Consider the following 82,184-nt stretch of genomic DNA (forward strand, 5'->3'; position numbering starts at 1 on the left):
CGGGCACAGATTCGCATGGCCGGCATGGCAATAGGCGCAATGGCCACAGGACTTGTTCGGGTCCACCGCCACCAGTGCGCCGAGCCTATGCCGCCGTCCTTGTAGTAGTGCAGGTCGCTGCCGCAGAGGCCGACGGAGGCCACCTCCAGCAAGGTCTCCCCGGGCCGCCCCTCCCGCAGGTTGAAAGGGGCCACGCGGGCGTCATGGGCAGCGTGGATATAGAGGGCTCTGGTCATGGCAGGCTCGCTCCGGCTGGCCCGACATTTACATCTGTATTTTGTTCATTACAACCGTTCATGGACAGAGGACCGCGGCTCCCGGCGTTTCGGAGACCGCCCTCCCCGGCTTGCGCACCGCCGGCCGGCGCTCGCGCAGCCGCGGTACAGCATGTATGACCACCCGCAGTCGGCGCAGGGACCGGCCCGGATCTGATGATAACAGATTGGTGATATTGCTTTGGGTGCAAGCTGATGTCCCTGGTCTCCCGTCTCCTGTCGCTCGTGGGCCTTGCCCTGCTTCCCGTCCTGGGAGCGTTGGTCTGGGGCGCGCTGGATGCCGGACGCGCGCGGGAGATGGCAGAGCGCGATGACGCGCTCCGGTTGGTCAGGCTGGTGGCGGCCGATCACCAGCGGCTTGCGGACGGCGCCCGGCAGCTTCTCACCGCCCTCGGCAACCTGCGCGCCGTGCGGGTGCTGGACCAGGAGGAATGCCAATCCTTCTTCCAGCGCATCATTGCGGACTTCCCCCGCTACGTCCTGCTGGCCACCGCGACCTTGGACGGGCAGGTCGTCTGCTCGGCGCAGCCCGGTGCCTATGGCAACAACATCGGTGACCGTGAGTATTTCCGGCGCGCCGTCGCGGAGAAGGGCTTCGTCGTCGGCAACTTTGTCCTGGGCCGCGCCTCGGGGGAGGGCAGCTTCCATTTCGCCCAGCCCTTCTACGACAACCAGGGCGCCATGGCGGGCGTGGTCCATGCCTCGGTCGGCCTGGACTGGCTCGCGGAGCAGATCGGCCGCGTCCCGATCCCGCCCAACGCCATTCTCACAGTCGTCGATCGCGGAGGTATCGTCCTCGCCGCCCGGCCTGGCCGCATGCAGAGCGTCGGCAAGCCGCTGCAGGGCCCGATCCGGGCCTTCCTCGACCGGCCGGCGGAAGGCGCCGAGGAGGCGACAGGCGCTGATGGGGTCCGCCGGACCTATGCCTACATCCCGGCCAGCGCCAGCGGCACGCATACGGTGATCTTCGGCTTCGACCATGCCGCCGTTCTCGCCGGGGCCTCAAAAGTCCAGCGGCAAGGCGCGCTGGTCCTGCTCGGCAGCACCCTGCTCGCCCTCTGCCTCACCATCCTCGGCGCCCGCAGGCTCGTGCGGCGGCCGGTGAACCGCCTTCTCGAGGCGGCGGAGCAGTGGCGCGCGGGCGACAGCTCGGCGCGGCTCCGCATCGGGGGCGGACGCTCCGAATTCGCCCGCCTCGCCGCCGCCTTCAACGCCATGGCCGATGCCACGGAGGCGCGCGAGCTTTCCCTCCGCGACAGCGAGGCCGAGTTCCGCGCAATCTTCGAGACTGCGGCCGTCGGTGTCGCCCAGCTGGACCTGCGGCATTTCCGCGTCGAACGGGTGAATCGCCGCCTCTGCGAGATCTTCGGACGGGACGAGGAGGAACTGGTCGGCGGCCCCCTGGCGAAGCATGTGCATCCAGGGGACACCAATGCCTACTTGGCGCGGCTGAGCACGCTGCTGGCCACCGGCCAGAGCACCTCCGAGCACCGCATCATCCCGGGCGGGGGCGGCGTGCTGTGGATCCGCGTCTTCGCCTCCGTCTCCGAATGGACGGATGGGCGGCCGAGCCGCGCCGTCGCCGTGCTGCAGGACGTGACCGAACAGCGCCTGGGCGAGGAGGCCAATGCGCGGCTGGCGGCGATCGTCACCTCGGCCGCCGATGCCATCATCAGCATGTCGGGCCAAAACGGGCGGATCGAGACCTGGAACAAGGGCGCGGAATCCCTGTTCGGCTACTCCGACGCGGAAGCGGTCGGCGCGACGATCAAGCTGATCGTTCCGCCGGAGGACAAGGAGGGCGCGCTCTTCCGCCGGGCCCTCTCCGGCGAGACGATCCGGGACTATGAGGCCACCCGCATGGCCAAGAATGGCGAGCGCATCCCGGTCGCCATCACCACCACGCGGATGCTGGCGGCCGACGGCCGGACGATCGGGATCTCCGTCATCCTGCGCGACCTTCGCGAACGCCGCGCCACCGACCAGCACCAGAAGCTGCTGATGCGTGAGATTGACCATCGGGCCAAGAACGTGATGGCAGTGGTCCGCTCCCTCGTGCAGCTCTCTCCCAAGAATGATCCGGTGGCCTTCGGCCGGGCGATCGAGGGCCGCATCTCGGCCATGGCCCGCGCCCACAGCCTGCTGGCGCGGGACCGCTGGGAAGGCGCGTCCCTTCGCGACCTCGTGGAGGAGGAGCTGGGCGGGCAACAGGATGGCCCGAACGCCGCCAGCCAGGTGGAGGTGGAGGGCCCCTCCGTCATCCTGCGCCCGGATGCCGTGCAGCCCCTGTCGATGGTGCTGCATGAGCTGGTGACCAATTCCATGAAATACGGGGCCCTCTCCAGCCGGGACGGAAGGGTGTCCCTGCGCTGGCAGCTGGAGGCAGAGCCGGGCGAGGCCGGGCCCAGCCTCGCGATCGTCTGGACGGAGCGGGGCGGCCCGCCGATCCTGGAGCCGCCGCGGCGGAAGGGTTTCGGCTCGCGCCTCATCGAGATCAACGTCCGCCACCAGCTCCACGGCACGGTCTCCCTGGATTGGGAGTGCGCTGGGCTTCGGGCAAAGATCCGCGTCGGCTCCGGCTGCATCGCGGTCCCTGGCCCGCAGGCCGGTCCATCGCCCGCGCCGCTGCCTTCCGTCGCCCTGGAGCCCGCCGCGCCGCCTTCCGTCGCCCCGCCGTCCCAGGGCGTCCTTCAAGGACTCCGCATCTTGCTGGCCGAGGACGAGATGCTCGTGGCGATCGAGGCGGCCGAATCCCTGGCCGCCGCTGGATGCCAGGTCATCGGCCCTGCCGCCGCGCTCGAGGAGGGGATCGCCCTCGCCGATCGGGCCGGGCCGATCGACGCGGCGGTGCTGGACGTGAACCTCGGCGGCCAGCAGGTCGTGCCGCTCGCCGACATGCTCGTCGCGCGCGGCGTGCCGATCCTCTTCACCACGGGATATGGCGAGGCACCGACCGGCCACCACGGCGCAGCGGTCCTCACCAAGCCCATCCGGACGGCGGACCTCGTGGCGGCGCTCCAGCGCCTCGTCGGCTCCAGCCCCGTCGCCTGACCCCCGCGGCGCCGATACGCTTGCGGAAAAGGCCTCGCGAGCTGTTGTGTTGCCTCCAGCCTTGCCGGCTCGCTAGCTAGGGGGCTGGCGGCGACCCGATCAATCAGGCTGCCTGTGCTTTCTTGCACCCAAACGTCTGACCGGCACGCCGCGCCCTGCCATCCGGCCTCGGCGCGCCAGGAGGGATTTGCTGCCTTGGCCTGCGAATGTCACCAGCCCAAAGCAACACCGCGCCCATGATGGCGGACCGGACCCGCCCCGCCCTGCTCGATGCGCTCGGGGTCGCTGTCTACACGACTGATGCGGAAGGCCGGCTCGACGCCTATAATGAGGCGGCCGTCTCCCTCTGGGGCTGGCGCCCGCCGCTCGGCGATGCGCGCTGGTGCGGCTCCTGGCGCCTCCGCCTTCCCGATGGCACGCCGCTGCCGCATGACGAATGCCCCATGGCGGTGGCCCTGAAGGAGGGGCGCCCGGTCCGCGGCGTTGAGGCCATTGCCGAGCGCCCGGACGGCACGCATGTCCCCTTCATCCCTTATCCGACACCGCTGCGCGACGAGACGGGCGCGCTCACGGGCGCCGTGAACGTGCTGGTGGACATCTCCGGCCGCCACGCCGCCGAGACGGAACTGGCCGGCAGCGCCGCCCGGCTTCGTGCGGTCTTCGACACCACGCCGGAATGCATCAAGCTTGTCGCCGCGGATGGCACGCTGCTGCAGATCAACACGGCGGGGCTGGGCATGATCGAGGCGGACGCGGCCGCGCAAGCGGAAGGTCGCTCCGTCTTCGACCTGATCGCCCCCGAGCACCGCGCCGAGTGGCGCGCCCGGCACGACCGGGTCTGCCGGGGCGAGGCGCTGCACTGGGAATTCGACATCATCGGCCTGCGCGGCACGCGGCGGCGGATGGAGACCCATGCCACCCCGCTACGCCTGCCCGGCGGGCAGAACGCGCATCTGGCAATCACCCGCGACATCACCGCGCGAAAGCAGGCCGAGGAGCGGCAGGTTCTGCTGATGCGCGAGGTCGACCACCGCGCCAAGAACGTGTTGGCCGTGGCGCTCTCTCTGGTCCGCCTCACGCGCGCCGAGGACCCGCGCCGCTTCGCCGAAGCGGTGGAGGGGCGCATCGCGGCCCTCGCCCATGCGCACAGCCTCCTTGCCGAGGAGGGCTGGCAGGGCGCCGAGCTGCGCGCCGTGATCCAGGCGGAGCTCGCACCCTTCCTCGCGGCCGGACGCGCCGACCTGCGTGGTGAGCAGGCCTGGCTCTCCGCGGAATCCGTGCAGCCTTTCTCCATGGTGCTGCATGAGCTGGCGACCAACGCAGCCAAATACGGCGCGCTCTCCGCACCGGGCGGCAAGGTAATGGTGAGCTGGAACCTTGCCCCGGCCAGCGGCATGCTGGATCTGCATTGGGTGGAGAGCGGCGGCCCGCCTATCCTTTCGCCGCCGCAGCGCCGGGGCTTCGGATCGAAGCTGATCGAGGCCACGACCCGGAGCCAGCTTGGTGGCGAGGTGCGGTTGCACTGGGAAGCGAGCGGGCTGCACTGCGACCTCACCCTGGCCGCGACCTGCCTGCAGCCGCGCTCCGCCGCCGGGACGCCCAAGCCGGAAGCGGCAGGCCAAGCCATCGCGCCGGCCGTGGGCCGGCTGACCGGCCGCCGCGTGCTACTCGTGGAGGATGAGCTGCTCGTCGCCATGGAGACGGAGGAGGCGCTGCGCGACCTCGGCTGCGAGGTTCTGGGACCGGCCGCCACGATCGAGGAGGCGTTGCGCCTTGCCCAGTCCGAAGCCGGGCGGATCGATGCGGCGGTGCTCGACGTCAACCTGGCCGGGCGCCCCTCCTTCCCCGTGGCCGACCTTCTGGCCGGGCGCGGCGTGCCGGTGGTTTTCGCCACGGGCTATGGCGACCTGCCCGACGGGCGCTCGACCGGTGCCACCAACCTGCTCCTGCGCAAGCCGCTGGGACGCGGCGAGCTGGAAGGAGCCCTGTCGCGGATGCTCACCACGGTGCCTGCCGGCGCGGCTCGCCAGGCAGGATGACCGGGGCCGGCCCGCGAAGGGCCGCCCCCCGACCCACCTGATGGCAGGACCGCCCAAACGGACACCTGACCCGGCTTTCCCGGCCAACCGGGGACCGTGCTGCGCCGTTTAGTGCTTAGTACCAAGCCTCGTGCCGTCCCCTGTTGGGGAAGCCTGGACGCCGGAGGATCCCTGCGATGCCGACTACCGTGCCACTCAACGTCAACGGACGCGCAACCACTGTCGAGGTCGATGATCCCGACATGCCGCTGCTCTATGCCCTCCGGGAGAACCTCGGGCTGCATGGCCCCCGCTTCGGCTGCGGCCTCGGCCAGTGCGGCACCTGCACCGTCCACATCAATGGCGAGGCGGCACGCTCCTGCATCACGCCACTCTCCTCCCTCAGCCCCGACCAGCGCGTCGTCACGCTCGAGGGGCTCGGCTCGCCCGAGAACCCGCACCGTGTCCAGCAGGCCTTCATCGACGAGCAGGCCGTCCAGTGCGGCTACTGCATCAACGGCATGATCATGCAGGCAGCCGCCCTGCTGGCCCGGACGCCCAAGCCCAGCGAGGCGGAGATCCGCGACGCGCTGGCCAGCAACATCTGCCGCTGCGGCACCCATGCCCGCATCCTGCGCGCCGTGAAGCGCGCGTCCGGTACGGCATGAGCGGGGAGACGAGATCATGATCACCGCCACGGCCACGCGCCGCTCCTTCCTCGGGACGGGCGGCTCGCTCGTCATCGGCTTCGCCCTCAGCGGGCGAGCCCTCGCCCAGCAGGGCGCCGCCCCCGCCGGCCCCTCCCGTCCGGCCGGTGGCCCGGCCGTCACCAAGAGCGTCGCGCTCGATGACGTGGACGGCTTCCTCGCCATCGGCGCGGACGGCAAGGTCACGCTCTTCTCCGGCAAGGTCGATCTCGGCACCGGCGTGCGGACCGCCCTGACCCAGATGGCGGCGGAGGAGCTGGACGTCCCGGTGGAGCGCATCACCTTCGTCCAGGGCGACACCGCCCTGACGCCGGATCAGGGCCCCACCTATGGCAGCCTTTCGATCCAGGTCGGCGGCATCCAGATCCGCCAGGCCGCCGCCACCGCCCGCAAGCAGCTGCTCGAAACGGCCGCGCAGCGACTCGGCGTGCCGGCTGCGGAGCTCGTCGTGGAGGACGGCACCGTGCGCCGCCGCTCCGGCGGCCCGGGCCTCGGCTATGGCGAGCTGATTGGCGACCGCAACTTCTCCCTGAAGGTCGACAAGGACGTCACCACCAAGGATCCCGCCAGCTTCCGGGTTGTCGGACAGTCCGTCCCGCGGCTGGACATCCCAGAGAAGACAACGGGCCGCTTCACCTACATGCACGACTTCAGGGTCGATGGCATGCTGCACGGCCGGGTGGTGCGCCCGCCCGCGCTACAGGCCCAGCTCCGGGAGGTGGACGAATCCTCCGTCCGCAACATCCCCGGCTTCGTGAAGCTGGTGCGCGAGGGCAACTTCCTCGGCGTGATCGCGCGCACCGAATGGGGCGCGATCCGTGCGGCGCAGGAGCTGAAGGCCACTTGGTCCGACTGGCAGGGTCTGCCGGAGCAAAGCAAGCTCTGGGAGCATGTCCGCGCGACGAAGGTGACGAAGGACGACGTCACCAGCAATGTGGGCAACACGAAGGATGCAATGGGCGGCGGCGCCAAGCGCCTTTCCGCCACCTATGACTTTGCCATCCACACCCATGGCTCGCTCGGCCCCTCCTGCGCCGTGGCCGAGATCCGCGACGGCAAGCTGACCTGCTGGAGCGCGTCCCAGATGACGCACAATCTGCGCAAGCAGATCGCGGCCATGATGCGCATGCCCGAGGAGCAGGTGCGCTGCATCTATCTGGAGGGTTCCGGCTGCTATGGCCGCAACGGGCATGAGGATGCGGCCGGCGACGCCGCGCTGCTCACCCGCGCGATGGATGGCCGCCCGGTGCGCGTGCAGTGGGCGCGCCAGGACGAGCATGGCTGGGACCCCAAGGGCCCGCCGACGCTGATCGACCTGCGCGCCGCCCTCGACGCGCAGGGCAACATCATCGCCTGGGAATCCGAGTTCTTCATCCCCCAGGGTGCCGCCGGCAATGTCGCGCTGGTTCCGGCGGAGCTGGCCGGGCTGCCGCATGAGGAGTCCATGGCGCCGGGCAACATCATCCAGAACTCCGCCCTGCCCTATGCCGTGCCCAACATCAACACGGTCTGCCACCGGCTCGAGAACACGCTGTTCAAGCCCAGCTGGATCCGCACGCCGGGGCGAATGCAGAACACCTATGCCAACGAGTCCTTCCTGGACGAACTGGCCGCCGCCGCCGGCGTCGACCCGCTCGATTTCCGCCTGCGCCACCTGAAGGACGAGCGCGGGGTGGAGCTGCTGCGCAGGCTCGCAGTGCTGTCCCGCTGGGAGAGCCGCCCCTCCCCGCAACGCAACACCACCGGCAATGTCGCGAAGGGCCGCGGCGTCAGCTACGTGAAGTACGAGCTGAACCGTACCTATGTCGGCGCCGTCGCCGAGGTGGAGGTGAACCGCGACAGCGGCGAAATCCGCGTGACGCGCTTCTCCGTCGTCCATGACTGCGGCCAGGTCATCAACCCCGACGGCGTGCGCAACCAGGTGGAGGGCAATGTCCTGCACACCATCAGCCGCACGCTGAAGGAGGAGCTGACCTGGGACCGCTCCATGGTGACGAGCCTGGACTGGGGCACCTATCCCGTCATCACCTTCCCCGAAGTACCGGTGATTGACATCGACCTGCTCGACCGGCCGGGGGAGAAGCCCTGGGGCGCGGGCGAGCCCTCCGCGGCGGTGATTCCCTCGGCCATCTCGAATGCGGTCTTCGATGCGACGGGCGTGCGCCTGCGCTCCGTGCCCTTCACCCCGCCCAGGGTGAAGGCCGCCATGCAGCAGGCGACCTGAGGCCAAGGAAATGGCGGCACCCGGAAGGGTGCCGCCATGACGTGCCAGCTTCACGCTTCCGGGCTATCCCGCCCTACGGCGATCCGCTCTACCGGATGGTGGCCGGCGCGACGGCAGGGCCCTGCCCGGGTGCCGGCGTCATTGCCGCCGTATCAGGATCCCGCAGATCCCCCTGCGGCGGGCCGAGGCGCAGTTCCCGAGCATCCTCCGGCACCTGCCCGGACTGGATCCCGCGCATCCCCTCCGTCATCGCCTCGCGCGCCTGGGTCACGGTCTTCTGGCCGCGGATGATGTCATGGGCCAGATTCAGCGCCAGGATATTGGTCGCCTCGCGATCGCAATGCGCGACCAGCTCCCCCCGCGTCCGATCCGGCACCACGCTGCCGTTGAAGGTCGCCAGCGCCTCGAAGAAGTTGAGCGGCACCCGGTAGGGAACCGCCTGCTCCAGCACGTCCAGGTGCTTCGCGGGGAAGTCATGCTCGACACCCGTCTTGTAGACCACCGTGCGGGTCCAGGGGCGGTTGGCCTGCCAAGTGAGCTGCGTGGCCGTGGCCTCCTGGGGAGGGCCGTATTTGCCCAGCATCTCCTCGGCGGCCGCCTTGGCCTCCCGCGGCCAGTCCTTGATCAGCGCCGAGACGGCCGCCCGGTCAGGCTGGGCCTGGGCTCCGGCGCCGCTCAGCACCCCTGCCCCGGCCATCGCTCCGGCCTGAAGCAGCATCCGGCGGCCGATGCCCCGGCTGGGGCGGCGGTTGCCCATGCGCAGCCTCCATGTTTCGTCGTGTTCCGTTGAACGGCAGCCGCCGAAGTGGGTTGCACCGCCCCTTCTCAGTTCCACGGGCGCCGGCGCCCGCCCGAGGCGCATCCCAGCCGCGGCGTTCCGGCACCGCTGGGATGTCTCGCTCCAGCCGAAACCGGTGCTCACGCATGCAGTTTTCGTAGGCCGCCCCGCAGTTGAGTCGCTGGCGAAAGAGCGCAATCAGGAGTAGCAGATGCATGAGTTACTCCGACGACCCTTCTTGCGGGAAGACGCCCCCAGGCCATTCGGCCGCCGGGCCGGTAGCGTCCCGGCGCAGCAGCAGGCGGAGCTCCGTCGAATCAGTGGGCCATGCAGATTAGCACGATGAAGCAGACCTCCATCCGCCGGTTGATCATCGGCAGCTTTGCTGTGGTCCTCGCCACCATGCTCGCCATGGGCATCATCGCCTACCTGCGGATCGGGGAGATCAAGCAGCAAGCCCGTCTGGTGGAGACCGACACGACGGCCAACCTGCATTCCGCCGCGGAACTGGCCATCGCATGGGGCCAGCGATATTCGCTGCTGCAGTCCCATATCCTGCTGGAAGGCCAGGATTCCTTGCGGTCGGTCGAGGAGCGCCTCCAGGCCGGCCAGGCCACGATCCAGCGCCTCTCGAAGCTGCAGGAGGCGGGACATCAAGACGTGACGGACGGGGCCACCTTGCCGAGTTGAAGGCCCTGGACGAGCCCTACCGGAACGCCGAGGCCGAGGTGCTGCGGCTGAGCCGGGCCGACAGGGATGCCGAGGCGCGCGCCATCCTCCAGACCCGGCTGATCCCCGCCTATGAACATCTCCAGGCCGGGCTGCTTGGATGGGTGGAGTACAACAGGACCCAGGCCAATGAGGCGACGCACCTCATCACGGAATTGGGCAGCTCGGCACAGATCGGCATGGCGGTGAGCCTGGCCGTGGCGGTGCTGCTCGCCATCGGTTGCGGCACCTTCCTGCTACGCGCCATCACCGTCCCGCTCGGCCGGCTCCTCGCCGCGGCGAACCAGATGCGGGAAGGCGACTTCAGCCAGCGGGTTACGGTGGACCGACAGGACGAGTTCGGCGTCCTCGCCTCGGCCTTCAACCGCATGACCGAGGACCTGACGGCGCTGATCGGGCAGGTCCAGCGCTCCAGCATCCAGGTCAGCACCTCCATCACCGAAACCCAGCCACGGTTGCCCGGGCGGCGGGCGGCTATACGCGCGAGGTGCTGCCCTGGCAGGGACGCATGGTTGGCTGCCTGGAGCCCGACCTCCTGCTCGACAGCCTGAACCGCAACGTCGCATGAGCAAGGCTGCATGAGCACCGGCGAGGATTACAGCCAGTTCTCGCTGCTCGACCTGTTCCGGCTCGAGGCGGAGACGCATACCCAGGCGCTGACCGCCAGCCTGCTAGCGCTGGAACGCGACCCCACCGCCGAGCAGAGCCTGGAAGCTTCCATGCGGGCAGCCCATTCGCTCAAGGGCGCGGCCCGGCTCATCGAGCTGATGCCCGCGGTCGACATCGCCCATGCGATGGAGGAGATCTTCGTCGCCGCGCAACGCGGACGGCTGATTCTGCGCCGCGAACAGATCGACCTGCTGCTCCGCGGCGTCGACATGCTGGCCGCGATCGCCCGCGACAGCTCGGAGCCGCAGGCGGCGGGAGATGCCGACCGGGCGGAGGCGGATGCCCTTCTCGCCGCCCTCGGCCAGGCGACCGCCGCGCCACAGGTGGCGATTCCCGCGCCCATCCCACCGCCACCGATCCCACCCGCGCAGGAAGCGGCAGCGCCCGAGTTTTCAGCACCCGAGCCAACGGCACCTGACCCGCCGCCCTCCCCGCCGAGAGCGGCACCTGCGCACGATCCTGCTCCGCAGCCTGCCCGTCCCCCTCGCCAATCCGCGCAAGAAGGCAGCGAGGCCGCCGACCGCGTGCTGCGCATCACCGCCGACAGCCTCAGCCGCCTGCTTGGCCTGACTGGTGAGTCGCTGATGGAGGCGCGCCGCCTGCGGCCCTTCGGCGACAGGCTGATGCGTCTGCGCCGCCTCCATTTCGACGCCATCCGCGCCTTCGACGGGTTGCGGGACGCGCTGCCGCCCGAGGCCGGCGGCGAGGCGCTGCAATTCGCCCTGGGCGAAGCGCGCCAGCGGCTCGCGGATTGCCAGCACTACTTGGCCGAGCAACTGGCCGAATTCGAGACCTATGACCGCCGGGCCGTGCAGCTCGCGCACCGCCTCTATGACGAGGCCCTGGCCAGCCGGATGCGCCCCTTCGAGGATGGCGTCCGCCGCTACGCCCGCCGCGTCCGCGACCTGGGGCGTGAACTGGGGAAGCAGGTCCGGCTGGAGATCCTGGGCGGCGCCACCCCCGTGGACCGCGACATCCTGGAACAGCTCGATGCGCCGATCGGGCATCTCCTGCGAAACGCCATCGACCATGGCATCGAGCCGCCGGTGGAGCGCGTGGCGGCGGGCAAGCCCGCGGAGGGTGTGATCCGGCTGGAGGCCCGCCACCATGCCGGGCTGTTGCAGATCATCGTCGCCGATGACGGCCATGGCATCGACCTGGAGCGGCTCCGCGCCGCCATCCTCGCGCGTGGCCTCGCCAGCGCGGAGACGGTCAGCCAGCTGAGCGAGGCGGAACTGCTGGAATTTCTGTTTCTGCCTGGCTTCAGCCTCAAGCTCTCCGTCACGGCCATCTCGGGCCGCGGCGTCGGGCTGGACGCGGTGCAGGCCTCGGCGAGGCAGGTGCGCGGCATCGTCCGCGCCGCCACCGAGGCGGGGCAGGGCGCACGCTTTCAGTTCGAACTGCCGCTGAGTCTTTCCGTCGTCCGCGCCCTGCTCGTGGAAATCAGCGGCGAGCCCTATGCCTTGCCGCTAGCTAGCATCCAGCGTGCCCTGAAGCTGCCCCGGTCCGCCATCGAGATGCTTGAGGGGCAGCAGCATTTCAGCCTCGAGGACCGCCAGATCGGCCTTGTCGGGGCGCATCACCTCCTCGGCAGCGCGGAGGCCGCCATCGCCAGGGAGGAGCTTTCCGTTGTCATCATCGGGGATCAGCGGAACAGCTACGGCCTGGCCGTGGACCTCCTTCTGGCGCAGCGGGACCTCGTGGTGCGGCCGCTCGACCCCCGCCTCGGGAAGGTCCCGGGGATCAGCGCGGCCGCGCTGATGGAGGACGGATCGCCCGTGCTGATCCTGGACGTGGATGACCTGCTCCGCGGCGTGGAGAAGCTCACCGCCACCGGCCGGCTCGGCAAGGTCGGTGCGGCCGCGCCGGATGCAGGCAAGCGGCGGCGTCGCGTGCTGGTCGTGGACGACTCCCTCACGATCCGGGAGCTGGAGCGCAAGCTGCTCAGCCAGCACGGCTACGAAGTCGAAGTCGCGACCGATGGCATGGATGGCTGGAACGCCGCGCGCGCCGGCCATTTCGACCTGATTGTCACCGACGTGGACATGCCCCGGATGGACGGGATCGAGCTGGTCACCCTCATCCGCAAGGATCCACATCTGCGCGCGGTGCCGGTGATGATCGTCTCCTACAAGGACCGCGAGGAGGACCGCCGCCGCGGGCTGGAGGCAGGTGCCGACTACTATCTCACCAAGGGCAGCTTCCATGACGAGGCCCTGGTCCATGCCGTCGTCGATCTCATCGGCGAAGCGGAAGCATAGCGGGCGGCGAAGGGGGAGCGGGGATGGCAGGATGCGGATAGGGATCGTCCACGACATGCCGACAGCGACGGAGATCCTGCGCCAGGTCGTGTCGATGACGCCGGAGCACCGGGTGGCCTGGACGGCCAGCACGGGCGCCGAAGCCATTGCGCTGTGCCGCAGCGACCTGCCCGACCTGGTGCTGATGGACCTCATGATGCCCGGCATGGACGGCGTCGAGGCCACGCGCCGGATCATGGCCGAAACCTCCTGCCCCATCCTGCTGGTCACCGGCAGCGTGGATGCGAACGCGTCCCGCGTCTTCGACGCGATGGGACACGGCGCGCTGGATGCAGTCGACCTGCCCAATTTCGGCGGCGGGGACGCGCGCTAAGGCGCCATGCCGCTGCTTCGCAAGATCACCGCTATCGGGCGGCTGATCGGGGACCGTGGCCCGGCGCCCCAGGCTGCTCTGCCCGCCAGCCGCTCGCTGCCGGCCCGCCATCCGCTCGTGGCGATCGGCGCCTCGACCGGGGGCCCGGCCGCCCTGGCCACCTTGCTGCAAGGCCTGCCGCGGGACTTCCCGGCCGCCATCGTGATCATCCAGCATGTCGATGATCGCTTCGCTGCCGGCATGGCGGACTGGCTACGCGGATATGCCACCATGCCCGTCCAGCTGGCCCGGGAGGATGACACCCCGTCCCCCGGCACCGTGCTTCTGGCGGCCAGCGACAACCATCTGACGCTGAAATCCGCCTCCCTGCTCGGCTATACCCGGGAGCCGCGTGACTATGCTTACCGGCCTTCGGTGGATGTGTTCTTCCACAGCGTCGCCCGGCTCTGGAAAGGCGATGCGGTCGGGGTGCTCCTGACCGGCATGGGCCGAGACGGCGCCCAGGGGCTGCAGGCCTTGCGCGCGAAGGGCTGCCACACCATTGCCCAGGACCGCGCGACCAGCGCCGTCTACGGCATGCCAAAGGCTGCAGCCGAAATCGGCGCGGCCGTCGACATCCTGCCACTGCCCGGCATCGCGGCACGGCTCATCGGCGCCGTTGCCCGTTAAGGCCCGGAAGGAAACCGCCCCATGAACTCTGGAAGCCTGCGCAGGCCACCGGGTGCACCACCGTCGGACGATTACGCCATCATGGTGCTGCTGGTAGACGACCAGCTGATGATCGGCGAGGCGCTGCGCCGAATCCTGACCAGCGACCCCAATATCGACTTCCACTACTGCTCGGATCCCACGAAGGCGCTCGCCATCGCGAAAGAGGTCCGGCCGACGGTCATCCTGCAGGATCTCGTCATGCCCGGCGTCAACGGATTGGACCTGGTGCGCGACTACCGGAAGGATCCGCTCACCCGTGACATCCCGGTGATCGTGCTGTCCACCAAGGAGGAGCCGACGATCAAGAGCGAGGCCTTCAGCCTCGGCGCCAACGACTATCTGGTGAAGCTTCCCGACCGGCTCGAGCTGATCGCCTGCATCCGCTACCACTCCCGTGCCTATCTGAACCAGCTGCAGCGCGACGAGGCCTATTCGGCGCTTCGCGAGAGCCAGCAGAACCTGGTTGAGGCGAATCTCGAGCTGCAGCGGCTGACCAAGGTGGACGGCCTCACCGGCCTCGGCAACCGCCGCTATTTCGACGAGTACCTGCAGGTCGAATGGAGCCGGTCGATGCGCTCGCAGCAGGCGCTCTCTGTGCTGATGATCGATGTGGATGAGTTCAAGCGCTACAACGACCGCTACGGCCATCTCGCCGGCGACGAGGTGCTGAAATCCGTCGCGGCCACCATCCAGCGCCATTGCCGGCGCTCGTCCGACCTCCCGGCGCGCTTCGGGGGCGAGGAGTTCGTCGTGGTGCTGCCGGACGCCTCGCTGGAGCAGGTCATGCATCTGACCGAGCGCCTTTGCCGCAGCATCGAGGCACTCTCCCTGCCGCATCTCGCCTCCACGGTCAGCACCCATGTGACCGTCAGCATCGGCGCCGCCCTGACCATTCCGATACAGGGCAGATCGCCACTGCAACTCGTCGATATCGCGAACAAGGCCCTGTACCAGGCCAAGGCCGCGGGACGGAACCGTGCGGTGGTGCAGGGGGGCGTTGACTAGGGTCCATCCGGCCCGCCTCCCGCCCCAGCACCCACGCCGACACGCCCATGGCTGATGGGCCCTTGCGCGAAGATCGTTGGATATCCTACGATCCATACAAGGAAGGCGCCCAGCCCATGACGCGCCGGCAGGAGGAAGCCGTCACTTGGCCCAGCCATCGCGGGCAAATCCGCCGCGCGCCACTAACCAGACGAAAGCCCGCAGCAGCCAGGCTCCGGCGCTCCGCGTGCTGTCCGGCGGGCAGGGCCGGATCCGGCTCGGTCTGCTGAACGACACGCTCGGCTTCCACCTGCGCCTCGCGCAGGAAGCCTCCTTCGTGGCATTCGCGCGGCGCAGCGGCACTTCGGGACTGAAGCCGGGACATTTCGCCACGCTGGTGGTGATCCACGAAAATCCCGGCCTGTCCCAGACTGCCCTCGGCGCCGCGGTGGGGCGCGACAAGTCCACCCTCACCCCCAGGCTGACCGAGCTGGAGCAGCGCGGCCTGATCCGCCGCGACCGCGCGGCGACGGACCGGCGCAGCTATGCCCTCACCCTCACCCCTGCCGGGGAGGGGGCGCTGGCGGCGCTGGCGGCCCATGCCGCGGCCCATGATGCGGACCTGGACCGGCTGGTGGGCGCGGAGAACCGCGCCGCCTTTCTCGACACGCTGCGCCGCCTGATCGCGGGGCTGGAATCGGACGACAGATAATGGATGCCACCACGACCACCCGGACCACGGTGCGCGAGGCGACGCTCGACCTTCTTCGCGAGCTCGGCATGACGACGGTCTTCGGCAATCCGGGCTCGACCGAACTGCCTTTCCTCGATCGTTGGCCATCCGACTTCCATTATGTGCTCGGCCTGCAGGAAGCGAGCGTGCTGGGCATGGCCGATGGCTATGCCCGTGCCACCAGACGCTGCGCCTTCGTGAACCTGCATTCGGCCGCGGGGGTGGGGCACGCGCTCGGCAATCTCTTCACCGCCTACCGCAACGCCGCGCCGCTGGTCGTCACCGCGGGGCAGCAGACGCGCTCGCTCCTGCCCAACCTGCCCTTCCTCGGCGCCAGCGACGCCGCGCAATTCCCCAAGCCCTACGTCAAGTTCAGCATCGAGCCCGCGCGGGCCGAGGACGTGCCGGCGGCCATCGCTCAGGCGCATCGCATCGCCATGCAACGCCCCTATGGCCCCACCTTCGTCTCCATCCCCTCGGATGACTGGTCGGCGCCCTGCCAGCCCGTGGTGCCGCGCGCCTGGTTCCCCGACGCATCGCCCGATCCCGCCGCCCTGTCCGAGGCCGTGCGCGCCATCACCGCTGCCCGCCGCCCCGTGCTGGTGGTCGGGCCGGAGGTTGATGCGGAAGGCGCCGGCCCTGCGCTCGTTGCCCTCGCCGAGCGCATTGGCGCGCCGGTGCTGACCAGTCCCTTCTCCTCCCGCCTCTCCTTCCCCGAGGACCATCCGCTCTTTGCCGGCCACCTCCCGGCCTCGCCGCAATCCGTTTCCGATGCGCTGATCGCGCATGACCTGGTGCTGGTGATCGGCGCGCCCGTCTTCACCTTTCATGTGCCGGGCGACTGCGCCCTCTTCCGTTCCGGCATCCCCATCATCCAGATGACGACGGATGCGGAAGCCGCCTCCTCCGCCCCGGCTGGCACGGCGATCCTGGGCAGCCTGCACCTCGGCCTCCCGGCGCTGGCGGCCCTGCTGCCACCCGCGTCGCGCGCCCTGCCCGCGCCGCGCCCACGCCCGTCACCGCCAGCCGCGAGCACGCCCGTTACCGCGCCCTATGCGCTGCACCGGCTGCACGCCGCCATGCCGCAGGACGCCATCCTGGTGGAGGAGGCGCCCTCCCACCGCCCCGCCATGCACGCTCAGATGCCGATCCGGGAATGGGGAGGCTTCTTCACCATGGCGAGCGGCGGCCTCGGCTACGCGTTGCCCGCCGCTGTCGGTGTGGCGCTGGCCAACCCCGGACGCCGCGTGGCCTGCCTGATCGGCGACGGCTCCTTCATGTACTCGCCCCAGGCGCTCTGGACGGCAGTGCAGGAGAAGCTGCCGCTGGCCGTGATCGTGATGAACAATTCCGGCTATGGTGCCATGCGCTCCTTCTCCCGCGTGCTGCAGGTGCGCGATGCGCCGGGCATCGAGTTGCCGGGCATCGACTTCGTCTCGATCGCGCGCGGCATGGGCTGCGCCGCCCGCACTGCCGCCACGCCCGCGGAGCTGGACGCCGCCCTCACCGAGGCCATGGCGGCAAAGGGTCCGATGCTGGTGGAGGTGTCGCTCGACAACGGCGCCGTCGCCTCGCTCTACGACAAGCACTGAGGAGAACCGCATGCTCGACGTGCCCCTGATCATCGGCGAGGGCGAGCGCCCCGCCACCGGCTCGGCCACCTTCGAACGCCGCAACCCCATCAGCGGCGAGGTCGCCACCCGCGCCGCCGCCGCCACGGTGGCCGATGCGCAGGCCGCCTGCGATGCCGCTGCCGCCGCCTTCCCCGCCTGGTCGGCCCTCGGCCCCAATGCCCGCCGCGCCATCCTGCTGAAGGCCGCCGACGCGCTCGCCGCCAAGGCGCCCGACTTCATTCGCCTGATGGCGGAGGAGATCGGCGCGACCTCCGGCTGGGCCGGCTTCAACGTGCATCTCGCCGCCGGGATGCTGCGCGAAGCCGCCGCCATGACCACCCAGACCACGGGTGAGGTCATCCCCTCGGACAAGCCGGGCTGCCTTGCGATGTCCATCCGCGCGCCGGTGGGCGTGGTGTTGGGCATGGCACCATGGAATGCGCCGGTTATCCTGGGCGTGCGCGCCCTGGCCCTTCCGCTGGCCTGCGGCAACACCGTGGTGCTCAAGGCCAGCGAGACCTGCCCGGGCACACACAGCCTGATCGCACGGGCCCTGCGCGACGGCGGCGTACCGCCGGGCGTGGTGAATGTCGTGACCCATTCCGCCGGGGACGCGCCCGCGGTGGTGGAGGCGATGATCGCCCATAAGGCCGTGCGCCGCGTGAACTTCACCGGCTCGACCAAGGTGGGGCGGATCGTGGCCATGCATGCCGCGAAGCACCTGAAGCCCGTGCTGCTGGAGCTCGGCGGCAAGGCCCCCATGATCGTGCTGGCGGATGCCGACCTGGAGGAAGCCGTGAAGGCTGCTGCCTTCGGTGCCTTCATGAACCAGGGCCAGATCTGCATGTCCACCGAGCGGCTGGTGGTGGTGGAGAGCGTGGCCGATGCCTTCGTGAAGAAGCTCGCGGATTTCGTGGCCACCCTGCCGGTGGGGGATCCGCGCACCGGCACCGTCTTCCTCGGTTCCGTGGTGGACGAAGCCTCCGCCGCCAAGGTGGAGACACTGATCGCCGATGCCACCTCCAAGGGAGCGAAGCTCTTCGGCGGCGGCGAGCGCAAGGGCACGATCATGCCCGCCGCCATCGTCGACCGCGTGACACCCGAGATGGCACTGTATTCGGAAGAGTCTTTCGGCCCCGTCGTCGCCATGATCCGCGTGAAGGATGCGGAGGAGGCGCTGCGCGTCGCCAATGATTCCGAGTACGGGCTTTCCGCCGCGATTTTCACGAAGGATGTCGCGCGCGGCATCGCCCTCGCCCAGCGCATCGAGAGCGGCATCTGTCATGTCAACGGCCCCACCGTGCATGACGAGGCACAGATGCCTTTTGGCGGCGTGAAGTCCAGCGGCTACGGCCGCTTCGGCGGCCGTGCGGGCATCGCGGAATTTACGGAGCTTCGCTGGATCACGGTGGAAACGCAGCCCGGGCAGTACCCCTTCCCGCCGGCGGCGAAGTCACCACCACCCGCGACGCCCGGCGCGCATTAGCAGCCACGACCGCTCGGGGGAGGAAACACAAAAAATGAACATCACCATCACCCGCCGGGCGGCGCCTGCTATCCATGCCTAGGTCGCGCCATCCGCGGTGCGCATCGGTCACGCCACTTTCAGGACCGGCCCCAATGCTGGCGGCGGCGCCATCACCACCTCCCCAATTACGAGACATGGGTAAGGGAGGTGAAGGCCGCTTGCGGGTTGCGCCTGCCATCGGCCGCGCGCCCATGGCTGGGGAACTGTTCCGCACGCTGACGCGCATCCACGCAAGCGGCACCGGCATCCTGCTGGTGAAGCAGAACGCTCGCCGCAGCCTCGTCATCGCTGATCGCGAAATCCTGTTGGAAGGCAGGCACATCGTCGGCGGCAGATGCCGCATGAACATCAAGGGAGAGCCGACGCCATGAAGCACTGCATCCAACGCCGCACCCTACTGGGCGCCAGCCTGGCCCTCGCCGCTCCCGCTGCGGCACACGCCCAGGGCAACGCCCCTTGGCCGACCAAGCCAGTACGCATCATCGTTCCCTTCCCGCCGGGTGGCCTCGTCGACACGCTGGCGCGCTCCGTCTCGCAATCCCTCGCGACCCGCCTTGGCCAGCCCTGCGTGGTGGACAACCGCGCCGGCGCGGGCGGCAATATCGGCGCCGACCTTGTCGCCAAAGCAGCGCCCGACGGCTACACGCTGCTCGCCTCCTCCATGGGGCCGCTGGCGGTGAACCAGTTCATCTATGCCGCCATGCCCTATGACACCAACGCAGCCTTCGCGCCGATTACCCTGCTGGCTGCCACGCCAAAGGTGGTCTGCGTCGCCAATGCGCGTCCCTGGCAGAATCTCGGCGCGCTGGTGGCGGCTGCGAAGGAACAGCCGGGGCAGCTCACCGCGGGCTCGGCTGGCTCCGGCAGCAGCCTCCACCTGGCGCTGGAACTGTTCAAGGACGCGACCGGCACCGAGATCCAGCACGTCCCCTATCGTGGCGCGGCGCCGGCGATCACGGACCTCATCGCCGGCAATATCGACATGATCATCGACAATGTGCCGAACATTCTCGGCCATATCCGCGGCAACGCTGTGCGTCCGCTGGCCGTGGCCACCGAGCAGCGGCTTCCGCAGCTGCCGGATGTTCCCACCACCGCCGAGGCCGGGGTGTCCGGCTTCATCTTCGGCACCTCCTTCGGCATGGCCGCCCCGGCCGGCACGCCGCCCGCCATCATTGCCGCCGTGGCCGATGCCGTGGCCGCGGCCCTGCGCGATCCGGCCATCGGCGGGAGGCTCGTGGAACAGGGCACGATCCTCGGCGGCCAGGGCCCGCATGCTTTCGCCGCGCTGATCGAGAACGAGAAGAAGACGTTGGAGCCGGTGATCAAGCGCGCCGGCATTCGGGCGGAGTGAATCGAAGGAAGGCCGGGGGAGGTATCCCCCCCGGACCCCCTTCTATTTCTGTCTGGTAGGTTGGGGCACCAGGTGGGGAGGTTCGTTCAGGCGTCGAAGCCGTCGAAGGGCGCCGGGTCCAGGAAGCGGCGCAGCACGTTGCCCGTCAGTCGGCTCACCGAGTTCTCGTAGGCAGCGCAGGAAAGCGCGCAGGCCCAGGCGATCGAGCCGGTGGAGAAGACGGCACCACCGCGAGACGTGGGAAAGAAGGCAATATCCGCCCGCACCCGCGCATTCTGGTCGCCCATTGCGCCCCGATGCAGCGTCCTCAACTCCTCAAGCGTGGGCACGCCGCCGTAGCCGAGCTGATCGGCGGTGGCGAGCCAGAGCAGATGCGGCGGCGATCCGAGGGTCGGCTCCACCCGGTCCACCTCCAGCCCGGCCGCGCCGCCACCACGCAAGCCGAAATCCCCAAGCGGCGCATCGAGATCCAGCCCCTCCACGGCCCAGGCAACGCGCGGGTCCCGCGCCGCATCGAGCCAGCGATAGGGGTAGGAGCGCGTGAAGACCTGCGCGTCGAAGCCCACCCCCACCAGCCGCTGCGGCGGGCGCCCGTTGCTGCGCCACAACCCGGAAGGCTCGCCGGTGAAGGAGAGCGCGTTCTCCCCAGCCTCGCCTTCCCAGGTGCGCAGGCCGTTCATGCCACGGCGGATCTCTATCGTGTGCGGCTGCTCTGGATGCCAGCCGATCCGCCAGTAGAAGCCGTTGCCGCCAAGATAGATGTGCCGCCCGCCGCCGCGCTGATAGGCGTCGAAGGCCTCAATCATCTGCCGGCTGAAATACTCGGGATGCGAACCGGTGATGACGCATGCATAGGGTGCCAGCGCCTGGGCGCCATGCCGATGGATGTCGTGATCGGCGATGATGTCATAATCCTGGCCGGTCTGCTCCAGCCAATCGATGATGTGGGTGTCATTGCCGTAGTTGAAGGTCGCACCGCGCGGCCGCATGTTGATGATCGGGCGCTTCGCGGAGGAATAGCACCAGCCGCTGCCATCACTGTGCGTGTCATAGGTGGACAGGCCGAGTTCCCGGTGCTCCTGCAGATACACGTCGTCGCGCGAGAGCGCGATCACCCCTTCCAGCATCGCCTCCGCATGCACCTGGTCCAGCCGCAGCGCGCTGTTGGCATAGGCGAGGAAGGTGGCGGTGCTGGCGACAAAGGCCAGCTTCGATCGCGGCTTGCCCAGCGGCGCCCGCACGAAGAAGGCGACGAAGCTCTCCACCGGATCATCGCTGCCCTCCCGCGCGCGCAGGCGCAGCGCGTAGAAGCCGCTGCGCCAGTCGGGCGGGACGGTGAAGCGCAGGTCGGGCGACCAGCCCGCGTCGTTCATGTCGTCGCTGTGGAAATGGATAGCACCGTAAAGCTCCGGCGCCTCCGTCCACTGCACCGTTCGCCCATCCCAGTTTGCGCCGGTGACGGCGCGCATCGGAAGTTGGCGCAACACGCCATCCAACCGGTTCGCGGAGACGTCCTGCACCCGGTCCGTCGAAATGCCCATGGAAAAGTCCCAGGCCGCGATCAGATCCGGCTGCGACGGCACCGGCGCCAGTGTCTCCACCGAGGCCCGCAGAGACGCCGCGTCCAGCGCCCCGGCGTGAAGCCGCGGGCGGTCGATCTTGCCGTCGAAATGCCCGGCGGTGCGGGGCGCCTCCCCGGCCTCCACCGCATGCGCCGCTATCACCAGCGCCGTCTCGCCTGGCCATCCGAATTCGCGCGGCCCCTCAGCGCTCGCGGCGCCGCTTGTGTCGCGCCCCGCTTGCGGGTCCAGGCTCGCCTGCACCACGGTCATCCACCCCGCCGCCGCATCCAGCATACCGCCGACGAAGATCCACTCACGCTCGATCACCGGCCGCGGCGCCGTGGCGCGCCAGTGCCGGCCTTGCCCGCGGAGCACGAATTCCAGCCGCCCCTTGGCATCCAGCCCCAGGCGCCAGCCTTCGCCCGTGTCGTCGCGCCAGCGGGAGATGATGGTCTGCGGGCCGGCCAGCGGGGCCGTGGGTAAGATGTAGCAGGCCACGGAGAAGGAGCCACTCCGGTTCAGCGCCGGCGCATCCGGCACCACGGCGCAAGATCCCGGCCGGATCGGCTGATGGCGCAGCGTGACGGAGCCATCCAGCGGGCAGCCCGGCTGCTCGAAGCGCAGCCCGGGCCCGGATGGGTCCGGATCGGCGCAGCGCACGCGCAGCAGCGTCGCCTCGGCTCGCTCCAGTGTCGCGCTGGACAGGTGGAATACCACCTCCTCACCCGGCGAGACGACGAGGGGCCACGCATAGCCCAGGACGGCAGTGGTGTCGGTCATTCGGGCTTGCTCTCGGCATCCTCAAGGCGCTGGCCCGTCAGCGCTTCCCAGCGCAGGGCGAAGACCGCCCACTCGGCCTCTGCCAAGTCGGTGAAGACGTGGTTGGGGAAGGTTTCGATCGGCAGGCCGCGCTTTCCGGGCATACGGCCCAGCATCCAGCGCCGGTTCGGCTCCAGCACGATCAGCACGTAGCGCCGCCCTACGCCAGACCAGCGCATGCGGTGCAGCAGCTTCTGCAACTCGTCACTATGCGGCCCGCGCGGCTTGGCGCGGAATTCCTTGACGAGATCGAGGCGACCAGGATCGACCGGCCAATGCGCCGCCTCGGGATCATTCACCAGCATCTATCGGCATTCTCGGAAAATGGGGTCCGCGGAAGGCGGGCCGGGATCACTCCCGGCCCCGCCGATCGGCTCAGCGCGTCAGCCAGGTGACCCAGCGCTCGCGCATTGCGTTGCGGTTCGCCGCGATCCACTCGTAATCCGCGACGATCAGCTTCTCCCAATTCTCTGGCCAGGAGGCGCGGTAGCGACGCTCCTCCTGCGGCACGAGGTTCGGTGTCTCGCGGTTGTTCGAATCAAAAGATACCTTCCCGCTGAAGGCGAGATGCTCCTGCGGATTTTGCACGAAGAAGTCGAGGAAGCGCATCGCGTTCTGCGTGTTCGGCCCGCCCTTCAACACCGCCCAGTTGCCTACGTCGCGGATCGCCTGGTTCCAGGTGAAGTCGAACTCGCCGCTCTTGGCGAGCGGTACGGATCGGCTGGAATACAGCATGGTCATCACGGCATCACCGCCACGCAGGATCTGCATCGAGTTGTCACCGCTTTTCCACCAGGCGGCCACATGCGGCTTGATCGTGTCCAGCTTGCGATAGGCGCGGTCTAGGTCCATCGGGAACAGCTTGTCCCGCGCCACCCCATCGGCCATCAGGGCGGCCAGCGGCACCCACCACTCGCGGTCGCCGGTATCCGGCAGGGCACGCGGGCCGGGGAAGCGCTGCATGTCAAAGAAATCCGCCCAGGAGGCGGGGCCGCCATTGGGGAAGGCCTTCTTGCTCCAGCTCAGCGTCATCCCGCCGGCGGTGCGGATGATGCCGGTGGGGAAGCAGCCGTTCGGCAGGGCATTCGCCGTCATGGCGGGGGTGTTGCAGTCGATCGGCTGCAGGATGTCGGCGTGCTGGATCAGGTCCGGCGGCGTCGCCGTCACCACGTCGAAGGGGATGTTGCCGCTGCGCTGCCCGGCGCGGGCACGCGCCCATTGGTCCGGCAGCTCGATCGGCACGGAGCGGACGCGGATGCCCACCTCCTGCTCGAAGCGCTTGTAGAAATGCTCCTGCAGGCTGCGTTCCATCAGCCCGCCCGTCGCCGCGACGATAACCTCACCCGATCCGCGCTGCGCCAGAGCGGGGCGCCCGATGGCCAGCGACCCCACGCCCAGCCCGGAGGCCGCGAGGAGGCTTCTCCTGTTCACGCCCATTCCCTGTCTCCCTGGATCGTCGTTGGATGCATCACGGCTCAACACCCTGCCTGGCCGCCGCCCGCGCTCGCCGCTCCATGCCGCGCTTGAGCGCATAGCCCAGGAGCAGCGCCGCGATGGTCAACAGGGTCAGCATGGTGGCCACGGCGGCGAGGGTGGGCGAGATGTTGTAGTCGATGTCCTCAAACATCTTGCGCGGCAGTGTCTTGCGGTCGAGGTCGGAGATGAAGAAGGACACCACCGCCTCGTCGAAGGAAATCACGAAGGCGAAAAGCGCGGCGGAGACCAGGCCGGGGGCGATCAGCGGCAGCGTGACGTAGCGGAACACCCGGAAGCCCCCGGCCCCGCAGGATAGCGCCGCCCGCTCCAGCTCCGCATCGAAGCGGTAGAGCGCGGCAAGGACGGTGAACACCACGAAGGGCAGCGCCAGCACCGTATGAGCCATGGCGAAGCCCAGCAGCGTCCCGGTCAGTCGCAACTGCTCGAACACCAGGAACATGGCCACCGCCAGCGCGATATGCGGCACGATTACTGGCCCAATCACCAGCAGCTCGACCAGCCCCTTTCCCGGCAGCCGCCCGCGCACCAGGGCAAGGGAGAGCATGGTGCCGATCACCGTGGCGCAGACGGCGGAGATCACCCCCGCCTCCGCACTGAACAGGGTGGCGCGCACCCATTCGGCATCCTGGAAGTACTCGGCATACCAGCGCATCGAGAATCCCTTGGGTGGGAAGCTCAGCAGCCGCTCCGGCCCCACCGACATGGGCGCGATGATCAGCGTCGGCAGTAGCAGGAACACGGTCACGGCATAGGCGGCGGCATTCACCGCCATCCGCCCGGCGCGGTTGCCCCGCGCCGCGCTCATGCGGACCCCACGAAGCGGTCCAGTCGCACGGCGCGCTTGAAGACCAGCGTCAGCGCCAGGACGAAGATCAGCAGGATGCCTACCAGGGCCCCGGCGAAGGGCCAGTCCAGCATCTCTCGCACCTGTTGGGAAACCAGCGTCGCGATCATCATCTGCTGCGGCCCGCCGATCAGCGCCGGCGTCACGAAGAAGCCCAGCGCCAGCAGGAAGACCATCAGGCAGCCCGAGGTGACGCCCGGCAAGGCCAGGGGCCAGATCACCTCGCGGAAGCTGCCCCAGGCGGAGGCGCCGAGCATCTGCGCGGCCCGCACGTAATCCTCGGGGATGCCCTTCAGCGCCGAGTAGATCGGCAGCACCATGAAGGGCAGCAGCACATGCGCCATGGCGAGCACCACCGCACCCTCGGTGTAGAGCAGGCGCATCGGCGCATCGATCACCCCCGCCTCCTGCAGCAGCTGGTTCAACACGCCATTGCGCTGCAGCAGCACCATCCAGGCATAGGTGCGCACCAGCACCGAGGTCCAAAGAGGAAGCAGCACCGCCGCCGCCAGCAGGGCGAGCCCTAACCCGCGGCTGCGCGACATCACCCAGGCCAGCGGCCAGGCGAGGATCAGCGCTGCCACGGTGACAAGGACCGCCACCCTCAGCGTGCGCAGCATCACCCGCAGATAGACCGGCTCGCCAAAGGCGCGGGCGTAATGCTCCACCGTGGGTGCCGGCACGAACAGGCTTTCATGCAGCAACGTGGCCAGCGGCAGCAGGAACACGACCGCGATCAGCAGCAGGAAGGGCGCGGCCAGCAACAGGCTCGCCGCCGGGCTGTAGTTCCGGCCACCCAACAGGAAGCGCGGGGGACGCCGGCTCATGATGCGGCCACGAAGGCACGGGCATCGGCCGGCTGCCAGCTGAGGCGGACCGGCTCGCCTTCGCGCGGCTCATGCAGGCCGGCGCCCGCAGGAATCCGCGCGCGCAGCGACTGCCCGCCCTCGCCCTCCAGCAGCAGCGTGGTCGCGTTTCCGGCATAGATCGCCTCGCTCACCCGGGCCGCCATCCCCTCGGCGCCGACAGGCCCGACGCGAAGCCGCTCCGGCCGCAGTGCCACCCGGATCCGCCCGCCGGCGGGCAGGGCCTGGGCCGCGACCGCCTGCATCCGCCCGCCGCCATCCAGCGCGACGGAAACCGCCTCGCCGGGCATGGCCGCAGCGTGCAGCGTGCCTTCGCAGAAATTCGTCTCGCCGATGAAGCCGGCGACGAAGCCAGTCTCCGGCGCTTCATAGAGCGCCCGCGGGGCCCCAAGCTGCTGCAGCCGCCCCTGGTCCAGCACCGCCACCCGGTCCGCCATGGTTAGCGCCTCGGTCTGGTCATGGGTGACGAAGATGACGGTGATGCCGATCTCACGCTGCAGATGCTTGATCTCGATCTGCATCTCCTCGCGCAGGTTCTTGTCCAGCGCGGAGAGGGGCTCGTCCATCAGCAGCACGCGCGGCTGATAGACAATGGCGCGCGCGATCGCCACGCGCTGCTGCTGCCCACCTGAAAGCTGCGCCGGCCGCCGCTCCCCCATCTGTCCCAGCCGCACTGTGTGCAGGGCCGCACGCGCACGCTCCTCCCGCTCCGCGCGGCCGACGCCACGCATCTTCAGCGGAAAGGCGATGTTCTCGAGCACGCTCATGTGCGGGAAGAGCGTATATTTCTGGAAGACCATCCCCAGATTCCGCTTGTTCGGCGGCGACCAGGTCACGTCTTCCCCGCCGATCAGGACCTGTCCTTCATCCGGGTATTCGAATCCGGCGATGGACATCAGGATGGTGGTCTTGCCGGATCCCGAGGGGCCGAGCAACGCCAGGAACTCGCCGGAGCTGACCTCCAGCGACACATGGTCCACGGCGTACAAGGGGCCATACCGCTTCACCAGCCCCCGCAACTCAACACGGCCCTGCACCCCGTCCTGCAATCCCATCCGGCTCCCTCGGCACCACCCGCACATAGCCTATTTGATATATCGACTTCATCGCAAGCCGGTTCCAAATTCGCGGCCGGCGGGAGGGCGCGGCGGACCTCTCCCGGTGAGACGCCGTTACCCAGCCCTGAAGGAACCACCCATGGCCACCGACCCCATCCTGAAGCGCGTGACAGGCCGGACCAAGGTTATGTTCATCCTCGGTGATCCGGTGGCGCATATCATCGGCACCGCCATCCTCAACGAGGACTTCTTCCGGCACGGCGTGGACGCCACCGTTTCACCACTGCATGTCGCGCCGGCGGATCTCGGCACAGTGCTCGGGGCCATCCGCGCCATGCGCAACGTTGCCGGCTTCGGCGTGACCATCCCCCACAAGATCGAGGTGATCCGGCACCTGGACGGCACCACGCCGCGCGCCACCGGGATCGGCGCCGTCAACTTCGTGCGTCGCAACCCGGACGGTACTCTGCTCGGTGACAATGTGGACGGCATCGGCTTCGTCGCCGGCCTTTCCCGCAACGAAGTGGAGGTGGCGGGGCGGCGCGTGCTCCAGATCGGCGCTGGCGGCGCGGGGCGCGCCATCGCCTTCGCCCTGGCGGAGGCCGGTGCATCCCACATCGCCTTCGCCAACCGCACGGCCGGAAAGGCCCGCGCCCTGGCAGAGGCCGTCACCGCGGCTTATCCGGGATGCGGCACATCCCTTTCCGCTCCTGACACCGCGGGCTTCGACTTGGTGGTCAACACCACCTCCGTCGGCATGCAGGAAGGCGACGCCCTGCCCGCCGACCTGTCCCGCCTCGGCGCCAGCGCCGTGGTGGCCGATGTCATCATGGCGCCCGAGACGACGCCGCTTCTCGCCGAGGCAGCGCGCCGCGGCTGCCACATCATCCGCGGCAAGGAGATGCTGCTGGACCAGCCGCGCCTGGTGCGGGAGTTCCTGTCGCTCTGATGCGAGGCGAGCCTGTCAGCTTTGCAAGGCAGCCGGCGCGCATCCCGCCCGCGCCGGTCATCCCGGCGGCGGGCGAGTGCAAACGCCTGTAGGCGGCCCTATTGCGGATTGGACCGGTAGCCTGAGCGCTGCAGCAGCCCCTCCCAACGCTCGATCTCGGCGCTGACGAAGCGCTCGCATTCCTCCGGCGTCATTTGCGGAATGCGGTCCGTGCCGAGTTCGGTGAAACGCGCGCGCAGGCCAGGATCCGCGAGGGCGCGGGTGACCGATTGGTACACGGCCTGCCGCAGCGCGGGTGGCGTGGCGGAGGGAATCATCATCCCCATCCAAATGCTCATATCGGCGTCCACCCCGGCCTCGCGCAGAGTCGGCAGTTCCGGCGCCGAGGGGCTGCGCTGCGCCGTCGTCACGGCCAGCGCCCGCGCCTGGCCGCCACGCGTGGTGCTGAGCGAGGTGGAGCTGGCATCGAACAGCATGGCGATGCGCCCGGCCGCAAGGTCGAGCGTCGCCGGCGCGCCACCGCGATAGGGGATTTCGTTCATCTTCAGGCCTGAGGCATGAAGGAACATCAGTGCGGTCAGGCCGTTTGTGCCGCCGGTGCCGGTGCTCCCGTAATCGTAGCGACCAGGATTCGCCCGCACGAGTGAGACGAATTCCTGCAGGCTCTTCGCCGGGAAGTTGTTCGCCGCCATCATGATCATCGGCGCCTCGGACACGATGGCGACCGGCGACAGCGCCTGCCGGATATCCAGCGAGGGGTTCGGCGCGATCAGGCGCAGCACGGAATGGCCGGTATTGGTGAACAGGATGGTGTGGCCATCCGGCGCGGAGCGGGCCACGGCCTCCGCGCCCACCATGCCGCCCGCTCCAGCCCGGTTCTCCACCAGGACGGTCTGCGGCATCTGTGCCGTCATGGTCGCGGCGAGCACCCGCGCGACCACATCCGTCCCGCCGCCAGGCGCGTAGGGCACGATGATGCGGACGGGGCGTTCCGGGAAGGATTGCGCCGCCGCCGGCCCGGCCAGCGCCCCGGTCAGCGCCACGGCCAATGCCGCGCCGAACGGGCGCCGCCTGATTGCCTTTGCCATCTTTCTTTTCCTCCCTCGCACGCTTGGCCTGTCGCTCAGGGCACCGGAGACATCCCCCGGTTCCTGGCGGACAGGGTGGCGAAGCGTCCTGCGATGGCGCCCGCCGAAAGCCCGTATTTGTCGAAGAGGAAGGGCGCTCCAGCACCTTCCGCGAAGACGTCCTCCACGCCCAGCCGCCCGAAGGGGAGCGCGTGGCCCGATTCCGCGATCACCTCCGCGACGGCCGAGCCGAGGCCGCCGACCACGGAGTGGTTCTCGGCGACCAGCATCGGCTTGCCCTCGCCGGCAAGCTCCGCCACCAGCGCAACGTCCAGTGGCTTGATGGTGGGTAGGTTGACCAGCCCGGCCTCGATGCCCTGCTCTGCCAGCATCTCCATCGCCTCCAGCGCCAGCGTCACCATCACCCCGCTCGCCAGAATCCAGCCATCCCGGCCGCGCCGCACCACCTGGCCCTTGCCGATGGGCGGGCATGTCTCCGCGGTGAACAGCAGCGGCAGGTCGCCGCGCTTGATCCGCATGTAGGCTGGCCCGTCATGCGCCACGAGGGCTGCCAGCATCGGCGCGACATGCGTGGCGCAGGCCGGCTCCATCACCACCATGCCCGGCAGCGCGCGCATCATCGCCACGTCGTCCGTTGCCTGATGCGTCGGCCCGCCGGGCGAGGTAAGGCCGGGCATGAAGCCCACCAGCTTCACATTGGCACGCGGATAGGCGATCTGCAGCGTCACCTGGTCGAAGGACCGGCGGGAGGCAAAGACGCCGAAGGTGTTGACGAAGGGAATGTCCCCCGTGCGCGCCATGCCAGAGGCGACGCACATCAGGTTGGCCTCCGCCACACCCAGGTTAAAGAAGCGATCCGGCAGGCGGTCCCGGAACAGGTCGGTCTCGGTGGGTCCGGTCAGGTCGGCGCCGAGGCAGACGATGCGCGGATCGGCCTCCGCCAGCGCCAGCAGCGCGCGGCCATAGGCCTTGCTCGCTATGGGCGTGCTCTCGCGCCAGACGGCACCGGATTTCGCGATGGTGACGGGTGCGCGCATGACTCAGCCCTCCAGCTCGGCCAGGGCCTGCGCGGCCAGTTCGGGCGGCAGCTTGGCGAAATGACTCTTGCGCCCTTCCAGCGCCGAGACGCCGCGCCCCGGCCGCGTATCGGCCACCAGCACGGTGGGACCTGCGCCATGGGCCCGGGCGGATACGAAAGCCGCGAGCAGGGCATCCAGGTCATGTCCATCCAGCGCGATGGTGTTCCAGCCGAAGGCGCGCCACTTGGCTGCGATGTCGCCCATGTTCATTACGCTGGTTGTCGCGCCATCCACCTGCATGTCGTTGACATCGACGATGGCGCAGAGATTGGACAGGCCGAAGTTCACCGCCGACATCGCGGCCTCCCAGGTGGAACCCTCCTGCATCTCGCCATCGCCAATCAGCACATAGACGCGGCTGGCGCTGCCGTGCCTGCGAAGCGAAAGCCCCATTCCGACGCCCACCGATAGCCCCATGCCGAGCGAGCCGCAGGTCGCCTCCACCCCCGGCAGGCGCTCGGAGGCGATGATCTCCATCGGGCTGCCGTCGGTGCCGTATTGCGCCAGCTCCTGCACCGGCATCACGCCGCGCTCAGCCAGTGCGGCGAAGAGGCCGACGCCGTAATGTGCCGGGGAGAGGATGAAGCGGTCGCGTCCCTCCCAGCCCGGATCATCCGGGTCATAGGCCATCTCATGGAAGTACAGTGCGGCAAGGATGTCGGCCGCGCCGAGGCCCTGGCCCGCATAGCCCTCCCCGATGGGCGCGACCATGCGCACGACATGGCGGCGCAGGCGGCGCGCCTTTTCGGCCAGGGCGGTGGCGTCGAGCGCAAGGCGGTGCGGGCTGGGAGCGCGGCTCATGCGGGTTCCTGGATGATGGTCGTGGCACCGGCGCGTGCTGCGCGGTCATCCACCGCGATCATGGCGTCGCGGATGGCGGCCGCCGTGAGCGGCGGCCCGGCGAGATGGGTGATATGCGGCGCGGTCAGGGTCGCCTCCGCAACGCGATTGAGCGTCGCGTCGTCCTCGGGCGAGAGACCGATCCCGGCCAGGCGCCGTGGCAGGCCGATGCGCGCATAGAAGGGCAGCAGCGCATCCAGCTGCGCCGCACCACCCGGCGTCAGCTGCAGCTGCACGAGCAGCCCAAAGGCTACCTGCTCCCCATGCGGGCAATGCGCGGATGCGGCCACGCGGGTGAAGCCGCGCGTCAGCGAATGCGCCAGCGACAGCCCGCCATTCTCGAAGCCGAGGCCACTCATCAGCACTACCGCCTCCACCGTGGCCTCGAAGGCATCGGTCAGGCGCCCGGCGGCAGCATCCTCCATCGCCTGCGGCGCGTGGCGGAACAGCGTTTCGAAGGCATAGCGGGCGATGACACCGCCAGTGCGGAGCGGCGGCGTGCCAAAGGGCGTCAGCCCATCCACCGCCGCGCAGCCTTCCGCCTCGAAGCGCTTGGTCAGCCCGTCTCCGATCCCGGCGCGGAGCAGGGCTGGGGGGGCGCGCAGCAGGATCTCCGTATCCACCAGCACGGCATCGGGATTGCGCGGCAGGCGCTCCACCCGATCCAGCGCACCATCCTCGCGATACATCACGAAGATCCGGCTTGTGGGCGAATCATTCGAGGCTGCGGTGGGCACCGTCACCACGGGCAGGCCGCGGCGCAAAGCCACCGCCTTGGCCGCATCGATCGACCGCCCGCCGCCAAGCCCGATGACGCATCCTGCCGTGGGCGGCAGGGCATCGTCGAGGCGCGCGACCGCCGCATCCGACACCTCGCCACGCAGCGCGGCGGACTCCATGCAAACACCTGCGCCGCGCAACGCCGATTCCACCGCCGGCCCGTGCAGCGGAAGCATGTCCGCATCGGCCACCAGCGCCGCATCCGCCGTGATGGCGCCAACGATGCCGCCGATCTCGCGCAGCGCGCCCGGCCCTTGCAGGTAGAAGCGCGGCCCGCCGAAGGCCCTGATGCGTTGTGTGCTCATGCCGGCACCACTTCCGCCGGCAGAGGGCGGCCGGCGAGCGCATAGGCTGCCTCGGTCAGTCGCATCACCGGCACCATGTCGTCGAGCCCGGTCAGTGGTGCCGTGCCGCGCCGCGCACGCTCCAGCACATCCCGCACGAAGACCGGATACTGGCCGACATTGGCGGTGTGCATGCGCAGGCTGCGGCGGGTGCCGTCGCGCGCGATCACCTCCACCGTCTCGGTATCGGGAACCACCATGTAGTGGCGCGGCGTCCGCAGCGCGAAGTGCAGGTCGAAATTGCTTGTCGGCGCGGGATAGAGATAGCCAGTTTCCACCATTGCCAGCGCGCCGCCAGGACCGGCAAAGGCGATGGCGCCGTAATCCTCCACCGCATGGCCCCAGGCGGCGTTGGAAAGGCTGGCCGCCGCCGGCCGCGCCGCCTCGCCCCAGAGCGCGTGGCAGATATCCACGAAGTGGACGCCGAGATTCAGCACGCAGCCGCCCCCGGCAAGCGACCGGTCGAGCATCCAATCGCAGCCCGCCTGCTGGTAGCGCGCCGCGAAGCCCGCGATGAAGCGGAAGGCCATGTGCTGCACGCCGCCATCCTCGGCCGCCATCTCGCCGATCAACCGGAAGAAGTCGCCATTGCGCAGGACCAGCGGCACGGCGGCGAAGGCGCCGCGCGCGGCCGCCAGGGCTGCGATGCGCTCCACCTCCCCCGTGTTCAGGCCGCAGGGCTTTTCGAGCGCGAAGGGAATGTCCTCGGCGATCAGGAACTCCGCCTGCGCGGCCATGTCGGCATGGCGGCCGAGTGCGAATACGAAATCCGGACGCTCGCGTCGGCACAGGGCACGGAAGTCGTGGTCGAAGGCGCAGCCGTAGCGCTCGCCCAGTGTCCGCGCCTTGCCAGGATCGGGGTCGCTCATCCCGGCGAGGACGAGACCAGGCAGCTGCAAGGCCGGCTCGAGATAGAGCGGAAGGTGCCAGTGCGACGCGCCGATGAACGCGATCCTCATGCCTTTGCTTGCCTCCCTGGGGCGACGAAGCGCGGCGCCCCACCGCGTTATCCCATGAAGGTTACAAAGTGTCGACATGAAAGGTTGCGAATGCCGCATCTCGGTGCTCATATTGCGGAAGTCGCCGCCAAGTGTGGACACTATAAAGGCGCCCGGGGACCCTGGTGAGGGGCCAGCACCGCGGGGCCGAAAGGAGGAAGCCGGCCAATGGACCTCATCACAGATGCGGCGCGCGCCTTGATCGGCACACGCTCCGACTGGGTGGAGGCCTGCCATCCCGTGGAGCCGAGCGAGTTGCGTCGCTTCTTCCAGGCCACCATGGACCCCAGCCCGCGCTACCGCAGCACGGCGGTGGACGGACGCTATGGCGGCCCAGTCGCGCCGCCGGGATTTCCCGTGCACGCCTTCCGCCGCCCGCCTTCGGATACGAAGGATCCGCTGGAGGGCATGGGCGACCCCGAATTCGACGGCGAGTCCCGCGTCTTCCGCCAGGGACTGCCGCGCATGCCCATTCCGCTGCAGGGCGTGCTGAACGGCGGATACGAATACGAGTTCCTCAGCTACGCACGGCCGGGCGAGGCGATCTATTGTCGCAGCGTCTATCGCGATCTCCGCCAGCGGCAGGGCCGTTCCGGCCCGATGGTGCTGGTGGTGATCGATGATGAATACGCGGCGGGTGCGGAGAAGCGGCCTCTGCTGCGCTCCACCAGCACGACCATCATCCGGTGAGCGGCGCGGCCGGCGGCGGCAATGGGCTACGTCCCCTGGCCGGGCTGCGCGCGCTGGAGCTCGGCAGCGGCGTCTCCCTCGCCTTCGCGGCGCGGCTGCTCGCGGATCTCGGCGCCGAGGTGCTGCGCCCGGCGCCCGCGGGCGAGGCACTCCGCCGTGCCGCTCCCCTCATCAAGGACCCTAACGGCACGCGGGACAGCGCGCTCTTCGTCTATCTGAATCACGGCAAGCGTCATCTGGAGCTCGACGCCGACACGCCGGAAGGCGCCCTGCGCCTCGCGGCCCTGGCGCGCGAGGCCGATCTCGTCCTCTGGTCACCGGATGAGGGCGGCACGGCCCTGGGCTCCTTGCTGCCCGCCCGCGACGACCCGACGCGCCGCCCCACGGTTGTGCTGACTGCCCATGGCCTCACGGGCCCTCGCGCCGGCGCGCCGGGCAATGCCTTCACCGCGCAGCATGGCGGCGGCCTGGCCTATCACCAGGCCTGCCCGGTGACCGATCCCGAGGCAGCCCCGCCGCTGGGCTGCGCGGACCGGGAGGCGGCGATGCTGGTCGGGCTGATCGCCGCCAATGCCGCGCTCTGCGCCGCGCTGGAGCCGCCGGGCGATGGCCCGGCCCCGTATCTCGACCTCTCCGCCGAGGATGCCTCCGCCTGGATGCTGGTGGACGCCCTGGCGGAGTTGCATGACGGCGTGCTGCCGCCTGGCCGGCGCCGGGTGAAGGGGCGGGAGATCACCATCGCCGGTGGCCTGGTCTGGCTGCTGCCCTGCGCGGACGGCACCATCCTCGTCTCCCCGCGCGAGGACCATCAATGGGCCCGCTGGGTGGCGCTGATGGGTGATCCGGACTGGGCAAAGGATCCGGCGCTCTGCGCGAGCCGCGCCGTCCGCACCGCCCATGCGCCGGAGCTGGGCCGACGCATGGCCGAATGGTCCATCCACGAACCGGCTCGATCCGTGTTCGAACGCGCGCAGGCGGCGCGCGTGGCCTGCTTCCCCGTCAGCACGGCGACGGACCTCGTCGCCAACCGGCAGCTCGCCAGCCGGCGCTTCTTCCGGCCGCTGGCGCGCGGGGATGGCGATGCCGTGCCCCTGCCCGGCCTGCCCTTCGCCATGCGCGACAGCGCCGGCGCGGCGCTGCCGCGCGGCGAGCCTGTGGCGATGCCAGCGGTGGAGCCGACCGGCAATGGCTTCTCCCCACGCCGCCTTGCCGCGCCCGCCCTGCGCGGTGCCTGCAGACACCTGCCGCTGGCCGGGCTGCGCGTGGTGGATTTCAGCTGGGTCGTCGCCGGACCAATGGCGACGAAGATGCTCGGCGCGCTGGGCGCCGAAATCATCAAGATCGAATCCACGCGCCGCCCTGAATTCGCGCATCGCAGCGGCTGGTTCGCCGTGGTGAACAACAACAAGCGCAGCTGCACGGTGGATATCACGACCACCGAGGGTCAGGGGCTGATCCGCGATCTCGTCGCCACCAGCGATGTGGTGGTGGAGAATTTCTCCTCCCGCGTGCTGCGCGGCAACAACCTCGGCTACGAAGACCTCGCCGCGGTGCGGCCAGAGCTGATTTATGTCTCGGCTTCCGGCCTGGGGCGGGAGGGACCGGAGCGGGACCTGCTCGCCTATGGCTCGCTGCTGCAGGCCTATAGCGGCCGCGTGGGTCTCATCGGCCGCGCGAACCCGGCGCTGGAAGCCATGGGCATTATGCCGGCCTGGACCGATCCGGTGACATCGCTTTGGGAATCCGTCGCCATCCTCGCGGCGCTGCGCCACCGCGCGGAGACGGGACGCGGGGCCTATATCGACCTCTCGATGCTGGAATCGACGGTGGCGCTGCTGCCGGATGCGCTGCTGCATGCCGGCCTCGGCCGCCCCGTCCCGCGCAACGGCAGCGCCGAGGATCTGGGGGGCGCACCCTCCGGCCTGTTCCGCTGTGCCGGAGATGACGATTGGCTGGCTCTTTCCGTTCCGGACGATGCCAGCTGGACCGGCCTCTGCCGTGCGATGGAACGCGGCGACTGGGCGGCGCTGCCCGCCCTCGCCCACGCCGAGGGCCGGATGGAGGCCCGCGACACGCTACACGCGGGCATCGCCGCCTGGTGCCGCACCCGCGGCGGCGAGGAGGCGGAAGCCGCGCTGCGTGGCCGTGGCGTGCCCGCCGCGCGGTCCCGCGGCATCCATGAGCTGGTGAAGGACCCGCATCTCGCCGCGCGCGGCCTCTTCCGTCAACTGCCGACAGGACAATGGAGCATCGCCTTGCCCTGGATGGGCGCCGATGGCTGGCGCGGCACGCTGGAGCCGCTGCCGGGGCTGGGTGCGGACAATGACTACGTCTTCGGAGATTTGCTGGGTCTTGCCGCCGCACGGCGCGAGGCGCTGGTCGAAGCAGGGGCAATCCGGTGAGCTGGAGGGAAAACGGAACATGCTGAAGGTCGAGACGCGCGAGCCGGAGGAACGGTTCTTCGAGGACTTCTCGGAAGGGCAGGAGCTTCCCACCGTCACCAAGGGCCCGATGATGGTCGGCGACCAGGTGCGCTGGGCCGGTGCCTGCGACAACTACGAATCCGAGTTCCACCACGACGAGTACGTGGCCAAGGCGCAGGGCCTTCCGGGCATCATCCTCTCCGGCCCGCTGATGGCCTCCCTCCTGATGACCACCGTGATGCAATGGATGGGCCGCGGCGCCCGGCTGGTGCGCTTCTTCGACCAGAATCGCGGCTCCACCATGCCGCGCGACCTTGCGCATCTGCAGGGCCGCATCCGCCGCACCTATGAGGAGGCCGGCAAGGCTTTCGTGGAGCTGGAATGCTGGATCACCAACCAGCGCGGCGAGATCACGACACCCGGCTCGGCGCTCGTCGAGCTGCCGCGCCGCGGCCGCTGAGGAGGGAAACGCCATGTCCGCCGTACAGACCGCCGATCCGCCCGCCGAGATCTCCGACGCCGAGGCCGAGCGCTACCTCCAGACCCTGATCGGCCCGATCGGCGAGGAGGTGACGACACTGGTGGAGCTGGGCGCCGTCCGCCGCATGGCGCTGGCCCTTGGGGACCTCGACCCGATCCATTTCGACGAGGCAGCCGCGAAGGCGCGCGGCTATCGCGGAATCGTCGCGCCCTGGCCGTTGCTCTGGCTCTATTTTTTCACCTGCACCGTCTACGAGCACGACTTCCCCTTCGGGAAGGCGACCGTCCACGGCCAGGACGACTACGAGTTCCACGAACCGGTCGTGGTGGGCGACCAACTCACCATCCGTACGGCTATGGTAGACGCAAAGCTGAAGCACGGCAAAACCGGGCGCCTGGGCCAGGTGGTTTCGGAGCGCCGCTTCACCAACCAGCGCGGCGAGCTCTGCGCCGTGCTCCGCACCACGCTGTTCCGCCGGTGAGCGCCGCGACCGGAACCCCGCCGGACTACATCACGCCGGCGGTGCGCGCGATCATCGGCGCGGAGGCCCCGCCGCTGGAGGCGCATCACCCCGTGGAGGCGAGCGAGGCGCGGCGCTTCCATCAGGCGCTGATGGATGACGCGCCGCGCTACTGGGACCCGGCCGCCGCCTCGCGCTATGGCGGCCCTGTGGCCCCAATCGGCTTCCCCGTGCACGCCATGCGCCGCGCGGAGGACGAGGCCGATCCGCTCGATGCCATGCAGCAGGGCGAGTATGATGGCGTGGATCGCCGCCTGCGCCCCGGCCTGCCGGAAGTGCAGGTGCCGCTGAAGCGCCTGATGAACGGCGGCTACGAATACGAGCTGTTCCGCTATGCCCGCCCGGGCGAGAGGATCCGCGTCCGCAGCCGCTACGCGGATATTTACCAGCGCAATGGCCGCACCGGCCCGATCGTCTTCGTGGTGATCGAGGATGATTACGAAACCGAGCATGGCGAGCGGCTGCTGCGCTCCACCAACACGATCATCCTGCGATGAGGCCGGAACCGATGAGCACGAGCACGATGGCCAGAGTGGGCGAAGGCGCCGTTTTCGACGATGTCGAGGTCGGGCAGGAAATCCCCACTCTGGTGAAGGGGCCGATGACCACGGCGCATATCATGCGCTGGTCGGCGGCCATGGAGAACTGGCACCGCATCCATTACGATTGGAAATACGCCACCGAGCATGACGGCCTGCCGGATGTGATGGTGAATGGCAGCTGGAAGCAGCATGTCATGATCCAGTTGCTGACGGATTGGGCCGGCGACACGGGCTGGCCCTGGAAGGTTGGCTTCCAGTTCCGCGGCATGAACGTGCCGGGTGACACGCTCACCGCCTGGGGCCGCGTCACTGCCAAGGAGGAGCGCGGACCCTACGGCGTGGTGGATCTCGAGATCGGGCTGCGCAGCCAGAAGGGGGAGGAGAGCACGCCCGGTACCGCGCGCGTCGTGCTGCCCCGCCGGGGCGGCCCACCCGTGCCCTATCCCTTCGATCCCGCCGTGCTGGGGACGGCATGAACGGCCACTCCCCCCTCTCACGCTTCACGGTGCTGGACCTCAGCCGCGTCCGCGCCGGACCGAATGCCGTCAAGCAGCTTTCCGACTGGGGCGCCGCCGTCATCAAGGTCGAGGGCCCCGGCGAGGATGACATGACCGGCGCTCGGGACGGTTCGGACTTCCAGAACCTCCACCGGAACAAGCGCTCCATCGTGCTCGACCTGAAGGCGCCGGAGGGGGTAGCGGTGGTGAAGCGTCTCGCCGCCCACGCCGATGTGGTGGTGGAGAATTTCCGGCCCGATGTGAAGCACCGCCTGGGTATCGGCTATGACGAGCTGCGCGCGGTGAATCCCCGCCTTGTCTACGCCTCCATCTCCGGCTTCGGACAGGATGGCCCCTATGCCGGCCGACCGGGCTTCGATCAGATCGCCCAGGCCATGGGCGGGCTGATGTCGGTGAACGGCGTACCCGGCCAGGGGCCGCTGCGCGCCGGCATTCCGGTGGCCGATCTCTGCTCCGGCCTCTTTGCCGCCATCGGCATCCTCATCGCGCTGCTGGACCGCGAGACGACCGGTGAGGGGCAATGGGTGCAGACCTCCCTGCTCCAGGCCCAGGTGGCGATGCTGGACTTCCAGGCGGTGAGCTGGCTGGTGGATGGCCGCATCTCCGGACAAACCGGCAATGACCATCCCTATATGACGCCGATGGGCGTCTACCCCGCGTCCGATGGCGGCATCGTCATCGGCGCCTCGGGCCAGGGGCAGTACCGCAAGTTTTGCGAGGCACTCAACGCCCCCACGCTCCTCGCCGATCCGCGCTTCGCCTCGGCGCCGGCACGGGTGGAGAACCGCACGGCCTTCAACGAGGCTGTCTCGGACATCACCCTCACGGCGCCCGCCGCGCATTGGGTCGCGGTGCTGAACGCCGCCGGCATCGCCTGCGGCCCGATCAACCGCATGGACCAGGTTTTCGCCGATCCACAGGTGCGGGCCTCGGGCGTCGTGCAACCCGTGGAGCATCCGCGACTGGGCCGGCTGGAACTGCTCGGCGCGCCGTTGACGCTGTCCGCCAGCGCCGCGCGCATCGAAACCCCGGCACCGGAAAAGGGCGAGCACACCGACATACTGCTGCGGGACGCCGGCTATTCGGATGCGGAGATCGCAGGATTGCGAGCGGAGGGCGTGGTCGCCTGAACCGCTGGACAGGAAACGGGAGGAACAACGACATGAACAGCATCGGACGCCGCGGAGCCCTTGGCTTCGCCCTCGCCACGCCTTTCGTCAGCCGGGCGGCGCGGGCGCAGGCCGACTGGCCCTCGCGCCCCCTCCGCTTCGTCGTGCCCTTCACGGCCGGTGGCGGTGGGGACACCTCGGCACGCGCCCTTGCGGCTCGTACCAGTGAAATCCTCGGCCAGAACATCGTCATCGAGAACCGCACCGGCGGCAATGCGGTGGTGGCCGCCAACTCCGTGCTGCAATCCCCGCGCGACGGCTATTCCTATCTGGTGGATGCCGCCAACCAGATAACCAACCCCTTCCTCGTCCGCGACCTGCCCTTTGACTACAGGACCGCCTTCGTTCCGGTGACCATGACGGCGCGGTTCCCGCAGGTGGTCGCGGTGCGGCACGATTTTCCGGCGCGCAGCATCGGGGAGTTCATCGATTACGTCCGCGCGCGCCCCGGCACCGTCTCCTGCGGAACGCCGCCTGCGGCCGGTGCCGGCCATCTGGCGCTGGAGCTGCTGCAGCAGCGGGCCGGCATCCGCCTCCTGCACGCCCCCTATCGCGGCGGCGCCGATGCGGCGCGCGACATCACCGGCGGGCAGATCGATTCCGTCATCCTCACCAGCTCCACCATCCGCGGGCCCGTCCAGGCCGGGAAGGCACGGGTTCTGGCGATGACGAGCGCCGAGCGCAGCCCCGCCTATCCGGACACGCCGACACTGGACGAGAGCGGCTATCCCGGCTTCGAGATGGATGACTGGAACGGCCTCTTCGCCGCCGAGGGCGCGCCCACCGGCATGCTGCCGAAGCTATTGGCCGCCATGAGCCAGGCCGCGCGGGACCCGAATGTGCAGGCCCGCATGGCGCCGCTGGGCACGGTGCTGGTCATCAATGACACACGGGATTTCAACCGCTGGCTCATCCGCCAGCGCCAGGTGGTGGAGGAGGTCATCAAGACCGCCAACATAACCCTCGGCTGACGCTTTCCCGGGCCCGCTTCCGCGGATGGGGAGCGGGCCGTTAATCCGGCCGTCCGTTCCGGCGCCGGCCGGCGGGCGGCTCCGCTGCGGGGCCACCGTGGTCATCGTCCAGCATCCGCTCCAGCTCCCGCAGTGCGCCTAGCACATTCGCGGTCACCAGCGCAGCGGCCAGCTGCGTGTCCCGGTCCTCCAACGCACGCACCAGCATCGTGTGGTCGGCGATGGAACGCCGCACCCGGCCCGGATTGGCCAGTGTCATGCGGCGGAAGCGGAGGCTGCGCAGCACGAGGGAATCCAGCGCCCGCTGCAGCGTGCGATTGCGTGAAATCTCGCTGAAGCGCTCGTGGAAGCGGACATTGCCCCAGTAGTAGCCGTCCCGGTCTCCCGTTTCCGCCGCCACCTGCATGCGGCCGGCGATGTCGCGAAGCTCCTCGATCTCGGCTGCCGTCGCATGCTCGCCCGCCTCCTTCGCAGCCAGCGCCAGCATCGCCGCGCGCACGCGGTAGATTTCGCGGATCTCGGTGCGGTCATACTCCGCCACGCGCGGCCGGCGCCGGGGCGGGATTTCCACCAGCCCTTCCTTCTCCAGGATGGCCAATGCCTCGCGCGTCGGCGTGCGGCTGGTCCGGAAGCGCCGCGCAAGTTCCACGGAGTTGAGGTCGTCGCCCGGCGCATGGACGCCGTCCAGGATCTCCGCGCCAAGGGTGCAGGCGATCTCCGTCACCAGGGAGGGACGCTCGTCGCTCTGGGGCAGCACCCGGCGGATGATAGCCTGGAAGCGCTCGAAATTTCCGGGGGGCGAGGCCGCCCCGTCGCCCCGCGGCGCGGCCTCAGGTTCAGCTTCCATTGCCGCCCAGCGCCGCGGCGTCCGGCCTCGCTGCCCCGCGGATCGGAGGCATGGCCGGGAAATGGTTTGCCGGCTCCACCATGCCACCGGCGGCAGGCCGATCGGCCGCCTGCCCGAACCGGGTCGTTCTCATGCCAGCTCCTCGCCGTCTCAGGCGCCTCCTGTAGCGAAAAACGGGAAGGCGAGCCAAGCGGCGCCAGAAGGGCGTGTCAGAAGGGCGTGTAGGTGTTGACGAGGTCCAGCGCGTCGGCCGCTGCGCCCAGAGAAGACAGTTCGAACGGCTCCGGCAGCGGCACCCTCGCCTCCACGACGGCCAGTACATCGGCACCCTCCGCGCCGGAAGAGTCGACGAGGATACGGAGTTGCCGCACCTCCGGCCGTCCCTCGAAGATACCGCGCAGGCTGGTGGTCAGCGCCTCCACCGCGCTTCCGTCCAGCCCGCGGAAGCGCAGTACAGAGACCCGCGCGGCGCGGCCGGTGACCCGGTCTCCCGGATAGGTCTGCTCGCCCGCGTGGCGCTGCACCCGCGCCCGCGCCGTCACGCGCTTGGTCCAGGGACTGGAATTATCGTGCGCCACGCGGAGATAGGCGGGTGAATCCATCACCTCTGGCGCCTCAAGGTCGTAGATCGCGAGGAAGCGCGGCGCGGGGCCGGTGCTCACATAGCGCAGCCCGGTCAGGAAGCCCGGAACGGAAAGCCGCTCCGGCACATGCTCAAGGTCGTACCAAGCGTTGAACTCCTCCTCGAAGGCCGGGGGCGGGTTCATCAGGACCAGCAGGAAACCCTTCTTCGCCATTATTTCTTCCTCTCACGCCTGCAGCACCGGCCCCAGGAAGGCCAGCACCCGCTCCGCGAAGCGCGTCGGCTGCTGGTAGGGCAGGAAATGCGCGCCATCCTCGTCGATCTCGAGCCGGGCGCCGGGCGGTAGCAGCGTGCGCACCGCCTCGGCCTGGGCGACCGGCAGCAACAGGTCGTGGCGCCCGGCCACCAACAGCACCGGGCAGCGCACATGTGGCAGGTCGGCGGTTGCGTCAGCTTCAGCGAAGCCCAGCACGGCCTCGGCATAGGCTTCCGCATCCTGGTCCGCGAAGGCATCCAGATAGCGTTGGTAGCGTGCGTCGCGCGGCTGCGCCTCGAAAGCGCGCTTGACGGCGGCGGGGAGGATCGCGGCCATCCCGCCGGTGCGCACGGCCTCGGCGCGCGCCTTCAGCATCGCCCGCGCCGCTTCGGCACTGCGCGGCGTCGGGTTGGACAGCACCAGCGCCGGCATACGGTCCGGATGGCGCGCCGCATAGGCCGCCGCGATCATCGTGCCGACGGCGCAGCCCACGGGGATGACGGCTTCGATTCCCAATGCCGCCCGCAACGCCTCCAGATCCGCCACATGCCGGTCAAGTCCCGGCGCGACGCCCCGCGGCGAGGCTCCGGCCGAGCGCAGATCCATGGCAAGGCAGGTGAAATGCGGGCGCCATGCGGGCAGGCAGTCATCCCAGAAATCCAGCGCGGCGCCGAGTGGATGGATCAGCAGCAGTGCCGGCGCCCTGGCCGCAGCGCCCAGCAGCCGGTGATGCAGCAATTCAGCCACCTGCACCCTCCGCGCCGAGCAGGAAGCCGGCGACCGCCGCCGCATAGGCCGCGGCGCATTCCACCTGCATCATGTGCGGGGCGCCGGGCAGCACGAGGAAACGCGCACCGGGGATGGGTTGGGCCACCGTTGCTTCGGAAACGGCAGCGGGTGTCGCGACATCCCGCTCCCCCGCGATGACCAGGGTCGGGACAGCCAAGCGTGCGAGATGCGGCGTCGCATCCAATCCCGCAATCGCATGCCACCCGGCCGACCAGCCCGCCACATCCTGCTCCAGCAGATGCCGGCGGACCTGCTCAACGGCGGGATTGTCGCGGAAGTCCTCGTTGAACCAACGATCCAGAGTCGGGGCCACCACCTCTGCCATGCCGCCGCGCTCCGCCATCAGGCCGCGCTCGCGCAGCATGGGCCGCGCCTCCGCCGCGAAGGTGCCGCCGCAGCCGCAGGGGATAAGGGCGGAGACGAGATCCGGATGCCGCAACGCCAGCACCTGCGCCACCATCCCGCCGAAGGACAGCCCCACCACGGCCGCCGGCCCACCGCCGGCATGGCGGATGGCGGCGGCGACATCATCTGCATAATCCTCGATCGGCCGCGGCCGCGTGGCGGCGGGGGACCGGCCATGCCCTGCCAAGTCCAGCGCCAGCACGCGGCGCTGCCCGGACAAGGCGGATGGGAGCGGGCCCCAGAAGCGATGATCGAGACCAACGGGATGCAGCAGGACGACGAGCGGACCATTTCCCTCCGCCGCGCCATGCAGTGAGATCGCGCTCACTGCCGCAGTTTCCGGAAGCGCCTGGCGTTACACCTGCCAGGGACCGCGATGGCAAGCATGGCCCTTGCGTCGATCTCCACCCGCATGACGCCCCCTTTGTCGACACTTCCGAGAATAATTACGGACCTCGCCGGTTTCCGGACTTAGGAATGGTCATGCCCCCGGTGTCAAGCTTGACCTCATTCTCAGGCGATACTCGACTGCAACCGGGGATGTGATTTTGATCGCCGCAGTGACGAATCTGCTCGCCCCATGGCACAGAAGTGTCGACAGTATAGCAAAAATCCCATAAGCTCTTCGCCAAAGCGACGTCCAGATCCGGGAGGCCCGTTCCCTGCTTTCCAGCACACGCCCGGCCACGGCCGTTCAACACCCGACGATCCGTCCCGAATGGCTCGCACGTCACCAGGAAGTGGCGCTTGAACCTGATCTGCCGATCATCGACGCGCATCACCACCTCTGGGATCGTCCCCGCACTCCCTACCTCCTCGAGGACTTCCTGGCCGATGCGGCCGGTGGCCATGACATCCGCGCCAGCGTCTTCATCGAATGCGAGACGTCCTACCGCAGCGGGGGCGACGCGCTGCTCCGCCCGCTGGGAGAAACCGAATTCGTGGTCGAGGCCGCCGCCTGTGCCGCGGCCCGCCCGGCCGGGCCGCGTGTCGCCCATGGTATCGTCGGCTTCGCTGAATTGCGTGCCGGCGCTGCCATCCGCCCGGTGCTGGAAGCGCAGATCGCGGCAGGCGCCGGGCGCTTCCGCGGCGTCCGCCATATCGCCGCCTGGCATGCGGACCCGATGGCGCGCGGCTCCGTCGCCACGCCGCCGCCGATGCTGCTGCTGGATCCCGCCTTTCGCGAAGGCTTTGCCCAGCTCGCCCCGCTTGGCCTCAGCTTCGACGCCTGGATGTATCACACCCAGCTCGCCGAGCTGCGCGACCTGGCCGATGCCTTTCCCGAGACACGGATCGTGCTGAACCATGTCGGCGGCCCCATCGGCATCGGCCCCTATGCCACGCGACGCCGGCACGTCTTCGCCGCATGGTCGGATGCCATCCGCGGCCTGTCCCATTGCCCGAACCTGCACATCAAGCTTGGCGGCTTCGGCATGCGGCTCTTCGGCTTTGGCTTCCACGAGGGCGCGGACCCGCCCGAATCCGCGCGCCTCGCCGAGGCGTGGCGCCCCTGGATCGAGACCTGCGTGGAAGCCTTCGGCCCCGCACGCTGCATGTTCGAGAGCAACTTCCCGGTGGACAAGGCGAGCTGCGGCTACACCGAGTTGTGGAACGCCTTCAAGCGGATAACCGCCAACTGGCCGCCGCATGAACGCGCCGCGCTGTTCCATGACACTGCCGCCCGCTTCTATCGGCTTGGCAGCGACACCTAGCCCAGGCGAAAAGGAGACTCCGTTGGCGAGGCTTCCCTATCTGCAGCGCGGCGATCTGCCGCCGGAGCACCAGGACCTGCTGAAGCGGGACATCGCGATCAACCAGGTGCTCGCGCATAGCCCCGGCGCGGCGCGTGCCTTCAGCGACCTGGGCATGTTCATCCGCCACCGCAGCCGCCTCGATCCACGCCTGCGGCAGCTGGCGATCATGCAGGTCGGGTGGTCGGCGCGCAGCCCCTATGAATGGTCGCACCACGTGCAGATCGGCCGCGACTTCGGCGTCTCCGATGCCGATATCGCAGCCCTGGCAGAGGAGACCGAAGGGCGCGGGAGCGGGCTTGAGCCGCTCGCCCGGCTTGTGCTGCGCGGCGCGCGGGAGATGTGGGTCGGTCCCGGCATGTCCGCCGACACATTCGAGGCATTGCGTCCTCATCTGGACAATGAGTGCCTGACCGACCTGATTGTGACGATCGCCTATTACTGCGGCGTGGTCCGCATCCTCGCGACGCTGGAGGTGGATGTGGAGCCCGAGTGGAAGCCATTCCTGCACGAATTCCCGCTGCCCGGATGAGCACCGCGATTCAGGAGGAGGTCACGCCTTCGCCGCTGCCGCCGCCCGGCACGCGCCTTCTCGTCACTGGCGGCGCGCAGGGCATCGGCCGCGCCGTCGCGAATGCTTTCCACGCCCGCGGCGCGCGCGTCTGCGTGCTCGATCTCAGCCCGGTGCCGGATGCGCCGGAGGGGTGGATCTGCGCCCGCGGGAGCGTCGCCGTGGCCTCCGAGGTAGAAGCGGCCTTCGCGCGCATGGACGAAGCCTGGGGCGGCGTGGATGTCGTCCATGCCAATGCCGGCTTCTCCATGAACAAGCCGACGCTGGAGCTGACAGAGGAGGAATGGCGCCGCACGGTAGAGGTCAACTTCACCGGCGCCTTTCTCACTGCCCAGGCCGCCGGGCGGCGGATGGTGCGGCAGGGATCGGGCCTCGTCCTCTTCACCGCCAGCCTCTACCACGCGGTCGGCGGGGCGGAGCGTGCGGCCTATTGCGGCACCAAGGGTGGCGTCGCCAACCTCGCCCGTGCCCTGGCCTGCGAATGGGCGGAGCATGGTGTGCGCGTGAACGCCCTCGCCCCCGGTTATGTCGAGACGGCGCTCGTCTCCGATCTGCTGGCGCGCGGCAGGCTGGACGGGGCGGCGATCGCTCATCGCTCACCACAACGGCGCCTGGTGCAGCCGCGCGAGGTGGCTGCGATGGCGCTGTTCCTCGCTTCCCCCGCCGCCTCCAGCGTCAATGGCGCGGTGCTTTCCGTGGATGGCGGCTGGACCGCCAATGGCGCGCCGTGACGGCGGCGACGGTGCCCTTGCGGGAACGGGCCTCCATCAGCGGCCGCACGCGCGTCCTCGTCATCCTCGCTGATCCCATCGGCCATGTGCGTACGCCCCAGGCGCTGAACGCCCATTTCGCCGCGCTGGGCCACGACGCCGTGCTGATCCCGGTGCATGTGGGCGCGGAGGACCTAGCCCCCATGGTGGAGGGGTTGCGGCGCATGCGGAACCTGGACGGAATCATCGTCACCGTCCCACATAAGGAAGCCATCGCGCGGCTCTGTGACAGGCTGACGGAGGGCGCGCGGCTGGTCGGCGCAGTGAATGCGATCCGGCGGGAGCCGGATGGGAGCCTGACCGGAGGGCAGTTCGATGGCGAAGGCTTCGTCGCCGGGCTGCGCGCCGCCGGCCATGCGCTGGATGGAAAGAGGGTTCTGATGGCCGGAGCCGGCGGCGCGGCGGCGGGGATCGGCTTCGCCCTGCTGCGCCATGGCGCCGCATCCCTGACGCTGCACAACCGCTCCGCCGCCCGCGCCGAGGGCCTCGCGGAGCGTCTCCGGGCTGCCTTCCCGGATGCGGCCGTGGCGATCGGCGGTCCCAATCCCGTCGGCCATGACATCGTCGTCAACGCCACCTCCCTGGGGCTGAAGCCGGGCGACGCCCTGCCCGTCGACGCCGCGGGGCTTGCGCCGCCGATGCTCGCGGCCGAGGTGGTCATGGAGCCCGAGGTGACGCCCTTCCTGGCCGAAGCGGCGCGGCGCGGCTGCGCCACCCATGGCGGCCGGCCGATGCTGACGGAGCAGATCGCCATCCTCGCCCGCTTCGTGCAGGGTGAGGGCGACTGAACGCGGAACTCCTCCCGCTGACCGTCGCTTAGCCCGCCTGCCGCACCCGGCTGCCACGCAGCAGCGCGATTCCCACCACGAGCGCTGGAAGTGCGCAAAGCATGAAGCCGATGCCGTGCTGGCCAGTGGAGCCGAGAAGAAGCGCGTAGATTATCGGCATGGCCAGGGCCCCGACCTGTCCGATGGACAGTACGCCGCCCGTGGCGGCGCCGCGCATCCCTTCGGGCGCCAGCCGCGCCGTCTCGGCCAGCAGCACGCCATGCCAGGACATGGCCGTCGCGCTCAGCCCGAGCGCAGCCAAGCCGATCAGCAGCACAGGCCAGCCGGGCCCGTAGAGCCCGACCGCGATGGCGCTCACCGCCATGCCAAGCGCCAGCCCCCCCAGCAGCGTGTGCGGCGGGATGCGGCCGCTACCGAGCCAGCCCCAGAGGATGCGACCCGGCACTGCGATCAGCATCGCCATGGAAAACACGAAGCCGGCGGTCGCCAGCCCATGCCCGAGGCTCGTCAGATAGACCACGAAATAGGCGGTGAACACGGTCTGCACACCATTGAAGGCGAAGCAGGCAAGGGAGAGGTTGCGAAGATCGCGTCGGCCGGTGACGACGGTGAGCGTCGTCCAGAAGTCCGAGAACTGGAACGCACGCGTCGGCACGCGGTCGGAGTCGAATTCGTTGCGCAGCGGCTGCAGCATCAGGGCAAAGGCGAGGCAGGCCGCGCCGGCGGCCACCAGCGTGCTGCGCCAGCCCGACCACTCCGTTAGCAGCGGCCCCAGCAGCCCCGCCAGCAGCAGCCCTGCCGGCACCGCCGTCTGCTTGATGGAGAAGACCAGCGGAGCCGAGCGCGGCGGCGAGTAGCGGCCGAGCAGATGTGAGCTTGCCGGGGTGGAGATGGCCGCGCCGCCGCCGCCGATGATGGCGGAGAGCGCGAAGAATGCCAGCGGCCCCACCGCTGCGGCCGCTAGGCCGAAGGCCAGCATCACCAGCGCCACCTGGCTCATCCGCAGCGCGCCGTAGCGCACGATGAAGCTGCCGCAGCCGAGCTGGAAGGTGAGCGAAGCCAGCGAGGCCATGCCGACATAGACGCCGAGCCAGGCCGCTTCCAGCTGCAGCTCTGCAATGATCGGCGGCGCGATGATGGGCGGCAGGCTCTTGCCCAGGGCCGCGAAGGTCTGCTGCATGAACATCGCGCCGAGGGCGAGAAGGAGAAGGCTCATCCGGCTGTCGCCGCGCATCAGGCCCGACCTGAGCTGCGCGATGGAACGGCCTGCGCGGCTGCCATGCTCAGGCCCCTCGCCTGCGGATCCTGGCCGGCGCTGTGGCCGGCAGACTGCAGATGGAGCCAGTCATGCGGTTGTTTCCCTGATCGCCGCTCAGCCAGGGCCCCGTTCGGGTGACCACGCGGTGCTGTCATTCTTCGTTCGAGGAAGGCTGCGGCCCGTATCCCTGCCTGTCAACGCAGCGCGGGCAGTGAAAGTGCCGCGGCACCGCCTCGCACACGCGGGCGATTCTGCTCCACCGCGTCGAAATTTCGCGCCAGCGGAGTCTTCGCAGTAAGGACCGCAGTGGCGAGCGGCGTTCGCGCCGCTCAACGTGAACACGGCCCGGCGCCGCCGCGACCAGCCAGGATCCCGCCATGACCCATGCCGACCTTTCCCGTGGTGCCGCCACCGCCGCCGCCATCGCCGATGCCTGGTCCGGGGAAGGCGGCCCAGGCGGCGCGATCGTCCTTTTCGACGGCACCGGCCCGCGCGGCGCGGCTGCGGGTGGCTTTGCCAGCCTGGAGCACGGCATTCCCTTCACCCCCGCAACGCCGAGCCGATGGGCCTCCATCAGCAAGCAGTTCTGCGCCGCCACGACCCTGCTGGCTGGCTTCGACCTGGCCTCGCCGCTCGGCAGCCTGGTGCCGGACCTGCCCGGCACGCTGGCGGCGGTGCCGCTTGAACACGCGCTGGACATGACCGGGGCCATTCCGGATGTCATGGAGACACTGTGGCTGCTCGGCCTTCCCTTCACCGCTAGCCTGTCCGAGGCCGAGTTGCTGGCCCTCTGCCGCCGCCTGCCCGGCACGGGCGGCCCGGCCGGGGTGGAGATGGCCTATTCCAACACAGGCTGGCGGCTCGTCGCCGCGGCCTTCGCCGCCGGGCGGACGGAGAGTTACGAACAGGCACTGCGCCGCCTGGTGCTGGGGCCGCTGGGCCTGGAAGAGGTCGGCTTCCCTGAGGACGAGGCCACTCCCGTGCCCGGCATGGCCACGCCCTATTGGCGGGATGGCGCCGGCTGGCGGCGCGGGCGCTACGGGCTGCACTACTCCCCCTCCGGCGGGCTGGCCGGTAGCGCAGAGACGCTGGCGCGCTGGGGCTCGGCCCTGCTGGCAGGGCGGGGGCCGCTGGCGGGCATGCTCGACCGCCTCTCAGCTCCGCGCCGCTTCCCGGACGGCGCGGAGAGCTTCTACCGCCTCGGCCTCTCCACCCTGGAGCTGGACGGGCTGGCGCTGGTGGGGCATGGCGGCTCGCTGCCCGGGGTGAAGACGCATATCCTGATGGCACCCGCCCTCGGCTGCGGTCTTGCCCTCATCTCCAACCGCGAGGACACGGACCCGCTCTGGCTCGCCCTGCGCGTGATGGCGGCAATGACCGGCCGTGCCCTGCCGCAACCCACCGCACTTCCCCCCGGCCGCTACGCCGAGGCCACGGGCGAGGCCTGGGCCGAGGTTGAAGGCGAGACGATCACCTTCATGGGCGTGGCCGACCGGCTCTTCGCCTCCGGCGATGGGGGCGCACGGACCCTGCCGGCCTATCTGGAAGCGCGGCTTCGCGCCGCGCCGGATGGCGCGATCGAGGGCCGGATCGGCGGTGTCCTCCGCCGGCTCCTCCCCGTACCGGAGAGCACGGCGCTGGATCCCGCGCTGCACGGAATGTGGCGCAACGATGCCTTCGGCGCCTCGCTGGAGGTGCGGGCGGACGGAACCGCGCTGCTGCCCGGCATCCATCCGCGCGAGGCCTGCGCGCTGCGGCCCTTGCCCGGTGGCCGCGCCATCACAGACCGGCGCCACAGCCCCTGGCGCGCACAGCCACTGCTGTGGCTGCAACCGGACAAATCGCTGCGCCTGGTGGCGCACCGCTCGCGCGTCCTGAACTTCCGGCGCGGCTGAGGCGATTGGCGGGCGGCGCGGGGCGTGCTGCACTGGCGCCATCCATGCGAGGGACATCGCCCATGACTCCGCGCCGCCTGCTGCTCGCTTGCACCGGCCTTGCCGCCTTCCTTGCCGGACAGGCAGCGGCGCAGCCGGCGCCGAACCGGGTGCTGCGCGTCGCGCCGCATGCGGATCTGCGCACCCTTGATCCCGTGGTCGCCTCCATCGTCATCACCCGCATGCACGGGCTGATGATCTACGAGACGCTTTTCGCCTGGGATTCGAAGCTCAACCCGCATCCGCAGATGGCCGGGCGGCACGAGATCTCGGCCGACGGCCTCACCCACACCATCGGGCTGCGCGATGGGCTGCGCTTCCATGACGGACAGCCGGTCACGGCGCGCGACGTGGTCGCTTCGCTCGAGCGCTGGATGGCGCGCGACACGGTGGGCGGCAAGCTGAAGGAATATGTCGCCGGGTTGGAGGTGGTGGATGACCGCACCATTGCCCTGCGCCTGAACCGGCCCGTGGGCGTCGTGCCCTTCGCGCTTGGCTCCGCCGTCGGCATGATCCCGGCGATCATGCGCGAGAGCGACGCGCGCACCGATCCCCACCGCCCGGTGACGGAGACCATCGGCTCCGGCCCCTTCCGCTTCAACCGCGGCGAATGGCGCGCCGGCGCGCGCGTGGTCTATGACCGCAACGCAGATTACGTGCCGCGCCGCGAAGCGGCGGACGGGCTGGCCGGTGGGCGCGTGGTGAAGGTGGATCGCGTCGAGTGGCAGATCATGCCCGATGCCGCGACGGCGGCCGCCGCCCTGCAGACCGGCGAGATCGACATCTGGGAGCAGCCGGCGCAGGACCTGGTCTCCACCATCTCCCGCTCCCGCGACATCCGGGTGGAGCGCTACACCAGCCTGTCCAACCAGGTGATGCTGCGGCCCAACCACCTTCACCCGCCCTTCAACGACTCCCGCGCGCGCCTCGCCCTCGCCTATGCGACCGACCAGGCCGACTTCCTGGCTGCCGGCTATGGCGACGAGCGCTGGTGGCGGCGCTGCGGCTCCTATTTCATCTGCGGCAGCCCGAACGGCACCGAGGCGGGCAGCGAGCCCTATGCGCGGCCCAATCTCGATACCGCCCGGCGCCTGCTGGCCGAGAGCGGCTATCGTGGCGAGAAGGTCGTTCTCACCACCTCCTTCGACATCGCGCCCATCGGCCGCATGGCCGAGGTGGCGGCGGCAAGGTTGAAGGAGGCGGGCTTCAACATCGACATGCAGGTGTCGGACTGGGGCACGGTCACCACGCGGCAGCAGAATCGCGGCACCATGGCGGAGGGCGGATGGAACCTCTTCGTCACCACTGCCTCGGGCGCCACCATGCAGTCGCCCATCACGAATATCGGCACGAATATGAGCTGTGACCGTGGCTGGGCAGGTTGGCCCTGCGACGAACAGGCGGAGCGGCTGCGCGCGGCCGTGGTGGATGCGCCGGACGATGCCGCGCGCCGGGCCGCGACCGAGGCGCTGCATCGCCGGCTGGCCGAGATGCAGCCCTATCGCGTGCTCGGGCAGTTCGATCAGCCCTATGCCCGGCGCAGCAACATCTCCGGCGTGCTGGATGCGCCGGTGATGCTGTTCTGGAACGTCGAGAAGAACTGACGGCCGGGCGGGGTCGCGGCGCTCCGCTCAGCCCGGTTCCGGCAGCGCCAGCCCTGCCGCGACCTCGGCCAGCACGGCCGCACCGGCCGCGACATGCTCGGGCTTGGCCCATTCATGCTCTGCGTGGCTGACGCCATCGCGGCAGGGGATAAAGATCATCGCGGCCGGGCAGAGCGGGGCCATGTGGCGCGCGTCATGCCCTGCCGCCGAGAGAATGGGCATGGCGGCATGGCCCAGCGCTTCGGCCGCCGCCGCAATGCGTGCGCGTAGCCCCGCATCGAAACTGTTGGAGGGCGCGTCCACCAGCCGCGTCACACGCACGGCGCAGGGTGCGGCATGGGCCTCGGCCAGTTCCTCCAGCCGCGCACCGAAGGCATCCAGCGCGGCGTTCTCCGGATGGCGCAGATCGATACGGAAGGTGACGCGCGCCGGCACGACGGAGGGCGCGTTCGGCTCCACTCGCGCCATGCCGATGGTGAACTTCACGATGGAATCCGCCGCCCCCACTTCACGGAACATCGCATCCGCCACGCGGGCAAAGGCAGCCAGAGCGTCGCGGCGGTCGGCCATGTCGAGCGTGCCGGCATGGCCCTCGGCGCCCTCCACCACCATTTCCCAGGTCTTCTTGCCCTGGATGCCGGTGACAATGCCGATCGGTGCGCCACGCTGCTCCAGGATCGGGCCCTGCTCGATATGGGGTTCGAGATAGAAACCGATCGGAAAGCCGAGCGGGCGGTGCGGCAGCTGCGGAAAGGCGGCGTGCAGCGCGCCCAGTGCTTCCGCCACGCTGGTGCCCGCGGCATCCCGCGCGGCCAGGATCTCCGCCAGGGGGCGCACACCGGCAAAAGCTTCCGAGCCCATCATGCCCGGGGCGAAGCGGCTGCCTTCCTCGTTCATCCAGGCCACCACGGTCACGTCGCGCGCCGGGACGGTACGGAGGCTCTCGGCGGCCTCCAGCGCGGCCAGCACGCCGAAGGCGCCATCGAACTTCCCGCCAGTGGGCTGCGTGTCGATATGGCTGCCCATCACCAGCGGCGGCAGGCTGCGGTCCAGCCCCGGCAGGGTGAGGAACAGGTTTCCGGCCGGGTCGGTCGAGGCCTCCATCCCGGCGGCCTCCGCCCAGCCGATCACCAGGCGCCACACCTCGATCTCGCCCGCCGAAAGGGCCTGGCGGTTCACGCCGCCGGCTGAGGTGGCGCCGATCTCGGCCAGCGCCATCAGCCGCCCCCAAAGGCGGTCCGGATCGATGCGCGCCGCCATCACTTGGTCTTCATCACCTGGCCGGACAGGGCGCGCGGATCGCGCACCTTCCAGGCATCCGCCTCCACCTGGGCGATGAATTCGGCGAGCAGGGCGTTGAAGGCGGCTGGCTCCTCAAGGTTCAGCGTGTGGCCGGTCTTCGGGAAGATCGAAAGACCGCAGGCGGGAATGGTTTTCTTCAGGAAGATGCCGGGCTGCAGGCAATGGTCGTCCTCATCGCCCACTACCACCAGCGTCGGCACCATCATTCGCTTTAGCTCATCCTCCAGGTCCCAGAAGGAGGGGCGGCGGGCCTGGACGCCGCGCATGGTCATCGCCGCGCCAATATCGGAATGCGTCGCCAGCCGGTCGACGAATTCCTGCCAGCCGCGCGGGTCCTTGTTCTGGAATTGCACGCGCGAGGCGCCCGAGCCGTAGATCGGGGCGAAGGCCTTGGCGCCCATGGTCTGGAACTGGTCCGCCACTTCGCGTGAGACGCCACGGAAGTATTCCTCATGCTCCTTCTCGCAACCATAGCCTGCGCCGGCGACGGTCAGCGACAGAGCGCGATCCGGGTGGCGAAGGCCGAAATGCACGGTGCAGAAGCCGCCCATGGAAAGGCCGACGATATGCGCCTTGGCAAGGCCCAGCCCGTCCAGCACCGCGATGGCATCGGCCACCGCGATGCCCTGGGAATAGCGCTCCATGTCGTCCGGCACATCGGAGGGCGGGTAGCCGCGCGCGGCATAGGTGATGCAGCGGTGCCGGCGCGCGAAGAAGCGCAGCTGCGGCTCCCAGCTCTCATGATTGCCGCCGAACTCATGGATGAAGAGGATGGGCGTACCCTCCCCGACTTCCTCCACATGAAGCTGGACCTGATCTGTCGTTGTGATGCGGGGCATGGGGATGTGCCTCCTCAGAATTGTGGTGGCAGGTGGATGAGGGAGCGCACTTCGGCGGTGCCGGAGAGAGCGTCGCGGAAAGGCGCGGCTTGCTCTGCGTTGGCCTTAATGAGGCAGTCCCCGGCGCCCTGGCGCTTCATGATGCCGAGCCGAAGGAGGCCGATGGTTCCGGAGGCGCCGTGACGAGGCCAGGCTTGTCGGTCAGGTAGTGCTGCACGGGAGGCTCCAGGTCTTCGTATGCAAACTTCAGCAATTTGCATACCAATCCTTCACTCGAAGGCCGCGATGAAGTCCAGCAGGTTGTCCCCCAGCAAGGTCAGATGCGCCCGCATCGATGCATGCGCGCGATCAGGGTCGCGCGCGATGATGGCCTCCATCACCTCGGCATGCTCACGGATGGTATCGCCGATGCGGCTGGGCATGCGCGTCACGCGACGGCGATAGGCGGCCACGCGGTTGCGCAGCTTGCGCGTCTCCTCGGCCAGGAAGGCGTTGCAGGACGCCTCGTAGATCGCTTCGTGAAATTCCTGGTTCACGTCGTAGAAGGCGTCCGGCCCATCGGCGGCGGCGGCCTCCAGCCGCTGGTGGATTTCCCGCAACCGCTCAATCTGGCGTGGCGCGATGCGGCGGGCGGCAAGGCGGGCACAGAGCCCTTCCAGCTCCCCCATCACCTGGAACATCTCGATCAATGTGTGCACGCCGATACTGCGCACCATGGCCCCCTGACGTCCGCGCAGCTCCACCAGCCGGTCTGCTGCGAGCAGCCGGAACGCCTCCCGCACCGGCGTACGGGAGACGCCGAAGCGCTGCGCGATCTCCTGCTCGTCCAGGCGGCTCCCGGGGTCGAGCACGCCATCGGCGATCTCCGCCTCCAGGCGGCGATGCAGCGCGGCCGCCAGCGTGTCACCCGGCGATACGGGAAGCGCGCCCGGCTCCACAACTGGTGCGGTCAGCACGGCCGGTTTGATCGGTTTAACCATCTGCGGACATGTCCGGACTTCCTGTGTTGAGCACCCCCGAGTAAGCGGTGGCTTTCCATGCACCGGGATAACAGCGGGCATCCCGCTCCACGCGGTGCGCCCTGAGCATCAAACGGCCCATGTGGCTGGCTGGTCCCCCTCCCAAGCAATGACCAAGGAGGCTACCCAATTCGCCACGACATCAGCCGCGGCGCCAAACACCCACTCTCCTGCCGCCCGGCGCGCTCGATCATCGGCCTTCATTATCCCTCACGTGCAGACCGGGGCATCGACCGGCATCCTCTCTACCTGCTCTACCCGCCGTGGACGGACAGCCGCTGCAGCATGCGTGCAAAGAACATGCCGATGTATACGTACTTCGTCCCGGCCCGCCAAAGCCTCACTCGACGAGAGAAGCCGCGGCGGCCTGAACTTCCTCATCGCCTGCTTGGATTCCCGGCCATCTTGCGGAGGAATGATCGGAATCCGGGCACAGCGTATGCAAACCTTGGCTCCAGAAGCACAAGGCTGGATTCTGGCTTGCCTCGATCCGGCTCACTCCAGGCCCACGCTCCAGCCTGAGAAGGATCCTGGAACTTTCTTCGGCTCGTCAAATCGGATTTGACAGCCAAGGATGTCTTTGCCATGCAGGTCTGCATACAGGTCTGGATGTTATGCTCGATACAGAGACTGCCCCCCTCTACCAACTGGCCTATGAACGGATCCGCGACATGGTCGTGGAGGGGCGGCTGCGCCCTGGTGAGACCGTCTCGGAAGTGCAGCTTGCCGATAGGCTCGAGATCAGCCGGACACCGGTGCGGGAGGCGGTCAAGCGCCTCGTCGGGCAGGGGCTGCTCGAAATCACGCCCCGGGGGCTCAGGATCTTCCGCCCCACGGCAGAAGATGTCGCGGAGGTGTATTTCCTCCGCGCCGCCATCGAAGGCGCCATCGCCCGCACAGCCGCGATGCGGATCACGGCGGACGACCTCCGCGCCCTGGGCGAAATGCATGCGGAGGGCGAGCGGGCTGCGGAGCGCAGCGACGTGCCTGCTCTCGTCGAGCTGAACGGACGGTTCCACCAGATCATCGCCGCAGCCTGCGGCAGCGGGCGCGCGAGCGCGGCACTGCACTCGCTCGACCCGCTGGTCGCCGCCTACCGGCGCCTCTCGCTCCTCTCCGCCGAGCACCAGAAGCGCTCCGTCGCGGAGCACGGGCTGCTGGTGGGCCTGCTCGCCCGGCGGGACGGCGCGGGGGCGGAGGCGCTGATGCGCGACCACATCGCGCGGGCTGGCCGCCGCGTCGTCGAGGCCGTGCAGCAGATCGAGCCCGCAAACACCCCGGCGGGGGGCGGGCAGCTCCTCAACCTGGACATCCTCGTAGGTGTGACAGACCGCACCGGCTGACGCGCCGACTGAACGAAATCGGGAGGAAGCATGACGAACGATCTGCATTATGACGTCGCCATCGTCGGCGGCGGCGTGACCGGCGTGGCGGCGGGCGTCGCCGCGGCGCGGGCCGGGGCTCGCACCGTCGTACTCGAGCCGCGCCCCTTCGTCGGCGGCAATGCCACCACCGGGCTCTGCCTGCACAGCTTTCTCACGCGGGACATGCGCCAGACCGTCTTCGGCATCGCGCAGGAGGTGGTGGACCGGCTGATCGCGGTGGGCGCAGCCGTGGGCCACATCCCCTATGGCGGCTTCGTCAGCGCCGTGACCCCTGTGGACGGCGACTGGTTCCGCATCGTCGCGGCGGAGATGCTCGCCGAGGCGGGCGCCCAGGTGATCTATGGCGCGAGCGTGGTGGAGGTCGAGCGCGATGGCGCCGCCATCACCGGCCTGGTCACCGCGATGAAGGGCGGGCTGCGCATTGTCCGCGCCGGATCCTATGTGGACACCAGCGGCGACGCCGACATCGCCGCCTTCGCCGGCTGCCCGACCCGCAAGGGAGAGACCGGCACGGGCAAGATGCAGCCCGTCTCCATGCTGATGCACTTCCACAACGTGGACACGCAGCTGATCGCCTCCACCCTCGGCGAGGTGGCGCCCGCCATGGCCACCCGGCCGGACCATCCCGATCCCATCCCGGTCTACTTCAACGGCACCTTCAGCCGCTGGAACGACGTCATCGAGCGCGAGGGCATCTTCCCGAACCGCGACCACAAGGTGTTCTTCAACACGGTCTGGCCGACCCGCGTGAACGTCAACACCTCCGCCGTCTTCGGCGTGGATGGCACGGACCCGCTGGCCATGTCCCGTGCGATGCAGGAGCTGACGCGCCAATGCGTGCGTGCCGGCAACTTCCTGAAGCGCCACGTGCCGGGTTTTGAGGATTCCTACTTCACGCCGCAGGTCGTCGCCGGCGTGCGGGAATCCCGCAACATCATCGGGCAGTACGAGCTTTCCAAGGAGGACGTGCTCGAGGGGCGCAAGTTCGGCGACACGATCGGTCAGATCTGCTTCCCCGTGGACATCCACCACCCGGATACCGGCCAGGCCTATTTCGTCGATATCGGCGATGACGGCGCCTTCGACGTTCCCTACCGCTCACTGCTGCCGCAGGGCGTGGAGAACCTCATCGTCGCCGGCCGTTGTCTTTCCGCGACGCATTTCGCGCATGGCGCCACACGCAACATGGCGCCCTGCCTGGTCACGGGGCAGGCCGCGGGCGTCGCGGCTGCCATGGCCGCCCAGCGGAACACGCCGCTGTCCCAGCTCGATGTCGGCGATCTGCAGGATCACCTGGCGAAGGACGGCGCCTATCTCGGCCGCGCCTTCGAGAGGAGCCACGCCATCGTGTGATTTCACGGTTCAACCGAGGAGGAAACACAAGATGAAACGTCGCACGGTTCTGGCCGCGGGGGCAGGAGCGTTCCTGCCCCTGCCCCTCGCTGCCAACGAAGGCGCCTGGCCATCCCGCCCAGTCCGGATGGTGGTTCCCTTTCCGCCGGGCAGCGCGTCGGACACCCTGGCCAGGGGCATCTCCGCGAAGATGACCGATGGGCTGGGCCAGCCCATCGCGGTTGAGAACCGTCCCGGCGCGGGCGGGACCATAGGAACGGATGTCGTCGCCAAGGCGCCCGCCGACGGCACCACCTTCCTGCTCGCCACGGCGGCACATACCATCACCGCCGCGACCTATCCGCGCCTCCCCTTCTCGGCGAAGGGCGACTTCGTCCCGATCACCCGCCTGATCTCGACGCCTCTCGTGCTCGTCGTGCATCCCTCCATGGAGGCCCGCAACCTGCAGGAGCTGGTAGCCCTTGCGAAGCGGTCACCCGGAAGCATCAGCTTCGCTTCCTCAGGCAACGGCACCTCGCACCAGATGGCGAGCGAGTTCCTGAAGTCGCTTGCGGGCATCGACATTCTGCACGTGCCTTATCGCGGCAGCGCGCCGGCGCAGATCGACCTCGTCGCGGGCCGCGCGCAGATGATGTTCGACAATATCGTCGCGGTGATGGGCCATGTCCGGGCGGGCAGGCTGCGGGCCCTGGCTGTCTCCACCCCCGAGCGCTCGGCGATCCTTCCGGATGTGCCGACCGTCGCAGAGTCCGGCTTCCCCGGCTTCGAGGTCTCCGCCTGGTTTGGCCTCATGGCGCCGCAGGGCACACCGGACGCCATCGTCGAGCGGGTGGCCGAGCTGGCGGGAAAGGCGGTCCGCTCACCCGATCTCTCGGAGCGGCTGGTCGCGGAGGGTGCGATGGTGCTGGCAGAACGGCCGGCTGAGTTCCGGCGCTTCCTCGACGCCGATTTCCAGCGGTGGGAAGTCGTGGCGCGCGAAGGCAATCTCCGCATCGCCGAATGACGGCGGAGGCGGCATTCTTTGCCGCCTCCCCAAGCACGGTCTCCAGTTGCACCGCATCCGGGGTGATCCGCAGGAGGGCGCCCCAGAGGAATTTTGGCGCCTTCCCACCCTCAACCCTGGCCCGCTCACATCGCGTCCCACGGTCGATGCGGGCCGAAGACTGACGGCACATCCCGCCAGCTTCGTGGCAAGAATCCAGATCGCCCGTTTGTACGGCGCAACGAGTTCGCGATACCGTCGTGGAAGGCCACTCCACTTTCCGCAAGCCTGCTCGCACCCTGGATCTTGTGGACACGCCCTCCATCCTCGCACCGATGCATGAGGCGGGATCGGTGCGGATCATCTTCGTCACCACCGAGGCGCGGGTGGCCCGCTTTCGCGATGTGCCGACCGCCAGGGAAGTCGGGCTCGGCGACTTCAAGGCACATTCCTGGTATGGGATCTACGCCCCCGCCGGCACGGCCCGGCCGATCATCGACCGCTTCGCCCAGGCCATCGAAACGGCCCTTGCCGATCCCACCCTCGTCGCCCGCTTCGAGAGTTTGGGCACGCCCGTGATGCGCGGCTGGACGCCTGAGCGTTTTGACACCAATCTGCGGGAGGAGATCGCCTTCTGGGTGCCGCTCGTGCGCGCCTCCGGGGCGCGGGCGGACTGAAGTCCCGCCATCATAGCCCGCCCGCCTGCGGCGCAGGGCCGCCTGATATCCCGCCCAGCGCAGCAGTCCCTGCGGAGGCGCATCCAAGCAGCGCCGCCATGTGAGCACTGCCGGATTCCGTCGCCAGCGCGCTTTCCGAATCGATGATGCTCAGTGCGAAACGCATTGTGCCACTCCAGTCCCAGGCCGGTGCAGCGGCCGACACATAGCCGGTGCCGTCGTGGCGCCGGACCACCACGAAGCCCTCGCGCCGCATCTCTTCCCGTGCGGCCTCCACAAAGGCGGCCGCCGTCATCCCCGCAACGCGGGCAGCCGCTGCCTCGCGCTCGATCAGCGGCATGGTGACATGCTGTGGGAGGCAGGCCGCGAAGGCCTTTCCCGCCGCCGTCGACATGATCGGCAGCAATCCCGTGCGAAGCTCATAGGCGGCCCGCCGGTCGCCCTCCTGCTTGAACAGGCTCACCGGGCCGTCCTGCGTCCAAACCGTGACGGCCGCGCTGTGCCGAGTGATGTCCCGTAACGCCGTCACCTCGCGCCGCATGACCTCGAAGCCGTCCATCTGCTGGATGGCCCGCATGCCCAGGGCGACGGAGGCTGGCCCCAGCCGGTAATGGCCCGGCTTCTCATCCGCCGCGGCAAGCCCGGTGCGCACGAGGCTGACAAGATAGTTGTTCGCCGCGCTCGGCGTCATGCCCGCGCGGGAGGCCACCTCCTTCAGCGGCATCGGTCGCGGGCTTGCCTGCAGCGCCGTCAGGAGGCGGAAGGCCACCTCCACCGACTGGATCCCGCGGCGGGCCTCCGCTGCGCTCACCGGAACCCTCCACACAAGGCGACGCCCACATGTTGCAGCATCGTTGACATCCTGCTGGTGAGCCATCACCATACAACATACAGTAATTGATTCAATAATATTGAATGCCTTTGAACGCTAGTGTCACCCGGCACTGGCTTCGGGGATGAAGAAGCCTCGCGGGAACGCGCGGAACCAAGGAACGGAGGAAAGCGCGTGCCCAGGATGCAGAGCGTCTACACCGTCATCCGCGACATGGATGCTGCCGAGCGATTCTATGGCGCGGCCCTCGGCCTCTCCCCCAGCTTCCGTGACGGCGAGCGCTGGTGCCAGTTCCGCCTCGGCAACACGAACTTCGCCCTGAGTTCCATCGAAGAGGCCGCGCCCGGCGCGGCGGGCAGCGTCGCCGTCTTCGAGGCCGATGATGCCGCCGAAGCCGAGCGCCGCGTGCGCCAGGCCGGCGGCGGGATCGTGGCACGGCGCGACATGGGCTCGCATGGCGCCGTCCTCACCTGCGCTGATCCCGAGGGCAATCTTTTCCAGATCTTCTCCAGGACCGCGGCCGGCTGAGCCGGTGCTCGCCCGCCCCAGGAGCCATCCCATGAAATTCGGCATCTTCGACCAGAACGACCGTGGCGGCCTGCCTCTGGCCGAGCAGTACGAGCAGCGGCTTCGCCTCGTGGAACTCTACGACCAGCTCGGCTTCCACTGCTACCATATGAGCGAGCACCACGCGACGCCGCTCAGCACGACGCCGTCGCAGAGCGTCTTCGTCTCAGCGATGATCCAGCGCACATCGCGCCTGCGCTTCTGCCCTCTTGTCTATCTCCTGCCGATCCATCACCCGATGCGGCTGGCCGAGGAGATCTGCATGCTCGACCATCTCAGCCGCGGCCGCTTCGAGTTCGGCATCGGCCGCGGCGCCTCCCCGCATGAGTTGAAGGCCTTCGGCGTGGATGCGACGGTGGCCCCGCAGATGTATGCGGAGGCCTTTGAAATCATCCAGCGCTACTTCTCCTCCGACACGCTGAACTTCGAGGGCAAGTTCTGGCAGTTCGACGACGTACCGGTGGAGATGAAGCCCTTCCAGCAGCCGCATCCGCCGGTCTGGTATGCCCTCGCCTCCCCAGACTCGACGGTATGGCCGGCGCAGCATGGCGTGAACGTCGTCTGCGGCGGCCCCGTCGCGCGCATCGGTAATATCAGCGAGCGCTACCGCGCGGAATGGTCCAAGACCCATCCCGAGGGCGGCGAGGAGCCGCTGATCGGCGTTAACCGCTACATCCTGCTGGCCGACACGGATCGCGAGGCGCTCGAGATCGGCCGCGCCGCTTGGCCGGTCTTCTACCGCAACTTCATGAAGCTCTGGAACAAGCACGGCACGCAGCCCGTCAATGCGAAGCTGCCGCCGGAATTCGACCAGTTGCTGGAATCCGGCCATGGCGTGGCCGGCTCTCCGGACACCGTGCGGGAGACGCTGTCGCGCCAGATCACGGAAGGCGGGCTGAACTACCTGATCGGCAGCTTCAACTTCGGCAGCATGGCGCATGCCGATGCCGAGGCCTCGGTGCGGCTCTTCGCGGAACAGGTGATGCCGGCGCTGCGCGAGTTGAACACGGTGCCCGCATGAGCGACGCCGACACCCTCTCTGCCGCCGATGCCTCCCTGCTGTCGCAAGACCTGCCGGTGCTTCGGGAGGTGGCGCTGCCGGGTAGCTCCGGCGCGCTGATCGAATATCGCGAGGCCGGCCCGCAGGATGCGCCCGCAGTCGTGCTGCTGCACGGCATTGGCTCCAGCTCCGCCGGCTACCGCGCCCAGTTCGCGGGGCTTTCGGACCGCTTCCGCGTCATCGCCTGGAACGCGCCTGGCTTCGGCAACAGCACGCCCCTGCCCGAGGCCGATCCCGCGGCCCTCGACTATGCGGCGGCCCTGGCCGTCTTCCTGGACGCCCTGGGCTTGGCGCGTATCGCCGTACTCGTCGGCAGTTCCTGGGGCAGCGTCATCGCGGTGAACCTGGCCGTCACCGAGCCTGGCCGCGCCGGCGCCCTCCTCCTCTCCGCCCCCAATGCCGCGCGCGGCACCCTCACTGGCCCGCAACGCGAAACCGAGCTGGCCGCGATGCGGCGGGCGGGACATCCGGAGGGCGGGGTAGATCGCAGTGCCGTCGCCGATCGCCTGCTCACGCCCGATACGCCCAGGCAGGTACGTGCCCTGGTGGAACGCCTGCGGGACGCAGTCACCTCCGCCGGCTGGGACGCAGCGGTGCACATGACCTTCACCACTGACACGCCGTCCCTGATCGGCCGCGTGGCGTGCCCGGTGGCGCTCGCCGTCGGCACGCGCGACAAGGTCGCCCCCTTCGAGCAGCACGCGGCGAAGCTCCTCGCAGCGAAGCCGGACGCCGTGCTGCACCGGATGGAAGGCTTCGGGCATATGTTGAAGCTTGAGGCACCCACCCGCTTCAACGGCATGGTACGCGATTTGGCGGTGGCCGGTTCACCGGTCCGGTAGCGCCTGTGGCGTCGGGGCCGCCCGACGCGACTGAGGAGGAAACGATGAAGAGAACAACCAGGCGGCTCGCGCTGTCCCTGCTCGCCGCGGCCTTCGCTGCCGTGCTCACCCCAGCCATGGCGCAGGGGCTGCAGCCCGGTGGCGGCCCCGTGCGGATCGTGCTGAACAGCCCGCCGGGCAGCGCTGCCGATGCGGTCGCCCGGGCGATGGTGGATCCGCTGGCCGAGATCCTCGGCCAGCCGGTGGTGGTGGAGAACGTGCCCGGCGGCGGCGGCATGATTGGTGCGGGCCGCGTCGTGCAGTCGCGCCGCGACGGCACCACCATTCTCTCCACAGTCTCCGGCGCACTGATCGGGCCGATGCTGGACCGGAGCCTGGCCTATGTGATCGGGCGGGACCTCGTGCCCGTCTCGCAGATCACCGCCGCCATGGCCGTCTTCGTCGTGCGCCCTTCGGTGGCCGCGACATCGCTGCAGGACTTCGTGGCGCAGGCGAGAGCAAGCCGTGAGCCGCTGCATTTTGGCAATTACGGCTACGGCTCATCCAGCCATCTTCAGGGCATGTTGCTCGCGAAGCAAACCGGGCTTGAGGCCGAGCCCGTGCCCTACACTGGCACCTCCGCCCTCATCACCGAGATGCTCGGCGGGCGCATCTGCTGCGCCTTCATCGATGCGGGCTCCGCGCGCGAGTTCATCCGCGCCGGCCAGCTTCGTCCCCTCGGCGTGACCGGGCCGCGCCGCATGCCGGACCTGCCGGACGTGCCCACGCTGACGGAGCTCGGCATCCCCAGCTTCGATCCGCAGATCTGGCAGGGCATGTTCCTGCCCTCCGGAACCCCGCCCGCCATCGTCGCCGCCGTTGGCAGCGCGCTCGCTGAGGCGGTTCGCCGCCCCGCCCCGTCCAAGCTCATCCGTGACATCGGATACGAGCCGGTGGGCAGTTCCCCCGAGGAGTTCGCAGCCATGATCGCGCATGACGCGCCGATCTGGCGGCGGATCATCGAGGAAACCGGCGTCCGCATCAAATAAGCTGGGCCGCCACAGCCACGAGCACGGAGCGAACGCCTTGAACCGCAGCATGACGCCGACACGCCGACAGATCCTCGCCGGCGCCGCGGCCTGCACGCTGATCGCCGCCGGCGCCTCGGCGCAGTCCGGCATGCTGGACCGGACGGCCCGTATCGTCGTCGGCTATCCAGGCGGCGGCGCGGCCGACATCTTCGCGCGGCTCTATGCGGAGCGGCTGGCTGGCTCCTATGCACCTGGCGTGATCGTGGACAACCGCCCCGGCGCCTCCGCGCGCCTCGCGGCGGAGACGGTGCGCGCGGCCGCGCCGGACGGCGCGACGATCCTCTGTACGCCGGAAAGCGTGCTGACCATCACGCCGCATATCTATCCGAGCACGACGCGCTATGACGGGCTGGCCGATTTCACTCCTGTTTCCGCAGTCGCCTCCGTGCCCTTCGCCTTCTGCATCGCCGCCTCCCACCCCGCCCGCTCGCTGGACGAGTTCCTGGCCTGGGCGGCGCGGCAGGCGGACATCCCGTATAGCAGCCCCGCCGCCGGCTCCACGCCGCATCTCCTGGCCGAGTTGATGGCGAAGCAGCGCAGCCTGAAGATGACCCATGTCTCCTATCGCGGCACCGGGGCCGCGCTGGTGGATCTCCAGGCCGGCCGCATCGCCGCCGTGATGGCCACGCTCGGGGATCTGGTCGAGCCGCACCGGGCGGGCACGCTCCGCATCCTGGCGGTCACCTCGCCGGAGCGCATGCCGCGGGTGCCGGAAGTGCCGAGCTTCGCTGAGCGCGGATTGCCCGACATCACTGGGGAGACCTGGAACATCCTGGTGCTGCCGGCGAAGGCGCCTGCCGCCATCGTGGCGGCGCTGCACGCCGCGGTTGTCCAGGCCGCAGGCGACGAGCCGCTGCGCGCCCGCCTTCAGCAGATGGAAGCGAAGCCCACCACCTGCACGCCCGCCGAACTGGCGGAGCGGCTCCGCGCCGAAACCGCCCGCTGGAAGGACATCGTGCGCGCCGTCGGCTTTACCGGGGAATAAGGCTCATCCCGGCCGGCGCGTCGCGTCGGCCAAGGAACCCGCACCGCACGCCGGAACGGCGGCTAATGGAGGAAGGAAACATGCCAGGGAATGCGGAAGCGCTCGCGCGCAGGGGTCTTCTCGCGGTGGGAGCAGGGCTACCCGGCGCGGGCGGATCGTGCCGTGCCTTCGCCCAGGGCGCTGCGCCGGGCTTCCCCTCGCGGGCGGTGACGATCGTCGTTCCCTTCGCGCCCGGCGGCCTCGCCGATGTTCTCGCCCGGCTGATGGCGGAGAAGCTATCGCGCAGCCTCGGCAATTCCGTCGTGGTCGAAAACCGGCCCGGTGCTGGCGGCATCACGGGGGCTCGCGCCGTCGCCTCCGCGGCACCGGATGGCCATACGCTGCTGCTCGCCAACACCAACCTCGCCATCAACCCCAGCCTGTACCGCAGCCTGCCCTATGATACGGCCACAGCCTTCACCCCGATCACCCTCGCGGTCACCGTGCCAAATGTCATCGTGGTTCGCGCCTCCGTGCCGGCCCGCAGCCTCGCGGAGCTGATCGCGCTGGCGAAGGCGGAGCCGGGCCGCCTGAACTATGCCTCCGCCGGCAATGGCACCTTTCCTCACCTGGCCATGGCGCTGCTGCTGCAACAGGCAGGCATCTCCATGACGCATGTGCCCTACAACGGCGCTGCCCCGGCCATGACGGCGATCCTGGCCGGCCAGGTGGAGGCGCTGTCGAGCGATCCGGTCGGCGCGGCGCAGCAGATCGCGGCCGGCGCGCTGCGTCCGCTCGCCGTCACGTCCTCGGCACGACTTGCCACGCTGCCGGACGTTCCGACCGTGGCCGAGGCAGGGTTGCCCGGCTTCAAGGCGGCCGGCTGGCAGGGTTTTGTCGCACCCGCCGGCACGCCGGCCCCGGTCATCGCGACGCTGCACAAGGCCTTCTCCGCCGCGCTGGCGGCCCCGGATGTGCGGGAGCGCCTCGCCTCCCAGGGCGTCACCTTCGCCTCCGGCAGCCCAGCTGATTTCGGCGAGTTCCTGCGGCGTGACATGCAGCGCTGGAAAACGGCTGTCGCCGCCTCCGGCGCTGCGGTCGAGTGAGTGGCGGGAAGGAACGAACGAATATGGATCAGCGCAACCTCGGCCGATCCGGCCTGCGCGTCTCGGTCATTGGCCTTGGCTGCAACAACATCGGCGGACGCTGCGACTTCGCTGCCTCGCGCGCCGTGGTGCATGCGGCGCTTGACCAGGGCGTGACCCTGTTCGACACGGCCAATGTCTATCCGCGCGGTGCCCGAGGTCGGTCCGAGGAATTTCTCGGGCAATTGCTCGGCGACCGCCGGAAGGACATCGTGCTCGCGACAAAATTCGGCATCCCGATGGATGAAGGCCGGTTCGGCGACACCTCGCGCCGGACGGTCATGGCCTCGATCGAGGAGAGCCTGCGGCGGCTCGGCACCGACTGGATCGATCTCTACCAGGTGCATCGCTTCGACCCGCTGACGCCGGTGGAGGAGACGCTGCGCGCGCTCGACGATCTCGTGCGCCAAGGGAAGGTCCGCTACATCGGCTGCTCGCGCTTCGCCGCCTGGCAGGTGGTGGACGCGCTCTGGACTTCACGGCTGCACGGGCTGAACGCCTTCATCTCCTGCCAGGACGAGTACAGTCTTCTGGCGCGCGAGCCCGACAACGGGCTGCTGGACGCGGTGCAGGCGCATGGGCTGGGGATGCTGCCCTATTTCCCGCTCGCCAGCGGGTTGCTGACGGGAAAGTACCGCCGGAACGAGCCGCTGCCGCAGGGCGCACGCCTCACCTACACGCCCGTACTCTCAGAGCACTTCGTCACCGAGCACAACTGGTCGGTGCTGGAGCAGCTGGAACGCTTCTGCGCCACCCGGGGGCGCAGCATGCTGGAACTCGCCTTCTCCTGGCTGCTGGCGCGACCCACGGTTTCCAGCGTGATCGCGGGTGCCACGAAGCCTGAGCAGATCGCCCAGAACATGGCCGCCGCCGGCTGGACCCTTGGCGCGGAGGATCACGCGGAGGTGGATCGCATCACGGCGCAACCCCGGCCGGCACCGGCGCCGTAACGGGCGGCGGCCCAGGGTTCCTCCATCCCTTCTCGAGCCGGGCCGCAGCCGTTCCGGGCGGCGGGCGCTTCCTGCACGCCCGTTCACCGGCCGCTTCAGTCGTTGACGACCGTGGCCGCATCCCCATCCCAGCGCCAGCAAGGCGATGCACGCGCGATGCGGACGCCGCCCAGCCACCCGACCGGCGGCCGCAGCGACAACGAGTCGACCTCTCCCGCCAGGACGGCCCAGGGGCGTGATGGCCAGGCGCTCCCTGGGCTACGGAGGCCCAAAATCCGGGTGATGGATGCAGCCGGCAGCCGGATGCGGTCGTCGGGCGCGGCCCACAAGGCGGCGAGGGTCAGCCTGGTATTGATCGAGCGACCGATCGCATAACCGGCTACGCGGCGCGACCAAGCATCGAGGATCACTGAGGCGTAGACGAAGCCATCGGCGACGAGGCAGGCCAGGCCGGCGACCCAGGGCTGGTTGGGTCCGACCGGTACCGTGTTCTTCGCCAAGTCACGGCAGATGTGCCCGTCGTAGCCACGATCGATCATGGCTACGAACCGCCGGCGGCGCCTTGGCTGCGGGTCATGTTCATCATGTCCAGCGCCAGGGACCCACTCCAAGCAGCGTCCACACCAATGTGCAACTTTCGCCACGACCGGCGGGTCCTGGTCCCGTGCTTCCCGGTGAGCCATTCGCCCGCCCGCACAGCTTCAACCCATGCTGTCAACGATCAGGCGCATGGGGCGCGTTCCGGGCCGGGGCCACGGCACCTCCAATACCTCGGTACGGCGACACAGGGTAGAATGGTCTGGCACGGCCAGATCGGGACCGAACAGGGCAATGATGGAGCAGATCAGTCCCTCGGTCTGGCGCAAGGCCAGCCGGAACACCGCCCGCAAGGTTAGTGCCGTGTTGATCGCTCGGGATGAATACCGCGGCTGTCCGCCTCGCGTGGTCCAGGGCTCGGCCGGTCAGGCCGCGATCGCCGCATCCGTGAACCACATGGCCAGACTGCCACGCCCGCGCCGGACCGCATTGTACTCTGCCCAGTTCGTCCTCCGGAACGTGCTGGCGGCAGTCAGTGTTGACCTTGACCGGCAAGCTGCGCTCAGCCGGGGGACGACGGGCCGCCCCTTCGGAAACTAGCCCAGCCAGACCGCCAGCCGTTCCGTACAACACCCTGATATCACGCCCTGTTCAGGGAGACCCGACATCTGTGGCATTTTTGCATCGCTCCACCCCCTCGTGCTGCCTCCACACCATTCTACTTTAACGAAGCACACGGACAAGTTACCTTCATTTCAACCAGAGGCTGTATCTGATCCAAGTGCCCACCGGCGGGACTGCGGATCCGGGCATTCAGACACGTCCAGTCATGGTTCCCTGAGGAGAATTCAACCCATGATGAACTACATGAAAATCTGGACGAAGCTGAAGGCTGACCGCCGCGGCGTGACCGCGATGGAGTACGGCATCATTGCCGGCCTGCTCGCGCTCGTGATTGTCGCCGGCCTCACGGTCGGTGGCCCGCAGCTTGGGAACATCTTCAACACCATTGGTACTACGCTGACGAGTGCTGCTAACGCGAGCTGAAATAGGCCTCAGGCTGCGTCTCGTCGAAATGCGACATGAGAGTTGGTTCAATGGTGCGGCGGATGTAGCCGTCGCACCACAGGTTACCCGTTAAATCAAGCCACCTCGTGCACAGGAGAGGCAATGCTCAGTATCTGGACATCGCCTCTCTCTTCCGCGGTTCTGATGATCTGTGTTCTTCTGCTCCTAGGCGGTGGCTTGCATGATCTCATCGCCCGGAGCATCCCGAATGCTATTCCGGTGGCGGTCACACTCCTTGGCGTTGCAACGCGCCTACTCAACGGCGAAGTTGTGGGCGCCGTAGTTGCCGGGTTCCTGGTATTCGTTTCGGCCGTGTTCTGCTGGCGTCGTGGCTGGCTCGGTGGCGGTGATGTCAAGCTGCTCGCTGCGGCAGCCCTGGCCCTTCCGCCGGTCTCCGTGCTTCCTTTCATCGCCGCCGTGGCGATCGCAGGCGGCCTGCTTGCCTTGATATACCTCGCGGCGCAGCCACTCACCTCTTCCCACCTGGCGGCGCGCCCCGCAGGGCTGTTCGCCCGTGCGCTGCGCGTCGAACGGTGGCGGATCGGGCGAGGCGGGCCGCTTCCTTATGCCTGCGCGATTGCCGCGGGCTTCGTGTTCGCGATCCTCTGAGCGGCAAAAGAGTTCCCCGGCAATGATCCTTCGCCTTGCCTTCTTCGCGCTGATGTCGCTGGGGCTCCTGGGCTTCGGCACCGTCGCCTGGGTCGCGACGCGCCCTCCGCCCCCCGATCCGGCGATGGTCGCCGCGTCCGCCAAGGTCAATGTGCTGGTGACGACCCGAGCGATCCGCCCTGGCAATCTGCTGAAGCCGGAAGATCTGAAAGTCATGGAAACCACTCGCCGGCAGGTGGGCGAGGAGGCGACCATCGACACGCCGGATGCGCGCCGCGCGCTCGTGGGCGCGATGGTTCGCAGCACCCTCTCGGTGGGCGACGCCATTCGCACGAAGGACGTCATGCATCCAGGTGATCACGGATTTCTTGCGGCCGTCCTCGGCCCCGGAATGCGTGCGATCAGCGTCAGCGTCGACGTGGTAGCAGGAGCGGCGGGCCTGATCTGGCCGGGCGACCGTGTGGACGTCATCCTGACGCAGCAGATCAGCGACCCGACGCTTCCGGTCGGGCGGCGCATCGCGGCCGAGACAATCCTGGCCGACACGCGCGTGATTGCGATCGACCAGCAGATCGTCCAGGGCGTTGCCCCTGACGGGGCGCCGCGAAATGCCCGGACCGTCACCCTGGAGGTGCCGCCGAATGATGCGGAGCGCATCTCGGTCGCGATGCGGGTCGGGCGCCTCTCCCTTTCGGTACGATCCGTCGATAGCGCGTCCAGGGGAGAGGGCGGAGTTTACAAGCCCGAGTTGCAGACCCAGACGAATCCAACCTGGGCCGGCGACGTGTCGGCGGCCTTGGGGCGAGATGTCGCGCGCGGCACTCCCCGTGTCCTCCGGGTCTTCCAGGGCTCGGCGGACGGAAAGGAGTTCCAGTTCTGATGTGGAAGCCGCGCCGCTTCGCTCAGGCTCTGCCTGTGCTGGCCGGGCTGCTGGGCTGCGGAAACGCGCTGGCCCAGGCTCCATCGGGTCCAGGCGCCGTGCCGGCCCCTTCCGGTACCCAGTCAACGCTCACCATTGAGTCCGGCTCAGGCCGCGTCCTGACGCTGCGTTCGGCGGCGGCCAATGTCTTCGTTGCCGATCCGAAGGTGGCCGAAGTGCGTCCGGCCAGCGCCACGAGCCTCTTCGTCTTCGGTGTTGGCCCCGGACGCACCACCGTGGCTGCGATGAGCACAGCAGGCCAGTTGATCGCGCAGTACGAGGTGACGGTGCAGCCCTCCGCCTTCAATGCTGCGGAGGCGCAATCCGCCATAGCCCGGCTTATCCCCACCGGCCGAATTCGTGTGCAGTCGCATGGCAGAGGGCTGCTTCTCAGCGGCTCAGTGAACAGCCCGGCCGATGCGGCACAGGCCGTGGCGATAGCCCGCGGCTTTCTTGGAGAGAACCAGTCCGTCGAGAATCAGCTCAGCGTGCAGTCCACAATGCAGGTCACCTTGCGGGTGAGAATCGCGGAGATGTCGCGCTCGGTCGTCCAGAACCTTGGCATCAACTGGCAAACCCTTGGCGCCATCGCCGTGACGGGAACGCTTTCGCCCCTCGCAGCCCGCGGCGCGGGCTCGATCAATTTCGTTGGCGTCATTGACGCCTTGGCGCAGGACAATCTGGCGCGCGTCCTGGCCGAGCCAAATCTGACTGTACTGAGCGGGCAGCCCGCCAGTTTTCTCGTTGGCGGCGAGTTCCCGATCCCGGTGAGCCAGCGGGAGGGTCAGGTCAATGTCGAGTTTAAAAAATATGGCATCTCGCTGTCCTTCCTTCCCACCGTCTTCAGCGACGGGCGCATAAACCTGCATGTCAGCCCGGAAGTGAGCCAGCTGACCAATCAGGGCGCCGTGCAGCTGATCGCCGGAACCTCCAGCATTCAAATTCCGGCGCTGACGGTGCGCCGGGCGGAGACCACGGTGGAGCTGGGTAGCGGCCAGACCTTCGCCATCGCCGGTCTGCTCCAGGACGAGGCGACGCACAGCGTCAGCAGGTTCCCTTTCCTGGCCGAGATTCCCGTGCTCGGGCCGCTTTTCCGCTCAAATGCTTTCCAGCGCCGGGAAACCGAGCTGGTCATCCTCGTGACCCCCATCCTTGCTCGCCCTGTCAGCGACGCCACGGCGCTGCGTCTCCCGACGGATGGCTACACGCCACCCACGGACTTTGAACGGATCCTTCAGGGACGGCAGGTCAGCCGCGGCCAAGGTCCGCGTCCGGCCAGGGTACGCATCCCTGGCGAAGCAGGCTTCATCGTCCAATGAGAGCGTTCCTCCTCACCGTGACGGCTCTCGTGGTCGTCGGATGCGACAGCACGGACCCCTACCGGCGGACTGACGTCTGGGTGCCGACAGGTTCTAATGCCGCCAACATCGCGGCGATGGCTGCCAATCCACGCGACCTCATTCAAGGCCGCAGCGAGGGCAGGACGGATACGCGCGCAGCCGTCATCAACCTTCAGCAACTCTGGCAGGGCCAGTCCAAACCGTTGCCTCAGGCGAGTGTTTCCGAGGGAGCACAGTAGTCATGCCCGACGGCACTTCCTATCAGGGCGGGCCGGCCGCACCGGACGCAGATCGGCGAACGGGTCGGCATGACCGGCAAGCCCTTATTGCCTTCGTCGCTGACGCCGCGTCCGAGAATGCTCTCCGAGAGGGCTTGGCCGACGCCGTGCCAAGCGGATTTGAGGTCAGGCGTGGCGGTGTACGGGCTGCGATCGCTGCCATGCAGAAGATGGCCACGCCTCGCGCCATGGTCGTGGATGTGAGCGGCGAGGAACAGCCGCTCTCTGCCCTGACCGACTTGGCCGAGGTTGTGGAACCCGACGTTTGCATGCTGGTCATTGGTGATTCCGCGAGTCTGGACTTCTACCGAGAGGTCACCCGGAATCTTGGCGCCAATGAGTACCTTCCAAAACCTCTCACGCATGACAAGGTAGCGCGCAACTTCGGCATGCTGATTGCCGGTCGTGAACCGACCACGGAGAACGTGCAGGGCGGCCGTACTGTCGCGATTACCGGAGTTTGCGGCGGTGTCGGCGCAACGACGCTGGCCACGAACCTCGCCTGGCACTTCGGCGTGTCCATGCGCCGGCACACGCTGCTGCTGGACACGGATCTCTATCTCGGCAATGCCGCCTTTCTCCTCAATCTGAAGCCAGGCCCAGGGCTCCGATCGGCACTGGAAGCGCCAAGCCGGATCGACGCCCTGCTCGCTGAGCGGGCGGCGCAACCCGCAACGGAACGCCTGCATGTCCTTGCTGGCGAAGAGCCCCTGACGAGTTCAGTGAACTACGCGCCCGGTGCCATGGATCTGCTGCTCACGGCTCTACGCGCACGGTACAACTTTATCGTTGCCGATGTCCCGTTCCGCCGCACGCCTGCCTGTGACGAGCTGTCTAATCTCGCGAACCAGCACGTGCTCGTCATAACGCCGACCTTGGCCTCTGTGCGGGCGACCTTGCGACTGCTTTCGTTGCACACGGGGAGGAACCAGGCCTCGCGCCCGGTGGTCGTCCTGAATCGCCTGGGTATTCCTAGCGGCCTCCCGCTGCGCCAGGTGGAGGACGCCCTCGCGATGAAGGTCGATGTGGCAATACCAGATTTGCCACGGCAGGTCGGCGATGCGGCCACGATGGGTGAGGTTGCCATAAAGAGCCGGGGCGGGTTTCGTGACGGCATCCTGGCGCTGGCCGACCGTGTGGCATTCGTCCGGCTTCTGGATTCAGCGGATGGCGTGGCACCGGGTCAGGCAGGTGAGCGTGGCCGGTCACGCTGGCGGATCTTCAGGCGCTCGCCGTGAGCATGTCCCGAGAAGCAGTCGCCTTCGGCCGACGCGCTCCAACATCCACCCTGAACGCCACTGCAACGGTGACGGAGCGTGCCGAGCCATTGCAGGCGGCAGACCCGCCCGCCATGGTGGAAGCGCCCTCTCGGATTGCCTCCGAGAGCATCGCGGAAGTCCGGCGTCTCTGCCTCGCACGGCTTGAGCCGGCGGCGATCGCCGCCATGCCGAGCGGCCGCCTCATCGAGCAGATCGGCCGTCTTGTCTCCGAGGTGGCAACCGAGAAGCGGCTGCAGCTCAACGCTCGCGAGCAGCGCGAGCTGGCTGCTGACCTGGTGAACGATATTGTCGGCCTCGGTCCCTTGGAGCCACTTCTCGCCGACGATTCGATCAACGACATCATGGTGAACGGCCCCCACAGGATTTTCGTCGAGCGCCGTGGCAAGGTGTTCCTCTCGGCGGCCCATTTCCGGGACACCGGGCACCTGATGAATGTGTGCCAGCGCATTGCGGCCGGCGTGGGACGCCGCATCGACGAAGCAAGCCCGATGGTGGACGCGCGGCTGAAGGACGGCTCGCGCGTGAACATCGTCTTTCCGCCACTCGCGCTCGATGGTCCTTACGTTTCGATCCGGAAGTTCGGCAAGAAGGTCATGGACTTCGCTCAGCTTGTCGGATTTGGGGCGCTGACGCCACAGGTTGCGCGTGTCCTTGAAATAGCCTCCCAGGCAAGGCTGAACATCATCATTTCCGGCGGTACCGGTTCCGGCAAGACAACGCTGATGAACGCGCTGTCGCGCATGATCGGGGTCGGCGAGCGGGTTGTGACCGTTGAGGACGCTGCCGAGCTGCAGCTCCAGCAGCCTCATGTGGTGCGGCTGGAGACGCGCCCGGCGAGCCTCGAGGGCAAAGGCGAGGTCAACCAGCGCGACCTTGTTCGGAATGCGCTGCGCATGCGCCCGGACCGTATCATCATCGGCGAGGTCCGTGGCGCTGAAGCCTTTGACATGCTGCAGGCGATGAACACAGGCCATGACGGCAGCATGTCGACAATCCACGCCAACACCACGCGCGATGCGCTCTCCCGCATCGAGAACATGGTCCAGATGGGGTCCACCGGGCTACCCTCCATCGCGATCCGCACGCAGATCGTGAGCTCTGTCGACCTGATCGTGCAGGTGGAGCGCCATCACGATGGCGGTCGGCGAATCACGCAGGTGACGGAAGTCGTCGGAATGGAAGGCGACATCATCCAGACCAACGAGATCTTCCAGTTCGAGTTCCAGGGCCAGGGACCGGATGGGCGTCTGGTCGGCCGGTATCGAGTGAATCGGCTGCCCCCGAACTTTCAGGAGCGGCTTGCCTATTTCGGGCTCGACCGGATGTGGGCCGCCGCCCTCGCCGGGGAGGTGACATGAATTCGGGGCAGTCTCTCCTCCTGGTTGCGCTCTCCTTCCTCGGGCTGATCGGGTTCGCCTTCAGCGGCCTGCTGGTTTCACAAGCGGAGGCACGGCGGCAGAAGCGGGCACGGCGGATCCGGGATGCCGTAGCCCCTTATCGGGCGGTGGCGGGCGCTGAGTTGCTCGCCTTTCGCCCGGGACCGCGAAAGGCCACGCTCGCCGAACTCGCGGCCTCCATCTTTGGCTTTCATCCGAGCAAGCGCGACCAGTACCCCCTGCCCTGGTGGGTCGTTCTGGGCGTGGCTCTCGCCGTGACGCGCGCGGCGGCAGGCATTGCGTCGAGTGTCCTCGGGCCGCTTGGCATCCTGACTTGGCCCCTGTTCTGGATCCTGCTGTGCCGGGCCTTCTTCGGCTGGATCACCGGGCGGCGGCAGGAGCAACTGCTCCAGCAATTCCCCGATGCGCTGTCCATGATCGTGCGATCCGTGCAGGTCGGCATGCCCGTGCTTGGTGCGATCGCTGCCTTGTCCCGCGAGGCGCCTGCGCCGACCTCGACCGAGTTCGCCAAGCTGGTCAACGACCTTTCAGTCGGTGTTCCGCTGAACGTCGCGACGGAGGAGATGGCCCGTCGGAACGACCTGCCGGCCTACCGATTTTTTGCGATCACGATCGCTCTGCAGGCTCAGACCGGCGGCGGACTGAGTGAAACACTGGACAACCTGGCCGAGCTCATCCGCCAGCGCCTTGCTCTCCGGGCCCGGGGCTACGCGCTCTCGTCCGAGGCCAGGACAAGTTCCTTCATGTTGGCCGGACTGCCGGTCCTGGTCGGGCTGGGTCTTTACGCGTTGAACCCGGCCTACATGTCAGTTCTGTTCAATACCAGCCTGGGTCAGTTCATCCTGGGCGGTGCTATTCTGTCGCTCGCCTGCGGCGGACTCGTCATGCGCAGCATCATCAAGAGAAGCCTATCGTGAGTCAGGGGTTGCTGCTCGGCCTTGCTGGCACGGCGACATTGCTGGTCCTCGTGCCAGCATTGGTGCTGCTTCGGGTACTCCAACGCCAGCAGCGTCTGAAGTTCCGCGTCCAACTGAGTCGCGGGTTGGCGCAGCCACGTGAGCCCGGCAGCCCCCGCGAAGCGATAGGTCAGGCTTGGACGCGGCTGATCCGGCGGCTCGGCCAGCTCATCCTGCGGACCGGCCTTCTGTCAGCGCGCACCCGCTCGGAGCTCCAGCAGACCCTGGCTTCCGCCGGACTACGCGGAGCTAATGGGCTGGAGCTCTTCGTCGGTGGCAAGATCGCATTGATGATGGGTCTTCCGGTACTCACCTGGCTGGCCGTGCGAGGCACGTCCATCCCATCTTTCTTCGCGATGAGCCTGACAATTGCCGCGGGTCTCACAGGAATGCTGCTGCCGGACTTCATCGTGAAGCACCAGCGCAAGCGTTACATCCAACGCGTTGAACAGGGTCTGCCCGATGCGCTAGATCTGCTCGTCATTTGTGCCCAGGCCGGCTTGGGCCTTACGGCGGCCATTGTCCGGGTGGCCGAGGAGATGCAGCAGGGCAACGCGGATATCGGGCGCGAGCTGGCGCTCACCGCCCATGAGATGCAGATCATGACCGACAGCCGCGCAGCACTGATGCAGCTTGGCTCCCGTACCGGCATCGATGGCCTGGTCCGGTTGTCCAAGACCCTGTCGCAGACGGTGCAATACGGCACTCCGCTGAGCCATTCCATGCGCCTTCTTTCATCCGAGTTGCGTAAGGAGACCTTGACGCGGTTCGAAGCAAGGGCGGCCCGCCTTGGCGCGCTGCTGACTGTTCCAATGATTATTTTCATCCTTCCATGCGTCTTCCTGGTTGTTGGCGGCCCAGCTTTCGTTCAGGTGATGGGCATGGGGAAGTAATGGACGACGAATGCGGATTCCGCTGTTGATTTTGGCGTCATTACTGGCGGCTTGCTCGGGCAAGGACACTTCCCAGCTGCGCGCTGGCCCGCCTGGGTTGAGCGTAGCGCGAGCGGCCCTGGAAAGCGGGGCTCCCGACGTTGCGGCCAGGGTAGCCGAGGGCGTTCTCACCCGGAACCCACACGACGTGGATGCTCTGGTGAGCCATGGGGATGCGACTGCGGCTCTGGGCCGGACCGATGACGCCTTGGCGAGCTACACGAAAGCCCTGGCCATAGATCCGAATTCGGCCGGGGCGAAGATGGGCCTGGGCCGACTGCGCCTTACCTCCGACCCGGCTCAGGCTCAGTTGCTGTTCCTCAGTGTCCTGGAGAAGGAGCCGAGGAATGCGGCGGCCCTGAACAACCTGGGAATTGCGCGCGACCTGCAGGGTGACCACGCCAGCGCCCAGGATGCTTACCGCAAGGCGCTCGGCGCAGACCCGTCGATGCGGGGACCAGAGGTGAACCTCGCTCTCTCCATGGCCTTGAACGGCCAGGCCGCAAATGCTGTTCCGCTTCTCGCCTCGCTCGCACGAAATGTGGATGCTTCGCCGAGGCTGCGCCACAGTCTGGCGGCCGTTCTGATGATGGCGGGCGACAAGGACGCGGCACGACGAATCTTGAGTCAGGACCTCACGCCCGAGCAGGTCGAGCGCGCTCTGCTAGGTTACGAGGCGCTCGGCACCGGCGCGCTTGCACCAGTCGGTCCGTAACGTGATACCGCACGCAAGTGGCTGCTGGTCCAGGGCAATGAGGTTGCTGCCTCGTCGGGCAAAGTGCCTGTTGAGACAGAGGCAAGGCTCCGTCGCGATCATGACCGGGATCATGGCGCCGGTGATGCTCATGTCGGCAGCCATGGGAATCGAGGTGGCGTGGTGGTCTACGAGTCAAGTCGAATTGCAGCGCGCCGCCGACATCGCGGCATGGGCGGGGGCGGCAAATTACGCCCAGAACAGCAATGCCCAGAAAGCAACTGGCACGGCAGCTAACTTGGCAAGGTTGAATGGTGTGGCCGGCGGCACGACGCGCAGCTGGAGCAATGCCGCCAAAACCCTGGTTGACGGCCAGATCAGGGTAGACCTGGTGACCGGTCTGCGGGATGCGCATGCGGACGCAGTCAAAGTGACTGTTCGACGTGCCCTCACGACCACCTTCTCGCGCATTTTCCCAGGCGTCGGCGCCTCGATGACCATCACTGCCGAGACGGTTGCGGAGATCGGCGTCGTGCCAGCCGGGCCACAACCCTGCATGACCGCCCTTGGGGAGGGTGTCGACGGCATCACCACTGGTGACGACGCCACGTTCTCAGGAAATGTCGATGTCACACTCACCGGTTGCTCAATCCGTTCGAACTCCGGGATCAGGAAGAATGGAAACGGCACGGTCGAGGCAGATGCCGGCATCTATGCGGGTGGCACCATATCCGGGATCAATGCGGACAATCGGCACGAGCATGCAGGACAAATTCCGGATCCGTATGAGGATTACGCACCGGTCCAGGATGCCATTGCCCTCCTCAGTCCAGGCTCCGGCTCGAGCCGCACTGTTCAATCGGGGACAGCCTCCTTCAATCCGACCGACAACGGCGTGAGTTCAAGCTGGACGGTGAAGGGGAAGCTGAATCTCGCACCGGGCCGTTACATCGTGAACGGGTCAATTTCCATCGGGGCCGGAGCCGAGATCACGGGCACCGGCGTCACGATTGTCACCACCGGGGCGGTCAATATCGATGGTCATGCGACAGTGACGCTCACGGCTGCCACCACCGCGAATGCCAGTGGTGGCGCGATACCCGGCGTGGTTTTTGCGGGCACTTCCGAAGGAGCCGTGAAGATCACCGGCAACTCGACGACGGCGATTACAGGGCTGGTCTATTTTCCCCAAGGGGATCTTAGCTTCTCCGGGACGTCCGACGCCGGAACAATGGGCTGCCTTCAAGTCATTGCATCAACGATCAAGGTGGCTGGCACAGCCAATCTGGCTTCGAACTGTGACCAGTACGGGCTTCTGGATTATGGAAGCCTGCCAGCAACCAAGACTGTCGCGCTTGTAAGATGACCTGGTTCCGCTCTGCCCTTTGGCCTGACCAACGCGCACTCGCTGCTCTCGAGTTTGCCCTCGTCTCGCCCCTGCTGTTCTTCCTGTTTGGCGCGATCGTCGATTTCGGACTGCTCATCGCCGGCCGAAGCGCGCTGGCGAATGGGATGGCCCAGGGTGTGCAGTACGCCTTGCTGAAAGGCCCCGCCGTATCGCTCACCCTGGTTCAGGAGATTGTCCAGCAGGGCTCGGCCCTGGCAGGACTGAGACCAGGGGTCGATGTCCCCACTCCGGAACTGGCGTGTTACTGCCTCAACGAGATGCCAGCCAGCTTGACGTTCTCCGGTCCCGTCAACACGTCCAATTATACCTGTTCCGGGACCTGTGTCAGTCCCTCCGGGGAAGCGACGCCGGCCAGCGTCTATCTGACGTTCAGGGCGTCGTACACCTTCACCCCGATCATGCCCCTCTACAGCTTCCTGGCGAGCCCGACGGTGGATCAAGCCGTGGCGATGCGTCTGCAATGATGAGACGGCTTGCGGATCTGCGCCGGGCCCGGAGCGGAGCAACGGCGCTAGAATTCGGATTGGTCGCCAGCCTATTCATTCCACTTTGCCTCGCCATCATCGGTGCAGGGTTACTGATGTGGACGCGAGGCGCTTTGCAATCTGTTGCCGCTCAGACGGCACGTTGTGCGGCGATCGAAGCAGCGAACTGCCCGGATATCGCCGATTACGCCGTCAGCGCTGCAGCAAGCTGGACATTCCCCGGAGTGATCAACGCGGATGACGTGCAGCAATCGGTGGTCTGCCGGTCTGCGGTGCCATTCGTGATGGTGACGATTACCTCCCGGTTCTGGGCCGGAAATGCACTGCCCGGACCATTCAGCGGGATTACGCTCAGCTCCGTTGCCTACTTCCCCACCGCCGCACCCAGCTGCTCCTGATCAGGGCAAGGAAAGCATCCTGTTCGCGGTGCCGGGGCTGGTGACGCGAGGAAGGCCAGCAGCGTCGCCGGCAACTCCAGGTCGCCAAACCCGTACCGACGGGAGGAAGGTGGACAGGACGGTCACAGGGTCGGCGGCACGCCGCGCTGGCCTGGCTGGTTCCCGGACCTGATCGCTCCCTGTCCAACTCGCGAACACCCGCGCGCGGTAGGCGCTTCCACGCTCCGGCTCTGCCGAATGGTAGGCGGCGACGGCATCGTTCCAGTTGCCAGTCCGTGCGAACAGAAAGGTCAGGAACTGCCCAGCGTAACTCGCATTTCGCCTCGCGTCGAAACCTTCTTCCACACCGCGGAAGGCGTTGGGGTGGTGTAGCAGGTTGATTTGGAAGCAGCCGATGTCAATCGAGCGGATTCCACGTGCTTGTAGACTCCGGACTTGGTTCACTGCCTCGTCGCGACTTTCAGGAAGCATGCCCTGGCCCTGAGCATTGATTGCCCAAGGCCATGCCGAGTAGCGCCCGGTGCGAAGCTCCTTGCGGCCACTTTCCACACGCCCGATGGCCCGGAGCAGGCCGCGCGGAAGCGCAAAGTCACGCTCGGCCTGCTCACCAGCCTGCTCGCAATCCGCCGCGGCGGCAGCATCCGCCTCCTGCGCAATGATTGCTGGTGCCCTTGGCGCTTCAGCAAAGGCGGGGGAAGCGGAAGCACCGAGCAGCGCCACGGCACCCCAGCAGAGGAATGAACGAACCGGTCGAGAATTGGTCACGGAGGTCGGGGTGGGACGGGTGCGCAGTATCGGCATCACTGAAGGGGTACGCCCCTCACCATCAGTATTGATAGAACATTCTGGCGCGGATAAGTGCGCGCGACAAGGCAGCATAAAGCCGCCTTCCCTGCGGAGAATCAGTTGCGGATCACGGCCGTTGAAGAAGCCGGAACATACCACCGAGTGATTCGGGCAGCGTAATGGGCTCCAGCCATTCCGGATTGTTGCCCGCGCGCAGCCTGGCCTCGAGGCTCCTGGAGTCCATCGGCCCAAGATTCGAGGGGCGGGACTTGGTGCAAAGTAGGATAAAGCTTACCTTCCTGCGTTGAAGGATGCGGAGCGCGTCCTCGTCACGGGCGGCGGTCATGACATTAAAGGTGTCCTGGAACGCCGATCCAGCGCGGTGGTAAGGCGACACCACAAAACGGTAAGGCGTGCGATAGGCCAGTTCAGGAGTGCTGTCCGGCGTGTCGGTAAGAATGATTGCGGGCTCTTGGATGTCGGGCGGAGCGCGGAGAGGCTGGTCATGGAGCCAGTGGGCCAGGGTTGACCAGTCGCAGGCCTTGTCTTTGGCGTTCCCGGTCTCCTTCATCATAAACGCCAAGCCAAGGTAAGGCGCCCCGATCAGTACGACGATGGCTGCTCCGGCAGCAACCGCGCGGAGAGCTTCACGCTTGAACCTGGAGTGCTCCGCGACGAGGACGACCGACCCCGCGCCCAACAGGCCCGCAACGGCAATCAGATCAACGGAAAATCGACGATGGAGAATCGTCGCCAGACATGTTGAGGCCAGGACCGCGCCGATCAGCAGCCCAGCGGGCCATCCCCGATCACGGAGCATCACCAGCACTGCCGGAAACAGCGCCAGGCCGGTTGCATAGACAAGCAGGTCGGGCAGGCTCGCCAAGTTCAGCGGTACCGGGGCCATTTCCCTGACGAAAGGCAGAAATTTCTCCGCCGTGCTCGCGTCAGCCGCTGCCTGCGAGGATGAAAGGACATGCGGATAGAGGACGAGCAGACAGGCTGCTGCGCTAAGTGCCGCAGTTGATCCGGCCAGGAACTTACTCCCGCGATGCGCGCCGGGGGAGATCAGACCGCAGACGCTAAATACGGCTCCGGCGAAAAGTGCCATCAGGGCATGCTGCACAGAAACCTTGTCGTACGCGCCGAGCAGCCAATCGGCAGGGGGGTATTCCACAGCGATCGCGAGCGTCACGACGCCCAGCATGCCGAATGAGATCCGCGCACCTTGCTGCGCAATGGGTCGGCCTGTGTCGAGCAGCCACCAAGACAGGCCAAACGCGCCGAGAACGGGACCGGCAATCAGCAGCGTTTCCGGCCCTATCCAGAGGCCTGCTCCGAACATGCCTCCGGCGATAAGCCCCCAACGCGCCTGGTCCGGGATGAGTATGGCGCGCAATGCGGCACCAATGCCCAGGATGGCCAGGAGAAGCAGCAGCACATGATGGTCGGTGAAGCCAACCGAACCATAAGCAAAGAGCAAGACAGGGTGGCTGAGGACAATGAGTGCGGCAATCCAGGCCTCGCTGCCGGGCCATAGAGCACGTGCCGCCCAGGCGGCGGCGAGTGCAGACGCGATATGCAGTAGTGGCGAGATCCATGCTCCGACCCAGAAGATCGCAACTTTCGAAGGAATCCTCGCGATGATCTCCGCCGCCAGAGCAGGCAGCAAGATCAGGACGTCCAGAGGGCGGGTCCAATGCAGGGAAAGACCCTCCGGCGCGTTCAGCTGCGGCAGATCCGTCTCGTACCAGCGGCCCGTGTCACGCAGACGCTCAACCCTGATCGTCCGAACATAGGCATCCGTGTCGCGGAGTTGCCGGGTCGCCATGATCCCATCTGGCCGGAGCGCAGTTTGAAGGTGGATGGTGATGCCCACGAGGCCAATCAGAAGGCAGAAGAAAACGCTCCGCAACGCAGATGAACCTGACCGCGGTGTCATGGATTTCGGCGACCTTGTGGGTAGGGCATGGGCTTGCTGAGATGGATTGCGGACAAGGAAGCCGGTTGAGAGCCCGGGCGAGCCGATGTGAGCGAAAGCTGAGCGGCTGGATTGTGTCCGGCATTATCGACGGAAAGCTTGGAGGTCCACAAGTGCCGCACAGCGGACACGGACAGTCTCTTGGTGCGTTGCGACTAACAGGGCGCTGAAGCTGGTGGCATCCCACACCGGGTCGCCCACACCGAGGCCGACGAACCAACGAAACTGCCGGCTGAATTAGAGCCGCTCGACCAGTGGCCGCTCTGACCAGATCGAGTAGACAGCCCGCAGCAGCAGCGCACGCAGCAGCCGCTCCGGCGGCATCCCGCTCAGCGCCGCATTGACGATGCCGCGGGTCGCCCGCAGCGGGGGGCAGGGCGAACCCGCTGCTCCAGGTCCACCTAGTGCACTGACTCATTCAGAGGGTGCAGGAAGTCTGGCCAGCTTGGCGAGGATGGTATCGGCAGGCTTGGTCCAGGCGAATGGCTTGGCGGCCCTGTTGTGGTCGCGGATGGTGCGGGTGATGG

78 protein-coding genes and 3 pseudogenes (1 of these 81 cut by a window edge) are annotated in these 82,184 nt (G+C 68.3%); 53 read left to right on the forward strand and 28 right to left on the reverse strand.

Annotated elements, in window-relative coordinates; genetic code table 11:
• Nucleotides 1–72, reverse strand: partial view of a zinc-dependent alcohol dehydrogenase gene (locus GSE44_RS10065; RefSeq protein WP_159348667.1) — the 5' portion only. It extends 717 nt beyond the left edge of the window; only the first 72 of its 789 coding nucleotides appear in the window; its start codon is at nt 70–72; its stop codon lies beyond the left edge, outside the window.
• Nucleotides 73–470: 398 nt separating this feature from the next.
• On the opposite strand from GSE44_RS10065, the gene GSE44_RS10070 reads away from it, so the two are divergent.
• The 4 genes from GSE44_RS10070 to GSE44_RS10085 all read left to right on the forward strand — a co-directional run bounded on the left by GSE44_RS10070 (nt 471) and on the right by GSE44_RS10085 (nt 8,275).
• Complete coding sequence (locus GSE44_RS10070; protein ID WP_159348668.1) at nt 471–3,326, forward strand: PAS domain S-box protein; 2,856 nt, start codon at nt 471–473, stop codon at nt 3,324–3,326.
• Between the two features lie 236 nt (nt 3,327–3,562).
• Nucleotides 3,563–5,365, forward strand: coding sequence for a PAS domain S-box protein (locus GSE44_RS10075; RefSeq protein ID WP_159348669.1), 1,803 nt, complete (start codon nt 3,563–3,565; stop codon nt 5,363–5,365).
• A gap of 176 nt (nt 5,366–5,541) precedes the next feature.
• A complete protein-coding gene (locus tag GSE44_RS10080) occupies nt 5,542–6,012 on the forward strand; it encodes a (2Fe-2S)-binding protein (RefSeq protein ID WP_159348670.1) in 471 nt (156 codons plus the stop codon).
• A 16-nt stretch (nt 6,013–6,028) separates the two neighbouring features.
• The gene (locus GSE44_RS10085) at nt 6,029–8,275 is read left to right on the forward strand and encodes a xanthine dehydrogenase family protein molybdopterin-binding subunit (RefSeq protein WP_159348671.1); all 2,247 of its coding nucleotides are present in this window, start codon (nt 6,029–6,031) and stop codon (nt 8,273–8,275) included.
• 88 nt (nt 8,276–8,363) lie between these two features.
• Here the strand turns inward: GSE44_RS10085 and GSE44_RS10090 are convergent, their stop codons facing one another.
• On the reverse strand, nt 8,364–9,032 hold the full coding sequence (locus GSE44_RS10090) for a hypothetical protein (RefSeq protein WP_201306013.1): 669 nt from the start codon (nt 9,030–9,032) through the stop codon (nt 8,364–8,366).
• Between the two features lie 348 nt (nt 9,033–9,380).
• On the opposite strand from GSE44_RS10090, the gene GSE44_RS10095 reads away from it, so the two are divergent.
• From GSE44_RS10095 to GSE44_RS10140, 11 genes are all read left to right on the forward strand, one after another.
• Nucleotides 9,381–9,743 carry a hypothetical protein gene (locus GSE44_RS10095; protein ID WP_159348672.1) on the forward strand — a complete coding sequence of 121 codons (363 nt, stop codon included), beginning with the start codon at nt 9,381–9,383 and terminating at the stop codon, nt 9,741–9,743.
• A complete protein-coding gene (locus tag GSE44_RS10100) occupies nt 9,740–10,333 on the forward strand; it encodes a HAMP domain-containing protein (protein WP_159348673.1) in 594 nt (197 codons plus the stop codon). Before GSE44_RS10095 ends, GSE44_RS10100 begins: the two co-directional genes overlap by 4 nt.
• A 27-nt stretch (nt 10,334–10,360) precedes the next feature.
• A complete protein-coding gene (locus tag GSE44_RS10105) occupies nt 10,361–12,712 on the forward strand; it encodes a hybrid sensor histidine kinase/response regulator (RefSeq protein WP_159348674.1) in 2,352 nt (783 codons plus the stop codon).
• Nucleotides 12,713–12,743: 31 nt separating this feature from the next.
• Nucleotides 12,744–13,085, forward strand: coding sequence for a response regulator (locus GSE44_RS26760; RefSeq protein WP_268893643.1), 342 nt, complete (start codon nt 12,744–12,746; stop codon nt 13,083–13,085).
• Nucleotides 13,086–13,091: 6 nt separating this feature from the next.
• Entirely contained in the window at nt 13,092–13,754 is a 663-nt protein-coding gene (locus GSE44_RS10110) for a chemotaxis protein CheB (RefSeq protein WP_235924696.1), read from the forward strand.
• 21 nt (nt 13,755–13,775) lie between these two features.
• The gene (locus GSE44_RS10115) at nt 13,776–14,801 is read left to right on the forward strand and encodes a diguanylate cyclase domain-containing protein (protein ID WP_201306014.1); all 1,026 of its coding nucleotides are present in this window, start codon (nt 13,776–13,778) and stop codon (nt 14,799–14,801) included.
• A gap of 145 nt (nt 14,802–14,946) precedes the next feature.
• A complete protein-coding gene (locus GSE44_RS10120; RefSeq protein WP_235924697.1) occupies nt 14,947–15,492 on the forward strand; it encodes a MarR family winged helix-turn-helix transcriptional regulator in 546 nt (181 codons plus the stop codon).
• Nucleotides 15,492–17,105, forward strand: a complete 1,614-nt coding sequence (gene mdlC, locus GSE44_RS10125; protein ID WP_159348675.1) for a benzoylformate decarboxylase — start codon at nt 15,492–15,494, stop codon at nt 17,103–17,105. Before GSE44_RS10120 ends, mdlC begins: the two co-directional genes overlap by 1 nt.
• A gap of 10 nt (nt 17,106–17,115) precedes the next feature.
• Complete coding sequence (locus GSE44_RS10130) at nt 17,116–18,612, forward strand: aldehyde dehydrogenase (protein ID WP_159348676.1); 1,497 nt, start codon at nt 17,116–17,118, stop codon at nt 18,610–18,612.
• Nucleotides 18,613–18,746: 134 nt separating this feature from the next.
• A complete protein-coding gene (locus GSE44_RS10135; protein ID WP_159348677.1) occupies nt 18,747–19,025 on the forward strand; it encodes a P-loop NTPase family protein in 279 nt (92 codons plus the stop codon).
• Complete coding sequence (locus GSE44_RS10140; RefSeq protein WP_159348678.1) at nt 19,022–20,008, forward strand: Bug family tripartite tricarboxylate transporter substrate binding protein; 987 nt, start codon at nt 19,022–19,024, stop codon at nt 20,006–20,008. The genes GSE44_RS10135 and GSE44_RS10140 overlap by 4 nt, the downstream gene beginning before the upstream one ends.
• An 86-nt stretch (nt 20,009–20,094) precedes the next feature.
• On the opposite strand, the gene GSE44_RS10145 is transcribed toward GSE44_RS10140, so the two are convergent.
• From GSE44_RS10145 to GSE44_RS10170, 6 genes are all read right to left on the reverse strand, one after another.
• Entirely contained in the window at nt 20,095–22,350 is a 2,256-nt protein-coding gene (locus GSE44_RS10145; protein ID WP_159348679.1) for a N,N-dimethylformamidase beta subunit family domain-containing protein, read from the reverse strand.
• A complete protein-coding gene (locus tag GSE44_RS10150; RefSeq protein ID WP_159348680.1) occupies nt 22,347–22,694 on the reverse strand; it encodes a hypothetical protein in 348 nt (115 codons plus the stop codon). Before GSE44_RS10150 ends, GSE44_RS10145 begins: the two co-directional genes overlap by 4 nt.
• Before the next feature lie 70 nt (nt 22,695–22,764).
• Complete coding sequence (locus GSE44_RS10155; protein ID WP_159348681.1) at nt 22,765–23,820, reverse strand: extracellular solute-binding protein; 1,056 nt, start codon at nt 23,818–23,820, stop codon at nt 22,765–22,767.
• A 37-nt stretch (nt 23,821–23,857) separates the two neighbouring features.
• Entirely contained in the window at nt 23,858–24,691 is an 834-nt protein-coding gene (locus GSE44_RS10160) for an ABC transporter permease (RefSeq protein ID WP_235924698.1), read from the reverse strand.
• A complete protein-coding gene (locus tag GSE44_RS10165; RefSeq protein ID WP_159348682.1) occupies nt 24,688–25,557 on the reverse strand; it encodes an ABC transporter permease in 870 nt (289 codons plus the stop codon). Before GSE44_RS10165 ends, GSE44_RS10160 begins: the two co-directional genes overlap by 4 nt.
• Nucleotides 25,554–26,651, reverse strand: coding sequence for an ABC transporter ATP-binding protein (locus GSE44_RS10170; protein WP_201306015.1), 1,098 nt, complete (start codon nt 26,649–26,651; stop codon nt 25,554–25,556). Before GSE44_RS10170 ends, GSE44_RS10165 begins: the two co-directional genes overlap by 4 nt.
• Nucleotides 26,652–26,793: 142 nt before the next feature.
• Here GSE44_RS10170 and GSE44_RS10175 point away from each other — a divergent pair, with 142 nt between their 5' ends.
• A complete protein-coding gene (locus tag GSE44_RS10175; protein ID WP_159348684.1) occupies nt 26,794–27,603 on the forward strand; it encodes a shikimate dehydrogenase family protein in 810 nt (269 codons plus the stop codon).
• 98 nt (nt 27,604–27,701) lie between these two features.
• Here the strand turns inward: GSE44_RS10175 and GSE44_RS10180 are convergent, their stop codons facing one another.
• The 5 genes from GSE44_RS10180 to GSE44_RS10200 are packed head-to-tail and all read right to left on the reverse strand — an operon-like array spanning nt 27,702 to nt 32,693.
• Complete coding sequence (locus GSE44_RS10180) at nt 27,702–28,691, reverse strand: Bug family tripartite tricarboxylate transporter substrate binding protein (protein ID WP_159348685.1); 990 nt, start codon at nt 28,689–28,691, stop codon at nt 27,702–27,704.
• A gap of 35 nt (nt 28,692–28,726) precedes the next feature.
• The gene (locus GSE44_RS10185) at nt 28,727–29,728 is read right to left on the reverse strand and encodes a transketolase family protein (protein ID WP_159348686.1); all 1,002 of its coding nucleotides are present in this window, start codon (nt 29,726–29,728) and stop codon (nt 28,727–28,729) included.
• Nucleotides 29,729–29,731: 3 nt separating this feature from the next.
• A complete protein-coding gene (locus GSE44_RS10190) occupies nt 29,732–30,571 on the reverse strand; it encodes a transketolase (protein ID WP_159348687.1) in 840 nt (279 codons plus the stop codon).
• A complete protein-coding gene (locus GSE44_RS10195) occupies nt 30,568–31,695 on the reverse strand; it encodes a glycerol dehydrogenase (RefSeq protein WP_159348688.1) in 1,128 nt (375 codons plus the stop codon). The genes GSE44_RS10190 and GSE44_RS10195 overlap by 4 nt, the downstream gene beginning before the upstream one ends.
• Entirely contained in the window at nt 31,692–32,693 is a 1,002-nt protein-coding gene (locus GSE44_RS10200) for a Gfo/Idh/MocA family protein (RefSeq protein ID WP_159348689.1), read from the reverse strand. The genes GSE44_RS10195 and GSE44_RS10200 overlap by 4 nt, the downstream gene beginning before the upstream one ends.
• Nucleotides 32,694–32,900: 207 nt before the next feature.
• Between GSE44_RS10200 and GSE44_RS10205 the strand changes: the two genes are divergently transcribed.
• The 8 genes from GSE44_RS10205 to GSE44_RS10240 are packed head-to-tail and all read left to right on the forward strand — an operon-like array spanning nt 32,901 to nt 40,046.
• Nucleotides 32,901–33,422 carry an FAS1-like dehydratase domain-containing protein gene (locus GSE44_RS10205; RefSeq protein WP_159348690.1) on the forward strand — a complete coding sequence of 174 codons (522 nt, stop codon included), beginning with the start codon at nt 32,901–32,903 and terminating at the stop codon, nt 33,420–33,422.
• Nucleotides 33,419–35,824, forward strand: a complete 2,406-nt coding sequence (locus GSE44_RS10210) for a CaiB/BaiF CoA-transferase family protein (protein ID WP_159348691.1) — start codon at nt 33,419–33,421, stop codon at nt 35,822–35,824. The genes GSE44_RS10205 and GSE44_RS10210 overlap by 4 nt, the downstream gene beginning before the upstream one ends.
• Nucleotides 35,825–35,843: 19 nt before the next feature.
• Nucleotides 35,844–36,305, forward strand: a complete 462-nt coding sequence (locus GSE44_RS10215; protein WP_159348692.1) for a MaoC family dehydratase — start codon at nt 35,844–35,846, stop codon at nt 36,303–36,305.
• A gap of 13 nt (nt 36,306–36,318) precedes the next feature.
• On the forward strand, nt 36,319–36,807 hold the full coding sequence (locus GSE44_RS10220) for an FAS1-like dehydratase domain-containing protein (protein WP_159348693.1): 489 nt from the start codon (nt 36,319–36,321) through the stop codon (nt 36,805–36,807).
• The gene (locus GSE44_RS10225; protein WP_159348694.1) at nt 36,804–37,343 is read left to right on the forward strand and encodes an FAS1-like dehydratase domain-containing protein; all 540 of its coding nucleotides are present in this window, start codon (nt 36,804–36,806) and stop codon (nt 37,341–37,343) included. Before GSE44_RS10220 ends, GSE44_RS10225 begins: the two co-directional genes overlap by 4 nt.
• Nucleotides 37,344–37,354: 11 nt before the next feature.
• Nucleotides 37,355–37,864, forward strand: a complete 510-nt coding sequence (locus GSE44_RS10230) for a hotdog family protein (RefSeq protein WP_201306016.1) — start codon at nt 37,355–37,357, stop codon at nt 37,862–37,864.
• Nucleotides 37,861–39,036: a CaiB/BaiF CoA transferase family protein gene (locus GSE44_RS10235; RefSeq protein ID WP_159348695.1), complete on the forward strand. Its 1,176-nt coding sequence runs from the start codon at nt 37,861–37,863 to the stop codon at nt 39,034–39,036. The genes GSE44_RS10230 and GSE44_RS10235 overlap by 4 nt, the downstream gene beginning before the upstream one ends.
• 32 nt (nt 39,037–39,068) lie before the next feature.
• A complete protein-coding gene (locus tag GSE44_RS10240; RefSeq protein ID WP_159348696.1) occupies nt 39,069–40,046 on the forward strand; it encodes a Bug family tripartite tricarboxylate transporter substrate binding protein in 978 nt (325 codons plus the stop codon).
• A gap of 40 nt (nt 40,047–40,086) precedes the next feature.
• Here GSE44_RS10240 and GSE44_RS10245 read toward each other — a convergent pair whose 3' ends face one another.
• The 4 genes from GSE44_RS10245 to GSE44_RS10260 all read right to left on the reverse strand — a co-directional run bounded on the left by GSE44_RS10245 (nt 40,087) and on the right by GSE44_RS10260 (nt 43,254).
• Nucleotides 40,087–40,893 carry a GntR family transcriptional regulator gene (locus GSE44_RS10245; RefSeq protein ID WP_159348697.1) on the reverse strand — a complete coding sequence of 269 codons (807 nt, stop codon included), beginning with the start codon at nt 40,891–40,893 and terminating at the stop codon, nt 40,087–40,089.
• 209 nt (nt 40,894–41,102) lie between these two features.
• Nucleotides 41,103–41,690, reverse strand: coding sequence for a DUF4286 family protein (locus GSE44_RS10250; protein WP_159348698.1), 588 nt, complete (start codon nt 41,688–41,690; stop codon nt 41,103–41,105).
• 12 nt (nt 41,691–41,702) lie between these two features.
• Nucleotides 41,703–42,479 (reverse strand): alpha/beta fold hydrolase, encoded by a 777-nt coding sequence (locus GSE44_RS10255; protein WP_159348699.1) that lies wholly within the window; start codon nt 42,477–42,479, stop codon nt 41,703–41,705.
• Nucleotides 42,472–43,254 (reverse strand): alpha/beta fold hydrolase, encoded by a 783-nt coding sequence (locus GSE44_RS10260; protein WP_159348700.1) that lies wholly within the window; start codon nt 43,252–43,254, stop codon nt 42,472–42,474. The genes GSE44_RS10255 and GSE44_RS10260 overlap by 8 nt, the downstream gene beginning before the upstream one ends.
• A 412-nt stretch (nt 43,255–43,666) precedes the next feature.
• Here GSE44_RS10260 and GSE44_RS10265 point away from each other — a divergent pair, with 412 nt between their 5' ends.
• Genes GSE44_RS10265 through GSE44_RS10280 form a run of 4 tightly spaced genes read left to right on the forward strand, consistent with a single transcriptional unit; the run spans nt 43,667 to nt 46,806 of the window.
• Entirely contained in the window at nt 43,667–44,638 is a 972-nt protein-coding gene (locus GSE44_RS10265) for an amidohydrolase family protein (protein WP_201306017.1), read from the forward strand.
• Between the two features lie 22 nt (nt 44,639–44,660).
• Nucleotides 44,661–45,209, forward strand: coding sequence for a carboxymuconolactone decarboxylase family protein (locus GSE44_RS10270; protein WP_159348701.1), 549 nt, complete (start codon nt 44,661–44,663; stop codon nt 45,207–45,209).
• Nucleotides 45,206–45,979, forward strand: a complete 774-nt coding sequence (locus GSE44_RS10275; RefSeq protein ID WP_159348702.1) for an SDR family NAD(P)-dependent oxidoreductase — start codon at nt 45,206–45,208, stop codon at nt 45,977–45,979. Before GSE44_RS10270 ends, GSE44_RS10275 begins: the two co-directional genes overlap by 4 nt.
• Nucleotides 45,976–46,806 carry a shikimate dehydrogenase family protein gene (locus GSE44_RS10280; protein ID WP_235924699.1) on the forward strand — a complete coding sequence of 277 codons (831 nt, stop codon included), beginning with the start codon at nt 45,976–45,978 and terminating at the stop codon, nt 46,804–46,806. The genes GSE44_RS10275 and GSE44_RS10280 overlap by 4 nt, the downstream gene beginning before the upstream one ends.
• A 28-nt stretch (nt 46,807–46,834) precedes the next feature.
• Here the strand turns inward: GSE44_RS10280 and GSE44_RS10285 are convergent, their stop codons facing one another.
• Nucleotides 46,835–48,022, reverse strand: a complete 1,188-nt coding sequence (locus tag GSE44_RS10285; RefSeq protein ID WP_159348703.1) for an MFS transporter — start codon at nt 48,020–48,022, stop codon at nt 46,835–46,837.
• A gap of 419 nt (nt 48,023–48,441) precedes the next feature.
• Here GSE44_RS10285 and GSE44_RS10290 point away from each other — a divergent pair, with 419 nt between their 5' ends.
• A complete protein-coding gene (locus GSE44_RS10290; RefSeq protein ID WP_159348704.1) occupies nt 48,442–49,959 on the forward strand; it encodes a serine hydrolase domain-containing protein in 1,518 nt (505 codons plus the stop codon).
• Nucleotides 49,960–50,021: 62 nt separating this feature from the next.
• Nucleotides 50,022–51,602, forward strand: coding sequence for an ABC transporter substrate-binding protein (locus GSE44_RS10295; RefSeq protein ID WP_159348705.1), 1,581 nt, complete (start codon nt 50,022–50,024; stop codon nt 51,600–51,602).
• A gap of 27 nt (nt 51,603–51,629) precedes the next feature.
• On the opposite strand, the gene GSE44_RS10300 is transcribed toward GSE44_RS10295, so the two are convergent.
• The 3 genes from GSE44_RS10300 to GSE44_RS10310 all read right to left on the reverse strand — a co-directional run bounded on the left by GSE44_RS10300 (nt 51,630) and on the right by GSE44_RS10310 (nt 54,723).
• Nucleotides 51,630–52,862: a hydantoinase/carbamoylase family amidase gene (locus GSE44_RS10300; RefSeq protein ID WP_159348706.1), complete on the reverse strand. Its 1,233-nt coding sequence runs from the start codon at nt 52,860–52,862 to the stop codon at nt 51,630–51,632.
• Complete coding sequence (locus tag GSE44_RS10305) at nt 52,862–53,743, reverse strand: alpha/beta fold hydrolase (RefSeq protein ID WP_159348707.1); 882 nt, start codon at nt 53,741–53,743, stop codon at nt 52,862–52,864. Before GSE44_RS10305 ends, GSE44_RS10300 begins: the two co-directional genes overlap by 1 nt.
• 269 nt (nt 53,744–54,012) lie before the next feature.
• Nucleotides 54,013–54,723 carry a GntR family transcriptional regulator gene (locus GSE44_RS10310; protein ID WP_201306018.1) on the reverse strand — a complete coding sequence of 237 codons (711 nt, stop codon included), beginning with the start codon at nt 54,721–54,723 and terminating at the stop codon, nt 54,013–54,015.
• A 653-nt stretch (nt 54,724–55,376) separates the two neighbouring features.
• Here GSE44_RS10310 and GSE44_RS10315 point away from each other — a divergent pair.
• The 4 genes from GSE44_RS10315 (at nt 55,377) to GSE44_RS10330 (ending at nt 59,159) form a co-directional block, all read left to right on the forward strand.
• Nucleotides 55,377–56,105, forward strand: coding sequence for a GntR family transcriptional regulator (locus tag GSE44_RS10315; protein WP_159348709.1), 729 nt, complete (start codon nt 55,377–55,379; stop codon nt 56,103–56,105).
• Nucleotides 56,106–56,135: 30 nt separating this feature from the next.
• On the forward strand, nt 56,136–57,500 hold the full coding sequence (locus GSE44_RS10320; RefSeq protein ID WP_159348710.1) for an FAD-dependent oxidoreductase: 1,365 nt from the start codon (nt 56,136–56,138) through the stop codon (nt 57,498–57,500).
• Between the two features lie 31 nt (nt 57,501–57,531).
• Complete coding sequence (locus GSE44_RS10325) at nt 57,532–58,503, forward strand: Bug family tripartite tricarboxylate transporter substrate binding protein (protein ID WP_159348711.1); 972 nt, start codon at nt 57,532–57,534, stop codon at nt 58,501–58,503.
• Between the two features lie 239 nt (nt 58,504–58,742).
• Complete coding sequence (locus GSE44_RS10330) at nt 58,743–59,159, forward strand: Bug family tripartite tricarboxylate transporter substrate binding protein (protein ID WP_159348712.1); 417 nt, start codon at nt 58,743–58,745, stop codon at nt 59,157–59,159.
• A 10-nt stretch (nt 59,160–59,169) separates the two neighbouring features.
• Here GSE44_RS10330 and GSE44_RS10335 read toward each other — a convergent pair whose 3' ends face one another.
• Complete coding sequence (locus GSE44_RS10335; protein ID WP_159348713.1) at nt 59,170–59,970, reverse strand: IclR family transcriptional regulator; 801 nt, start codon at nt 59,968–59,970, stop codon at nt 59,170–59,172.
• 204 nt (nt 59,971–60,174) lie between these two features.
• Here GSE44_RS10335 and GSE44_RS10340 point away from each other — a divergent pair, with 204 nt between their 5' ends.
• From GSE44_RS10340 to GSE44_RS10370, 7 genes are all read left to right on the forward strand, one after another.
• The gene (locus tag GSE44_RS10340; protein WP_159348742.1) at nt 60,175–60,519 is read left to right on the forward strand and encodes a VOC family protein; all 345 of its coding nucleotides are present in this window, start codon (nt 60,175–60,177) and stop codon (nt 60,517–60,519) included.
• 31 nt (nt 60,520–60,550) lie between these two features.
• Complete coding sequence (locus tag GSE44_RS10345; RefSeq protein ID WP_159348714.1) at nt 60,551–61,579, forward strand: LLM class flavin-dependent oxidoreductase; 1,029 nt, start codon at nt 60,551–60,553, stop codon at nt 61,577–61,579.
• Nucleotides 61,576–62,460 carry an alpha/beta fold hydrolase gene (locus GSE44_RS10350; RefSeq protein WP_159348715.1) on the forward strand — a complete coding sequence of 295 codons (885 nt, stop codon included), beginning with the start codon at nt 61,576–61,578 and terminating at the stop codon, nt 62,458–62,460. The genes GSE44_RS10345 and GSE44_RS10350 overlap by 4 nt, the downstream gene beginning before the upstream one ends.
• Nucleotides 62,461–62,504: 44 nt before the next feature.
• Nucleotides 62,505–63,488, forward strand: coding sequence for a Bug family tripartite tricarboxylate transporter substrate binding protein (locus GSE44_RS10355; RefSeq protein ID WP_159348716.1), 984 nt, complete (start codon nt 62,505–62,507; stop codon nt 63,486–63,488).
• A gap of 49 nt (nt 63,489–63,537) precedes the next feature.
• Nucleotides 63,538–64,515: a Bug family tripartite tricarboxylate transporter substrate binding protein gene (locus GSE44_RS10360; RefSeq protein ID WP_235924700.1), complete on the forward strand. Its 978-nt coding sequence runs from the start codon at nt 63,538–63,540 to the stop codon at nt 64,513–64,515.
• Nucleotides 64,516–64,595: 80 nt separating this feature from the next.
• Nucleotides 64,596–65,600, forward strand: coding sequence for a Bug family tripartite tricarboxylate transporter substrate binding protein (locus GSE44_RS10365; RefSeq protein WP_159348718.1), 1,005 nt, complete (start codon nt 64,596–64,598; stop codon nt 65,598–65,600).
• A 23-nt stretch (nt 65,601–65,623) separates the two neighbouring features.
• Nucleotides 65,624–66,589, forward strand: a complete 966-nt coding sequence (locus GSE44_RS10370) for an aldo/keto reductase (protein ID WP_159348719.1) — start codon at nt 65,624–65,626, stop codon at nt 66,587–66,589.
• A 95-nt stretch (nt 66,590–66,684) separates the two neighbouring features.
• Here GSE44_RS10370 and GSE44_RS25310 read toward each other — a convergent pair whose 3' ends face one another.
• Complete coding sequence (locus GSE44_RS25310; protein WP_201306020.1) at nt 66,685–67,128, reverse strand: hypothetical protein; 444 nt, start codon at nt 67,126–67,128, stop codon at nt 66,685–66,687.
• 162 nt (nt 67,129–67,290) lie between these two features.
• Nucleotides 67,291–67,524, reverse strand: a pseudogene (locus GSE44_RS26470) (transposase); the annotation flags it as partial.
• A gap of 457 nt (nt 67,525–67,981) precedes the next feature.
• Here GSE44_RS26470 and GSE44_RS10380 point away from each other — a divergent pair.
• From GSE44_RS10380 to GSE44_RS10435, 12 genes are all read left to right on the forward strand, one after another.
• Complete coding sequence (locus GSE44_RS10380; RefSeq protein WP_159348720.1) at nt 67,982–68,173, forward strand: Flp family type IVb pilin; 192 nt, start codon at nt 67,982–67,984, stop codon at nt 68,171–68,173.
• A 123-nt stretch (nt 68,174–68,296) separates the two neighbouring features.
• The gene (locus GSE44_RS10385) at nt 68,297–68,803 is read left to right on the forward strand and encodes a prepilin peptidase (RefSeq protein WP_159348721.1); all 507 of its coding nucleotides are present in this window, start codon (nt 68,297–68,299) and stop codon (nt 68,801–68,803) included.
• Nucleotides 68,804–68,825: 22 nt separating this feature from the next.
• Nucleotides 68,826–69,683 (forward strand): Flp pilus assembly protein CpaB, encoded by an 858-nt coding sequence (cpaB, locus tag GSE44_RS10390; RefSeq protein WP_159348722.1) that lies wholly within the window; start codon nt 68,826–68,828, stop codon nt 69,681–69,683.
• A gap of 35 nt (nt 69,684–69,718) precedes the next feature.
• Nucleotides 69,719–71,041 (forward strand): type II and III secretion system protein family protein, encoded by a 1,323-nt coding sequence (locus GSE44_RS10395; RefSeq protein ID WP_159348723.1) that lies wholly within the window; start codon nt 69,719–69,721, stop codon nt 71,039–71,041.
• A gap of 262 nt (nt 71,042–71,303) precedes the next feature.
• The gene (locus tag GSE44_RS10400; protein ID WP_159348724.1) at nt 71,304–72,578 is read left to right on the forward strand and encodes an AAA family ATPase; all 1,275 of its coding nucleotides are present in this window, start codon (nt 71,304–71,306) and stop codon (nt 72,576–72,578) included.
• Nucleotides 72,579–72,784: 206 nt separating this feature from the next.
• Nucleotides 72,785–73,978, forward strand: a complete 1,194-nt coding sequence (locus GSE44_RS10405; protein ID WP_235924701.1) for a CpaF family protein — start codon at nt 72,785–72,787, stop codon at nt 73,976–73,978.
• A 161-nt stretch (nt 73,979–74,139) separates the two neighbouring features.
• A complete protein-coding gene (locus GSE44_RS10410; RefSeq protein WP_159348725.1) occupies nt 74,140–74,934 on the forward strand; it encodes a type II secretion system F family protein in 795 nt (264 codons plus the stop codon).
• 8 nt (nt 74,935–74,942) lie between these two features.
• Nucleotides 74,943–75,866, forward strand: coding sequence for a type II secretion system F family protein (locus GSE44_RS10415; protein ID WP_159348744.1), 924 nt, complete (start codon nt 74,943–74,945; stop codon nt 75,864–75,866).
• Nucleotides 75,867–75,876: 10 nt separating this feature from the next.
• Nucleotides 75,877–76,620 carry a tetratricopeptide repeat protein gene (locus tag GSE44_RS10420; RefSeq protein WP_159348726.1) on the forward strand — a complete coding sequence of 248 codons (744 nt, stop codon included), beginning with the start codon at nt 75,877–75,879 and terminating at the stop codon, nt 76,618–76,620.
• A gap of 37 nt (nt 76,621–76,657) precedes the next feature.
• On the forward strand, nt 76,658–77,965 hold the full coding sequence (locus tag GSE44_RS10425; protein WP_268893644.1) for a pilus assembly protein TadG-related protein: 1,308 nt from the start codon (nt 76,658–76,660) through the stop codon (nt 77,963–77,965).
• A complete protein-coding gene (locus GSE44_RS10430) occupies nt 77,962–78,471 on the forward strand; it encodes a TadE/TadG family type IV pilus assembly protein (protein WP_159348728.1) in 510 nt (169 codons plus the stop codon). The genes GSE44_RS10425 and GSE44_RS10430 overlap by 4 nt, the downstream gene beginning before the upstream one ends.
• Nucleotides 78,471–78,890 carry a TadE/TadG family type IV pilus assembly protein gene (locus tag GSE44_RS10435; protein WP_268893647.1) on the forward strand — a complete coding sequence of 140 codons (420 nt, stop codon included), beginning with the start codon at nt 78,471–78,473 and terminating at the stop codon, nt 78,888–78,890. The genes GSE44_RS10430 and GSE44_RS10435 overlap by 1 nt, the downstream gene beginning before the upstream one ends.
• On the opposite strand, the gene GSE44_RS10440 is transcribed toward GSE44_RS10435, so the two are convergent.
• From GSE44_RS10440 to GSE44_RS10450, 4 genes and pseudogenes are all read right to left on the reverse strand, one after another.
• Complete coding sequence (locus tag GSE44_RS10440) at nt 78,891–79,610, reverse strand: lysozyme family protein (protein ID WP_159348730.1); 720 nt, start codon at nt 79,608–79,610, stop codon at nt 78,891–78,893.
• A 193-nt stretch (nt 79,611–79,803) separates the two neighbouring features.
• A complete protein-coding gene (locus tag GSE44_RS10445) occupies nt 79,804–81,555 on the reverse strand; it encodes a hypothetical protein (protein ID WP_159348731.1) in 1,752 nt (583 codons plus the stop codon).
• Between the two features lie 267 nt (nt 81,556–81,822).
• Nucleotides 81,823–82,058, reverse strand: a pseudogene (locus GSE44_RS25670) (transposase); the annotation flags it as partial.
• Nucleotides 82,059–82,071: 13 nt separating this feature from the next.
• Nucleotides 82,072–82,184: pseudogene (locus tag GSE44_RS10450) on the reverse strand (IS630 family transposase); the annotation flags it as partial.

The organism is Muricoccus harenae (genome assembly GCF_009848505.1).
Taxonomy (GTDB): Bacteria; Pseudomonadota; Alphaproteobacteria; order Acetobacterales; family Acetobacteraceae; genus Roseomonas; species Roseomonas harenae.

Bases quoted from the DNA above. Each gene is read 5' to 3' on its own strand.
- GSE44_RS10070 (WP_159348668.1), top strand. From the start codon at position 471: ATGTCCCTGGTCTCCCGTCTCCTGTCGCTCGTGGGCCTTGCCCTGCTT.
- GSE44_RS10075 (WP_159348669.1), top strand. From the start codon at position 3,563: ATGATGGCGGACCGGACCCGCCCCGCCCTGCTCGATGCGCTCGGGGTC.
- GSE44_RS10080 (WP_159348670.1), top strand. From the start codon at position 5,542: ATGCCGACTACCGTGCCACTCAACGTCAACGGACGCGCAACCACTGTC.
- GSE44_RS10085 (WP_159348671.1), top strand. From the start codon at position 6,029: ATGATCACCGCCACGGCCACGCGCCGCTCCTTCCTCGGGACGGGCGGC.
- GSE44_RS10090 (WP_201306013.1), bottom strand. From the start codon at position 9,032: ATGGGCAACCGCCGCCCCAGCCGGGGCATCGGCCGCCGGATGCTGCTT.
- GSE44_RS10095 (WP_159348672.1), top strand. From the start codon at position 9,381: ATGCAGATTAGCACGATGAAGCAGACCTCCATCCGCCGGTTGATCATC.
- GSE44_RS10105 (WP_159348674.1), top strand. From the start codon at position 10,361: ATGAGCACCGGCGAGGATTACAGCCAGTTCTCGCTGCTCGACCTGTTC.
- GSE44_RS26760 (WP_268893643.1), top strand. From the start codon at position 12,744: ATGCGGATAGGGATCGTCCACGACATGCCGACAGCGACGGAGATCCTG.
- GSE44_RS10110 (WP_235924696.1), top strand. From the start codon at position 13,092: ATGCCGCTGCTTCGCAAGATCACCGCTATCGGGCGGCTGATCGGGGAC.
- GSE44_RS10115 (WP_201306014.1), top strand. From the start codon at position 13,776: ATGAACTCTGGAAGCCTGCGCAGGCCACCGGGTGCACCACCGTCGGAC.
- mdlC (WP_159348675.1), top strand. From the start codon at position 15,492: ATGGATGCCACCACGACCACCCGGACCACGGTGCGCGAGGCGACGCTC.
- GSE44_RS10130 (WP_159348676.1), top strand. From the start codon at position 17,116: ATGCTCGACGTGCCCCTGATCATCGGCGAGGGCGAGCGCCCCGCCACC.
- GSE44_RS10135 (WP_159348677.1), top strand. From the start codon at position 18,747: ATGCTGGCGGCGGCGCCATCACCACCTCCCCAATTACGAGACATGGGT.
- GSE44_RS10140 (WP_159348678.1), top strand. From the start codon at position 19,022: ATGAAGCACTGCATCCAACGCCGCACCCTACTGGGCGCCAGCCTGGCC.
- GSE44_RS10145 (WP_159348679.1), bottom strand. From the start codon at position 22,350: ATGACCGACACCACTGCCGTCCTGGGCTATGCGTGGCCCCTCGTCGTC.
- GSE44_RS10150 (WP_159348680.1), bottom strand. From the start codon at position 22,694: ATGCTGGTGAATGATCCCGAGGCGGCGCATTGGCCGGTCGATCCTGGT.
- GSE44_RS10160 (WP_235924698.1), bottom strand. From the start codon at position 24,691: ATGAGCGCGGCGCGGGGCAACCGCGCCGGGCGGATGGCGGTGAATGCC.
- GSE44_RS10165 (WP_159348682.1), bottom strand. From the start codon at position 25,557: ATGAGCCGGCGTCCCCCGCGCTTCCTGTTGGGTGGCCGGAACTACAGC.
- GSE44_RS10170 (WP_201306015.1), bottom strand. From the start codon at position 26,651: ATGGGATTGCAGGACGGGGTGCAGGGCCGTGTTGAGTTGCGGGGGCTG.
- GSE44_RS10175 (WP_159348684.1), top strand. From the start codon at position 26,794: ATGGCCACCGACCCCATCCTGAAGCGCGTGACAGGCCGGACCAAGGTT.
- GSE44_RS10180 (WP_159348685.1), bottom strand. From the start codon at position 28,691: ATGGCAAAGGCAATCAGGCGGCGCCCGTTCGGCGCGGCATTGGCCGTG.
- GSE44_RS10185 (WP_159348686.1), bottom strand. From the start codon at position 29,728: ATGCGCGCACCCGTCACCATCGCGAAATCCGGTGCCGTCTGGCGCGAG.
- GSE44_RS10190 (WP_159348687.1), bottom strand. From the start codon at position 30,571: ATGAGCCGCGCTCCCAGCCCGCACCGCCTTGCGCTCGACGCCACCGCC.
- GSE44_RS10195 (WP_159348688.1), bottom strand. From the start codon at position 31,695: ATGAGCACACAACGCATCAGGGCCTTCGGCGGGCCGCGCTTCTACCTG.
- GSE44_RS10200 (WP_159348689.1), bottom strand. From the start codon at position 32,693: ATGAGGATCGCGTTCATCGGCGCGTCGCACTGGCACCTTCCGCTCTAT.
- GSE44_RS10205 (WP_159348690.1), top strand. From the start codon at position 32,901: ATGGACCTCATCACAGATGCGGCGCGCGCCTTGATCGGCACACGCTCC.
- GSE44_RS10215 (WP_159348692.1), top strand. From the start codon at position 35,844: ATGCTGAAGGTCGAGACGCGCGAGCCGGAGGAACGGTTCTTCGAGGAC.
- GSE44_RS10220 (WP_159348693.1), top strand. From the start codon at position 36,319: ATGTCCGCCGTACAGACCGCCGATCCGCCCGCCGAGATCTCCGACGCC.
- GSE44_RS10230 (WP_201306016.1), top strand. From the start codon at position 37,355: ATGAGCACGAGCACGATGGCCAGAGTGGGCGAAGGCGCCGTTTTCGAC.
- GSE44_RS10235 (WP_159348695.1), top strand. From the start codon at position 37,861: ATGAACGGCCACTCCCCCCTCTCACGCTTCACGGTGCTGGACCTCAGC.
- GSE44_RS10240 (WP_159348696.1), top strand. From the start codon at position 39,069: ATGAACAGCATCGGACGCCGCGGAGCCCTTGGCTTCGCCCTCGCCACG.
- GSE44_RS10245 (WP_159348697.1), bottom strand. From the start codon at position 40,893: ATGGAAGCTGAACCTGAGGCCGCGCCGCGGGGCGACGGGGCGGCCTCG.
- GSE44_RS10250 (WP_159348698.1), bottom strand. From the start codon at position 41,690: ATGGCGAAGAAGGGTTTCCTGCTGGTCCTGATGAACCCGCCCCCGGCC.
- GSE44_RS10275 (WP_159348702.1), top strand. From the start codon at position 45,206: ATGAGCACCGCGATTCAGGAGGAGGTCACGCCTTCGCCGCTGCCGCCG.
- GSE44_RS10285 (WP_159348703.1), bottom strand. From the start codon at position 48,022: ATGAGCCTTCTCCTTCTCGCCCTCGGCGCGATGTTCATGCAGCAGACC.
- GSE44_RS10290 (WP_159348704.1), top strand. From the start codon at position 48,442: ATGACCCATGCCGACCTTTCCCGTGGTGCCGCCACCGCCGCCGCCATC.
- GSE44_RS10295 (WP_159348705.1), top strand. From the start codon at position 50,022: ATGACTCCGCGCCGCCTGCTGCTCGCTTGCACCGGCCTTGCCGCCTTC.
- GSE44_RS10300 (WP_159348706.1), bottom strand. From the start codon at position 52,862: ATGGCGGCGCGCATCGATCCGGACCGCCTTTGGGGGCGGCTGATGGCG.
- GSE44_RS10305 (WP_159348707.1), bottom strand. From the start codon at position 53,743: ATGCCCCGCATCACAACGACAGATCAGGTCCAGCTTCATGTGGAGGAA.
- GSE44_RS10310 (WP_201306018.1), bottom strand. From the start codon at position 54,723: ATGGTTAAACCGATCAAACCGGCCGTGCTGACCGCACCAGTTGTGGAG.
- GSE44_RS10315 (WP_159348709.1), top strand. From the start codon at position 55,377: ATGCTCGATACAGAGACTGCCCCCCTCTACCAACTGGCCTATGAACGG.
- GSE44_RS10320 (WP_159348710.1), top strand. From the start codon at position 56,136: ATGACGAACGATCTGCATTATGACGTCGCCATCGTCGGCGGCGGCGTG.
- GSE44_RS10325 (WP_159348711.1), top strand. From the start codon at position 57,532: ATGAAACGTCGCACGGTTCTGGCCGCGGGGGCAGGAGCGTTCCTGCCC.
- GSE44_RS10340 (WP_159348742.1), top strand. From the start codon at position 60,175: ATGCAGAGCGTCTACACCGTCATCCGCGACATGGATGCTGCCGAGCGA.
- GSE44_RS10345 (WP_159348714.1), top strand. From the start codon at position 60,551: ATGAAATTCGGCATCTTCGACCAGAACGACCGTGGCGGCCTGCCTCTG.
- GSE44_RS10350 (WP_159348715.1), top strand. From the start codon at position 61,576: ATGAGCGACGCCGACACCCTCTCTGCCGCCGATGCCTCCCTGCTGTCG.
- GSE44_RS10355 (WP_159348716.1), top strand. From the start codon at position 62,505: ATGAAGAGAACAACCAGGCGGCTCGCGCTGTCCCTGCTCGCCGCGGCC.
- GSE44_RS10360 (WP_235924700.1), top strand. From the start codon at position 63,538: ATGACGCCGACACGCCGACAGATCCTCGCCGGCGCCGCGGCCTGCACG.
- GSE44_RS10365 (WP_159348718.1), top strand. From the start codon at position 64,596: ATGCCAGGGAATGCGGAAGCGCTCGCGCGCAGGGGTCTTCTCGCGGTG.
- GSE44_RS10370 (WP_159348719.1), top strand. From the start codon at position 65,624: ATGGATCAGCGCAACCTCGGCCGATCCGGCCTGCGCGTCTCGGTCATT.
- GSE44_RS25310 (WP_201306020.1), bottom strand. From the start codon at position 67,128: ATGATCGATCGTGGCTACGACGGGCACATCTGCCGTGACTTGGCGAAG.
- GSE44_RS10380 (WP_159348720.1), top strand. From the start codon at position 67,982: ATGATGAACTACATGAAAATCTGGACGAAGCTGAAGGCTGACCGCCGC.
- GSE44_RS10385 (WP_159348721.1), top strand. From the start codon at position 68,297: ATGCTCAGTATCTGGACATCGCCTCTCTCTTCCGCGGTTCTGATGATC.
- cpaB (WP_159348722.1), top strand. From the start codon at position 68,826: ATGATCCTTCGCCTTGCCTTCTTCGCGCTGATGTCGCTGGGGCTCCTG.
- GSE44_RS10400 (WP_159348724.1), top strand. From the start codon at position 71,304: ATGCCCGACGGCACTTCCTATCAGGGCGGGCCGGCCGCACCGGACGCA.
- GSE44_RS10405 (WP_235924701.1), top strand. From the start codon at position 72,785: ATGCCGAGCGGCCGCCTCATCGAGCAGATCGGCCGTCTTGTCTCCGAG.
- GSE44_RS10420 (WP_159348726.1), top strand. From the start codon at position 75,877: ATGCGGATTCCGCTGTTGATTTTGGCGTCATTACTGGCGGCTTGCTCG.
- GSE44_RS10425 (WP_268893644.1), top strand. From the start codon at position 76,658: ATGAGGTTGCTGCCTCGTCGGGCAAAGTGCCTGTTGAGACAGAGGCAA.
- GSE44_RS10430 (WP_159348728.1), top strand. From the start codon at position 77,962: ATGACCTGGTTCCGCTCTGCCCTTTGGCCTGACCAACGCGCACTCGCT.
- GSE44_RS10435 (WP_268893647.1), top strand. From the start codon at position 78,471: ATGAGACGGCTTGCGGATCTGCGCCGGGCCCGGAGCGGAGCAACGGCG.